This window comes from Paenibacillus sp. FSL P2-0173 (genome assembly GCF_038008045.1).
In the GTDB taxonomy this organism is placed as follows: Bacteria; Bacillota; Bacilli; order Paenibacillales; family Paenibacillaceae; genus Paenibacillus; species Paenibacillus polymyxa_B.
On record NZ_JBBOYK010000002.1, the window covers coordinates 115,344 to 230,686 of the forward strand.

General features: G+C 46.0%; 107 protein-coding genes and 1 other annotated feature (2 of these 108 cut by a window edge). Of the genes, 20 read left to right on the plus strand and 87 right to left on the minus strand.

Annotation, left to right across the window (positions count from 1 at the left end):
- From MKX30_RS10730 to MKX30_RS10740, 3 genes are all read right to left on the minus strand, one after another.
- Positions 1-231, minus strand: the 5' end (the start) of a protein-coding gene (locus tag MKX30_RS10730; RefSeq protein ID WP_028542381.1) for an ABC transporter permease. 585 nt of this gene lie to the left of the window's left edge; the window shows 231 of its 816 coding nt (coding positions 1-231); the start codon lies at positions 229-231; the stop codon falls past the left edge of the window.
- Complete coding sequence (locus MKX30_RS10735; protein WP_023988346.1) at positions 228-1,247, minus strand: daunorubicin/doxorubicin resistance ABC transporter ATP-binding protein DrrA; 1,020 nt, start codon at positions 1,245-1,247, stop codon at positions 228-230. The genes MKX30_RS10730 and MKX30_RS10735 overlap by 4 nt, the downstream gene beginning before the upstream one ends.
- A gap of 239 nt (positions 1,248-1,486) precedes the next feature.
- On the minus strand, positions 1,487-1,816 hold the full coding sequence (locus tag MKX30_RS10740; RefSeq protein WP_025722950.1) for an antibiotic biosynthesis monooxygenase family protein: 330 nt from the start codon (positions 1,814-1,816) through the stop codon (positions 1,487-1,489).
- A 131-nt stretch (positions 1,817-1,947) separates the two neighbouring features.
- Between MKX30_RS10740 and MKX30_RS10745 the strand changes: the two genes are divergently transcribed.
- Positions 1,948-2,808 (plus strand): LysR family transcriptional regulator, encoded by an 861-nt coding sequence (locus MKX30_RS10745; RefSeq protein ID WP_341062823.1) that lies wholly within the window; start codon positions 1,948-1,950, stop codon positions 2,806-2,808.
- A gap of 2 nt (positions 2,809-2,810) precedes the next feature.
- Here MKX30_RS10745 and MKX30_RS10750 read toward each other — a convergent pair whose 3' ends face one another.
- Entirely contained in the window at positions 2,811-4,001 is a 1,191-nt protein-coding gene (locus MKX30_RS10750; RefSeq protein ID WP_341062824.1) for a GTP-binding protein, read from the minus strand.
- Between the two features lie 192 nt (positions 4,002-4,193).
- On the opposite strand from MKX30_RS10750, the gene MKX30_RS10755 reads away from it, so the two are divergent.
- Positions 4,194-5,174 (plus strand): DMT family transporter, encoded by a 981-nt coding sequence (locus MKX30_RS10755; RefSeq protein ID WP_341062825.1) that lies wholly within the window; start codon positions 4,194-4,196, stop codon positions 5,172-5,174.
- Between the two features lie 146 nt (positions 5,175-5,320).
- Here MKX30_RS10755 and MKX30_RS10760 read toward each other — a convergent pair whose 3' ends face one another.
- The 7 genes from MKX30_RS10760 to MKX30_RS10790 all read right to left on the minus strand — a co-directional run bounded on the left by MKX30_RS10760 (position 5,321) and on the right by MKX30_RS10790 (position 16,228).
- The gene (locus tag MKX30_RS10760; protein WP_341062826.1) at positions 5,321-6,295 is read right to left on the minus strand and encodes an aldo/keto reductase; all 975 of its coding nucleotides are present in this window, start codon (positions 6,293-6,295) and stop codon (positions 5,321-5,323) included.
- Between the two features lie 406 nt (positions 6,296-6,701).
- On the minus strand, positions 6,702-9,377 hold the full coding sequence (locus tag MKX30_RS10765; RefSeq protein WP_340981365.1) for a YhgE/Pip domain-containing protein: 2,676 nt from the start codon (positions 9,375-9,377) through the stop codon (positions 6,702-6,704).
- Between the two features lie 299 nt (positions 9,378-9,676).
- Positions 9,677-10,561, minus strand: a complete 885-nt coding sequence (locus MKX30_RS10770) for a hypothetical protein (protein WP_341062827.1) — start codon at positions 10,559-10,561, stop codon at positions 9,677-9,679.
- Between the two features lie 153 nt (positions 10,562-10,714).
- Positions 10,715-11,266, minus strand: a complete 552-nt coding sequence (locus MKX30_RS10775; protein WP_279830686.1) for a DUF2062 domain-containing protein — start codon at positions 11,264-11,266, stop codon at positions 10,715-10,717.
- Positions 11,267-11,456: 190 nt separating this feature from the next.
- Entirely contained in the window at positions 11,457-13,910 is a 2,454-nt protein-coding gene (locus tag MKX30_RS10780; protein WP_264453855.1) for a glycogen/starch/alpha-glucan phosphorylase, read from the minus strand.
- 45 nt (positions 13,911-13,955) lie between these two features.
- On the minus strand, positions 13,956-15,059 hold the full coding sequence (gene glgD / locus MKX30_RS10785) for a glucose-1-phosphate adenylyltransferase subunit GlgD (RefSeq protein WP_023988336.1): 1,104 nt from the start codon (positions 15,057-15,059) through the stop codon (positions 13,956-13,958).
- Positions 15,060-15,082: 23 nt separating this feature from the next.
- Complete coding sequence (locus tag MKX30_RS10790) at positions 15,083-16,228, minus strand: glucose-1-phosphate adenylyltransferase (RefSeq protein WP_023988335.1); 1,146 nt, start codon at positions 16,226-16,228, stop codon at positions 15,083-15,085.
- A 257-nt stretch (positions 16,229-16,485) separates the two neighbouring features.
- On the opposite strand from MKX30_RS10790, the gene MKX30_RS10795 reads away from it, so the two are divergent.
- Positions 16,486-16,623: a hypothetical protein gene (locus tag MKX30_RS10795; protein WP_023988334.1), complete on the plus strand. Its 138-nt coding sequence runs from the start codon at positions 16,486-16,488 to the stop codon at positions 16,621-16,623.
- A gap of 115 nt (positions 16,624-16,738) precedes the next feature.
- Here MKX30_RS10795 and MKX30_RS10800 read toward each other — a convergent pair whose 3' ends face one another.
- The 6 genes from MKX30_RS10800 to MKX30_RS10825 all read right to left on the minus strand — a co-directional run bounded on the left by MKX30_RS10800 (position 16,739) and on the right by MKX30_RS10825 (position 23,991).
- Positions 16,739-17,551: a DUF3891 family protein gene (locus tag MKX30_RS10800; RefSeq protein ID WP_069079643.1), complete on the minus strand. Its 813-nt coding sequence runs from the start codon at positions 17,549-17,551 to the stop codon at positions 16,739-16,741.
- A 131-nt stretch (positions 17,552-17,682) separates the two neighbouring features.
- A complete protein-coding gene (locus MKX30_RS10805; RefSeq protein WP_023988332.1) occupies positions 17,683-18,471 on the minus strand; it encodes a response regulator transcription factor in 789 nt (262 codons plus the stop codon).
- On the minus strand, positions 18,443-20,407 hold the full coding sequence (locus tag MKX30_RS10810; protein ID WP_341062828.1) for a sensor histidine kinase: 1,965 nt from the start codon (positions 20,405-20,407) through the stop codon (positions 18,443-18,445). Before MKX30_RS10810 ends, MKX30_RS10805 begins: the two co-directional genes overlap by 29 nt.
- 46 nt (positions 20,408-20,453) lie before the next feature.
- Positions 20,454-22,100, minus strand: coding sequence for an extracellular solute-binding protein (locus MKX30_RS10815; RefSeq protein ID WP_338533509.1), 1,647 nt, complete (start codon positions 22,098-22,100; stop codon positions 20,454-20,456).
- A gap of 26 nt (positions 22,101-22,126) precedes the next feature.
- The gene (locus MKX30_RS10820) at positions 22,127-23,014 is read right to left on the minus strand and encodes a carbohydrate ABC transporter permease (protein WP_028542392.1); all 888 of its coding nucleotides are present in this window, start codon (positions 23,012-23,014) and stop codon (positions 22,127-22,129) included.
- 14 nt (positions 23,015-23,028) lie between these two features.
- The gene (locus MKX30_RS10825) at positions 23,029-23,991 is read right to left on the minus strand and encodes an ABC transporter permease (RefSeq protein WP_076264208.1); all 963 of its coding nucleotides are present in this window, start codon (positions 23,989-23,991) and stop codon (positions 23,029-23,031) included.
- 253 nt (positions 23,992-24,244) lie between these two features.
- On the opposite strand from MKX30_RS10825, the gene MKX30_RS10830 reads away from it, so the two are divergent.
- Positions 24,245-25,135 (plus strand): hypothetical protein, encoded by an 891-nt coding sequence (locus tag MKX30_RS10830; protein WP_053325303.1) that lies wholly within the window; start codon positions 24,245-24,247, stop codon positions 25,133-25,135.
- Positions 25,136-25,330: 195 nt separating this feature from the next.
- On the opposite strand, the gene MKX30_RS10835 is transcribed toward MKX30_RS10830, so the two are convergent.
- From MKX30_RS10835 to MKX30_RS10845, 3 genes are all read right to left on the minus strand, one after another.
- Positions 25,331-26,188 (minus strand): DNA-binding protein, encoded by an 858-nt coding sequence (locus MKX30_RS10835; protein ID WP_264453859.1) that lies wholly within the window; start codon positions 26,186-26,188, stop codon positions 25,331-25,333.
- A gap of 234 nt (positions 26,189-26,422) precedes the next feature.
- A complete protein-coding gene (locus MKX30_RS10840) occupies positions 26,423-27,922 on the minus strand; it encodes a UxaA family hydrolase (protein WP_069079640.1) in 1,500 nt (499 codons plus the stop codon).
- Between the two features lie 17 nt (positions 27,923-27,939).
- Complete coding sequence (locus MKX30_RS10845; protein WP_338533506.1) at positions 27,940-29,433, minus strand: tagaturonate reductase; 1,494 nt, start codon at positions 29,431-29,433, stop codon at positions 27,940-27,942.
- Positions 29,434-29,747: 314 nt separating this feature from the next.
- Between MKX30_RS10845 and poxB the strand changes: the two genes are divergently transcribed.
- On the plus strand, positions 29,748-31,472 hold the full coding sequence (gene poxB, locus MKX30_RS10850) for a ubiquinone-dependent pyruvate dehydrogenase (RefSeq protein WP_028542396.1): 1,725 nt from the start codon (positions 29,748-29,750) through the stop codon (positions 31,470-31,472).
- 99 nt (positions 31,473-31,571) lie between these two features.
- On the opposite strand, the gene MKX30_RS10855 is transcribed toward poxB, so the two are convergent.
- The 3 genes from MKX30_RS10855 to uxaC all read right to left on the minus strand — a co-directional run bounded on the left by MKX30_RS10855 (position 31,572) and on the right by uxaC (position 35,761).
- Entirely contained in the window at positions 31,572-32,576 is a 1,005-nt protein-coding gene (locus tag MKX30_RS10855; protein ID WP_069079639.1) for a LacI family DNA-binding transcriptional regulator, read from the minus strand.
- 87 nt (positions 32,577-32,663) lie between these two features.
- Entirely contained in the window at positions 32,664-34,064 is a 1,401-nt protein-coding gene (locus tag MKX30_RS10860; RefSeq protein WP_023988322.1) for an MFS transporter, read from the minus strand.
- Positions 34,065-34,336: 272 nt separating this feature from the next.
- Positions 34,337-35,761 carry a glucuronate isomerase gene (gene uxaC, locus MKX30_RS10865; RefSeq protein WP_209941872.1) on the minus strand — a complete coding sequence of 475 codons (1,425 nt, stop codon included), beginning with the start codon at positions 35,759-35,761 and terminating at the stop codon, positions 34,337-34,339.
- Positions 35,762-36,275: 514 nt separating this feature from the next.
- On the opposite strand from uxaC, the gene alsS reads away from it, so the two are divergent.
- Positions 36,276-37,979 carry an acetolactate synthase AlsS gene (alsS, locus tag MKX30_RS10870; protein ID WP_172828313.1) on the plus strand — a complete coding sequence of 568 codons (1,704 nt, stop codon included), beginning with the start codon at positions 36,276-36,278 and terminating at the stop codon, positions 37,977-37,979.
- A 162-nt stretch (positions 37,980-38,141) separates the two neighbouring features.
- A complete protein-coding gene (budA, locus tag MKX30_RS10875) occupies positions 38,142-38,888 on the plus strand; it encodes an acetolactate decarboxylase (RefSeq protein WP_341058344.1) in 747 nt (248 codons plus the stop codon).
- A 153-nt stretch (positions 38,889-39,041) separates the two neighbouring features.
- Here budA and MKX30_RS10880 read toward each other — a convergent pair whose 3' ends face one another.
- The 6 genes from MKX30_RS10880 to murI form a co-directional block, all read right to left on the minus strand.
- Entirely contained in the window at positions 39,042-39,527 is a 486-nt protein-coding gene (locus MKX30_RS10880; protein ID WP_341058342.1) for a tetratricopeptide repeat protein, read from the minus strand.
- Between the two features lie 154 nt (positions 39,528-39,681).
- Positions 39,682-40,662, minus strand: coding sequence for a S8 family peptidase (locus MKX30_RS10885; protein ID WP_028542402.1), 981 nt, complete (start codon positions 40,660-40,662; stop codon positions 39,682-39,684).
- Between the two features lie 194 nt (positions 40,663-40,856).
- On the minus strand, positions 40,857-42,251 hold the full coding sequence (locus tag MKX30_RS10890) for an MATE family efflux transporter (RefSeq protein WP_023988315.1): 1,395 nt from the start codon (positions 42,249-42,251) through the stop codon (positions 40,857-40,859).
- 71 nt (positions 42,252-42,322) lie between these two features.
- Positions 42,323-42,745 carry a metallothiol transferase FosB gene (gene fosB / locus MKX30_RS10895; RefSeq protein ID WP_341058338.1) on the minus strand — a complete coding sequence of 141 codons (423 nt, stop codon included), beginning with the start codon at positions 42,743-42,745 and terminating at the stop codon, positions 42,323-42,325.
- Positions 42,746-42,759: 14 nt separating this feature from the next.
- Entirely contained in the window at positions 42,760-43,608 is an 849-nt protein-coding gene (locus tag MKX30_RS10900; protein WP_071558828.1) for a phosphotransferase, read from the minus strand.
- A 92-nt stretch (positions 43,609-43,700) separates the two neighbouring features.
- Positions 43,701-44,555, minus strand: a complete 855-nt coding sequence (gene murI, locus MKX30_RS10905) for a glutamate racemase (protein WP_341062829.1) — start codon at positions 44,553-44,555, stop codon at positions 43,701-43,703.
- A gap of 240 nt (positions 44,556-44,795) precedes the next feature.
- Between murI and MKX30_RS10910 the strand changes: the two genes are divergently transcribed.
- Positions 44,796-45,422, plus strand: coding sequence for an FMN-dependent NADH-azoreductase (locus tag MKX30_RS10910; RefSeq protein WP_025723667.1), 627 nt, complete (start codon positions 44,796-44,798; stop codon positions 45,420-45,422).
- 145 nt (positions 45,423-45,567) lie between these two features.
- On the opposite strand, the gene MKX30_RS10915 is transcribed toward MKX30_RS10910, so the two are convergent.
- The 8 genes from MKX30_RS10915 to zwf all read right to left on the minus strand — a co-directional run bounded on the left by MKX30_RS10915 (position 45,568) and on the right by zwf (position 53,711).
- Positions 45,568-46,077, minus strand: coding sequence for a hypothetical protein (locus MKX30_RS10915; RefSeq protein ID WP_023988310.1), 510 nt, complete (start codon positions 46,075-46,077; stop codon positions 45,568-45,570).
- 173 nt (positions 46,078-46,250) lie between these two features.
- Positions 46,251-46,406, minus strand: a complete 156-nt coding sequence (locus MKX30_RS10920; protein WP_023988309.1) for a hypothetical protein — start codon at positions 46,404-46,406, stop codon at positions 46,251-46,253.
- 777 nt (positions 46,407-47,183) lie between these two features.
- On the minus strand, positions 47,184-48,269 hold the full coding sequence (locus MKX30_RS10925; protein WP_025723669.1) for a lactonase family protein: 1,086 nt from the start codon (positions 48,267-48,269) through the stop codon (positions 47,184-47,186).
- Between the two features lie 69 nt (positions 48,270-48,338).
- Positions 48,339-48,785: an OsmC family protein gene (locus tag MKX30_RS10930; RefSeq protein WP_013310026.1), complete on the minus strand. Its 447-nt coding sequence runs from the start codon at positions 48,783-48,785 to the stop codon at positions 48,339-48,341.
- A 55-nt stretch (positions 48,786-48,840) separates the two neighbouring features.
- Positions 48,841-50,049 carry an MFS transporter gene (locus MKX30_RS10935; RefSeq protein WP_341062830.1) on the minus strand — a complete coding sequence of 403 codons (1,209 nt, stop codon included), beginning with the start codon at positions 50,047-50,049 and terminating at the stop codon, positions 48,841-48,843.
- Positions 50,050-50,429: 380 nt separating this feature from the next.
- A complete protein-coding gene (locus MKX30_RS10940) occupies positions 50,430-51,104 on the minus strand; it encodes an SOS response-associated peptidase (RefSeq protein ID WP_023988305.1) in 675 nt (224 codons plus the stop codon).
- A 156-nt stretch (positions 51,105-51,260) separates the two neighbouring features.
- Positions 51,261-52,154: a phosphogluconate dehydrogenase (NAD(+)-dependent, decarboxylating) gene (gene gnd / locus MKX30_RS10945; RefSeq protein ID WP_053325295.1), complete on the minus strand. Its 894-nt coding sequence runs from the start codon at positions 52,152-52,154 to the stop codon at positions 51,261-51,263.
- A 54-nt stretch (positions 52,155-52,208) separates the two neighbouring features.
- Positions 52,209-53,711, minus strand: coding sequence for a glucose-6-phosphate dehydrogenase (gene zwf / locus MKX30_RS10950; protein ID WP_023988303.1), 1,503 nt, complete (start codon positions 53,709-53,711; stop codon positions 52,209-52,211).
- 290 nt (positions 53,712-54,001) lie between these two features.
- On the opposite strand from zwf, the gene MKX30_RS10955 reads away from it, so the two are divergent.
- A complete protein-coding gene (locus MKX30_RS10955; RefSeq protein WP_007430161.1) occupies positions 54,002-54,322 on the plus strand; it encodes a winged helix-turn-helix transcriptional regulator in 321 nt (106 codons plus the stop codon).
- Between the two features lie 142 nt (positions 54,323-54,464).
- Positions 54,465-54,794, plus strand: coding sequence for a hypothetical protein (locus MKX30_RS10960; RefSeq protein ID WP_341062831.1), 330 nt, complete (start codon positions 54,465-54,467; stop codon positions 54,792-54,794).
- Between the two features lie 10 nt (positions 54,795-54,804).
- Here the strand turns inward: MKX30_RS10960 and MKX30_RS10965 are convergent, their stop codons facing one another.
- The 7 genes from MKX30_RS10965 to MKX30_RS10995 form a co-directional block, all read right to left on the minus strand.
- Positions 54,805-55,728, minus strand: a complete 924-nt coding sequence (locus tag MKX30_RS10965) for an NAD(P)/FAD-dependent oxidoreductase (RefSeq protein WP_028542411.1) — start codon at positions 55,726-55,728, stop codon at positions 54,805-54,807.
- 240 nt (positions 55,729-55,968) lie between these two features.
- Complete coding sequence (locus tag MKX30_RS10970) at positions 55,969-56,571, minus strand: nitroreductase family protein (RefSeq protein ID WP_025722870.1); 603 nt, start codon at positions 56,569-56,571, stop codon at positions 55,969-55,971.
- Between the two features lie 106 nt (positions 56,572-56,677).
- Positions 56,678-56,956 (minus strand): hypothetical protein, encoded by a 279-nt coding sequence (locus MKX30_RS10975; protein WP_013310018.1) that lies wholly within the window; start codon positions 56,954-56,956, stop codon positions 56,678-56,680.
- A 130-nt stretch (positions 56,957-57,086) separates the two neighbouring features.
- Complete coding sequence (locus MKX30_RS10980; RefSeq protein ID WP_028542412.1) at positions 57,087-57,413, minus strand: (2Fe-2S) ferredoxin domain-containing protein; 327 nt, start codon at positions 57,411-57,413, stop codon at positions 57,087-57,089.
- Positions 57,414-57,448: 35 nt separating this feature from the next.
- Positions 57,449-57,949, minus strand: coding sequence for a metallophosphoesterase family protein (locus tag MKX30_RS10985; RefSeq protein WP_028542413.1), 501 nt, complete (start codon positions 57,947-57,949; stop codon positions 57,449-57,451).
- 23 nt (positions 57,950-57,972) lie between these two features.
- The gene (locus MKX30_RS10990; protein ID WP_013310015.1) at positions 57,973-58,407 is read right to left on the minus strand and encodes an Rrf2 family transcriptional regulator; all 435 of its coding nucleotides are present in this window, start codon (positions 58,405-58,407) and stop codon (positions 57,973-57,975) included.
- Between the two features lie 97 nt (positions 58,408-58,504).
- On the minus strand, positions 58,505-58,882 hold the full coding sequence (locus tag MKX30_RS10995; RefSeq protein WP_023988297.1) for a DivIVA domain-containing protein: 378 nt from the start codon (positions 58,880-58,882) through the stop codon (positions 58,505-58,507).
- Positions 58,883-59,026: 144 nt separating this feature from the next.
- Here MKX30_RS10995 and MKX30_RS11000 point away from each other — a divergent pair, with 144 nt between their 5' ends.
- Positions 59,027-59,596 (plus strand): TraR/DksA C4-type zinc finger protein, encoded by a 570-nt coding sequence (locus MKX30_RS11000; protein ID WP_028542414.1) that lies wholly within the window; start codon positions 59,027-59,029, stop codon positions 59,594-59,596.
- Between the two features lie 92 nt (positions 59,597-59,688).
- Here the strand turns inward: MKX30_RS11000 and MKX30_RS11005 are convergent, their stop codons facing one another.
- The 6 genes from MKX30_RS11005 to hrpB all read right to left on the minus strand — a co-directional run bounded on the left by MKX30_RS11005 (position 59,689) and on the right by hrpB (position 66,809).
- The gene (locus tag MKX30_RS11005; protein WP_028542415.1) at positions 59,689-60,693 is read right to left on the minus strand and encodes a Gfo/Idh/MocA family protein; all 1,005 of its coding nucleotides are present in this window, start codon (positions 60,691-60,693) and stop codon (positions 59,689-59,691) included.
- 19 nt (positions 60,694-60,712) lie between these two features.
- Complete coding sequence (locus tag MKX30_RS11010) at positions 60,713-61,075, minus strand: helix-turn-helix transcriptional regulator (RefSeq protein ID WP_013310011.1); 363 nt, start codon at positions 61,073-61,075, stop codon at positions 60,713-60,715.
- A 264-nt stretch (positions 61,076-61,339) separates the two neighbouring features.
- Positions 61,340-61,978 (minus strand): CatB-related O-acetyltransferase, encoded by a 639-nt coding sequence (locus tag MKX30_RS11015; RefSeq protein WP_023988294.1) that lies wholly within the window; start codon positions 61,976-61,978, stop codon positions 61,340-61,342.
- Positions 61,979-62,140: 162 nt separating this feature from the next.
- Positions 62,141-63,313, minus strand: a complete 1,173-nt coding sequence (locus MKX30_RS11020; RefSeq protein WP_023988293.1) for an acyltransferase — start codon at positions 63,311-63,313, stop codon at positions 62,141-62,143.
- A 270-nt stretch (positions 63,314-63,583) separates the two neighbouring features.
- Positions 63,584-64,168, minus strand: a complete 585-nt coding sequence (locus MKX30_RS11025; RefSeq protein ID WP_028542417.1) for a general stress protein — start codon at positions 64,166-64,168, stop codon at positions 63,584-63,586.
- A 118-nt stretch (positions 64,169-64,286) separates the two neighbouring features.
- Positions 64,287-66,809: an ATP-dependent helicase HrpB gene (gene hrpB / locus MKX30_RS11030; protein WP_341062832.1), complete on the minus strand. Its 2,523-nt coding sequence runs from the start codon at positions 66,807-66,809 to the stop codon at positions 64,287-64,289.
- Positions 66,810-67,130: 321 nt separating this feature from the next.
- Between hrpB and gluQRS the strand changes: the two genes are divergently transcribed.
- The gene (gluQRS, locus tag MKX30_RS11035) at positions 67,131-68,126 is read left to right on the plus strand and encodes a tRNA glutamyl-Q(34) synthetase GluQRS (protein WP_023988291.1); all 996 of its coding nucleotides are present in this window, start codon (positions 67,131-67,133) and stop codon (positions 68,124-68,126) included.
- A 64-nt stretch (positions 68,127-68,190) separates the two neighbouring features.
- Here the strand turns inward: gluQRS and MKX30_RS11040 are convergent, their stop codons facing one another.
- From MKX30_RS11040 to MKX30_RS11115, 16 genes are all read right to left on the minus strand, one after another.
- Positions 68,191-68,565: a DnaJ family domain-containing protein gene (locus MKX30_RS11040; protein ID WP_023988290.1), complete on the minus strand. Its 375-nt coding sequence runs from the start codon at positions 68,563-68,565 to the stop codon at positions 68,191-68,193.
- A gap of 114 nt (positions 68,566-68,679) precedes the next feature.
- Positions 68,680-68,874, minus strand: coding sequence for an XRE family transcriptional regulator (locus MKX30_RS11045; protein WP_341063002.1), 195 nt, complete (start codon positions 68,872-68,874; stop codon positions 68,680-68,682).
- A 109-nt stretch (positions 68,875-68,983) separates the two neighbouring features.
- Entirely contained in the window at positions 68,984-69,151 is a 168-nt protein-coding gene (locus tag MKX30_RS11050; protein WP_071558834.1) for an aspartyl-phosphate phosphatase Spo0E family protein, read from the minus strand.
- A 289-nt stretch (positions 69,152-69,440) separates the two neighbouring features.
- Positions 69,441-70,877 carry a helix-turn-helix domain-containing protein gene (locus MKX30_RS11055; protein ID WP_445671560.1) on the minus strand — a complete coding sequence of 479 codons (1,437 nt, stop codon included), beginning with the start codon at positions 70,875-70,877 and terminating at the stop codon, positions 69,441-69,443.
- 1,236 nt (positions 70,878-72,113) lie between these two features.
- The gene (locus tag MKX30_RS11060) at positions 72,114-73,298 is read right to left on the minus strand and encodes an aminotransferase class I/II-fold pyridoxal phosphate-dependent enzyme (protein WP_076294868.1); all 1,185 of its coding nucleotides are present in this window, start codon (positions 73,296-73,298) and stop codon (positions 72,114-72,116) included.
- 1 nt (position 73,299) lies between these two features.
- Positions 73,300-74,229: a D-alanine--D-alanine ligase gene (locus tag MKX30_RS11065; RefSeq protein ID WP_068940706.1), complete on the minus strand. Its 930-nt coding sequence runs from the start codon at positions 74,227-74,229 to the stop codon at positions 73,300-73,302.
- 108 nt (positions 74,230-74,337) lie between these two features.
- Positions 74,338-75,822 carry an aminotransferase-like domain-containing protein gene (locus MKX30_RS11070; RefSeq protein ID WP_341062833.1) on the minus strand — a complete coding sequence of 495 codons (1,485 nt, stop codon included), beginning with the start codon at positions 75,820-75,822 and terminating at the stop codon, positions 74,338-74,340.
- Between the two features lie 844 nt (positions 75,823-76,666).
- Positions 76,667-77,476 (minus strand): SDR family oxidoreductase, encoded by an 810-nt coding sequence (locus MKX30_RS11075; protein ID WP_023988269.1) that lies wholly within the window; start codon positions 77,474-77,476, stop codon positions 76,667-76,669.
- Positions 77,477-77,741: 265 nt separating this feature from the next.
- On the minus strand, positions 77,742-78,578 hold the full coding sequence (locus MKX30_RS11080; RefSeq protein ID WP_068940684.1) for a hypothetical protein: 837 nt from the start codon (positions 78,576-78,578) through the stop codon (positions 77,742-77,744).
- A gap of 12 nt (positions 78,579-78,590) precedes the next feature.
- Positions 78,591-79,343, minus strand: coding sequence for a vWA domain-containing protein (locus MKX30_RS11085; protein WP_013309992.1), 753 nt, complete (start codon positions 79,341-79,343; stop codon positions 78,591-78,593).
- 84 nt (positions 79,344-79,427) lie between these two features.
- Positions 79,428-81,473, minus strand: a complete 2,046-nt coding sequence (locus MKX30_RS11090) for a hypothetical protein (RefSeq protein WP_076264229.1) — start codon at positions 81,471-81,473, stop codon at positions 79,428-79,430.
- 200 nt (positions 81,474-81,673) lie between these two features.
- Positions 81,674-81,949 carry a WXG100 family type VII secretion target gene (locus tag MKX30_RS11095; RefSeq protein ID WP_013309990.1) on the minus strand — a complete coding sequence of 92 codons (276 nt, stop codon included), beginning with the start codon at positions 81,947-81,949 and terminating at the stop codon, positions 81,674-81,676.
- 248 nt (positions 81,950-82,197) lie between these two features.
- Entirely contained in the window at positions 82,198-82,734 is a 537-nt protein-coding gene (locus MKX30_RS11100; RefSeq protein ID WP_025719059.1) for a WXG100 family type VII secretion target, read from the minus strand.
- Positions 82,735-82,739: 5 nt separating this feature from the next.
- Positions 82,740-83,582, minus strand: coding sequence for a hypothetical protein (locus MKX30_RS11105; RefSeq protein ID WP_068940682.1), 843 nt, complete (start codon positions 83,580-83,582; stop codon positions 82,740-82,742).
- 16 nt (positions 83,583-83,598) lie between these two features.
- The gene (gene essC / locus MKX30_RS11110; RefSeq protein WP_071558844.1) at positions 83,599-87,594 is read right to left on the minus strand and encodes a type VII secretion protein EssC; all 3,996 of its coding nucleotides are present in this window, start codon (positions 87,592-87,594) and stop codon (positions 83,599-83,601) included.
- Positions 87,595-87,661: 67 nt separating this feature from the next.
- Entirely contained in the window at positions 87,662-87,982 is a 321-nt protein-coding gene (locus MKX30_RS11115; protein WP_023988263.1) for a hypothetical protein, read from the minus strand.
- A 389-nt stretch (positions 87,983-88,371) separates the two neighbouring features.
- Here MKX30_RS11115 and MKX30_RS11120 point away from each other — a divergent pair, with 389 nt between their 5' ends.
- Positions 88,372-88,611: a hypothetical protein gene (locus MKX30_RS11120; protein ID WP_013370782.1), complete on the plus strand. Its 240-nt coding sequence runs from the start codon at positions 88,372-88,374 to the stop codon at positions 88,609-88,611.
- Positions 88,612-88,739: 128 nt separating this feature from the next.
- Here the strand turns inward: MKX30_RS11120 and MKX30_RS11125 are convergent, their stop codons facing one another.
- The gene (locus MKX30_RS11125) at positions 88,740-88,889 is read right to left on the minus strand and encodes a hypothetical protein (protein WP_023988262.1); all 150 of its coding nucleotides are present in this window, start codon (positions 88,887-88,889) and stop codon (positions 88,740-88,742) included.
- Between the two features lie 216 nt (positions 88,890-89,105).
- Here MKX30_RS11125 and MKX30_RS11130 point away from each other — a divergent pair, with 216 nt between their 5' ends.
- Positions 89,106-90,125 carry a hypothetical protein gene (locus tag MKX30_RS11130; protein ID WP_023988261.1) on the plus strand — a complete coding sequence of 340 codons (1,020 nt, stop codon included), beginning with the start codon at positions 89,106-89,108 and terminating at the stop codon, positions 90,123-90,125.
- A 118-nt stretch (positions 90,126-90,243) separates the two neighbouring features.
- Here MKX30_RS11130 and MKX30_RS11135 read toward each other — a convergent pair whose 3' ends face one another.
- The 3 genes from MKX30_RS11135 to MKX30_RS11145 form a co-directional block, all read right to left on the minus strand.
- A complete protein-coding gene (locus MKX30_RS11135; RefSeq protein ID WP_023988260.1) occupies positions 90,244-90,582 on the minus strand; it encodes a L,D-transpeptidase in 339 nt (112 codons plus the stop codon).
- An 82-nt stretch (positions 90,583-90,664) separates the two neighbouring features.
- Positions 90,665-91,762, minus strand: coding sequence for a ribosome small subunit-dependent GTPase A (gene rsgA / locus MKX30_RS11140; RefSeq protein WP_025719067.1), 1,098 nt, complete (start codon positions 91,760-91,762; stop codon positions 90,665-90,667).
- A 484-nt stretch (positions 91,763-92,246) separates the two neighbouring features.
- The gene (locus tag MKX30_RS11145; RefSeq protein WP_068940675.1) at positions 92,247-92,843 is read right to left on the minus strand and encodes a DUF2087 domain-containing protein; all 597 of its coding nucleotides are present in this window, start codon (positions 92,841-92,843) and stop codon (positions 92,247-92,249) included.
- 295 nt (positions 92,844-93,138) lie between these two features.
- Here MKX30_RS11145 and MKX30_RS11150 point away from each other — a divergent pair, with 295 nt between their 5' ends.
- The 3 genes from MKX30_RS11150 (at position 93,139) to MKX30_RS11160 (ending at position 95,204) form a co-directional block, all read left to right on the plus strand.
- Entirely contained in the window at positions 93,139-94,110 is a 972-nt protein-coding gene (locus MKX30_RS11150; RefSeq protein WP_023988257.1) for a YpdA family putative bacillithiol disulfide reductase, read from the plus strand.
- A gap of 22 nt (positions 94,111-94,132) precedes the next feature.
- Positions 94,133-94,576, plus strand: a complete 444-nt coding sequence (locus MKX30_RS11155; protein WP_013309978.1) for a DUF441 domain-containing protein — start codon at positions 94,133-94,135, stop codon at positions 94,574-94,576.
- A gap of 115 nt (positions 94,577-94,691) precedes the next feature.
- A complete protein-coding gene (locus tag MKX30_RS11160) occupies positions 94,692-95,204 on the plus strand; it encodes a hypothetical protein (protein WP_023988256.1) in 513 nt (170 codons plus the stop codon).
- Positions 95,205-95,337: 133 nt separating this feature from the next.
- On the opposite strand, the gene MKX30_RS11165 is transcribed toward MKX30_RS11160, so the two are convergent.
- Both MKX30_RS11165 and MKX30_RS11170 read right to left on the minus strand, forming a co-directional pair.
- Positions 95,338-95,640: a HesB/YadR/YfhF family protein gene (locus MKX30_RS11165; protein WP_013309976.1), complete on the minus strand. Its 303-nt coding sequence runs from the start codon at positions 95,638-95,640 to the stop codon at positions 95,338-95,340.
- 348 nt (positions 95,641-95,988) lie between these two features.
- Positions 95,989-96,174 (minus strand): hypothetical protein, encoded by a 186-nt coding sequence (locus MKX30_RS11170; protein WP_226887697.1) that lies wholly within the window; start codon positions 96,172-96,174, stop codon positions 95,989-95,991.
- Positions 96,175-96,224: 50 nt separating this feature from the next.
- Between MKX30_RS11170 and MKX30_RS11175 the strand changes: the two genes are divergently transcribed.
- On the plus strand, positions 96,225-97,982 hold the full coding sequence (locus MKX30_RS11175) for an ABC transporter ATP-binding protein (protein WP_023988255.1): 1,758 nt from the start codon (positions 96,225-96,227) through the stop codon (positions 97,980-97,982).
- Complete coding sequence (locus MKX30_RS11180; RefSeq protein ID WP_339201902.1) at positions 97,982-100,063, plus strand: ABC transporter ATP-binding protein; 2,082 nt, start codon at positions 97,982-97,984, stop codon at positions 100,061-100,063. The genes MKX30_RS11175 and MKX30_RS11180 overlap by 1 nt, the downstream gene beginning before the upstream one ends.
- A 125-nt stretch (positions 100,064-100,188) precedes the next feature.
- Here the strand turns inward: MKX30_RS11180 and MKX30_RS11185 are convergent, their stop codons facing one another.
- The 3 genes from MKX30_RS11185 to MKX30_RS11195 all read right to left on the minus strand — a co-directional run bounded on the left by MKX30_RS11185 (position 100,189) and on the right by MKX30_RS11195 (position 103,874).
- On the minus strand, positions 100,189-101,157 hold the full coding sequence (locus MKX30_RS11185; RefSeq protein WP_053325275.1) for an S-layer homology domain-containing protein: 969 nt from the start codon (positions 101,155-101,157) through the stop codon (positions 100,189-100,191).
- A 264-nt stretch (positions 101,158-101,421) separates the two neighbouring features.
- Positions 101,422-103,149, minus strand: a complete 1,728-nt coding sequence (gene argS / locus MKX30_RS11190) for an arginine--tRNA ligase (RefSeq protein ID WP_341062834.1) — start codon at positions 103,147-103,149, stop codon at positions 101,422-101,424.
- A gap of 59 nt (positions 103,150-103,208) precedes the next feature.
- Positions 103,209-103,467 (minus strand) — a binding site (T-box leader).
- Positions 103,468-103,544: 77 nt separating this feature from the next.
- Positions 103,545-103,874 carry a four-helix bundle copper-binding protein gene (locus MKX30_RS11195; protein ID WP_023988251.1) on the minus strand — a complete coding sequence of 110 codons (330 nt, stop codon included), beginning with the start codon at positions 103,872-103,874 and terminating at the stop codon, positions 103,545-103,547.
- Between the two features lie 262 nt (positions 103,875-104,136).
- On the opposite strand from MKX30_RS11195, the gene MKX30_RS11200 reads away from it, so the two are divergent.
- The gene (locus MKX30_RS11200; protein WP_023988250.1) at positions 104,137-104,652 is read left to right on the plus strand and encodes a MogA/MoaB family molybdenum cofactor biosynthesis protein; all 516 of its coding nucleotides are present in this window, start codon (positions 104,137-104,139) and stop codon (positions 104,650-104,652) included.
- Between the two features lie 66 nt (positions 104,653-104,718).
- Here MKX30_RS11200 and MKX30_RS11205 read toward each other — a convergent pair whose 3' ends face one another.
- From MKX30_RS11205 to rny, 12 genes are all read right to left on the minus strand, one after another.
- Entirely contained in the window at positions 104,719-106,182 is a 1,464-nt protein-coding gene (locus MKX30_RS11205) for a nicotinate phosphoribosyltransferase (protein ID WP_028542698.1), read from the minus strand.
- A 120-nt stretch (positions 106,183-106,302) separates the two neighbouring features.
- The gene (locus MKX30_RS11210; RefSeq protein ID WP_023988248.1) at positions 106,303-106,869 is read right to left on the minus strand and encodes a cysteine hydrolase family protein; all 567 of its coding nucleotides are present in this window, start codon (positions 106,867-106,869) and stop codon (positions 106,303-106,305) included.
- Between the two features lie 67 nt (positions 106,870-106,936).
- Entirely contained in the window at positions 106,937-107,725 is a 789-nt protein-coding gene (locus tag MKX30_RS11215) for an NUDIX domain-containing protein (protein ID WP_023988247.1), read from the minus strand.
- Between the two features lie 65 nt (positions 107,726-107,790).
- Complete coding sequence (locus tag MKX30_RS11220) at positions 107,791-108,213, minus strand: PaaI family thioesterase (RefSeq protein WP_023988246.1); 423 nt, start codon at positions 108,211-108,213, stop codon at positions 107,791-107,793.
- A gap of 122 nt (positions 108,214-108,335) precedes the next feature.
- Positions 108,336-108,788 carry a RicAFT regulatory complex protein RicA family protein gene (locus tag MKX30_RS11225; RefSeq protein WP_023988245.1) on the minus strand — a complete coding sequence of 151 codons (453 nt, stop codon included), beginning with the start codon at positions 108,786-108,788 and terminating at the stop codon, positions 108,336-108,338.
- Between the two features lie 81 nt (positions 108,789-108,869).
- Complete coding sequence (gene miaB / locus MKX30_RS11230) at positions 108,870-110,423, minus strand: tRNA (N6-isopentenyl adenosine(37)-C2)-methylthiotransferase MiaB (RefSeq protein WP_023988244.1); 1,554 nt, start codon at positions 110,421-110,423, stop codon at positions 108,870-108,872.
- 298 nt (positions 110,424-110,721) lie between these two features.
- Positions 110,722-111,294: a phosphate propanoyltransferase gene (pduL, locus tag MKX30_RS11235; protein ID WP_023988243.1), complete on the minus strand. Its 573-nt coding sequence runs from the start codon at positions 111,292-111,294 to the stop codon at positions 110,722-110,724.
- A gap of 142 nt (positions 111,295-111,436) precedes the next feature.
- Positions 111,437-112,525: a low temperature requirement protein A gene (locus tag MKX30_RS11240; protein WP_028542700.1), complete on the minus strand. Its 1,089-nt coding sequence runs from the start codon at positions 112,523-112,525 to the stop codon at positions 111,437-111,439.
- Between the two features lie 188 nt (positions 112,526-112,713).
- The gene (locus tag MKX30_RS11245; protein WP_053325273.1) at positions 112,714-113,781 is read right to left on the minus strand and encodes a dipeptidase; all 1,068 of its coding nucleotides are present in this window, start codon (positions 113,779-113,781) and stop codon (positions 112,714-112,716) included.
- 122 nt (positions 113,782-113,903) lie between these two features.
- Entirely contained in the window at positions 113,904-114,164 is a 261-nt protein-coding gene (locus MKX30_RS11250; RefSeq protein ID WP_007430104.1) for a stage V sporulation protein S, read from the minus strand.
- A 129-nt stretch (positions 114,165-114,293) separates the two neighbouring features.
- The gene (locus MKX30_RS11255; protein ID WP_013309959.1) at positions 114,294-115,088 is read right to left on the minus strand and encodes a TIGR00282 family metallophosphoesterase; all 795 of its coding nucleotides are present in this window, start codon (positions 115,086-115,088) and stop codon (positions 114,294-114,296) included.
- 76 nt (positions 115,089-115,164) lie between these two features.
- A protein-coding gene (rny, locus tag MKX30_RS11260) for a ribonuclease Y (RefSeq protein WP_013309958.1) crosses the window boundary here: on the minus strand, positions 115,165-115,343 show its final stretch. The gene runs 1,366 nt beyond the window's last position; the window shows 179 of its 1,545 coding nt (coding positions 1,367-1,545); its start codon lies beyond the right edge, outside the window; its stop codon occupies positions 115,165-115,167.

Here is a 115,343-nt window from a genome sequence, read left to right on the forward strand (position 1 = left end):
AACCGGCAAATAATGCTGCACGTCTCCTGAGATGGCGCCACCAAAGATATAGGTAAACATAAGGGTGAAAATGATTGGCTGGAGCGTGACATCAAACAATTGCTCGGGAGTATGCCGGATCTTCAGAATGCCCCGGTAGGCCATCGTCATGGAATTGAAAAACGCCTGCCTGAAACTCACAGACTTCTTCAATGTGCGATCAGAACCTGTCATAACAGTAGTACTCTTCATGCTCTCGCCCCCTCCACAGCATGCGCTCCTTGGGACGTCTGCTGTCTGTTTACTTGTGCCCCATGACCAGTGATGGACAAAAACACCTCGTCGAGGGTCGGCTTCTGCACACTCATCTCTGCTAGACGAATCTCTCCGGTACGGAGGGCGATCAGCAGGTCCGTTACCCGATCTGCGTTGGCCATCGGAGAGATAATCTTTCCAGCTTCCACTGACACGCTGGACTTAACTGAAAGCACCTGTTCAACGATCTGAACAGCTCTCTCGATGTCCTGTTGATTTTGCACTTTGAGTTGCAGAGTCGACGCCCCCACTGCCGCTTTCAGTTCATCCACCGTACCCTCAGCGACTACCCGGCCATGATCGATCACCGCGATTCGATCAGCAAGTTGATCCGCCTCGTCGAGGTACTGGGTTGTGAGCAGTACGGTGGAACCGGTCTTGACCAAACTCCGGATCGTGTCCCACATCTGGACACGCGTGCGCGGGTCTAGTCCGGTAGTCGGCTCATCCAGGAAAATCAGCGGCGGCTTGGCAATGAGACTTGCGGCCAAATCCAGCCGACGGCGCATACCTCCGGAGAAATGCTTTAGCGGTCGTTTGGCCGCTTCGGCCAAGCCAAATTCCTCCAGCAGCTCCGCTGCCTTATGACGCGCCTCGGCACGTCCCAGTCCAAGCAGTCTGGAGAAGATGATCAGGTTCTCGGTAGCGCTAAGCGACTCATCGACCGATGCGTACTGACCTGTCACCCCGATCAACTGACGCACAACCTGCGGCTCCTTTACTGCATCGTGCCCGAAGATACGGGCTGATCCCCCATCGGGCCGCAATAACGTTGACAGCATTCGGATGGTAGTCGTTTTGCCTGCTCCATTAGGACCAAGCACTCCGTAGATCGTGCCAGCACGCACGTTCAGGTCGACACCGTCAACCGCCTGCTTGTCACCAAAAGCTTTTACGAGTCCCCTTGCTTCAATGGCCAAGGTCTCTTTTCTGTCTGTATAATCCACATTCATATCCTCCCTGTACGGTTTCTATAGAGAGGATAACCCACGTTTATGAACTGAATATGAATAGAACCGTTTACGTTTCCCAAAATGGTCGACGATGCCTTTCTGACAGAGAAGCCAAAGAAGTCCCATATGGGACCTCTTTGGCTTCAACTCATGGATATCCTTTTAATGGAATAATGGAATTAAACCTTTATTTCCAGATTTGGCTTCATGCTAAGCACTAACTTTGATATTGAACCTATTTACACTGTAAAAAAATAATCTCGTTCTACCTTGCTCACTCTTAACCCAAATGTTTTATACCACTCGGATTTCCCTTTTTCCTGCGCTACCTTGTGCAGCTCGTTATGTTTCCAATTTTTTATAGCGTCCAGAGACTCCCAATAGGAAACTGTAATGCCTACTCCATTGTGGTCACGAACACTTTCCACACCTAGAAAACCAGGCTGTTGGGCAGCCAGTTCTACCATTTTGTCTCCCATCACTCCGTACCCACCATCTCCTTCCGTACGTTCAGAAGTAAAGATAGCCGCATAATAGGGCGGACGAGGAGTTTTAGCAATTGAATTCATATGACCCTCCTAAAACAAAATTAAATAACCTTTCTTTAATTTGATTATAATCATAAATATTAAATAAAAAAAATGAATATATCTGATATGATGCATGAATATATTTCATAAAAATAGGAGTGAACACGAATTTGTTTAAATATAAGATTTTTCTTTGCGTAGTTGAAATGGGAAGTTTCACAAAGGCCGGGGAAGTTTTAAATCTTACACAATCAGCAATCAGCCATGCGATCTCTGGATTGGAACATGAACTAGGGCTGACTCTTCTGATCCGAGGTCGTTCAGGCATCAGATTGACCAATAACGGGGAAAGATTAATGAAGCGATTTAGAGAGATTGTACAAATGGACGAAAAGCTCTACCAAGAGGTAGCTTTAATTAAAGGATTGGAAATCGGAACCGTAAAGATCGGCACATTTTCAAGCGTCTCTATTCATTGGCTGCCCCGTATTCTAAAAAAATTCAATGAGCAGTTTCCTCTTATTGAAGTAAAACTGCTCGATGGGAACTACCATGAAATTGAGAGCTGGATAGTCAGTGGGGAAGCTGATTTCGGCTTTGTGAACCTACCCACGTTAGACACATTAGAGGCGTTGCCATTAAAAGAAGAAAGCATGCTTTGTCTACTTCCTTCCGATCATATTCTTGGAAAGCAAGCCTCAATTCGAGTAGAACAGCTCAGAGATGAGCCTTTCATTATGCCTGTTGCAGGCTGTGACACCGATGTAAGAAATATTTTTTCACAGCATAATATGTCACCTAAAATCAAATATGAATTAGAAGATGACCATGCGATTATGGCTATGGTGCAGAATGGCCTAGGCGTGAGTATTCTTCCTGAAATGATCCTGTCTCACATTCCTTACGACATCTCTATTCGACCTTTGGACGAAAGGCATTCCCGTACTATCGGTATCGCTACCGCTTCCTTAAAAAATGTTTCTCCAGCAGCTAAAAAATGTATGGACTTTATTACTGAATGGATCAACTAGCTTCAGCATGTCGGCCAAGGAAGCGGATTCTCAAAACTGGACCAGTCCATATCCATTTCGTTATCGTTCAGTAGACATTCATCTAGCTCTTCTTCCAAGTCCGATCGATTCATTTCGATACCTATCATGACGATTTCGTTCATACGGTCGCCCCATTGTTCATCCCAATGGTCCAGAGCCTCAGGGTCGGCTGCGACGATCTCCTGCCGTTCTTCTTCAGATAACGCAGCAAGCCAGCTTCCCGCAGGGCCAAATTGAATAGATGGTCCAGCTTGGCTAATACTCGCTGCCCAATCCTGCGGGGTTGCAATCCAGGCCAAACCTTTGGCGCGAACGACCTCCTCCGGCCAGTAGTTCATAAATTCAGCCAATCTCGCAGGATGAAATGGTCTTCTACGGCGATATACAAAGGAATTGATCCCATATTCGTCCGTTTCTGGTGTATGGCTTTCAAGCTCCAGCTCACGAATCCATCCAGCGGATTGACTAGCCTTGTCAAAATTGAATAGCCCTGTATTCAAAATGTCCGAAGGAGCGACCTTTCCCTTGGAAGTACGAATGATTCGGGCTTCAGGCTGTAATCTCCGCAGCACACCCTCCAGCTTGTCCAGCTCCGCAGGCTGAACCAGATCGCACTTATTCAGAATCAATACATCACAGGTTTCAATCTGGTCAATCAGCAAGTCCGAGATATCGCGCGTGTCGTCTTCACCAGTAGCCTGACTGCGATCCAGTAGCGTTTCTCCCGATTCAAAATCATGCCAGAAACGATTCGCATCAACTACGGTCACCATGCAATCCAGTTTTGCCAGCGAAGCCAAATCAATGCCCGTTCCTTCATCAACGTATGTAAAAGTTTGAGCGATTGGCACGGGTTCACTGATGCCTGTAGATTCGATTAAAATATAATCAAAATCGCCTTGTTCCGTCAGCTTCTTGACCTCCAGCAATAAATCTTCACGCAATGTGCAGCAAATACAACCATTTGACAACTCGACCAGTTTTTCTTCTGTTCTGGACAAGCCGCCCTCTTTTTTAACCAGCTCAGCATCTATATTCACTTCACTCATGTCATTGACGATGACTGCCACTTTCATTCCGTCCCGATTGTTTAATACATGATTCAAAATCGTTGTTTTTCCTGCACCCAAATATCCGCTCAACACTGTTACCGATATTGCTTTCTTATTCATCGCTGTTACGCTCCCTTGAATATTGGCTTTTCATTTTCATTCTTTTTTAAATCGTAATAATTACTATTAACATTAACTTTCAGTAATATACAGCATCCCTCTTACCTTGTCAACTGTAAGAAACTCTTGAATTGAATGATCTAAAGTTATTAATATGAGAAATAACGATACTTAAAGAATTAGGTGAATGCTATGCGCTCAATCTGGTTAGGTGTGTTGGCGGCTTTCTTTTTTGCTTTTACATTTGTTCTGAACCGGTCTATGGAGCTGTCCGGCGGGAGCTGGATCTGGAGTGCTTCATTGCGATATCTGTTTATGGTTCCTATTCTAGTCGTCATTGTGATGACCCAACAAAAGCTTAAGCCTCTTTGGAAAGTCATGAAGGAACAACCAGGAACGTGGTTGTGGTGGAGCTTCATCGGATTTGGCTTATTTTATGCTCCGTTATGCTTCGCATCGGCTTATTCACCAGGGTGGTTGATCGCGGGAACCTGGCAAATTACCATCATTTCTGGTTCTTTGCTTGTCCCTTTATTTGCTGAGGTTGTCCAGACGGAGAACGGCCCTGTCAAAATACGAGGAAAAATCCCCCTCCAGGGACTGTTGATGTCTCTCGTTATTTTAATCGGCATTATTGTTATGCAAGTCGAACAGTCACAATCCATTTCTACCCAAGATTTTTTATTCGGTATTCTACCTGTCATACTCGCCTCAATCGCCTATCCATTAGGTAATCGTAAAATGATGGAAGTCTGTGCAGGACGATTGGATGCCTATCAGCGTGTGCTCGGGATGACATTAGCCAGCTTACCCTTCTGGTTATTGCTTTCGTTATATGGAGTTTTCAGCGCGGGAATGCCAAGTAAGGATCAGACGATACAGTCTGCTTTGGTGGCTGTGTTTTCAGGGGTGATCGCTACGGTTTTATTTTTTAAAGCTACAGATCAGGTTCGTGGAAATATGCAAAAGCTGGCGACCGTAGAAGCAACACAATCTCTGGAAGTTCTTTTTGCATTTATGGGAGAATTAATCTTTTTGTCTATCCCCATGCCGTCTCTTTTATCATGGATGGGTATGTTCATCGTCATCCTCGGCATGATTCTGCACAGTTATGCAACACATCATAAGAAAACCAATCAGCAAATCATATCTAAAAAGATAGATCCCATTTAGCGCATATTTATTCTTGTCACGGTCGTTCAAGTGTGGATCAGGCACCAGAAAAAAAGCAGCAGATCAAAGAGGAAGCTCCTGATCTGCTGCTTTTTGCCGATTATTTCTCACAAAGAATGATGTTTTATTACGAGTACGAAGTATTATTACCAAGCGTAGGCTTCTGGCGCAGGTTTTCCCGGACCGGGGAAAATCTCATTCAGCTTGGCAAGCACATCTTCGCCCAATTTGACCTCAGGTACCCGTAGAGCATCCTCTAACTGTTCTAAGGTCCGTGGTCCGATAATTGGAGCCGTTACGGCCGGATGGGACAGTACCCAAGCCAGTGCAATCACGTCTTCCTTTTCACCCAGCTCGCGGGACAATGCTGCAAATTGCTCCAGCTTCGCACGATTCTGCTCCACCTTTTCTTTGGCGCGTGCGCTGCGAGAACCAGTACCTGCTAACGCATTCCGTCCCAACAGTCCGCCCGCCAGCGGGCTCCATGGGATCACACCCAGACCCAGCTCTTGAGCTGCTGGTAATACTTCAAGCTCGGCGGAACGTTCGTTCAGGTTGTACAAATGCTGCTCGGATACAAGCCCCAGAAAACGCCGTGCCTTCGCTTCTGCCTGCGCCACCGCAATATGCCAGCCTGCAAAATTACTGGAACCGATATAATCAACTTGTCCCCGATCCACCACGGACTCAAATACGCCCCACAGTTCATCCCATGACACATTTCGGTCAATGTGATGCATTTGATATAGCTCTACATGGTCGGTTTGAAGACGTTTCAGCGACGCATCCAAATGACGGCGAATTTTGTAAGCAGACAAGCCTGATCCTGCATTGGGTCCGTCATGTTCATTTTTCATGTCTCCGTATACCTTCGTTGCCAACACGACCTTCTCGCGTCTTCCGCCGCCCTGCTGGAACCAACGTCCGATAATTTCCTCTGTCCAACCTTTACGATCATGGCCATATACATTAGCCGTATCAAAAAAGTTAATGCCCGCATCCAGTGCGGCATCCATAATTTTAAACGCATCCTTTTCTTCGGTTTCCGGTCCGAAATTCATCGTCCCCAGACATAACCGACTAACCTTCAAGCCTGACTTTCCTAAGTATGAATACTCCATACTGCTTCCCGCCTTTGCCTAAGGATTTTAAAAATTCCGCGAAATTACATGCCAAAAAAGACCATACTCCGTTTATTCACCAGAAAAAACCACATTGAAACAACCCCAAATGCAATTTAAGGTTGGATAGCGCATGCAAAAAAGCCCCACGCACCGCCGAAGCAGCAAGCACGAGGCATCTCCTACCATACTACCTACTCCATATGAAAAAATAGTGACTTTACGGCGGTTGCAGCGGAGCGGAGAATTTGAATCTGGAGAAGCGAAGCGTTCGCCTTTGCCATGGGATTCTTACCTTGTCATGTCCTAATCCAATCCAAAGAATCCCGTGGCAACAGCGATCGTAAGATCAAATCCTTCGCGGAGCGGCTCACTTCAGCCACCGTAACTCATTCTTTTTTTACAATCAAGGAATCAATTTCGTTTCTTTTGCTCGCTCGGCCATTTTTTTCGTATGCTTGCTGAGCGGCTTCTTAAACACCAATCCAAACAGGAAGCAAACACCGATAAATACAAACAGCATCACCACATCTCGTATCACCGTTGAAGGCAACATCCCTCCTACTGTCTCTCGTAACAGACTAACCGCATAGGTGAATGGTACGAACGGATTCAGCGCCTGAAAAAACGGTGTACTCGTCGCAATCGGGAATGTCCCTCCTGAACTGGAGAATTGAAGCACCAGCAGGATGACTGCCAGTCCCTTGCCGATATTGCCGAACACAGAAACTAGTGTATAGGTCATCGCCGTAAACACCAGACTGATCAGCATAGACGATAGTACAAAAGCTACTTTGGCATCCACATACGCCCCGAGCAGGAACAAGTCACCGAGAGATACGCTCAGCGCTTGAAAAATGCCAATCGTGGAGAATGTCATAAGCCGTCCGAAATACACTTGGTAGCTTTTAAATTGTCCTTCCGGGTCATCCACATCTACCCTAAACATCGAGACCAGTAGCATCGCACCTACCCAAATCGACAATGTAGTGTAAAAAGGTGACATCGCAGAACCATAGTTGGGAATTGGGTATATCCGCTCCTGCTTCAACGATACCGGACTGCCGAGAAAATCACTTTCCTTTTTCACATCCCCCTTGAGCAATGCAATAGCGCGTCCGAGTGCATTTTCGCCCTTAAGCTTGCGAATTGTGTCTGCAGCCTGACGTATGGAATCCTCGGCAGCTGGAAGATCGGTCCTTACAAAATTGGCTACTTGGTGTACCGCTTTTTCTGCATCAGGAAATTTATTTTCTATTAAGTCAGCCATTTTGACAAACTGCTGTTCCGCTTTAGGCAAATCATTACGCACAAAATCTGCGGCCTGATGAATTTTACTTTTAACCGCTGGCAAATCGTTATTTACAAAGTCTGCCGCTTTGTTCACAGCATTCGTAAACTCGCCCATGCGCCCCTGAATCGTCGTCGCCGCTTCATGCAGTTTTTGACGGTATTGTGGCAGATCCTGCTGGAGACGTGTTAGCTCTTGCTGACCGAATTCTGCTGCAGCCTGTGCGTCATTTAATAGCTTTTCAATATTCGGTAGCTGCTCTTGAGCTGTAGTCAGCACATTGGCAGAATTGCGGGCAACGGATTTGATCTGATCCAGCGCCTTTTGGATGGCGGGTGCATACTCCGTATCATAATTGCCCAAAATGCTGTCAATTCCGCTACTGATTTCTCCTGCAAGGCGATCAGTGTCATCCAGCAGATTTTGCGCAGGCTTTTCGCCGCGCTGAATGGCATCCCCGATGCTAGTTACTGTGCTATTCAGACGACGGAAACGATCCTCTACCCCGCTCACACGGGAAATAAGTGAATCCAGAGGTTGACTTGGCAAGTATCCGTTCACACGGTTCAACAATTGAGAAATATGATCCAACACTCCCACGGCAGTTGTCAGCCTACCGCTGACACGATTCACCGCAGCTTGTGCTGCTTTAGGATCAAAATCCACACCACGAACAATGTCTGTAATCTGAGAAACTTCATTCGCGATTTGTTGTACCAGTTGTAAGTCTTCTTTAACTACTGTACCAATCGAATCAAGCGCACCCTCGTTTTTGTCCAGAAATTCGAGTAAACCGGTTGTAAAATCCTTGCCTGTGTCCGCTATTTTCTGTACTTCCGGCAGTGCTTTCTGGGCAGCATTAATGACTTTAAGAGCCGTTTGCGTGTCCTCTAGGGCGGTGGCCAGTGCGCTTTCTACCTTGCTGAAATTTTGATCTAGTTCAACAATTCGATCACCGGCCTTTTGAATATCAGGTAGTCTTTTTTGGATATCCAAAATAACAGCGGCTACCTTGTCCAGCTCAGGCATGTTTTTGTCAATTTTGAGCACCAGGTCACCGGCACGGTTAATTTCAGGAATTTTCTCCTTCAATGCAATGATCTTTTGTCCCTGTGCCTTAATTTTGGGCAGATTTTGCTCCAGCTCCAATGCCTGTTTGCCCAACCTATCGATATCTGGTAATCGATTATTAAGTTCCAACACCCGGTTCTCAATGTTACGAATCGTCGGGAGCTCCTCCTCCAGCTTGACTCCGGCTTCCTTCAACTTCGTCAATACCGCCTGGCTGGCAGTTTCAATAAAGTTTTGGCTAATCTGGTTCGTTAGAGAGGTTGCCCCCGAAGATGTAATTTTCGGAGCTACTGCATTAATTTTTTCATTTACGGCGTAATCAATTTCCGGCTTTTGCGGATTTTCCGTCAGCACACTCGTAATTTTCTCTGAAAAATCTTTCGGGATCAGCAGGCTGGCATAATAATCACCATTCAACACACCTTTTCGTGCTTCCGCTTCATTGACAAAAGTCCAACCCAGCTTCTTGTTATTTTGAAGGTTATGCAAAACCTCATCGCCGATATTAATCTTTTTACCATTCACTTCTGCACCCTGATCTTGGCTGGTTACTGCAATTTTAATCCCAGATGTATTCGCATACGGATCCCACATCGCTTTCAAATTCACCCATGCATAGACAGAAGGCAAAAGAATAATGCCAATGACTAATAAAGTCCCGGTTGATACTTTGAATACATTTCTCCAGTCTGTTAAGTAGATTTGCCATATCTTCCGCAACTTCATCACTCCTTGTATGTACATTAACCTGTCGTCCATTGTTGTATGCACACGTATTGTAAACGATTCGAGCGAATGAAGCCAATCCTGTTACAAAATATGTCAAAAGCGTATGCCTCTTATAGAGATCATACGCTTTTCAATAAAATCATTCTGCTTAATTTCGAACTCCATTCGCGGGCATAGCCTCTAGGGAATAAAATGCTCCTTTTTTATTGATTTTTCCCACCACAGTAACTGCGCCTTTTTGGGAGAACGTATACTCGTTATCCTTAATTTTTACGGTATATCCTTTTAGGTTAATTCCAAAAAGAGATTGCACTTTCGACTTCGCGGCTGAAAGAGCCTGAGTTTGGCTGAGTTTGGCTGAGCTTTGGCTTAGCGAATGCTTTGACAAAATCCTTTTCCCCCGTCCAATCCATGCCAAGCTCGTTTTTTACGGCCCACACTTTACCGGTTTTCATGCCAATCAGCACGTTGTTTAAATCATTATCGTCCCGGAAATTCCAAACGGTATCATTGCCTTCATGCTGACGAAACACATATTCAAACGGATTGCTCGAAGGAATACCAAGTGTTTTGAGCGAACGATTCGCTTTGTTGGTCAGTGAAGCTTTAACGTCCTTGAGCGAATACATTATGCTGGCCGTTATTTTATTTCCTTGACCAAGGTCAATGTAGAGACTCTGGTCATGCCCCCATAGCACCCAATAATTTTTGAGTTCTCCTTCGTCATTCGGGGAATATGCACGCCAGACAGCATCCATTTTAAACACTCCATCAGAATCAAATGTTTTCAGGAACGATGCAACCCTACTGCGTAGATTATTGTCCATAACTTTGTTGAGATCAGCCGCATCATAAATAATGCTGGTGGATTGCACGATTCCCTTTTTGGAATCGTAATTTTGGATGAAATCAGCATTAGCTGTCCCGCTCAAAGTACCGTTTACCGTCCATGAGTCAAAAGCAGTATCAGCGCTTGTAAACTCTATCGTTTGTTTCCCCGCTAATGTGTTCAGCACATCTGTTAAACGCCTAGTGGCGGTTGGGTCCAAGTTAACAGAAGTTTGTGCGTTTTGAGCTATAGCAGTGGAGGGCTGCTGTGCCCATGCAACTGGAGCCGTTCCCAAAAGCATGGATATTGCCGCAACTGTTGCAGTGATAGAATTCCATTTTTTCATGGGGCAATTCCTCCTGATGCCTCAAAAGAGACTTAAAAGAATGGATACATATATTCCTTAGACGTAATACAAAAATAAAAGTTGCTTGCCCCAACTCAAAGAAGCCCTTCGGACCTAATAAATAGGCTCGAAGAGCTTCTTTCTTATGCATCGTTATCCATTCTTCAGCAGTCTGGCCGCCGAAAATGCTGCACCATGACGCAACTTCCGCTTTTCCAACCGTTTGTGCAGCGAACGATTATACAGAACCTGAATGACAAAATACGAGATAATACCCAGCACCACACCGAAAATCGACATGCCGATCAGGATGTGCAAGCCTCCGTGCAGCAAGTCTTTGAATACAGACCAGTTGCCGTGAAACAGCTCCATAAAAGAATGCTCGTGAAGTCGTCCGCCCCTGACATGTACCGGATAATGGGATGGATAAATCCAAGCCCCCACTTGCTTGGCGAATGGCATCAGTACAATTGGCAAAAAGGTTAGCTTACCTACAACGTTACCCACAATGGCCGCAGGCAACGAGCCGCCGGACAGACGAACAATCGGATAAAAAACAAGGTATACCAGAGAAGCCGTGGAAATCACAATCATCTCCAGCGCAAAGCCAATGGCGAAGCCCAAAGAGATCTTTTTAACTCCACCAGGGGCGCGCAATAGCTTGATGAAATTCAGCCGAATCGCACGCCATATATTTTGAAACATATTATATTTCTTCTTCGATTTATGAGGTTTGAGCCTTTTCGGATTGAGCTTTATCAATAGGAGGACTCCTTCAACAGTACAATTCAAGTTCAGGAATGAGTATATACAGTTCCCATCCTTACTTATGTCTATACTGTCATTATAACCCTCAGCGTTCGAAAAGCAATGTTATTCCGCCTGTTTCGCCGTTTTAGGACAGAATTCGCTTGTTGACATCGTTTTGGAGAGGCACAATGTCCCAAATCTCAGCCGCGTATTGCTGAATCGTACAATCACTAGAAAATTTACCAGAGTTCGCCATATTGACAATAGCACGCCGAGTCCACTCCGAGGGATTCCGATACACTTGTTCAATATGAACCTGTGTATCCACATAGGCTGCGAAGTCCTTGAGCACAAAGTATTCATCATTATGATCAATCAGGGATTGATAAATGGCCTCAAATTCCCGTTCATGCCGCGTAAAAGGAGCATCGTTCACGAGTTGATCCAACACTTCACGCAGTCTTTCGTCGCTATTGGCTGTTTTGCGCGCCGAATACTGGCCGTCCCGGTAATATGCCTCGATCTGATCCACCTTCAATCCAAAAATGAACATGTTGGCATCCCCTACCATTTCATGCATTTCAACATTGGCTCCGTCCAATGTACCTATTGTGAGCGCACCGTTCATCATAAATTTCATATTCCCTGTGCCAGAGGCTTCCTTGCCTGCCGTGGAAATCTGCTCACTGACATCCGCCGCAGGAATAATCAGCTCCGCTAGCGAGACAGAATAATTTTCAAGGAAAACGACTTTCAGCTTGTCCTTGACATCTACATCCCGATTGATCGTGTCCGCCACGTTGTTAATGAGCTTGATTGTCTGTTTGGCGAGAAAATAACCGGGAGCGGCTTTGGCTCCAAAAATAAACGTGCGTGGCGTCACATCCAGGCCAGGATTACTTTTAAGCTGGCTGTAGAGATGCATCACATGCAAAATGTTGAGCAGCTGTCGCTTATAACCATGCAACCGTTTGACCTGTACGTCAAAAATGGAGGACGTATCCAGTCGCACACCCTGTTTTGCAAAAACATGCTCAGCGAGCCTGACTTTATTATTTCGCTTAATCGCCTGTATCCGTTCTTTGAACGACTCGTCCCCACTGTAACGAAGCAGGTCGATGAGCTCCCTTGGACGGGTCCTCCAACGTGTGCCGATGGTCTCATCGTACAAGCTTGCCAGCTCCGGGTTGGCGTGCATCAGCCAGCGGCGATGGGCAATCCCGTTTGTTTTATTATTAAAACGGTCAGGGTACAGCTCGTGAAACGACTTCATCTCTCGTTCCTTTAATATTTGCGTATGCAGCGCAGCCACCCCATTAACGCTGTAGCTGCCAACGATTGCCAAGTGAGCCATACGGATTTGTTCACCATGAATAATCGCCATTTCACCAATTTTGATGTCCTGGCCTGGGTAACGCTCCAGTAGCATAGCGCAATAACGTTTGTTAATTTCTTCAATGATCAAGGAAATACGAGGTAGCAGCTCCCGTACCATATTGACAGGCCATTGTTCCAGCGCCTCACTTAATATCGTATGATTCGTATAAGAAACGGTTCGCGTCGTAATATCCCATGCATCGTCCCAGCCCAAGCCCTTCACGTCTATCAGAATACGCATCAGTTCCGGTATAACCAGCGTCGGATGTGTATCGTTAATGTGCAGTGCTATTTTATCGGGCAACTGGCTATAAGGTAAACGAAGCTTCTCGAACGTACGCAAAATACTTTGCAATCCGGCCGAGCACAGGAAATACTGCTGCTTCAAGCGAAGCAGCTTCCCCTCATAATTGGAGTCATCCGGATATAGAAATGCCGAGATGGATTCCACCGATCGATTGTAGTCGAGAAAGCGGTAATAACCGCCCTCGCCTCGAATCGGTCCTCGAACGGGATCAAGCGCTGATTCCGCACTCCAAATCCGCAGCGTATTCACCTGCGCATGACCATAGCCCACCAGCGGAATATCGTAAGGGACAGCCCAGACCGTTTCGGCATCCTGTGTCTCGAATACAAGACGTCCCTCCTGTTCACGGGTTTCCACTCTTCCCCAAAAATGAACCTCGACCTTTTTGTCAGGACGGCGTTCCTCCCAGACATTCCCTTTCTGTAGCCAGTAATCCGGCAGTTCAACCTGATTGCCGTCCACAATACGCTGTTCAAACAGACCATATTTATATCGGATACCGCAACCATGTCCTGCATAGCCAAGGGATGCCAGCGAGTCCATGAAGCAAGCCGCCAGACGGCCGAGGCCACCATTGCCTAGCCCCGCGTCCGCCTCCTGTTCTTCAATTTCCTCCAGATCCCAGCCCAGTTCACCCAATGCCTGCCGAACCATATCCAGTACGCCCAAATTCAACAGATTACTGCCCAATAGACGACCTATCAAAAACTCCAGTGAAAAATAATAAATCTGCTTCTCTTGTCCTTCTTTGTAGGCTTGGTTCGTTTCTGCCCAATTCTTTCCAACTTGTTCACGAATCATGCCACCCAAAACCTTATATACATCTTCCGACTGAGCCTCCTGCATCGGTTTGCCCAGCCTTCCGACCAGTTGCTCTCGAAAAGCCTGCTTAAATGCTTCTTTATTGCTGAACAAAGTTGTACCTCCTGTTATTTCCGTTTTAATGGCTAAGTATATCCTTTAAATTACGCTATTCTTGGCAATGACATAGGGAACTCTAATGTCTCCAATCAGAGTTCGATCTGGTGAAAGCTGTACATCTTTATCTAAAACCACATTCTCCACAACTGCCCCTTTACGGATGACGCATTTTTGCATAATAATCGAGTTGCTTACCCGCGCACCCTCCTCCACCCGTACTCCACGGAAAAGAATACTGTTCTCGACCTTGCCCCCAATGGTGCAGCCATTGGCAACAAGTGAATGATCCACCTCGGCGCTGTGCGTATAACGGGTCGGGGCTTCATACTTGATTTTGGTATGCACCGGCTGATTCTGAAACAGTGCATGATACTGCTCCTGATCCAGCAGCTTCATGCTATTTTTATAGTAGCTCTCGATAGAATTAATGACCGCATGATAACCTTCATAACGATACGCATAAATGCGCAGTCCACTTGGGTTTTTCTGGATGGCATCGCGAAAGAAATGATTATCCTGATGGGCAATGCAATGCTTCACCTGATCCAGATACAAGCCTTTGTCCATCACGAACATTTCCAGATAAATATTATGATGATCCTGCTCCTGATGAATACCAGTCACTCGTCCGTTCTCATCAATCTCCAGTCGTGCACAAGGAGCATGCTCAGATTCGAGCTGGTCTATGGGTTTATATACGAGGGTAACATCTGCATTTTTCTCCCGATGATAACGGTATACATCCTCGATATCAACCTTATTGACATGCTGAGTTCCTGCGTGAACAATGGTTTGCCCCGATGAGCGATGGAAAAAGTCCAGATTGTTGTGCACATGCTGCAAATCCCCACGTGATGCATCCGTCGGATCATTCCAGTCCGGTGGCAAAATAAACAACCCGCCCCGTCTGCGGTCTAAATCCCAAGGCCGACCTTCACCCAGATGGTCCAACAGCGAACGGTACTTGCGGCGGATAAACAGTGCAATATCATGCACCCCTGCATGCATCATGTTGGATAAGGTAAAATCAATGAGCCGATATCGACTGGCAAAGGGGACTGCGGCCCCGCACCGGAAATAGGTCAACTCCTTCAACTGATCCAGTTCGTGATCCAGGTTGATAACTCCAATGAGTCGGCTCATAGCAGACACCGTCCTTATCCGGGTTAAATTCGTGCATGAAGCTGGCTTTCCTGATCGAACAAAATAATCTCATCAGAACTATCTTCAGGTCCGATAAACGCGTTGTCTTCAATAACGATGTTCTCATTCACGATAGCCCGGTGGATACGTACATTGCGCCCAATTTTTACGTTTGGCATGATGACAGAATCGGTAATGACGCTCCCTTCACCTACTTCGACCCCATAAAATAGTACAGAATGCCTTACTTCTCCATCCACCATGCAGCCTTCATTTACAATGCTGTTTTTGAGGATTGCCCGTTGGGTTATATACTGGGCCGGTTGATTAGGACTGCGGGTATAGATGCGCCAGAAAGGATCGTTCAGATCCAAAGGCGGATCCTGAACCAGAAGATCCATGTTGGACTCCCACAAGCTCTGAATGGTACCTACATCCTTCCAGTACCCGGCAAACGGGTACGCATACAACGACCGTCCATGCTGAAGCAGCAATGGAATGATATCCTTGCCAAAATCATGTGAGGATTCAGAATCGCTTGCACTTTCCAGTAAATAGCGACGTAACACCTCCCATTTGAACAAATAAATGCCCATGGAGGCCAATGTGCTTTTCGGCTGATCAGGCTTCTCCTCAAAGTCATATATTTTGAGATCATCATCGGCGTTCAATATCCCAAATCGTTTGGCTTCCTGAATCGTGACATTGATGACAGAAATGGTGCAGTCTGCTTCCTTCTCCTTGTGATAGTGGAGCATTCGACTGTAGTCCATTTTATAAATGTGATCCCCTGAAAGAATGAGTACATGCTCCGGGTCATACTGATCCAAGAAATGCAGGTTTCGATAAATTGCATCCGCCGTGCCCCTGTACCAGTTGTTTCCATTTTCTTTCTCGTGCGGTGGTAAAACAAAAACTCCTCCATCCAGGCGATCCAAATCCCAGTCGCTCCCAACGCCGATATAGGAATGAAGCACCAACGGCTCGTATTGGGTCAATACGCCTACGGTGTCTATACCAGAATGAGTGCAATTGCTGAGAGGGAAATCAATAATGCGGTAAGTTCCTCCAAAAAATACTGCCGGTTTGGCTAGTGTACGGGTAAGTCCTTTGAGTCTTTTGCCTTGTCCGCCGGCGAGCAGCATGGCAACCACTTCCTTCTTTCTCATAACAAAGACCTCCCTGTCATGTGCGTCTGAAGCAATTGTGGCGGGATATTTAATAATATCCATTAAACATGAAAAGACAGTCGTAATCGTTTCATTGGCGAAGGAACGGGTAAGATTTGATGGAGAAGGGTAAAATCATAGTTATGCGGAACGAGTGCAAGGAATCACTAAATCGTAAAATCCCGTTCATCTTTTCACATTTTGGATGCTTTTAAAGCAATTGTGTATGACAACATGATCATAAGGAGGCGTTATTCATGAAGAATAAAAAATGGGTGGTAGCCGCATTAGGAATGGGTGTTACGTATCTGATGAAAAATAAAGGGGCACGCGATAAGGTATTGAATAAGGTACAGACTATTGTCAATCGTGCGAAAACATCTGCAAAATCGTAAAATGTTAAAGCTAGAAAAAAGCGAGCCTCTCTGAAGCATGGTTCAGGGAGGCTTTGCTCTGACTTTTCTCTGCGTCTACGAACAAAATATTGTTCGAGGCTGTATCCGTAGACTGTCAGGCATTCTCCTTATGTTCTTCTACTTCCATGATATGTTCAACGGTAAAGGTTCGATGCGTCCATTCAGAAGAACGGTAAGCCTCTAGGAGACCAAAGGTATGAATTTTCTCCTTGTCCACCTTCTTAAAGGTATGAGTAATCCCTACCTTGCCCCTGAAAGGAAAAAAGGAAAGACCTACAGTCTGATCCGATAGCCACTCGGCCCAAACTCGCCCGCTTTCATGTCGAACAGCCGGGAAGCTTAAACCTTCAGCAAACCATTCATAATCTGCTGTAGGCGTGCCCGGCTCTCGGCTGCACAAAAACAGACTCAATTCGTCACAAAACAACATTCTCCGTACATCCGTCCGCACTTGATGGTCGAAGGTTACGCCACATGCCAGCTCCTGTTTGAGCCTCTGACGACGCTGTGCCTCCGCTTCCTGATAAGCATGCGTAATCTGCTTGTCCTGAGCGTTTTGATGCTCGGTCCGTCCGACTAGCTCCTTGTACATCAAGCTACACAGCAACGCCGCATACGTATTACCTTGTTCGACTTCATCAATCCCAAGACGATAGAAAACAAAACGAGGATTGAGCGGAAAATCAATAAACGTATAAGGTGCAGACACATGATCATTCCAGAAAGGAGCAGCGTCTAACTGTATCCAGCCCCGATCATGCTCCCTTGCTGCATATACAAAATCCTGCTTATGACGTCTATTCTTGAAGGCACTCTCTTCCCATTGTGAAGCCAACTCACCTGAAATATGGGCATGGTCATGCTGCGTCGTCATGATATAAGCTTGGTCCGTTTCATAAATAACCATATGCTCTCCCCTTCCGTTCGGCGATTCGTGTGATTGTGTACAAACTCTCTGATTGAAGGCGATGGTTATGCTTACGTTTATTATATCAGGATAAGGTTAAAAAGGCAGTGAAGTTTTCCGCCTCTTTATATCTAATTACCCCTTTGATTCTGCACTCGAAACTGCTGCGGGGTCATCCCCTCCAGCTCACGAAACACTTTGTTAAAGTGCTTTGCATTGTCAAAGCCCACGTTAGCCGCAATTTCATAAATCTTGCCCCCTTGACACTCCAGCAGCTTTTTGGCTTCTGTAATGCGCAGCCTTTTTACATATTGAACAAAGCTAAGGCCTGTATAGGCTTTGAACGCCTGACTAAAATACGTATAATTCAAGGATACTGAATTGGATACTACTGCCATATTCAAATCCTCGCTGTAATGAGCATGGATGTATTGGATAGCACGTGTCATACTACCGCTTCTATCGACGATGGCACTCGCGCCAGCTGGTCTATCTTTCTCTACGCTGACAACACCATCGTATATGAGGTGGTTCCTCTGCTTCAATTCCTCATTCAAAACTGCCAGCGCACCGAACAGTTCCTCCCTTACGATTGGCTTGAGCAAATACTCCCGTGCCCCACAGCGAATCGCTTCGCGCGCATACTGGAACTCGTCATATCCACTGAGAATGATTACCAAAGGTCTGCGACCCGGCTCCAGCTCGTGAATATGCTGCATCAGCATAATGCCATCCATAACAGGCATACGGATATCCGTTATCACCAACTCGGGCAAAAACTGCTTCACATGCTGCCAGGCTTCCATTCCGTCCTTGACCAGTACACATTCATAGAGACCGGAAAATTCCCGTTCGATCATAGCTTGAAGTCCCATTCGAATATTTTTCTCGTCATCCGCAATCAACAGCTTGGTCGTCATGGTCTGCCCCCCTCATCATGTAACGTTTAGGCAAAATCAGGGTCACTGTCGTCGATTGTCCGGGGATGCTGTCCAGTCTTATGCCATACTCTTCGCCATACTGCATACTCAAACGGCGATGCACATTATACAAACCGATTCCCCCATTCATCCCGGGCTCGTGGGAATCCATTTCCGTTCGCGCTAGACCAGCCATGATGGCGTTTCTTCTTTCTTCAGATATCCCCACTCCGTTATCCTGTATGCGCAATTCTATAATATCCTGCTTAGGGCAGGCTTCAATCGTGATGCTGAATGGGCTTTGCAATGCACTCCAACCGTGCTTGATAGCATTTTCGACTACAGGCTGCAGCGACATTTTCAGCATCTCCAGTTCCATAAACGCCGACGATAGATGAATTTCCAATCCAATTTGGTTATCGTGGCGAATGTTCATGATGGCCACATAATGCTGAATATGGCGGATTTCATCCCGCAAAGCAACACACGATCCCGACCATTGGAGATTATAACGCATCATCGAGCCAAGGGAGGTAAGGGCATCCGACAGCGGATACTGTCGTTCTATCTCCGCCATCATTTTTAAATTTTCCAATGTATTATAGAGAAAATGGGAATCAATCTGATGCTTGAGCGCTAGCAGCTCAGCCTCCTGAGCAGCGGCCTGCTTGTGTACTGCTTCGGCAATGAGTCCGTTAATCCGACTCAGTAGACTGCGAAAATATAGAGCCAGCTCAGCCACTTCTCCCCGCCCATATACTGGAATTCTAAGCTGAAAGTCACCCTCCTGCTCTACTTTTTTCATGGATTCACGCAGTGTATGTAGCTGTTTGAGAATGAAGACATGCAGGGTATAAGAAATGACGGACATAAACAAAATCAGCATACTAATAATGAGCAGCATGGCATTGCGTTTCTGACGGAGATCACCCAGCGGACCGTCCAGCGCCACCACATTTAGCAAATAGGCGTCCAACCCTTCTATATAACGGTACATGCCGAGATAAGGCTTATTCTCATAGGAAAAATCAAAAGCACCACCCGGTCCCTGGACCTGGGACTGAAACAGATGGTGCACATGGGACAGAGGGATCGAAATTGAATCTGATTGAGAGGAAGCTGTAGCTATATCGGTAGAAGACATTGGTTTATCAGCGTTCCTTGAGCTGGAATCGTCGCCGTCTAGAATGAACATTTGCCATGCGCGGTCACGTTGTGGGATTCCAAATACTCTAGGTGAAAATAGCTCCAGCCTCATGTTTGTTTCTACCAACCCTGCGTGTCTTCCTCCGGTAGACTGAATTTCACGCAGCAGTGCCATATACTGCACTGTCTCACTTTCCTGCCGGGATTGCCCCAGAAGTAAGCTTTTCGGCCCCTTGTACATTTCCCACCATATTTTCCCTTGTCGGAGTTGGGCCGTTTTCAGCCAGGAAGCTTTAGGCAGTCGTGATTCATTAAAAATCATTGGCCATATTTCATGTGCCTGAGGATTACTCGTATACAGTCGAATGTTCTCTACATTGGGATTACTGTACAGCAAGTGCTGTAAATTTGGAAACACATTCAAGTTGAATTGGACCAGCTCATCGCTGCTTATTTCACGTTCCTCGGTCAGATAACGAAGTACGTTGCGATCTGAGATCGCAAGCTGTGCGGTTCGCTCCATAATTTCCATATTGCTGTGAATATGGGCCAGCTCTGTATCCAACACATACTGATTTTGTACGGTAATGTCTTGCATGGTATTCTCGTACAGTTGGTGAAAGGTATATAGCGAGAACAATACCACCGGAATTAAAATGACTCCGATATACGCGACAATGAGCTTAACTTGAAGAGAGCAACCGCCAAGCCGATCGGCCGTCCCCTTCATCCACTGCCATATAGTGCGGCGCAGCAGGCTCTTCATCTGTGAACGTGCACGGCCTGGCATGAAATCACATCCTTAGGGGTTCAATAGATTAAGTCATCGAATTAAATCATTTGGTGAACTGTTCAATTTTCTTAAGGTTTTCCTCATAGGCTTTTTGCTGATAGGCCATAACTTTGTCATATCCTGCTTTTCTGCGATCTTCCAAAAAGCGAGCAAACAGCTGGTCGAATTCCTCATCTGAGGAAGCCAGCAGCAGCTTCGGCAATGTCTTGCCCCAAATTTTATCTATCTGGCCTGACGCAATGCCCTCCGCCGAAGTTCCGGTCGGTTTGATATTGTCATATTGGGAGAAGCCTTTCGTCTTGCCTTTCGTCCAATCCTCTGGCTGCTTATACGGCTCGACGCTGGGCGGCGCCCACTGCAAATTCATATTCGTATCCATCAGCATCCAGAAGGTGAAGGAGGCTCCATATTTTTTATCAAAAGCAGAACGATCCTTGTTCAGCAGCTCCTGCACATCTGGCTTGAAGGCTGGCTTACCGTTAACCATGTCCCACAGCTTGCCCTGCTCCCCCAGATACAGATCGCGGTTTCCTTCCTCGCTAATCAGATAAGTCAGAAATTCAATAGCCCGCTCCTTGTCTTTGACATCCTTCGAAATAAGCGTCACCGTCCAGCCGGAAATACCCGGCCCAGCCAGCGTCGGCGGGTCCAGCTTACTGTTCGAAGGTCCATCCACCGCGATATAGACGGAGTTCGGGTCCTTCGCATATAACATTACTTGTTGTGTGGCAAAGTCAGAGCGCTGATATAACATGGCAAAATATCGGCCCTGTGCCACCTTTTCCTCCATTTGCGGACGTTTGTCGATAAATACGTCCTTGGCGATCAGGCCCTGCTCATTTGCTTGACGGAATGTTTTGAGCCAGCGAATATACTCTTCGTCCGAACGACGATCGTATAGCTTGCCGTCTTTTTCATGAGGAATGGCTAGGAAGTTAAGTAAATAGTCTTCAAAAGAATAATTTCCGTTATCCGTAAATTCGTGGAATCCCATCGGGATAAGAGGCTGACCGTTCACCTCTGGAAATTTCTCTTTCACTTTTTGAAGCGCTTTCAAAAATCCTTCCGGTGTTCTCATATCCGGCTTGCCGATCGCCTCGTACATATCCTTCCGAACCATAAACGTCTGGTTGGAAACAAAATTTTGGCCGTATTTTTGATAATCCTGTGGCGAAGAAGAAGCGTTAGGATACCCGTAAACATTCCCGTCCGTTTGGCGATACCAGGACATTTTCGCCGGATCAGCTATTTTAATCAGATACGGATCGTATTTCTCGGCCAGCTTGTTGAGCGGAAGCACCATCTTGCCCTCAATCATTTTTTTGACCGCGTCCTCTCCCCAACCAAGCGTGACAAAATCAGGCAGCTTGCCGGAGGCCAGCATGGTGTTGAGCTTTTCATTTTCATTCCCTGCGGGTACGATAAAATTGACGCTGACCCCGGTCTTTTGCGTAACATACTTCGAGGTCATATCCGTCCCCCACTTGTTCGGGAACCAGGAAAAGTTCAAATACCAGTCAAACGTAATCGGCTCCATATCCGCCTTCCATCCCGGTGCATCTGCCGTAGCCTTGGTCTTCTCGTCCTTCAATTCCGTGACAGTACCGCCTCCACCGGACGTACATGCCGCGAGCAAACCCACCAGCAGAACAGAGGCCAACAGCCCCTTCTGCCATTTGCGAATGTTCATTATAAATCTCCCCCTTGGATGATGTGCTAACCCTTGATCGAGCCGATCATCAGACCCTTGACGAAATATTTTTGCAGAAAAGGATATACCAGTACAATAGGCAGTGTCGTCACGACCATCGTCGCCAGCTTGATCGATTGCGAAGTGACGGACTGGGCAACAATTCCCGGTGCAGCAGCCATCATCTGATTAGAGCTGGATTGGGCAACAACCCGGTACAAATATGTTTGAATTGGCTGAAGATCCGTATTATTAATATAAATCATTCCGGTAAAATAATCGTTCCACTGGTATACCCCATGAAACAACGCAATCGTCGCTACTACCGGCATGGATACAGGAAGCACGATCCGGCAAAAGATACCAAAATCATTCGCACCGTCTATTTTCGCCGCCTCTTCCAGTGCATCCGGCAGTTCTCGGAAAAAAGCCATAAAAATAATAAGGTCAAAAAAACTGAACATCGCAGGAATGATGTACACCCAAAAGCTGTCCAGCAGTCCAAGATCACGTATCAGCAAATAGGTTGGAATCAATCCCCCACCGAAAAACAGGGTAATGGTGCCAATCAGCATATACAACTTGCGCCCGATCAGCTCCCTACGGGAATATGCATATGCAATCATGGCAGTAAAAAACACATGAACAATCGTGCCGATAAGCGTCTTGGCAATAGTCACCCCCATCGCGGTCATAATACCGTTGTTGGCAAACACAGCCTGATAGCTGCCCAGACTGAAGACCCTCGGCCACCAGTAAATGCCGCCCCGCATAGCGTCTGCTCCTTCGTTAAAGGAGTTCACCAGCACATACCACACGGGATACAACGTGACAAAACAAATGATCAGCATGAAGACGTTGTTCATGAAATCGAATATCGCTTCGCCTGCTGTTCTGCGTTGCAATAGCTGCATGCAGCCGTCCTCCTTCAAAATAGGGATGTATTATTCACCCGCTTGGTCACCGAATTGGCAATTAGCAGCAAAACGAGAGCAAGAACCGATTTCAGCAAACCCACCGCGGTAGAATACGAGAAACGGCCCTGCTGAATGCCCACCTGATATACATAAATATCAACTACATTACTTGCACTTTCATTCAGCGAGTTACGCAGGACGAGAATTTGATCGAAGTTGGAGTTCAATATGCCGCTAACCGCCAAAATAAATAAAATAGATATTGTCCCCTTGATAGCGGGAAGGGTGACGTACCACATTTTCTGAAACCGTCCGGCTCCGTCAATGGTGGCCGCTTCATACATGTCCGTAGATACCCCCGCCATTGCTGCCAAATAGATAATAGCTGACCATCCAAGCTCCTTCCAGATATCCGAGCTAACGACGATAGCCCAAAAATAGCTCGGCTCTGCCAAATAACTGATCGGCTGGTCAATCCAACCCCAGGCTAGCAACAGTTGATTAATCATCCCGGTATCTGCCAGCCACGTCGTTAAGATCCCGCCAAGAATGACCCAAGATAAAAAGTGAGGAAGGTATGAAATGGTCTGAATAGATTTTTTGAACCGAGTAGATCGTATTTCATTCAGGAATAGAGCAAATACAATAGGCAACGGGAACCCGATGGCCAGCTTGAGCAGGCTAATGCCCAGTGTATTTTTGACAATGTACCAAAAGTTATCATCCTCCAAAAAGGCCCGAAAATGCTCTAACCCCGCCCAAGGTGCGCTTGATAGGGTACCAATGATGTCAAATTGTTTGAAAGCAATCAAAATGCCGTACATCGGAATGTAATGGAAAATAATCATCCAAACCACCCCAAGCAGCGCCATAGTCTGCAAATGTCTTTGTTGAACCCATTTGCGCGCTAGTGATGCCCCTCTACCCGATCGAACCGGTGGCTGTGGCTGCGGATTCTTCCATCCTGTTCTCATACGAAGACCTCCCTTCTTTGTAATGTAAGCACTTACATTTATTATTTTAGAGGCTTCTGCTTCGAATGAGTAGTACTGGATTTTTTGATTTTGGTATCTAAAGTTCAGGTGGGGATCTGACTATACGCGAAAACCTTCTTCCAGCCTTTGGATTTTTACATCTATTAATTTACGAAAAAGACTATCAGATGGTACGATAAGACTATATGTGATTCCAATCATTACCTATACACCTAGATCAGGAGGATTAAGAATGGAAGAATTGGTTCGTTCGATTCAGAAACAGGTTCGAATTAAAAAGGTTGCCTGCTGGGCGGGGCTCATCATGTTTGGCCTGTGTACTTTAGTTGGCGTTGCAGCTCAGGAATGGCTTATGACGCTCTTGGCGCTCGCGATGACAATTTTATCCGTCTATGGATTAACCATGATGCGTGGTATGACAAAGTTTACCAAAGAGTATCAACCGGGAAAGGGCTACGGTTATTATCGCCGTACGGTACAACAAAAGCTGCGCTATCTAACTTGGGGACAGTGGTTAGTAGGCGGCCTTATTGTCCTGATGTTCTTTATATTTAATGTCCGACTTAGCGCTTTTCTCATAGCTATCTTGGGCATCCTGACTATTCAGTTCAGTATCAAAAAACGAATTAAAAATCATCAGGAACCCGATGTCACTGAGCTGGAGGAGTTTGTACGGATGGGGATTGTTTCTCCGCATGAGCAGACTATTGGGGTATATAAAGATTTTCTACACCTGAGTCATACATTTCGGGGTAACCAAATTGTTATCGTTACAGACAAACGCCTGATTTCTGTATTTGTAGAGGAACAGGGGCGTGCGGTGAAAACGGAAATGCTACTCTCGGGTATAAACAAAATACGCGCAATCGGTACGGGTTTCCAGGGTCAAGGTATATTGCTGTCTGTAAGCAACCGTGACCATAACGAGCTTCACATTCATATGGTCGGGAAAAGCATTTTCTTTTCTCCAGAGCAATTCATAGGTTCCTTGCTACGGGCACTGGATGCAGCGTTAAAAAGCAGATCATACAGTACGGAAGAACCATTCCCCGTTTACCAACAGACAAGAATTTCATTGCATCCATCAGAACAAGGTTTGCTGCATAAACCTACAACAGCTTAAATATTTTTGGGACATGTGCCACGTTATATATACGTTATGATCGGTCTTCATAATACGCCAAATAGCAAGTAAGCCCTGATCTTAATGAGCTTACTTGCTATTGAGTGTACTTCTACTTTACTTCTGCCTTCTTAATGATTGGCTCCATGATAAAACACCGTGATGAGGTCATGACTTGTAACAAACACTAGCAAACTAAACAGACTGAGCGACAGAGGGCGTGAAATCAATTTTTTCATCCTTTAACACTCCTTTTAAAATAGTTATATATTGGTCTTGCTGTGTTGCTGTAGCTTGGGATCTGAAAATTTCAAATATAGCAGTACATTTCCTAAACTCATGCTCATGTTCCATACCCAGGGTATCGGACAGCATGAGAGATTGCAGGATATAGCCCAACGCAACCGTAAACTGTTGTTGCTTGATATAATAAAGAGCCAGTTGATAGCAGAAGCGAAAATAATAAGATACATTCACAGGCTCTTCAAAATATGTAAAACCTTCAATTTGTTCGGCAAATGATTCTAGCACAGCCTCTAAAGGATAGTCGTATCTCGACGCTCCCTCAACGATGGAAAGAAGCCCCGGTAACAGTTCTTCCGGATTGTTACGAAGAAATTCGATGTATTCCTGCAACACTTCGGCATGACCTGACAAAATATCAAGGGCATACAAATTAGCTCTGGCAGCATAGCGGTAATATTCTACCTCTGCCTCCCCATATTGATCGAGACCATTAAACCAGCCCAATTCTGCATATTTTTCGATGCAATCGCGAGCGGCCTCATACTTGCCCTGTTTTTGGAAGGCCATGCCTTTCATGAGATGACTGTAGCCGTAGTAGTAGACTAACGGCCGTTTGGTATGTATGGGTTGTATAGGTTTCTCGCGCGCTTTGTAGAGCTGCAATTCCTGATACTTTTGGTTGACATGGCTATACAGCTGGTCGCATAAAGCAATCATATTGGCACCATCCGCAAATGAAAAAGACAGCTTAATCATGTTAACAAGTGTGTCTAGATCTGTGATGTCGGAGTGAACAAGATCATCCACCGTTCCCGCCTCCTTGTCCGACTTTCTATATTCACCAAATAAAAGTAAGATCTAAATCCTATCTAAAAATAGCTTAATTACGTATTTATTACGTAATTAAGTTATATCATAAATTCAAGCATATGACAAGTACATTATGATAATATATTCCAATTTTTCTAACATGCTTATTTAGAAGCATACAAACTCAAAAAGGGAAGCGGAATAATTCCGCCTCCCTTACACTTCAGCCTTTTACAACGTAACACCGTTTTTAAAAATAGCGAGCTCTCTGAAATTGTTTTTCTCATTGTTCACCCAGGTTCCGCTGGCTACAGCAACGATGTAATCGACAAAGTTGCGGAGCGCATCTTCCATACTGACATCCTCCACCAATGAACCGGCGTTATAGTCGATCCAATGAGGTTTAGCCTTATACAACGGCGAGTTGGTTGAGACCTTCATCGTCGGAACAAAGGAGCCAAACGGCGTACCGCGTCCAGTTGTGAAGATGACGAGCTGGCAGCCCGCTGCAGCGAGAGCTGAAGATGCCACTAGATCGTTCCCCGGCGCGCTGAGTAGGTTGAGTCCCTTGGTCTTGAGACGCTCCCCGTACTGAATGACATCAGTGACCGTGGAAGACCCGGATTTTTGCGTACAGCCCAGTGATTTATCCTCCAGCGTCGTGATGCCCCCTGCTTTATTGCCCGGTGACGGATTTTCGTATACTGGCTGCTTGTAATCCAGAAAATATTGTTTGAAATCGTTAATCAGATGTACGATCTTATTAAATACTTGCTCATCGGCAGCGCGCTCCATTAAAATTGTCTCCGCCCCGAACATTTCAGGTACTTCTGTCAATACCGTTGTTCCACCTTGCGCGGCCATATAATCCGACAATCGTCCGAGTAGTGGGTTGGCAGTAATACCCGATAAGCCATCAGATCCACCGCATTTCAAGCCGATGTTCAGCTCTGACAAAGGTACAGGTTCCCGCCGATCTTCTTGCACGGCCGCAAAAATTTCATGAAGCAGCCTTACCCCTTCCTCTACTTCATCCGACACATCCTGGGAAAGCAAAAACTTTACCCGCTCCGAATCATATTCTCCGATGGCTTCCTTAAATTCTTTCATCTCATTGTTCTCACAGCCCAAACCCAGTACAAGTACACCACCTGCGTTCGCATGTTTCACAGCATCGATCAAAATCGTGCGCGTATGTGCATGATCGTCACCCAACTGAGAACAACCATAGTTATGCTTGAGCACCAGTGCATTTTCAAAAGGTGAAATATCTCCCGCTTCCTGCTTGAAACGGTTTAAAATAAGTTCAGCGATCCCGTTCACACAGCCGACCGTCGGCACAATCCACAACTCATTGCGAATCCCCACACGGCCGTCCTTTCGCCGAAAACCTTGAAACGTACGACTCTCCTGTTCATATAAATGAGGAGCTGGCTTAGGCTTATAAGTGTACTCCTCCACGCCTGTCAGGTTCGTCTTCGTATTATGCGTATGCACATGCTGTCCTGCCTGAATGGGCTGAATGGCATGACCGATGGGATATCCGTATTTCAGAACATGCCCACCTTCAGCTATATCCTGCAAGGCGATTTTATGCCCACGTGCTACATCCTCGGCTAGCTCCACCCGTTGTTCTTCTTGTGCTCCCCACGCCAGTGTCTCTCCCTGCTTGTAATCACGCAAGGCGACAGCCACGTTATCTTGATCATGAATTTGAATGAACTCCAGCATTCCGGTCTCCTCCTTGCTTATGCTCTGGGCACGCTGTTCCCGGTTAGAGAATCGAGCGTCTCCTTCATTCCTCTGCTTGTAATTTCATACACGTGCTGTGCCGTTTGTTCAGCCAGTCCTTCGATCTGGTTCAGGTCTTGCCCCCACCATGTCTGCCGGCCAAGTACCAGCGCAGTCAATTGCTTCGCCCCGGCGAGAGTACCGTCATATTTACTCCACAGTTCACCAAACGTACTCAACACTTCAGCTTCGTCTGCCAACGCAATCGACTCGCCATTTCTGTCACCCCGGTAAAATACGAGCAAGGACGCCAGCGAAAATACAATTTTGGCAGGCAACGCCTTACGCTGTGTCACATACTGGAGCAAGGATGGCAAGTTCCGTGTCTTGAACTTGGACACCGAATTTAGTGCGATACTCATAACATAATGACTTACATAGGGATTACGGAATCGTTCAATAACATCGTCGGCATATACATTCAATTCCGCTTCTGGCGAGTCCAGTGTCGGAATAATTTCTTCTCGAATCAGCGACTGGATAAAGTTTCCCATAATATCATGCTCGACCGCCTGCCCCACCGTGTCCAGGCCATATAAATAAGCTACAGGGGTAAGCGCCGTATGTGCTCCATTCAAAATGCGTACTTTCCGTGTACGGTATGGCGCCATATCGTCGACAATCAGTACATTCAATCCGGCCAAATGAGCAGGTAACTCTTCTTTAAGCCACTGTGGCCCTTCAATAACCCATAAATGATACTGTTCGCCCACAACAACCAAATCGTCCTTGTAACCCAATTCTGCTTGAATCTCATGAATCCGGTCTTTGGGATAACCAGGTACAATCCGATCGACCAAACTGTTGCAGAACGTATTCGATTCCTCCAACCATGCAATAAACTCGGCCCCAAGCTTCCATTGGTCCGCATATTTCAGTACGATTTCCTTGAGAGCGTCTCCATTACGGTCGATGAGCTCGCACGGAATGATCACCAGACCCTTGCTCTGATCGCCCCCGAAGAATTGAAAGCGCTTGTACAGAAAGGCGGCTAGCTTGCCTGGAAAGCTCTTTTGCGGACGATCTTCCAATTGATCCTCTGGTGCATAAGCGATCCCCGCTTCCGTCGTGTTCGACACGACAAAACGCAGCTCCGGCTTTTGGGATAATGCTTCATACTCGGAAAAATCAGAGCTGTATGGATTAATCCCACGAGTGACGCACTCCACAACGGTATGCTCCTTCATGGCCTTCCCATCCTTAATCCCTTCAAGAATAACCGTATACAGACCATCCTGCTCGTTAAGCTTCTCCACGAGGCCTCCTGGCTGCGGTTGTACAATCACAACTCCCGTATTCCATTCTGCCAGCTTATTCATTTTGTCAAATTGCCAGTCTACAAAAGCACGCAGGAAGTTCCCTTCCCCGAATTGCAGCACCCTCACAGGATGCGGGTCTGTTACGATAAAGCTTTTTCTGTTTAATTGGTCTAATTCATCTACTTGTTTCATCCGGAGTAACCTCCCACAATTACCATAATGATTTCATCGTTATTTTATCACAATGCACACGTTAACAAAATAGTTTTATCAATATTTTTAGTTTAAAAAAATAATAATGACAATAATATGAACACGTTAACATATACGTTTATATAAAAATTTGCAAGTATATCGTCCTTTTTCTGTTGTTTCGCACCTGATCCAAGACGGTTAAGGCTAACTATCACCCTATCCCGAGACCTTGTTCTTATATACATTTCAGGAGAATAGACGCAAGAAAGCACGGGCAGGATAACACTACTTACTAGGCAGGAGGAACATCTATGAAGACAATCGCAGATACTATTGTACAAGTTTTGGTCAATGCAGGGGTCAAGAGGGTTTATGGCATTGTTGGAGACTCTCTAAATAATATGGTTGATTCCATTCGCAGCAATGGTCAAATCGAATGGATTCATGTAAGGCACGAAGAAGTGGCTGCCTTTGCAGCCGGAGCGGATGCTGACCTTAGTGGTAGCATTGCTGTATGTGCTGGAAGTAGTGGTCCCGGAAATTTGCATCTGATTAATGGTTTATATGATTGCCACCGCAATCGGGTGCCTGTACTGGCTATTGCCGCTCATATTCCAAGCGACGAAATCGGAAGTGAATATTTTCAAGCTACGCATCCTGAGCATCTTTTCGGAGAATGCAGTCACTTCTGTGAGGTTATTACGACACCGCGTCAAATTCCCAGAACGGTGACCATGGCCATTCAACAGGCAATTTCACGTTCAGGTGTCTCCGTCATTGTTCTTCCCGGTGATGTAGCAGCTTTGGAGGCGGAAAAGGTACCTGTCCCTGAACATGTCTACCATCCCACTGCACCTGTAGTGCATCCGTCAGCTTCCGAAATTTCCAGACTGGCCGAATATTTGAATAAAGGCAAACGAATTACGTTACTATGCGGCGCCGGCTGTGCACAATCTCATGAATTGCTCATGCAGCTATGCGACAAGTTAAAATCCCCTATGGTATCTGCTCTGCGAGGCAAGGAATATCTGGAGTATGACAACCCTTACTATGCTGGATTGACGGGACTGATCGGGTATTCTTCCGGGTACCATGCGATGATGGATTGTGACGTCCTGCTTATGCTCGGAACAGACTTCCCTTACAGACAATTTTACCCTGAAGATGCGATTGTCCTACAGGTAGACATAGAGCCAGCCCATCTCGGCAGACGTACTCCGTTGACGTATGGTTTATGCGGGGATGTAAAAGCCACATTGGAAATGCTGCTACCGCATTTAACGTCAGAGCATGATTCCAAGCATCTAGAGAAAACCGTCTCCCACTATACCAAGGTACGCCAGGAGTTGGATGACCTTGCAGTCGGTAAACCAGGTCATACGCCGATCCATCCCCAATATCTCGCCAAGGTCATCAGTGACGCCGCGCAGGAAAATGCTATTTTCACCTGTGATGTCGGTACTCCCACTGTATGGGCTGCGCGTTATTTGCAGATGAACGGTCAGCGTCGGCTTCTCGGCTCGTTCAACCATGGCACGATGGCAAATGCGCTGCCGCAGGCAATCGGAGCGCAGGCTACTGAGCCTGACCGACAAGTGATTGCCCTCTCAGGCGATGGCGGGCTCACGATGCTGATGGGCGACCTGCTCACTCTGAAGCAGCATCAGCTACCTATTAAAGTCATTGTTTTCAATAATGGCGCTCTCGGTTTTGTCGAGCTGGAAATGAAAGCAGCCGGATTCCTGGAAAACGGCACTGAACTGGTGAATCCTGATTTTGGTGCTGTAGCGCAAGCCATGGGGCTCAAGGGCATCCGGGTTGAAGATCCAGCAATGCTGGAGGATGCCATTCAGCAAGCATTGGCTCATGATGGCCCTGTTGTGGTAGACGTGGTGGTGAACCGTCAGGAACTATCTATGCCACCCAAAATTAATCTTAAACAAGCAGAAGGATTTACACTGTGGATGATGAAAGCGATGTTGAACGGACGCGGTGACGAGATTGTGGAACTGGCTAAAACCAATCTCTTTCGTTAAATCCAGACGAAGCAGAGCGCATTTCAACCTAAAAGGGGCAGAAACCATACATTTAGCATGGTTTCTACCCCTTTGGCCTGCCTGTTAATAAAACGAAACTCAGCGTGGTCTGCCTGCCGTTGATTTCCGTTTCATAAGCGCAGTCTCCATAAATATAAGCTCACCCTCATTGGACGGTGACTGAATTCGTTCCAGAATGCAAGCGGCTCCGCGCTCACTTATCTGCTCAATCGGTCTTTTGACCGTTGTTAACGGTGGAGTCGTATACATTGAGAACCCAATATCGTCAAAACCAATGACTGAGATATCCTCTGGTACCTTCAAGCCGTTTTCGAATACCGCATTCATGGCCCCAATAGCCATATCATCGTTAGAGCAAAATACCGCTGTCGGCGGCTCCTGCAAGGAAAGCAGTTGCTTCATTGCCTGGCTTCCGCTTTCAGTATCATAATGACCTTGCACGATATATTCATGTCGAATCGGCTTACCACTATCAATCAACGCATTCATAAAACCCTCACGGCGTTGCTGGGTAGACTTGAAGCCTTCTACCCCTTCGATGATCGCAATGCGTTCATGCCCGCTTTCAACGAGAAAGGAGACCGCTTCATAGGACCCTTCCTTATCATTAGAGATCACATTTACAATCCCCGCACCGGACACCTGCCGATTCAGTACAACAAGCGGAATACCTTGACCGAGCACATGATAAATAAAAGGGTTGTCCGCCTCGCTCTGGCTCATCAGAATGATACCATCAAAACGCTTGCGGTGAATGGCCGAAAAATCGGCGTAATCGTCAATTCCTCGCACAAACAAATTGTAATCCACCCCGATGACATGATTAACACCGCGGATGGTATCCGCAAAAAAACTGGAGCTGGTGCCTTCTGAAATACTGGTGAAAAACAGGCCAATCGTATGCGAGCGCTGGAGAACCAGGCTTTTGGCATTAAAATTTGGAATGTAATTGAGTTGCTCTGCCAACTCCATAATTTTGCGTTTCGTATCTTCTTTAATCAGCGGGCTATTATTGAGCGCCCGGGAGACGGTTGTATGGGAAACATTAGCCAATTTGGCAATGTCTTTAATGGTAGCTGCCATATACGTATCCTTTCCTTAGTGAGGCTCTAAAAAAATTATATACCCACCATACCACAGGAGCCGCCCGGAAAAGAAGACTTTCACAAATTATACGCGGTTGTCCGCATGTCGACGCTGTAACTCTTGAACCATTTCTGCATGTCTACTGTCAGTCAGCTTGTACATTTTACCGATGACCAGCATGGCCAAAGCCAGGGCAACAGCCGGATAGAGACAAAGTAATGCCTTGATCCCAAGCAGCGTTCCAGAGGACTGAACCACATTCGGAACATAGCCGATGAGCGCTAGTCCAATACCCGATAGAAAGCCAGACAAGGATTGAGCCAACTTACGTGAAAAGTTAAATAACGAGTAAGTAATCCCTTCCTTACGCTCCCCGGATGACCATTCGCCATAATCAATGATATCGGACACGAATGCCCAGGTAACCCCGTTAGGAATACTAATACCAATGAACGAAATACTGGCCAGGATTGTGAAAATATATACATTTGAAGGCATGAAAAAGTTAATAGAGTCGGCAATGACACTAACCAGCATCCCCAGTATAGCTGTTTTTCGTTTACCGAAGCGCCGTACCAGCTTGGGCAGGAACAACACACCCAGTAGCGACGAACCGATAATAATAAAATTCATATAAGCCATTAATTCTACATGCCCCAAGTTATATTCGGCAAAATAGATCAGCAGTGCGGACTTAATATTGTACGCGGATATGGTGAAAATCGTCATCAAAACGAGTACCAGTAAAGGCTTGTTATTCGTAAAGGTATGGACGATAACGCCTATAGATAGCTTCTCTTTTGGTCCGGACTGGCTAATAATACGTTCTTTCGTTCCTCGGTAACATATGATGAAAGCGATCACACCAATGAGTGACATAATCCCCATCACAACTGGATAGCCAACATGATGGTTAGGAAACAGTAAAATAAGCGGCATGACAACGACACTCGTGACGAATAATGCGCCCAGAGATCCTGCCTGACGGAAAGATGACAATGAAGCACGCTGATGAGTATCCTGCGTAATGGCGGCACCCAGCGAGCCGTATGGAATGTTTACAATAGAGTAGCCGATCCCCCAGATCATATAGGACGCATAGGCGTAAATGAGTTTTCCTGTGGGGGAAATATTCGGCGAAATAAAGGTTAGAACCGTAAGAATTGCAAGGATAACGCTTCCAACAATAAGAAAAGGCCTAAATTTTCCACGTGCACCGATATGTTTGCGATAATCAACAAAGGACCCGACAATGGGATCACAGATGGCGGCAAACAGCTTGCTGACCAAGAAAATGCCTGCGGCGGCTCCTGCAGAAACCCCTGCTACATCTGTAAAAAATTTCAGCAAATACAACTGCCCCAAATCAAACATGAATCCGTTTCCAAAGTCACCCATACCATACGAAATCTTTTCTTTCAGGCTAATATGCTCGCCTGTCTTGTTGTCAGTTTGGACGCTCTCCTGCACGATAGGCACTCCCATACCTACACACTCCTCTATGTTTGTAATTATTTTCACATATCTAGTTCAGGATTTTGCAAAATTCGATTCCAGTCGCTCCGAAGTGCAAGATACAGACGAACTAAACCATTTCGATCTATATCTTGTTCATTGGAAGTCGCTTATGGGATTTTTGCAAAATCCTCAGTTGATAACTATTTTGTTTTCAATTGCTCTTACCGGGAGTTTGAAACAAGCTCCTGGCAAGAGCTATTTTTTATAAAGTTAGTGAGTTCTCACCTTAGGCGGTAGCTTCACTTACTATGAACAACCGTTGGGAAATTAAAATATTGCTCAGCGTTATTGTAGCAAATGTTTTGTACCATTGCTCCGAGCAGTTCCAGATCCTCAGGCGCCTTACCCTCCTGAACCCACGTCCCAATTAAGTCACAGAGTATACGGCGGAAATATTCATGGCGTGTGTAGGAAAGGAAGCTGCGGGAATCCGTCAGCATACCAATAAAGCGGGACAGCACCCCATAGTTAGCCAGCAACTTCATCTGCTCCTGCATGCCTTCGATATGGTCGTTATACCACCATGCCGTGCCAAACTGGATTTTCCCTACAGTTCCACCGGATTGGAAGCAGCCCGCGAGACTTGCCAGTACTGGATAATCAACCGAATTAAGCGAATACAAAATGGTTCTCGGTAATCCACCTGCCAGCTCCTGTGCGTCCAGCAATGCCGCCAATGGACGAGCGATAGAGCCATCATTTACGGCATCGTAGCCTGTATCCGGTCCTAAATGACGGAACATAGCCGTGTTGTTGTTACGCAGCGCGTGAATGTGGTATTGCATAGCCCAGCCATGTTCTGCATACTGTTTGCCAAGGAAAACCAGAACGTATGATTTATATTTCGCCTCCTCTAAAGGAGTCACATGGCCTTCCTCCAGCGCCTTGCTGAATATGGCTGCCGCTTCCTCCAGTGTCGTTTCTTCATAGACTACAGTATCCAGCGCATGATCAGATACCCGGCCTCCGGCAGCATGGAAATGGCGCACCCGGCTCGCCAGCGCATTCAAAAATCCTTCCAGGCCAGAAACATCCAGTCCGCTGACTTCACCCAACCGAGCCACCCAAGGCTGGAAAGTTTCACGATTAATTTCCAAAGCTTTGTCGGGGCGGAAGCTTGGTAGCACTGCCACTGGGAAATCGGTCAGCTTGCTGATTTGTTTGTGGTATTCGAGATGGTCTGTCGGATCATCCGTGGTGCACACTACAGTTACCTTCGAGTTCACAATCAGATCACGTGCGCCAAATCCCTTTCCCTGCAGCTTTTGGTTTACCTTTTCCCAGATCACTGGTGCGTTCTGTTCATTCAGCAGCTCATAGACACCAAAAAAGCGTTGAAGCTCCAAATGCGTCCAATGGTACAGCGGGTTGCCTATTAGTGTAGGTACGGTTTTGGCCCAAGCCAAAAACTTGTCATAATCTTCACCATCCCCCGTAATCAGGCGTTCCTCAACCCCATTAGCCCGCATAAGTCTCCACTTGTAATGATCTCCGTACAACCAGGCTTCCGTAATATTTTTGAACGCTTTATTTTCATAAATTTCTTGTGGACTTAAATGACAATGATAGTCGATAATCGGCATATCCTTGGCGAACTGATGGTACAAGATTTCAGCCGTTGGATTGCTCAACAAAAAGTTTTCGTCTAAAAACGCTTTAGTCATTACTCTCTCATCCCTTCTATAATCGTGTTTCCTAATAAATTGTTAACGTTAACAAAAATGTTCGAACTCTACTTGTTTTTCAACAATAACATTCTCCATCACATAGCAGATTTCGTGATTACACAAGATAATAAAGCTGTAATACGATACCTGTACATCATTTCAAGCTGGATTACTTCACCTTAAATTTAATGTTTACGTTAACAACAATTACATTGTAACCGCTATCCTTTGTAGAGGAAAGTGATTTTTATCATGTGAGCGGATAAAAATGATCTGCCTCCATTTGGGACAGATCTGTTCTATACCTTCTCGATGACCGACACCACAAGAAAATTCCACAATTTTAATTTTCCGTGATAGATCAAACTTTGAAAACGTTTTATATATTTTTCTCTTTTTTTCTGAAAATTTCTTTCTTGAAAATACCAGTTATTGTATTATAATTGCAATATACATCCATTGATTTACATTAAAAGTATTTCATTAGTTATTTCACAGAGAAGAAGAAGAGGTGGTAGCATTGAGTACAAAAGTGCAAGCTGTTCAAACTAAAACTATATCCGATACAAAAGGAGCCGACCTTGTTGTCGATTGCTTGATCAAGCAAGGGGTTACCCATATTTTTGGCATTCCAGGTGCCAAGATCGATTCTGTTTTTGATGTTCTTCAAGATCGGGGGCCCGAATTGATCGTATGTCGTCATGAACAAAATGCCGCCTTTATGGCAGCGGCAGTCGGTCGATTAACCGGTAAACCGGGCGTATGCATTGTTACCTCAGGTCCAGGCGCATCTAACTTGGCGACAGGACTTGTCACCGCTAATGCAGAAAGTGATCCTGTCGTCGCCATTGCGGGTGCAGTCCCAAGATCCGAACGCTTGAAACGCACGCACCAATCTATGGATAACGCCGGACTATTCGAACCCATCACCAAATACAGTGTAGAAGTAGAACATCCTGATAATGTACCGGAAGCAATTGCTAATGCATTTCGAATTGCGACCTCAGCCCAGCCTGGAGCCACATTCGTCAGCCTGCCGCAGGACGTGTTGACTTCGTCATCTGAAGTAACAGTCATTGAGAAGGTTTCTCTTCCCCAACTCGGAACCGCACCCGCCGGACTCATCAAACAAGTCGCAGAGCAAATCAAAAAAGCCAAGCTGCCCGTACTTCTTCTCGGCATGAAAGCCAGCACGCCTGAAGCCACCGCAGCTATCCGTGCTCTCATCCGAGATACAGATCTGCCTGTTGTCGAAACCTTCCAGGCCGCTGGAGCCATCTCCCGTGAACTAGAAGACCACTATTTTGGAAGAGTGGGTCTGTTCCACAATCAACCGGGTGATATGCTTCTTGGAGCCGCAGATTTGGTACTGACGATTGGCTATGATCCTATCGAATACGATCCAAAAAACTGGAACATTCCGGCAAACCGAACACTCATTCATCTGGATGACCATCAAGCCGATATTGATCATGATTATCAACCGGACTACGAGCTAATCGGAAATATAGCCCTGATTGTGGGTAGCCTTGCAGAAGAATTACCTACCTTAAAGCTACCTAAATCCTCCTGCGACCAATTGAATCGTCTGCGCCATGATCTAAACGAGCAAGCGGCTGTTCCCGCACACAAGCATGATTTTCTGATTCATCCATTGCAATTTATTCGTACACTGCGCAGCCTGATTGATGATAACGTCACAGTCACCTGTGATGTCGGTTCACACTATATTTGGATGGCACGATATTTCCGTTCGTATGAACCGCGGCGCCTTCTATTCAGCAACGGAATGCAGACGCTAGGCGTAGCGCTGCCTTGGGGGATTGCTGCCACGCTCGTCAATCCCGGTCACAAAGTCGTTTCTATTTCTGGAGACGGAGGATTTCTTTTTTCATCCATGGAGCTCGAAACCGCCGTACGTCTTAACTCACCGTTGGTGCATATCGTATGGAGAGATGGTTCCTATGACATGGTCGCTTTTCAACAACAGATTAAATACGGAAGAACGTCTGGTGTAAAATTTGGAGATGTTGATGTAGTGAAATATGCTGAAAGCTTCGGCGCCACTGGATTACGCGTGCACTCTCCTGAAGAACTAGAAAGTGTATTGCAGCAGGCACTTCATACCGATGGTCCTGTGGTCGTCGATATTCCGATTGATTATCAGGATAACATCCAGTTGGGACGTAAACTGCTGCCTAACCAATTAAACTAACCTTAACCATGCCTCAGTCGTGACGGCTTTATGACAATTATGGAGTATAACGTTTTTTTAATGATTTTTTTGAGTTATTCATGTTATTTACTGAAATTTTACGTTTATTATTGAAAAAGAAAGAAAATAAATGCATACAATTATAAAAGGAAGTGTATTGCCATGACCGTTGCGCAATTGGAAACCAAGCAAGAAGCTGATCATGATATTTACCAAACATCCACTATGCTTGCTCTATTAGATGGTCTTTATGACGGAGTTGTTGCCTTTGAGGAGTTGCAAAAGCACGGGGATTTCGGAATTGGTACCTTTGATCAACTGAATGGCGAGATGATCGCGTTCGATGGTGAATTTTATCACTTGCTTCCAGACGGTACGGCCCATCGCGTAAAACCGGAAGAAACTACACCTTTTTCCACTGTCACCTTTTTCCAGGAAGATTTCACATATACTATTGACCGCCCTATGCATCGTGAAGAGCTGGAAGCTCTGCTGTTAACGTTGTTTCCAAGCCGTAATCTGTTCTATGCCTTCCGTATGGATGGTACTTTTCGTGAAGTAAAGACACGGACCGTGCCTCACCAAGTTAAACCATACAAACCGTTTATCGAAGCGACCAAGTCACAGCCTACCTTCACTTTTAATGAGGCTTCCGGCGTGATTACAGGTTTTTGGACACCTTCCTATGCTCAAGGTATTGGGGTAGCTGGATTTCATCTGCATTTTATTAACGATGAACGCACCGGAGGTGGGCATGTCTTTGATTTTATCGTCGAAAAGTGCACCATCCGCATTTGTCAAAAATCCAATCTGCACCTGGTCCTGCCCGATACCCCGGACTACTTGAAGGCCAACCTATCCAGAGAAAACCTGGAGAAGGAAATCGCCGTTACTGAAGGTGCACAGTAATCGCAGTTATTTAACTCATCAAGTTACGGACCCCATAGCTAAACAATAAACAGCAAAAGATCACAGTCAGAGAGAATTATTGCTCTCTGACTGTGATCTTTTTATTTACGAGCGTATATACACGTTACTGCTTATGCTCTCACTCCGGTTCACCTATGCCTCGATCTGATCCAGTTTATCTGCATAATATTGAATGGCACGTGAGTACTCCTGTGTAGATAAATCCGAGGTCGTCTCAGCCACCTCCATTAGCAGCTTCTGCATGGCTTTCCCGTATTCCCCCAGATTATACAACACCATCGCGTAAAATACCCGAAACGGTCTGTAATCCGGAAATTCGTTCATTCCTGTTTCCAACCACGCTTTCGCCTTGGCGTAATCTCCCAATACACGATATGTACTGCTTAGTCCCAGGATGGCTCCTTTTCTTGATTCTGCGGATAACGCCATACCTAGGCTTTTTTCATAATAGGCAACCGCTTCCCTCTCTAAGCCCAATGAATCATGCGTCCAAGCTGTCTGATACCACAATTCTGCATCATTTTGCTGCTGTTCTGATGCCTTTAAAAGAAGCTTACGTGCTTTCTCTGCTTGCCCTGTTCGTCTAAGCTCGTCAGCTTGCGCCATGATATCGTTCATATTCATCCTCCACTTCTGACTCATGCCTATCTTTGAGGTATATGTTACCCGACATTTGAATGCAATGTAAATGGAGTTTTTCCTAAGATTTGAAATCCAAAAAAACGACCCTCCCTTTAGGAGAGCCGCTATATTTCCGAATTGAAGTTACGGTTTATTTAACCTTCAATGATCCTACAGTTAGTATTCCCGCTACACGCTGCGCGTCGAAAATACGAGAAAGCTCCTCCACTGCCGTCAAGTACAGTAGACCGTTGCCCTCCAGCTTAGGAGAATTGCCCAGTGGAATCGTGCGTTTGATGAGTTGTGCGTATAATTCCGGTTCGGTGAGATCACGCTCAAAGCTCGCATTCGCCAGCTGCTTAATCAACGCCAATGCACCTGCTACGTGCGGTGTAGCCATCGAAGTTCCGCTAAAGGTCGCATATTTGCCGCCCGGAACGGTGGACAAAATATCTTCTCCCGGTGCAACCAAATCCACCTCATTATTAGAATTACTAAATTCTGAGGTGTGCCTGTCAAAATTGATAGCACCTACGCTAATCACTTCATTATAACAGCCGGGGTAGCCGAGCTCGTCCGTTCTGTCGTCACCGTCTCCCTCATTTCCAGCTGCACAGATGACTAAGATTTGGCTAGCTACAGCCTTTTTTACTGCTTCATGAAGCTCTGGCACATCCTCAGGACCGCCAAGTGACATCGATATGATATCTGCCTTTTGCTCAATCGCATAATAGATGCCTTGAATAATCCAGTCATATTGACCGGAGCCCTGCTTGTTTAGCACTTTGATGATGAGTAGGTCTGCCTCTGGAGCAACACCCACGACACCATCCGCATTTTCTGCTGCCGCAATGGTTCCTGCCACATGCGTACCATGACCGTTGTAATCCTTGAAAATTTCCGGATCACCTTGATCATCATCCGTGAAATTCCGGCCGCCAATAATGCGCGCCTTCAAATCGGGATGGTCCGAATCACAGCCCGTGTCCAGCACCGCCACCTTCACGCCTCGGCCTCGAGTCTGGTTCCATACCGCAGGAGCCTGAATCAGCTCTACACCTCGCGGTATTTCATTCACTTGTTGCTCCTGCTTGATCACTTGGTAAGGAATGATATGCACTTTACGTTCCATCTTATTCCCTCCTTCATGGATTCAATCGGAAACCATCCGTCTTTGAAACTTTGAAAACCTCTACTACATTCGAGGTTACTATATTCTAGCAATTTTTGAAAAGTTTGAACATCCCCATTTTGCTTATTTTTGTAAAAAAAACAGACATCCTCCAATTCGCTTGAAGAATGTCTGTTGTAGAATCTCTTTCAGCCTTAGGCTGATTCCGCCTGAAGTTCAGCCTTAGATAACAGCGATTTGTGCTGCCATTTCCGCCCCTTCCAGCGTAAATAGTGGAAAATGCCTCGTACCCACTCATCGCAGGCATGTGCAATCCACACTCCCAGCACACCATATCCCATATGAATGCCCAGCACATATGCTAGCGGGATTTTAATCCCCCACATTGAAATAATGGCCATCATTAACGGGAACTGAACATCTCCCGCTGCTCGCAAGGAGTTAATGACAACATGATTAAACACTCGGCCCGGCTCCAGCAATATACAGAAGAGCAAAATTGCTGCCCCTAATTGAATGATCGCCGGCTCATCTGTAAAGATCGCCATCACTTCATATCGGAAAAAGGATACTACCACGATCACAGCAATCGTAATGACCAAAGACCATTTCAGGCTCCGTAAAAGTTGATGATAGGCCTTTTCCTTGTCTCCTGCTCCAATCAGGCGGGCAACAATAATTTCTGTCCCCTCACCTACAGCCATTCCAAATACCATAAAAAAGTACACAATTGTATTCGTATAAAAATGGGTTGCGATCGCCGTTGTACCCATAAAGCTGACAAACCGGGTCACCATCATTTGGCTAAGCTGATAAGACAACCATTCCAGCCCGGCAGGAATACCAATCTTCAGGATGGCTACCAGCTTACTCCATTGAAGCTGTACATAATACCGGATGCGAATCGGCGCACTTACACGCTTGTACAGCAGTAGAAAAATCCAGACACATGCTACAGCACGGCTAATAACCGTTGAAATCGCTGCTCCCGCCACTCCCATCTGCGGCAGACCAAACCAGCCATAAATGAGCAGCGCATTTCCCACGATATGCAATATATTCATACCAATGCCCACGATCATCGTATCTTTAGTAAAACCATGCGATCGAATAACCGGACCTGCAGTTAGCATGAGCGCTTCCAGAAACAACGAACCCCCTGCCAGCATCATATAAATCTCTGCATTTTCCTTAATCGTCGGGGTAATATGGTAAAAGGATAGTAAAAAATCCCGGCTCACAATAAACATCAAACTCAGCGCCAGACCAAACACCAGATTAAAGGTTAGTGCCGAAGCCGTAACACGGCTTGCATCCACATGCTTTTGCGCCCCCAATAGCTGAGCAATGATCACACCTACACCAAGACCAAGCAGATTGAAAAGTATAATCGTAAATTCAATCAACTGTCTTGATACACCCACAGCCGATACAACCTCATCAGAAACATGGCTTAGCATGAACGTATCCACGCTACCCATCAAAATGTGAAACAACATCTCTATAAAGATCGGCCAAGTGATTGCAAAAACCGTCATCGTTTTAACGGCTTGTGCTTGCTTGGAACCGTTTTCCTGAGACAGTGACATCCTTCCGTATTCCTCCTAAATGCGACCCAATTATTACTTAATACCTACACGTCAATATCGATAACACTTACTCAATCATAAAAAGTCATATGCTTTTTATCGTTTCTATAATAGTCCAAGCGGTCCTGCAATTGTCCTGTGTGGAATTCAAACTTATGTCCGTCTGGATCTGTAAAATAGACCGACCTTTTGTCCTGTTCATTCCGCTCTCTTCCGGGCAAAATGGTGGCATTAAAAGTTCTCAGCTTGTTAAGCATGCTCTCAAAATCCGCTTCCGCTACCGAAAATGCAATATGCGTATAGGATTGATGAATTTCATTTCTTGGGATATCCTCCTCCACATTGAGGGCCAGCCACATTCCCAAGCAGTCCAGGTAAGCCAACTTACGTCCTTTAACGAGCAGTTTTCCATCTAGTATATTCTGATAGAAATGTATAGACTTCTCCAAATCAGACACCGAAAAGCAAATATGATTCCACCCTTGTATGCTCATGTTCCCTATTCCTTTCAGCAAATCCTGTCTAGCCAATAGGTCCACGCTTCTATATATTGATCTAGATCTCCCGGATGATGCCGAATGCAGGTAGCAATACGAAAGTATAATCCTTGTAGTACCTCCCTGTTCAGCTCGTATTCCCCTGTCATCTCTGGCCCAAGCTTCTCTAAGGCAGGCAAAATAGTATCGACGGTCAGCCTATCGGGTGAAGAACAAAAGGCGTATATCAGATCATACAGAGGCTCTCCCACGACTGGGTCAGGATCAATAATGCCTGTCAACGTACCATTTTCGGCAAACACAAAATTATGTACTCCACAGTCACCATGAAGCAAATATTTAATATTCCGTTGCGGCGATCCGGCCACAAGGGTATGGACGAACCGATGATCCTCTGGGGGTAAAACGTCTTGTATGATCTTTTCAGATTCCTTCGTTCTGTGCAGCAGAAAATCTCTCCATTCCACAAACGGGTGGTCCGGATAACCATAACGACGTTCCTCACCAAAAGGCTTATAGTGCGAGATCACCTCCGTCGCCAGACGAAGTAACAAATCGCTTTTGTTTCGTCCATGATACTGTGTGAGCCCTGACCTAAACGTGTACACCAAATAACGGTGCAACGGATCTACATAAACCAAACGCGATAGTTTCTCAACCTGTACATAGGTATGTAAGAATTCTGCCTCGGCTTCTACGACAGCGGGATCATTTTGCTTAATCACGTATCGCGGCTTAGTTCCGTCCATGACAACAACCACTTTGCTCGAAGTTCCGCCGGTCAGCGGTTTGAGATTTCGCATATGGCTTTCAAGCACGCCCGTTTCGTGAAGCTCATTCAGGATCAGTTGAACATCCATCTTACGCCCTCCCCCCATGCGTCTGATCAACAATGCGGCTGGCGATTTGGATATTTCACTAAGATCCAACACGTTCGCCAGCCGCTCTTCTTTTAAAAATAAATCTTTTCATGCTCCGCATAGATTTCAAGCGCCCGCTCCATCTTATGCACATAGGTCTCATCCTGACTAGAACATAGAAATGTAATGTGTCCCTCCTGCGATGGACCGGATTTTGGCGAAGGCTCCAGCAAATTACGCTCAGACAACACCTGTTTCAACCGTCTAACTGTTCCCTGGCTCCCGTCAATTAACTGAATATGAGAAGGCAGTAGTTCCCTTAGAATCTCCTTATAAAAAGGATAATGAGTACACCCCAATACCACCGTACCGTATATGTCGAGATTGAACGAAGACAGCTCCCGGTTAAAATATTCGGACATTTCTGCCCGGTCAAAATTCAACTGTTCGCAATACTGTACTAACTCCGGCAGAGGTAGTGAGTCCACGCTCCCATGATCGTCAACTCTGGATACCAGCGCTGCATAACAGGATTGTTTCAAGGTCAATGGTGTGGCTAACACCAGAACTCTTTTACCATTGGATCGGTTCATCTCGACCGCTGGCTTCACTGCTGGCTCCATACCAATAATCGGAATAGGATATTCTTTCCTTAGCTCCGCAACCGCGATACTTGTAGCCGTATTGCAGGCAATTACCAATGCCTTAACATCTTCTTTTAGAATCGTTTGTACTGAAGCCTTGACATAACCAAGCACCTCTTGGGGAGTTTTCGTCCCGTAAGGCACATGAAGGGTATCCGCCATGTATACAAAATTTTCGTTTGGCAAACGTCTTAGTGCCTCGGACAATACTGTAATTCCACCCAATCCTGAATCAAAAAAACCTATCTTCAAGCTACTCACCTTTTTTCGTTCAACTATTGTGCCATATCTTGCTGGCGCCATGTTCATTTTCTTCTTCGCCTACTCAAACCATTCTCTTCATTAAAGTTTACATTTAAATTTTACCGCAAAACTGATATTTTGCAAAAGAAACACGTAAAATTTACAGTGTAAAAAATAAAGTAGCTTTTCAAAGTAAATTTAATATAAAAGTGTTGACAGATATTATCTTTATATTGTAATATTACTTGGTAACTTACTAACTTAACTTACTTATTCAACTTACTTAGGGGGAAATAAATCATGTCTAAAGTATTATTTGTCAAAGCTAATGATCGTACAGCTGAAGAATCTGCAACAGTTAAATTGTATAACGCCTTCGTAGAAAGCTACAAGTCTTCCCACCCAACTGATGAAATCACTGAGCTGGACCTGTTCTCCGTCGAGCTTCCTTATTTGAACGCTAACATGATCAACGGCACGTTCAAATCCGCTAGAGGCATGGAGCTGAACGCAGAAGAAGCTCGCCTGGCAAACATTGCTAATGGCTACCTGGATCAATTCCTGGCAGCAGACAAAGTCGTATTTGCTTTCCCGCTCTGGAACATGACGATTCCAGCTGTACTGCATACGTACATTGACTACCTGAACCAAGCTGGTAAAACATTCAAATACACTGCTGAAGGTCCTGTTGGTCTCGTAACTGAAACTAAAGTAGCCCTGCTGAATGCAAGAGGCGGCGTTTATTCCGAAGGACCAGCTGCTGCAGCTGAAATGTCTTTGAACTTCATGAACAACATCTTATCCTTCTTCGGAGTGAAAGACATCGTGAAAGTTGTTCTGGAAGGACATAATCAATCTCCAGATCAAGCACAAGAAATCGTTGCTTCTGCTGTACAACGTGCAGTAGACACAGCAAAATCGTTCTAATCATATATTATGAAGAGAAGAGGATATCCGCGCCCTATATGGGCTGGATATCCTCTTTTTTTGTTATAAAGTATAAAAAAACACGTGCTCCCCTGATCTATAATCAAGTGAAAGCACGTGTTTGTGAAATGAGATTACTTCTATTTTAAGGAATGAATTGCTGCACGATTTTTATAACTTTACCCTCACGAAGCGTAATATGGTATGGAAATTGACTGAGGTCCAGAACGTCCTTTTTAGCAAAATCTTTCTCAAACTGTGCCAGAGGAATCGATTCGTTCCATTGCACGTCTGTATCTTCTATGTTACCCGTGTGATCATAAATCTGCACCTCTACTGAAGCATCTGGTGCAACCTGATACACGTCATTTTGCACGGAATTGTTTACGATGTAGTAGCCATCCGGAGCTCCATCCAATCCTGTATTTCCTTCATGCTCCACAAATGCTTTGTCAGCTGCCGCGCCTTCATACCATTCAATCGGGTCTGCCGACAAATAAATTTGTCCGTCACGAATCTCCATTTGGTTTATATATACGGTCTCCTGATTTTCAGCAGCTGCTACAGGCGTGTAGCCTTGCGCTGTTGCCCCTGCCGTCGTAATCAGCATCATCATTAAAGCCAATACGGTCCATTTCGAAGCTAGTTTCATCATGTCTGATCTCTCCTTGCCGTTTGGGTATGTACACGGTGTCTGTAAGCTTCATTACCCTTGTGTACTTATCATAAACGTTGCACGGTTAAAAAGTGTATCAGATACATAAAAAAGAAGTTACGATTTTTTAAGACTTGGTCTTAAAACTTGATAACATGTCCTATTTGTCTTTGCTATCTTAATAATCCGACCTGACGTGCCTGTTCTTCGGTGAGAATAAACTCTTCATTTTGCCATACTTCGTCCTCTTTGGTCACAGCAAACATCCCCATGATCTCTGTCCATATTCCTTTGTCGACGGCTTCCTTTTGCGTAATGATAATTTTCATTTCGTTTCCTCCTTTATATACTCTTATCGGTCTGTGAGGCCCACTTCGCGATCAGATGGTTTCTCCGATCGCTGTTGGAGCTTGATTTTTTGAATATATTTTAATGGTTAAAATCAAGTTCCAAAGGCGAACGCTATCGCTTCTCCGAAATCCATCTGCCCGCTTCGTTACTCAGTTTATCCTTGCCATTGCTCATTTTTCATGAGTTTGCCTCTAAAAAAGCCAACGACCTAAACTAATACTTAGGCCAAATATAATACTTTTATTTTAAGCCTCTAACCCTTATATGGAACTCACAATGCTTGTCCTAGATTTGCATTATCGGATTGAGAGATTCTTGTCCCGCTTATAACATATGTACCCTTTTCCTGCCGAGATTATTCGTATCTTATTTGTAACCATAAAATTTTATATTATTTTTGTAGGTAGTGACTTCTTTTGAAATGACTAAGCCCTAAAATAAAAACGGCTGTAGGTTATCCTACGAGCCGTTTTCACTAAAAAATTTTCTATGCTTGGTTAATCTATCAGTACCATCAACATATACGTATTCATTTATTGTTTCTGCATAAAAAAATGGTCGCCAAAAGCACTAAAGCAGCGGAGAGGACGGAATTGTTCTGAAGAAGCGGAGCGTTCGCCTTTGTCCCCGGATTTCTACCCTTGAACATACAATCGAGAAATCCGGGGGCAACAGCGACCGGAAGAATGATCCGTTCTCGTAGCGGTCACAAGCCGCATACCGTTACTTAGTTACCCCTAATGTTTTCCTAATTTTTACACGGAAAAGTAAAAAGGCTGTACGCATACTGGCTTGGACACGGTTACTTGTTGCCCAGTGTAGGTCAAGCGTCCACTTGCCTTGTCCACTTTGAACGTAACAATGTTGTTGGTGTCGCGGTTGGCCACGAGCATATGGTCACCATTTGGAGTCAAAGCAAAATGGCGTGGATGCTCTCCTTCGGCAGATACATGCTCGACCAAGCTCAACTTGCCAGTTGCTCCGTCTACAGCGTATACCACAATGCTGTCATGCCCGCGGTTGGAACCGTACAGATAAGCTCCATCCCCCGAAATCGCAATTTCAGCAGTTGTGTTTTCACCTGTAAAATCAGACGGCAATGTCGGTACGCTCTCAAGCTCAGTGAGCTTGCCAGCCTCTGCATCGTATGCAAAAGAAGTAATGGAAGAATCCACTTCGTTAATGACAAAAGCAAATTTACCATTCGGGTGGAACGTCAAATGACGTGGACCTGCACCTGCATGGGTTTTCGTTTCACCATGAAGCACCAGTTGTCCTTTGCTGTCATCAATGGTGTAAACGCGGATCAGATCCAGGCCGAGATCTTGTACGAACAGGAAGCGGCCATCCGGACTAAAGAAACTGGAATGTGGATGTGGACGATCCTGACGTTCAGGATGCGCTCCTTTGCCCTCATGCTGTTTAACATCCAGCAACTCACCGATACGTCCGTCCTCAGTCAGAGACACCAGTCCCACCATACCTCCGTGGTAGCTGACTACAATAAGGTAACGATCAGATGGATCACGCTGAATGTGGCAAGTTGTTGCACCCACGTTTTCCGCACGATTCAGCAATGTAAATGTTCCTTTAACTGGGTCAATTTCGAAAGCAGAGGCTTCGCCTACTTTCGCTCCTGCAGCAGAAGTCGTCTCTCCAATGGAATACAGCTTCCGATTTTTGACGTCCACATTCAGGAATGTAGGATTTTTCAAGCCGGAGAACTCATCCTGTAGTGTAAGTGCTCCTGTCTGTTCATTAAAAGTGTACGAATAAACTCCGTTACCTTCCAATTCGGCGTAAGAGCCTGCGAATACGAGCAATTTTTGTTGTGCTGTCATGGTTGTGTCCTCCTTGGATTAAAAAAATGATGGGCAATTGGAATGATTGCTCCTGTTACAAATATCGCTTTAAGAGGCGCGCTCCACCACGGGCTCTGTGGACAACGCCACATTTCCCGCTACGGCACGCGAGATCATGCATGAGGTTTCTGCCTGCTCTGCCAGTCGCAATGCTTGTTCGATCTGCGATTCTGTCGCATCGGCGGCCAATTGAACCTGCGGACGATGCACAATTCGGCGATATGTAAAAATATTGTTCGTTACATCGACAATCCCTTCGGATTCCAGCGCCAGTGATGCCACCGGGAGACTCGCGCGCTCCATCATAGCCGCCAACGTAATCAAATAGCAGGTAGCGGCGGCACCGAGCAGCATTTCATCTGGATTGGTGCCCACACCAGGGCCTCCCATCTCAGCCGGGATCGAAATTGCAGTCCGCAACTGTCCAGCCTCAATACGGCCGTCGCTGTTGCGCCCCCCGTTCCAGTCTGCCTTGAGCAGAAAGGTATGCTCCATTTCAGGTCACTCCTCTCTCTTATATTATGAATCTTTACACAGGTGAATGTAAAGGTTAGTCAATCTCCTGGTTTTTGGTTTCCGTACCCAGCAACCATACAGCCACTGCTCCGATCAAGATAGCTACGAAGAAAATCACAAAGATAGATGGTAACGCTACGCCTTGTCCTACGAGTATACCGACCGCAAAAGGCCCGATAACGCCTCCAATACGGCCAAACGCAGCCGCCATACCCACACCGGTAGAACGGACCGCTGTCGGGTACAATTCCGGAGTATAAGCGTACATGGCTCCCCAAGCACCGAGATTAAAAAAGGACAAGCAGATACCAGCAGCTAGCAGCATTCCCGCCGTTTCCGAGGTGCCGAACCAAATGGCGGACACTGCTGTGAGCAGCAAGTAGATGATCAGTACGAATTTGCGCCCCAGCTTTTCAATTAGATAGGCGGCGGTAAAGTAACCTGGTAGTTGCGCAAGCGTCATGATCAGTACATATTCAAAGCTTTTAACCAGTTCGAAACCTTTCATAAACATAATGCTCGGTAGCCACAGGAACATGCCGTAGTATGAAAATACAACTGTGAACCATAAAATCCACAGCATCAGCGTAGACTTGCGATTGGGTCCCGACCAAATCGAAGCCAATCGTGCACGCAGCGGAAGTTTAACGCTTTGCTGCTTGTAACGCGGTGAATCCTCAATAGCTCTGCGCAGATAAAGAGCGTACAGCGCAGGTACTGCGCCGAGAATAAATGCCATTTGCCAACCATACTTCGGAATAACAAAATAAGCAATAAGAGCCGAAAGGATCCAGCCTGCCGCCCAGAAGCTTTCCAGCAGGACAACCGCTCTTCCTCGTTCTTTTACAGGCACTGATTCTGACACCAGCGTCGAAGCAACAGGCAATTCCCCGCCCAAGCCTGCACCAGCAATAAAACGCAGCACCAGCAGCATTCCGAGTCCTGTCGCCAAAGCTGATAAGCCACTGGCAATAGAAAAGATCAACAATGTCCACACTAATATGGCGCGTCTGCCGTAACGATCCGCCAAAATCCCCGCCAAAGCGGCTCCGAACACCATTCCTATCGAATTCATTGCAGTCAGCAGTCCAATTTGCTCAGATCCCAGATGCCACTCCTTTGCCAACGCTGCGACTATAAATGAAAGCAGCCCCACATCCATAGCATCAAACAACCAGCTGAGCCCTGCGCTAAACAGTAATTTTCTTTTTTTGGCTGGTGGTAATGAAGTTAATTCACTCATGATTCGCTCTCCCTTAAAAATATATCGTATGTAGACGTATATTCAGGTGTCTTGTCACCTGTAGCCTAGCATCTATTGTACCGTAAGCTTCCTTAATCTGCGAGCTTTTTAACACAGAAAAAAACGGAAGATTGCCTACGGCAATTCTCCCGCCTTCTGGAACCTGCCACTTACCGGTTTTGGACCAGACCGATGATCGTCACCATGAGCACTAGCAGCTGGATGAGTGTATCGTTACTCATTCCAATCGCCTCCATCCCATATGAGATACTCCTTCGGCCGTTTCCCCTCTCCCCGGATCATGACGCTTGTTCCCCAATACATACCTATGCAGGTGGCGGGAAGCTTATGATCAATAATGGATGAAAATCTCCATACGTTTAAGGTTTAATCCAGGACCACTGCAAATCCATTTCCTGAATACATTCACGGTTATCATGTTCATCATTGGCCACCAGTGGGGTCACTGGATAGATGCTCATGTCGCCTTGCTCATACGTGCGCAGTAGAGGCAACAGCTCATCTATGTTCTGGACAGACGGGTCCAGCCATGAATCTATATGATCAGCTTCCAAAATAGCTGGCATACGGGTATCGAATTCACGTATATCCGTATTGGCATGAACTGTCATCATCGTACAGGTGCGTAAAGGCTCCTTACGACTATCCTGCCATACTTCATATAGTCCCGCGACCGCAAACATCTTCTGTTCCGGCAGTACCACCCGTACAGCACACATGCGTTTACCCAATTTGCGCCAATAATAAAATCCATTGCATGGAATAATACAACGTCGGGTTTCCGCCATCTTGCGATAACTCGGATTTACCCGAACCGTATTCAAGTCTGCATTGACACAATCCTTGCCCCAGTAGGGAATAAATCCCCAGCGAAATTCATCAAGTACCCGTTCTCCATCCTGATGCAGCACAATTGGAACATGCTGAGTGGGACTCATGTTATAACGCGTTTTGTAATAATACATCACCCGTTGTATACCAAAATGATCCCTTACCTCATCCAAATCAGCCGATAACGAAAACCTTTTGCACATACGCTATTCATCCTTCCGCCTTTTTCATCTATTGTGCGGATATACAAGGAAAAATATGCATATGCAGGTTTTGCAAACATCCAATAAACGACAAAACATATAGCAATATCCCCGCAGTTGTGAAGCTACGGGGATAGATACTAGCTTATATCGTTATTACTTCTTTTCTACCGCGTGACCGCCAAATTCATTGCGCAGCGCAGCAACCACTTTCCCGTTGAACGTGTCCGCATCAAGAGAACGGTAGCGCATCAGCAGGGACAAAGCAATGACTGGAGTTGCAGCCTGAATGTCCAGCGCTTCCTCAACCGTCCATTTTCCTTCACCAGAAGAGTGCATAACCCCACGGATTTCGTCCAGGTTTGCATCTTTGGAGAATGCCCGTTCAGTCAAGCCCATCAGCCAAGAGCGAATAACAGAACCGTTGTTCCACACACGCGCTACTTGTTCATAATCAAAGTCAAAGCTGCTTTTTTCCAGCACTTCAAATCCTTCACCGATGGAAGCCATCATGCCGTATTCCACACCGTTATGAACCATTTTCAGAAAATGTCCGCTTCCGGATTTACCTGCATACAGATATCCGTTTTCCACTGCTGTGTCGCGGAAAATAGGCTCAACAACCGCCCAAGCTTCCGGATCGCCACCGATCATGTAACAAGCGCCATTGCGTGCGCCTTCCATCCCGCCTGAGGTTCCAGCATCCATGAAGCTGATACCATATTCTTGAAGACGGGCATGGCGAGCAATAGACTCTTTGTAATGAGAATTACCACCTTCAATAATGATGTCTCCTTTGGACAACATCGGTTGAAGCTGATCCAGCACAGAATCCACAATTTGGTGAGGAACCATAATCCACAATACTCTAGGGGATTGAGTTGCCTGTACAAGCTCTTCCAATGTGGAAGCACCTGTAGCTCCATAATCCTTCATTTCTTGGATGGCGGCTGCATTGACGTCGTAAGCCACAAGTTCATGCTTATGATCGATCAAATTTTTCCCGAGATTTAAGCCCATTTTTCCCAAACCAATTAATCCTACTTGCATTGTAAAGGCCTCCTGCCGTAGCAAACATATTTTGTATATACTTTCTTATTGATGTTAAGAACGAACGACTGCTTTTTCAGTGCTTTCGGACTTTTCGTCCAGCCACCATGTAAAGCCTTGCTCTTCCAACAATTGATCTGAAGCTTCTGGACCGTAAGAGCCTGCTGCATACGTATGAAGTGGAACCTCACCACGAGCAAAAGCTTCCAGTACAGGTTGAACCCACACCCATGAAAGCTCAACTTCGTTCCAATGAGCAAAAAAGGTGGAATCGCCGCGCAGCGCATCAAAGATGAGGCGCTCATAGGCTTCTGGTACATCCTTGGCCTCGGAATGATAATTCATCAGAACCGTTTCCAGTTGACCAGCGTTTAACGGGTCTCTGCTATTCAGACGCAGCGTTACCTTTTCATCCGGGTTAACATGGATGATCAGCAAGTTCGGGTCAGTCGGTTGCCCTTGAGCGGCATAAGGATCTGTGCTGTCCTTTTTGAATTCCACAACGATACGAGTAGATTTTTCTTTCATGCGTTTGCCAGTACGAATATAGAAAGGTACACCCGACCATTGTTCGTTGTCAATCCATAGGCGAGCTGAAATGAAAGTATCATTTTGTGAATCAGGACCGATGTCCGGCTCTTCATTATAGGAAGGAACTGCTTTTCCGTTGATCTCACCGTTGGTATATTGGCCTCTAACCACGTTGGAAGCAATATCGGAAGGATCAAGTGCACGAAGCGCGTCCATCACCTTGCTTTTTTCATCACGCACCTGGTCAGCCGTGACATGTCCCGGCTTGTTCATAGCCGTCATCATCAACACCTGTAGCATGTGATTTTGTACCATATCACGAATAGCACCAGAATGATCATAGTATCCTGCTCGCTCCTCCACCCCTACAGTCTCGGATGCGGTAATTTGCACATTGGCGATGTATTGATTGTTCCATATCCCTTGAAGCAATGGATTAGCAAATTTTAAGGCTTCCAGGTTTTGCACCATGGGCTTACCTAAGTAATGGTCAATACGATAAATCTCATCCTCAGCAAAGGTTCTGCTCAGGCGATCATTCAGCTCACGTGCTGATTCCAGATCATGTCCAAATGGTTTTTCGATAATGAGCCGTTTCCAACCCTTTGTTTCAGCTAAACCACTCTCCCGAATATTGAGGGCAATCACATCAAAAAATTCCGGTGCCACCGATAAGTAAAACATGCGGTTCCCCGGAATTCCCAAGTCATTTTCACGTTGCTCAGCAAGCTGCAGCAGCTTTTTATAATCTTCCGGGTGGTTGACGTTCAATGCGCTGTAACGGAAAGCACTTAAGAACTGATCCATCTGTGCACGGTCTTCATTCACGTGTCTGGAAAAATCCTTAATGGATTGCTCTACATTACTTTGAAATTGCTCGTCCGCCACTTCACGACGCCCCATCCCAATTACAGAAAAGGAAGCCGGAATTTTACCTTCTACAAACAAATTATACAAGGCAGGGTAAATTTTGCGTTTCGCCAAATCCCCTGTCGCTCCAAATAAGACAAATGTCATTGAATCCATGAAATATTCCTTCTTCCCATTATAAAGATGAGGTTATTAAAAGTTACCTGAGGAATTAACGTAACCCATAATACACCCAAAATAAGGGGCAAGTCAATCAAATTTTAGCGAAATCGTGAACATTCGATATATCCTGTAATGATAACGTTTTCTGTGGTATGATTGACGAAAGGAAAGAGAAAAAACTGTTAAATATGTCACAGTTGATACAAAGCGTTATAGTTACTATTGGTATACAGAGTTACTTTTAGTATACTGTTTAAAACAACAATGAAATTGAGGGGATTCAGATGAGCGACGACAGGCAGCCTAAGCTTTTGTGCGGTAAGGTGGAACAGTCCTTTCAGATCATCAGCAAAAAATGGACCGCTCTCATCATTCATACTTTGATGGAACATCCCAAACGATTTAGTGAAATTCACGTCTCCATACCTGATCTTAGTAAACGCATGCTGAACGAACGCATCAAGGAACTAGAGCTTTCCGGCCTGATCCTTCGCAATGTCATCACAGAGCGGCCTGTGCGTACCGAGTATTCGCTGACACGCAAGGGTAAAGAGCTAGGTGATGCATTAAATGGTGTGGAGAGCTGGGCCGAGAGATGGCTTTAACCGCTAACAGGAGGTCGTCACACAGGGTCTCCTGTTATTGTGTTACCCCATGTGGATCATAATACAAACTATAGTACGAAAATAATGGAACAACTGCGCAGCAGCTCATGATTTCAGAATGAGCCAAGGAAGGATGAGAACGATGGCATTTGGCATTACCCGGCAGGAGCTTATGGCCTGGAAAAGAGAGGTCAGTCGTGGTGAAATTGCTTTCCTGACACATTACTGGCTGGATGATCGCTTTCCAGGCATTACAACCGTCACCAAGGTGGGATGTTCTGATTTGGACAAGCTGCGCTTATGGTGCAACCATAACGGATTGAACCCCCAATATATTCATCAGCGTCAGCCCTATCCGCATTTTGATCTTATCGGCAACAAACAGACGGAAATTTTACGTAAGTACGGCATGAGCGATCAATTAAAACGCTTCGAACTTCAACTCCCAACGAGTACACACCCACCGTTCTAAACCGCAGCTCTCAGAGCTGCGGTTCTTTTGTTTTCATACCAGTTAATACCTTGTGTATCCAAATCGCTGACATAGCTCCTTCTCCCATCGCCACAGTCGCTTGCTCGGCATGAGCTCCTAAGTCCCCGGCTACCCATACATTTTCCACATTTGTCATTTTGCTGCGAGGATGAGTCTCAATATGCTTATTATGCAGCAGATGTACACCCAGTTGCTCCGCCAGCTCTGAATGAACGTGATTGCTGCCAAAGGCTAAAAAGCCCCGCTCTGCTGGAACCACATGTCCATCAGCCAGCCGCACTCCTTCAAAACAGCCCCATTCTCCGGTTATAATCTCTGAAATGGCTGCTTCCTTATAGCCAATCCCTTTTTCCCGCAGCTTTACGATCAGCTCGTCCGGCACCTCTGAACGCTCATGATTGACATAAACAAGTTGATCGGTGCGCGCTGATAAAGTCAGAGCCATGGAAGCTCCTGCTTTGCCTGCCCCCATAACGACCGTGCTGCGATCCTGAACCTCATAACCGTCACAATCCGGGCACACATATACACTGTTGCCCAAGCAGGCTTGTAACCCATCCAGCTTTGGAAAACGGTCCGTTAGCCCTGTCGCCAACAGCAGCGTTTTTGACGAATAGACGGATCCTGCATCCACTTGAATGTCAAAAAGCTCATCTCTTTTGGCGGCTTTTACCGCCTTCCCTTCAACAAATTCAGTACCTAGTTTCGTGGCTTCACTACGTCCAAGCCGTCGCAGCTCTTCACCAGAAATTCCGTCAGGAAAGCCCAAAATATTATGATACTGGTGGCACAGCGTAGATCGACCATAGCCCGAATCTATCACTAGAACTCGATGACTGCTGTATCTCCCCAATTGAATCGCTGCTTGCAATCCGGCAATTCCCCCACCAACAATAATGCAATCATAGTTCATCACTTTTCCTCCTTTGAATGCGCGTTATCCTAGACATCTGCATAAAACCGCAATAACACCAATGTAAACTTCTCATCCAATTTTAAACATAATATCACCCACTAACGGATGAATTAACCCCTGTGTCCGTACATATCAAAGCTTATATGCCTTAAAAATGGAATGACAAAAAGCACTGTGGATACCCACAGTGCTTTACCAGGTCGAGCCTGAATCGTCATTTTATCGTGAAAATTATAATTATTTAAATGTTTTTACTCGTTCTTCAACAGGCTGGAATTCTTTTTCACCTGGTTGGAATGTCGGTTTACCAAATGGCATTTCAGCAATCAGTTTCCAATGCTCAGGAATGTTCCATTCGTTTTTCACTTTTTCATCAATCAATGGGTTGTAATGCTGAAGGGATGCCCCCAGTCCTTCTTGCTCCAGAGCCGTCCATACTACCAATTGCAACATACCATTAGATTGGTTGGACCAGATTGGGAAATTGTCCGCATAGGCTTCAAATTGTTGCTGCAGACCAGCTACCACGTTATTGTCTTCAAAGAACAAGACTGTTCCGTATCCGCTGCGGAAACCGTTCATTTTCTCGGCAGTAGACTTGAATTGCTCCTCATTGCCTACAACCTCACGCAAAATATCTTCTGTAATATTCCACAGTTTATCATGATGCTCTCCAAGCAACACTACTGCACGTGAAGTTTGGGAGTTGAAAGAGGTAGGTGTGTACTTAACAGCTTCCTCTACAATCTCTTGAATCCGTTGGTCAGAAATGACCTGTTCTTTGCTAATACCATAATAGGAGCGTCTGTCTTTCAGAGCTGTGAAGAAGTCTTTAGCCATTTTGTTACCTCCTGAGAAAAATTAATTACTTTTCGTAACTTAATATACATTACATATATCTTAAAGTCAAGAGATTTCTTTTTAAATATTACCAGTTAGTTGATGATTATACGCCACCATTATATTTTTTCTCACTGGAAGAGGTGTGCTTGGTTGCATCCTTGTCTCTCTCCTCCTGCCTTTCCATCTTCAAATCCTCTACGGGAATGGCGTCTACCGTCTGCTCAATCTCAAAACGGTCAAACAAGCTTTCCTGCTCTGTCGGATACTGCTCTGCATGATCTCGATTGATCGACTGTTCCTGATGTTTAGACTCCGTTGTTCCTTTCCCCGTCTGTCCTTTCTGCTCATTCTGATCGTGCAGGTTATCTTCAAATGGGGCCATTTTACTTCCCTCCCTATCGGATTGGTGTTCACAGTATACTTTTACCTTTCACATCGAGGATTAAACGCAAAAAAGAGAAAATCTCCGCAAAGATTTTCTCTACTCATGTTCTTATAAATGGTTGATTGGATTATTCCGAGCTGGATTTACCTGTATACTCATGAAAAAGATGAGGTTCCAGCTTCTCTCCCGTTACGAGCTTCTGCACCAGTTGAGTCCCCGAGTCGGGGGTCATTTGACCATACCAGTCCCCTTGAGGATATACGATCACAACCGCAGCATCATGACAACGCCCATTACAGCGAGTTCTGGTCGTGTGAATATATGCTTCTGCATTTTGTTTACGAATTTCATCCCGAATTGCCTGTGTAACTTCTTCACCCTCATGTCGCATACATGTGCCTCCATTGCAGATCAACACATGATGCTTCATTGGTTCTAATTCAAAAATGGCCATAGCTTCCCCTTTAATCAACAGTTGTTGGTTTTAAATCAATGTTTATCTGGATAAAGAACAAGCTGTGCTTCCATCTGACCAGCTTCAATCGTCAGCACGATAAATGAATATTCGTCTTCGCCACGTTTGTCCGTCGGAGACCCTGGATTAAGGACAAGCTGACCGTCAATCGTTTTGACCACCGGAATATGCGAATGTCCATAAATCAGGCAATCCAGCGTTTCTCCCTTAAACGTATTCAATGCGATATTTTCTGTCGTTCCTCGCCAGCCGTGACCGTGAACCATACCGATCCGCTTGCCTTCAACTTCAACGATTCGCTGATAGCCTAAACGCTCCACGATGTCCATTCCATCATTGTTTCCGGCAATGCCTTGCACAGGCGCAAATTCAGCTAGACGTTCATATACGAACCAATCCGTCCAGTCTCCGGCATGGAGAATGAGGTCACTGCCTTTTAACTCCTGTACAAGCCGACTAGGCAACGCTTTGCTTCTATGCGGCATATGAGTGTCTGAAAGTACGATGATTTTCATATAAATTCTCCTTACCAGCGTCTTTACACGGATGAACTTTGTTGCCCCACGCGCTGCTGAAGTGCCTGCTCCAGATCTCGCAGCGTAACGGTCTCGAAAAACGCCTGTATTTTCTGCTCTGCCACGGTATATAAACCATCCAATAATGCGTCTATGTTCCTGCCTACCTCACAATTATGATTGCTGTCGGTATGGATGGCGAACAACGGACCTTCATCCTTGGTCGCCTCATAGATCATTTTCAGATTGATGTTTGAACTGGACATGCTTAGACGAAAGCCGCGTGCTCCAGGCGACGAATCCACCAAACCCGCTTGTTTGAGTCGGCTCATAATCCTTCTCACAACTACTGGGTTTGTATTGATGCTGGAAGCAATAAGTGACGATGTCATTCGCTCCGGTGCCCCTTCAGCCAGAAGAAGCAGACAATGGATACTAACGGAAAAATGGGTACTCATGTTAACCACCTTTATGTGTGTGCCTCATTAAATGTTTGGAAAAATGCTTGTTTCCATCATACCACAATAGAGGCACCAACACAGTGCTTACTGCACCTTACTCCGGAAAATAGTCATTTTCAGGACGTACTCGCACTTTTAATTGGCGTACACTATATTCCAACTGCTTAACGATATCCTCCAGTTGACGACGGTCCAGTCCATTAAGGTCGGCCGCAGGCTTGGGTGCATTTTTCAAATCACGTATGGTTGCCTGCTGCTCCTGCCACTTGTCCATCAGGTCGGCTATATTCGCATAAAAGCGTTCATAATCCTTGATCACTTCATCCAGAAAGGCATCCACCTCGTCCGGATCATAGCCGCGCATTTTATTCTTAAACTGTTTCTCATGAATGGAGAGCGCGTCCAGCTGAATGCCCAGTTGTTTAAACAACTGCTTTTGTTTATCCAGACGACGCTTCATATGTTCATCCATCGGTTATTCCCTCCTTAACACACTATTCTTTTTATATCACATTCTAGGCTGGGAATAAAAGTCTCTGCTGATTGCCCGGCCCTATGAACGGGTATAAAAGAGCATACGTGTCACTTATACAGACCACGAAGGGGAGAGATGATCATGAACCATTTGAACGATTCGCAGCTTGCAGAGCTGAAACATATGTTGCTGGAGCAGAAAAAGGATTTAGAAAAGCATTTTGAACAAAACGGTCAGGAAAACGCTCAATTGGGAGAAACACTGACAGATTCCACAGGTGAGCTCTCGTCCTATGACAACCACCCCGCTGATATAGGGACAGAAACCTTTGAACGGTCCCGTGATCTGGCGATTAATGATTCGCTACAAGACGAGCTGGAGCAAGTCAATGCAGCCCTTCAACGGATGAAGGATGGGACATACGGAATATGTGTGGAGAGCGGGAAAGAAATTCCCTTTGAACGGTTGCAAGCCATTCCATATACAGCCTATACAATCGAGCACACGCCAACTCGAGAATTATCGAATGACCGTCCTGTAGAGGAACAGGTCATGACTCCGCCGCCCAAGGGTGCAGGTGAGGTTCGCCAACGAAATGCAGGACGATTTGACGATGCGGGCGCATGGGACGCCGTGGAGAAATACGGTACATCAAACTCGCCTGCAACTGCCGCCAAGCGTGATGTCACCGATTATGATGAAAATATGTAATGCTATATGCTTATGTATTCGTTCATCTAAAAAAGCAGCTTGTCCTTTGGACAGGCTGCTTTTTATGTCTTTACGGGAATACAGTGATCCCGTTATCCAATTTCTATCCGTTTCCGACTACGAGCTGACTCAATACAAGCATCGATTACCTTCATATTGCTCACCGCATCTTCTGGCTCATACGGCAACGGGACACCGTCAAGCACCGCTTTAGCAAAAGCATCCGCTTGCAGTTCAAAGGAATTAAAACCTTTCAGACGTTCCTCACGCGTGACCGAACCGACGTGGACGAAAATTTGCGGTACAACAGACGTTCTTTCCCAACCGAACATTTTGGGCATCGCAATCGTACCCTTGCTACCGAGAATTTCCATGTTGGAACGGTTGGCTGCCCACATGCCACAATCGAAAGTAAGGTTGACTCCACCCGGAAATTCCAGCAAACCGGAAGCCATCATATCGACGTTGTCATGCTCCGGGGAAAATAAGGCATGTACCGTCACTGCCTCCGGTTCCCGATCCAAATACATACGAGCGGCTGATATCGGATAGACGCCCACATCATATAGCGAGCCGCCGCCCATGTTTTTATTAAAGCGCACATTATCTGCCTGATCGGTATTGTTAAACGTAAACGTGCAATGGATGCCGCGAATGTCACCAATTTCCCCACTATTGATAATTTCCTTAATTCTTCGATGTTTGGGATGATAGCGATACATAAAAGCCTCTGCAAAGATCACTCCTGCACGTTGACATGCTTCAATCATGCGGCTTGTCCCGGCCGAGCTAAGAGAAGATGGTTTTTCACACAAAACGTGCTTCCCAGCCTCCGCTGCCCGAATGGTCCACTCTTCATGCAGATGGTTCGGCAACGGAATGTACACCGCTCCGATTTCGGGATCAGCCAACAGGTCATCATAGCTTCCATAACTTTTCGGAATATCGAACTCCCGGGCGGTCTCAGCGGCTTTATCCGCATTACGACTAGCAATCCCAAGCACTTCTCCGCGTTCGGATTGCTGAATTGCCGGAATTACAGCGATTTGGGCGATCTCCGCAGTGCCTAAAATTCCCCATTTCAGCTTTCTACCCATCATTCTCATCCTTTCGTGGTTAGGAATAGTTGTCTTGTTCCGCTTTATGCAGCATACCTAAGCAACGGTCCAAATCAGCTTTGACCTGCTTCTTGTACAATCGTGCTTTCTCCTCCCCATCATCTGTAAAGTGATAGAGTACAATCTCCTGAAAATCCACGCGCGGGTCTGTTCCTTTCAATCGCTTGGTACGGTAAAAAACACCTTCCTGTACCAGCTCATGCAGCGCCCGGTAAACCTCGCTCTGAGGCGGAACATACCCAAAGCCACTAAACTCATCTTTCATCGATTCGAGCATCTGATATCCATAACCGCGATGCCTCTCCACCATTGTGATCAGATAAATTTTGATAAAAGCCCGCTGGGATATCATAAACGCCATTTCACAGCCTCCTCCACACCTTATTCGTGCACCTTATCTTCCATTATAAACCACTCTGCGTCCATACACTATTTCCTTTGATGATATGAGAGCGTATGAGAACCCTTCATCTCTTGTGACCTGTTTTAAGATGGCGAGAGATATAGAATGAGGCGATATAGAGTAGTGTGCGAAGCGCTGAGAAATGATTTTATTGTTTTTGCTATTATGAATTTTTCATATGTTGAAATAATATAACTAAAGCTAAAAAAATAGAGTTACAGATTACGAAGACTGGATTAATTGTTTTAAGGCCTCCGTATCGTTACTTGTCAAAACAGGAATATATTCTGTTATTTTTTGGATGTCCCAGTCCCACCATTTCAGGGTTTGTAGCATAGCTATAGTTTCCTCATCAAACCGATAACGAATTAACTTCGCGGGATTTCCTCCTACAATGGAATATGGCCGAACATCTTTAGTCACCACGGCGTTTGACGCAATGATCGCGCCATCACCAATTTGAACTCCGGGCATAATGGTAGCGTTGTAACCAATCCAAACATCATTTCCAACCACAGTGTCCCCTTTGTAGCCCCCACTTAAATTGGGTAAACCAACTTCCCAATCTCCGCCAAACGCTCCAAAAGGAAAAGTCGTAAATGCATTTGTATTATGATTAGCACCATTCATAATAAATTTGGCTTTGGCTGCAATCGCACAAAACTTACCAATCTTTAATTTGTCCCCTATAAAATCAAAATGATAAAGGACATTTTTCTCAAAATCCAAAGGGTTATCATCATCGTCATAGTAGGTATAATCCCCGATTTCGATATATGGATTAACCACTACATTGTTCAAAAAACACAGACTTCTAATATTTTTCATCGGAAAAACGCTTCTTGTATCTGGACCACTCATTTTGCGACCCTCCCATATGGATGTTCCTTCACCTTACTGGTAAAGGAACATCCAGTCTATCAGTATGCATACTATTAAACAAATGTAGATAGAAAAGTATCCCATTGCCTTATTTCTTGGCTTTGGGATACTCTTGTGAACATATATGATTGGGTTATCAAATCAGGCTTGCTTTTGTAAGGCTGGCGGACCTCCAGTCGGGCGAGGACGAACCCGAAGCCCCACGATCCATTTGCCCAGAGGCAAGCGTGCAAGTAGCCATGTTCCGGCAACGGAAAAGATCATACAGAGAACGAACGAAGCCAGCGTACGAAGAACGTGGCTCCAGTCTGCAAAAAACGTCTCGTCAAAATAATAGGTCACACGCAGCATAAAGGCATGCATGAGATACGCTCCATAGGACAACGTTCCGATGGCCGTCAGCATACTCGCCGCACGTCCCCCCTTATGAGCAATCCACGTCGCTACCCGATAAGCTACAAAAATAGACGCGACGCAATATACAGCCATGACCGGACGCAGCAAAGACAAATAGTTAAAGGAAAGAACTGTACCTCGCGGCGTCTGGAACTGACCGATCATCTCGTACAGTAAGTAGCCTGTAATCACGATAAACAACGGCCAGTATATCATCTGTGCTTTGGTTACCCAAGCATTCCAACGCTTGACGTTCATCCCGGCTGCCGCTCCTAACACAAAATAAAAGAAAAAGTAGATCACATTCCGGTCAGCGTACAGGGTAAACCAAGAGGTAATGACCGGAAGCTGGAGCTTATCCATCGCTTGGTATACGGGTCCAACGGCGAACATGAGCAAAATATATAGCACGCCGAATCCAGCCAATGCAGCTGGTCGCCATTTTGACGGCAGTAGCGCAGACAAATGACGGACCGCATAACGAAACACGGGAAATAACACATAACATTGGATAATCATAACGATGTACCATAGATGATAGCTGCTTTTCCCGTTCAATAGCTTCTGGAAAAAATCCAGCGGGTGAATATATCCACCACTTTGGGCAAGCTGATTTCCCAATTCGTATAAAAGAGACCATATGATATACGGAACAATGATGTCCATGAATCTTTTACGTAAAAACGTTCCGTACTTTAAGACCCCATCATAATTGTAAAATAGCACCATGCCCGTGATAAACACAAACACCGGAACTGCAAATTTGGAACACAGCAGTAAAAGTGTCATCAAAACCCCGTCCTGGATGCGCGCCCCCTGCGCAACCGCATAATGTGCGACGGAATGCTGAAGAACAACGGCGGCAAAAGCCAGCCCTCTTAGCAAAGCGACTTCGGAAATTCTCTCTTTTTGACTCATGTCACTCTCCTGTTACATCTAGCAATTTATAAATCCAGGATTTTTCAAAATCCTCAAATCTATTATAACGACAATTCTGTAAAAATATATAGAAGGATAAACGTGCCAACAGCAAGCAAAGCATCATTTATCTCAGGTTTATTCTATGTTTCACTAACATGTAAAAGCAGCAGTCTTCCCTCTCGGGGAGACTGCTGCTGTAGAAACAACCTATATACAAAGGAGATAGGAAAGCCTGTTAAATCACGTTCTCAACTAGCCGTTAGTTGTTTACAGGTTCCTTCTAGTATCTGTGTACGCATCTGTCCGCGTATCCGCCACCGTATCATCATACGTTCTGTAACGATCCGCATTCAGCGAACGGTTGGTGCGGAAAATATCATAAACATCCCTGTGATGGTCAGCAGAATCCACCAGCACTAAAATCTTGCCCTGATCGACGTATGTCTCGTATTGACGTGCATCATCTTCTGGAATGCCTAGCCCGACCAGTCCACCGACCAAGCCACCTGCTCCCGCTCCGACAGCTGCTCCGGTAAGAGTAGCCGCGATAGGTCCAGCAGCAAGGATCGGTCCGATACCCGGAATAGCCAAGGCCCCGATGCCTGCCAGCAAGCCAGCAACGCCGCCTACAATACCGCCGGTAGCCGCACCTGTGGCCACACCCTCCGGTGCTTTGGTGCCTGTCTCTTCACTAATCGTCCTTAGCTCGTCACGGTCACGGGTGATCACAGAAATTTCACTGCTTGGGATTCCTTTGCTCTGCAATTGTCCTATCGCACGAGATGCTTCCTGCTCTGTATCAAAAACACCAACAATTTTCTTTTCATTATAATCGTTTAAGTTATTAGCCATGATAGTTACCTCCCAATATTTTGGTGTTGAGTGGTTCGTCTTTCATTACCCCGCCATTATGACGTTTAAACGATTTTACGAAAATTCAAAAAGTCGATTAGCATAAAACAGCTTCTATTTAACGCTTTGGCTTTGCTCTGTTGGTCGCCACAGCTTCCAGTGGATCATCCGGCCAATAATGCTTGGGATATCTGCCCTTCAGGTCCTTTTTGACTTCAAAGTAAGCCTCGCTCCAGAAGCTGGACAAGTCGGAAGTCACTTGGACAGGTCGCTGGGCAGGTGACAGTAAATGCAATACAATGGGTACGCGTCCAATACGGGGCGTATCCCTCATACCGAACAACTCTTGTAGTCGTACGGCCAGCGCTGGTGCCTCAGGATTCGAATAATCGACAGGAATGCGGGAACCGCTGGGTACGCGGATATGCGTCGGCGCTTCCTGATCAAGCTGCTGCCGCTGTTCCCAATCTAGCCTGCCAAGCAGCAATGCAGCACTGTCCAGCCGTTGCAAATCGGATACATTTTTGGCTCCTAGAGCAAAAGGCAACAGCCACGATTCCAGTGAATCCAGCAATGCCGATTCCGTGCAGTCCGGCCAGTCCTCAGGCGCCGAGAAGTGCATAAAAATCAAACGAGCCTGCAACTGGAGGGTTTGCCGATTCCATGACAGCAGCTTCAGACCTCGTTCACGGACACCCTGCATCAAGGCAGCAGCTACTTCCTCTGCCGGAGGTCGCTCATAGGACGTTTCCTTTAAGACGAGTGAGCCCAGCCGCAGTACCTTGCGGGCTCTCGCTGCTGAGGCGGAGCTATCCCAGTATACGTTGGCTTGTTCTAGCAGCAATTCGCTGCAATGCTGAATCAGCTCTTGCAGTTCAACCGGTGCCGCCAACTGAATGGCGCCATCTGCTCCCTCGTCGTCCACTTCGGCGGCGACGAGATAGGACGAACGCGACATCCACTCCACTTGTCGGAGTCGCGCCCCCCGACCGCCGCTAAGCAAAAAGCGGCCGTCCCCCCGGCCCTGCGCGATCCGATCCGGATACGCAAAGGCCAACAGCAGCCCGCAAGCCGCGGAGCCATCAGGCTCGTCCTGCGCTGCGGCTGCTGTCGGCAGCGTGGCTAGCAGCTGCCGGCTCTCCTGCACGATACGGCGAATCACCGTATCGTCTGCTGCCCGCAGCAGGCTGTGCGTACTGCGGGCATGGGCCGCCTCGCGCAGGGCATCCAGCCGCGGGCGCAAATCCGTTCCGCCATGAGCGCGGAACGGGTCCCGCTCTTGCAGCAGCGCAGCCAGACGGCTGGCAGTCGGGGCCAGGCCAAGGGCGGCTGCGCGCAACAGCATGTGCCCAAGGCGCGGGTGCGTGCCTAGGGCGGACACCTCGCGCCCATGCGCGGTGATGCCGCCTGTAGTGCCATCGGCTGCTTCATCCAGGCAGCCGAGCTGGTGCAGCAGACCTGTGGCCTGGCGGTACGCGGCCTCAGGCGGGGCATCCAGCCAGGCCAGCTCGGCGGGCTCGCGCACGCCCCAGGCCGCCAGCTCCAGCGCGAGCGGGGCCAGATCCGCCGCGGCGATCTCCGGGCGGCTGGCATCGTGGAGCGCGGCATGCTCCTGCGCACTCCACAGCCGGTAGCATACGCCCGGCTGGAGGCGGCCCGCCCGTCCGCGCCGCTGGTCGGCGGAGGCCTTGGACGCCTTGACGGTAGTCAAACGGCTCATGCCAGTTCGCGCGGAAAATACCGACTCCCGCGAAAGTCCGCTATCGATCACCACCGTAATCCCGGCGATGGTCAAGCTGGACTCGGCAATCGATGTGGCCAATACCACTTTTCGACTGCCCAAAGCCGATGAACGTATTGCCTCATCCTGCTGCTCCAGCTTCATGCTGCCGTACAGCGGAATTACCTTGACGTGTGCTGGTAAATGCTTTGAAGCCAATTCTCGTTCCGTTCTATGAATTTCTCTAGCCCCTGGTAAAAACACCAACAGATCGCCTTCATGAACATCAAGCGCCTTTTCTACCGTCTCAGCCGTAAAAGACTCTAATGAGATTGATGAAGGTTTGGACATATGAAAGGTTTCTACTGGAAATACGGTGCCTGGACATTCCAGCAATGGCGCATCCCCTAATAGTCTGCATACAGGCTCTGCCTCCAGGGTGGCAGACATGATCAATATCTTCAAATCCGGTCGCAACAGCGCCTGGCTTTGCAGGGCAAGTGCCAATCCCAAGTCTGCATGCAGGCTGCGTTCATGAAACTCATCAAAAATAATCAGCCCGACTCCCTCCAATGCCTGATCATGTTGCAGCATCCGGGTCAGTACGCCCTCCGTAACCACTTCAATCCGCGTGTTTGGTCCTACTTTTGTATCCATACGAACCCGATAACCCACGGTCTTCCCGGTGGGCTCTCCCAGCGCTTTCGCCATTTGTGCTGCTGCTGCACGTGCTGCCAAACGCCTCGGCTCCAGCATGATCATCTTTTGCCCTGCCAGCCACGGCTCATGCAGCAGCTCCAGCGGTGTTACCGTCGTTTTCCCCGCTCCCGGCTGGGCAAGCAGTACCGCCGCCGAATGGGATTGCAGTATATGTTTAAGCTCGGGGATCACTTGCATAATAGGCAGTTGTTTATCTGTCAATGAAATCTCTCCAATGATACGCTTGATGCGTAGAATCTAAGTTTTAATTCCTTTATTATTGTGAATTTTTCATTACCTGTAATTGTTGAATATTGAATTAAAAATGTTAAGCTGCACTCTGGGACTTCTCTTCGGTCTGTCGTGCATAATTCTTCTAAATCTATTATACAGATATTTAAATTTCCCGTCTGGCCATCGCGGCTATGTATGCTTCGTGTTTAGCTTCTATACCTGTCGAGATGCACTCGCGGCAAGTTCGTTTTATAATATGGTTGATATGGATTGCTGAAGGACGGAATATAGAATCGAGGTCACTTTCGTATGGAATTACAGGCCCAACCCATCAGAGGGCGATTTGCCCCAACACCATCGGGATGGATACACTTAGGAAACGCTCGCACCGCCTTATTATCCTGGCTGCACGTTCGCTCCCTGGGTGGAACCTATATTTTGCGCATGGAAGATATCGATATGACGCGAGCTCGCAGCCAGTTGGCGCAAGGGATTATGGAAGATTTGCGCTGGATCGGGCTGGAATGGGACGAAGGACCCGACGTAGGCGGTCCCTACGGTCCCTACACTCAAAGCCAGCGGCTGGAACGCTTCCAATCTGCATTGGAGATACTACAGGAGCAAGATTTGCTGTATCCTTGTTTTTGTAGTCGGGCCGACATTGTGGCTGCCGCCCATGCTCCACATGGACTGTCTGGTGAAGGACCCGCATATTCAGGTGCATGTCGTAACCTTAGCTCTCAAGATGTCGTAGCCAAAGCACAACATAAACTCCCTTCACTTCGCTTTAAAGTACCGCAAAATCCAGATGCCGTTATTTCGTTTCATGATCAGGTAGCAGGCCATGTGACCTTCGGTGCGGCAGAGGGCGGCGATTTTATCGTCAAACGGGCGGACGGCATGTTTTCCTATCAGCTGGCTGTCGTTGTCGATGATGCAGATATGTATATGACCGACGTACTACGTGGGTATGATCTTCTCGATTCGACTCCTCGTCAGCTATTGCTGTACCAAGCTTTGGGGTTGCAGTCGCCACGTTTCGCACACGTTCCCCTTGTCCTGGGCCCTGATGGGCGAAGGCTGGCCAAACGGCATGGTGGCGTAGCACTCCGAGCTATGCGCCGACAAGGTATCACACCGGAAGCAGTCATTGGCTGGCTCGCCTATTTTTCCGGGCTGCTGGATTCACCTGAGCCTGTGAAGGCTGTGGATTTAATCGATGACTTTCATTTGGACAAACTGCCCAAAGAACCCGTCATCCTGACGAAACAATGCCTCATGAGATTATCTGCACTGCAACGGTAATGAGGTAAAGCGCGGAAATCAAAGTGTACGGGCAAGGGCATTCCGCCCTTTGCTCCGCTCGCTTCTATTCCTCCAGTCGCTTACGCATAGCGGACTCATATTCATAAAATACAGACGACGTATTCAGCCCTCTTTCCTCCAGCAGCATACGGAGACGTAGTGATTTTTCAGTCAGTCTGCGACTGATCCGTTGTTGCTCTCCTGCCTCATGACAAGCGTGAAGCAAATCACGTAGCTGGATACATTCCTTTTGTAATTGAAGCTCTTCCGGTAGAATGCCTGCATTCTTCAACAGCTTGTACGACATCCGCAGCTCCTCTGGAACATGTGACAAATCCTCGATGACCAGTGGCTTGCCCGCTCCCGGCAAATGATCAAATTCACCTTTGGCCATCGCCTCGGCAATCTTCTGCTCTGCCATTCTGGAGAACATCCCCATCACTCCTTGTTTTAAGCTTCCTATGTACAATCTATATTAAAGAAACCTGGAGTCCTTTGCCACTGTAGCTTACATATCATTAGGATGTCCTGTATCCATAAAGGAGAAAGAGGGTTATTCTTCGATCCCAAGCAATTGAGATACTTGTACTCTATATTTTTTGACCTTACGTGTTCCATGAATGAGATTAGACAAGCGGCTAGCTGGAATATGATAGGTATCACAAAATGTTCTCTGATCCATTTGCCTCTCGACTAGCTTTTCTTTGATTTTCCATCCAAAAGGGGTTACAGGATTTCGTAAGTTCAACAACGTTATCACCTCTTCATAGTATAGGATTTAGAATTTTGATTGGGGTTTGGGGTTTGGAGATTGGATTTCACGTTCTACCATTAGCAACATGTCGTGAACTCATTTGTTAGGATTTCATTTTGTATATTTGGTATTGATTCAATAGTTCATCCAGTTTCATGGATTGTTCAATCACTTTGGGATGCGTTAAAAATCCGTATTTCTTCTGGACTTGGTACAGCCTTTTTCTGGCCCGTTCGACACGAAGTAAAGTCACACCTGGATTCATCAGCATGATTCCCCCTTCTGTGTCATATCCTAATGCAAAACGTAAATTTTTGGATTTTTTTAAAATACGCTTAACAAAAAAAAGCGCTTCTGGAATATTCCAGAGGCACTTTTTGTTGGTATATGTTTATTTTCAGTTGGTTCAGAATTAAACTTGGAATCACAATGCCCAAGAAACGTGAGGTTAGTGAGTGTTAATTCTTATTTCCCTTTAAGCACCTCCAATAGTATCGTTAAGCTGAATAATATGGTGTTGGTTATAATCATGATTAGGTACAGCCACGAAAAACAAAAAGCTAGCTGCGACGATCAGAAGAACCATTTTTCTTAACATTGTCTAACCACACCTTTTCAATGAAATTTAGAAACTTCGCCTTTGTTTCATGAGCTGCATTCATTCTGAAATGTAAGAATAATCCCATGCAGTTTATAAAATAAGTTTCATTATTTATTATATGTGACTTTAGCATTGCATACATCAAGTGTTTAAAACCATCGTTATACCTACCTTGATGCAAATAGTAATAAGCTAACTCGTATCCAAGACGCGCATACTGTTCTGGTATCACTTGTTGGGTATACATATCCGATGAAGGTTTGTGTTGGGCAAATAAGTCAATTTTCTTTTTAAACCTTCGAAGTATATGATCTATATCTATACTATACTGGTTTGCCGCCGACATAACATTCAACACTTTTGTAACCATTTCTTTTTCAGAAGCATCTGGCGATGCAGCAATATATTCAACATAATTGTTTAGTACACTTATATCTCCAGATAATAGCTTATACACGTAGGTATTACCTTCTGCCCAATCTTGAAACTGTTTAATCCAATGCAGAGTATCCTCGTCCGTCTCTTTGACCCAATCTAAATTAGCGTAGGCGTATGTATATTGTAATGCCTGCTCATAATCGCCTTTGGCCTCATATACACTGGCACACAGTAAATCAGAATAGGAGATGTACACAAACATTGGACGGCTCAGCCGCTTTTCAAGTTCCGCAGGCTTTCGTTTTCTCTGCTGATGCTCTAATGTATATTGAATTTCTGCTCTAACTCTCATTTTTCGAGCGGTCACATCAAGCCTGTCCCATAAGCGCAAAGAACGAAACACATTCGCCAAATCTTTTAGTGCATCAAGCTGATCTATTTCATCCAGACGTTCCACAAAGGGTTCAAACAGTGTGGCTGCCTTGAGATTACGGCTTTGATCATCTCCAACTTGAATCGTGAATATACGATATTGGCAGGTGGCCAAGCGTTCAGAATGCTGATATTTCTCCACTTCTGCGACATTCTCATATAGAGGCAGCGCAGCAGCATGTCGTCCCTGTTCAAATAATGCTTCTGCAACATCAAATAGCCTGGATGCATACAGCGGATTATCCATGATATGTCCAACCATTCGACGGATTGCATCCAGCTTGTCCAGCTCCGCACAACGATACAATAATGGCTCGATTCGTCTGAAATTCGGTGAAAGTTCAATGATGTAATTTTCTATGTATTGGTCATAAAAATAGCCCTCTGGCAAATCCATAGCCACAGTAATTCGGTCCAGCTGCTGTACGGAAACAGGACGATGCTGAGTAATCCAATTACTAAGCGTTCTTTGATGTACCCCTGAATATTCGGCAAATTGACTCAACGTCATATCATTTTGTTTTAGATAATCTTCAAACTCCGCTGAAATCGTAGGTGTATGCTTCAAGTCATAACCACCCTTCACATAAAAATTCCATTATTTTAAAAATCACCCTCTATTCTTCTCCATAATTAACCATCTGTCAATATATTATGCAACTAATGTTTATAACGAAAATTCAGCATAACTTACACACAAGGGAAGATTGTGAAAACGAATAACAAAAGTGAAATTGGATTGCCGAAACAAAAGGTTTCACAGAGTTGACATGACTATTTCATTTCTCCATATTCTTTACTATTAGTAAATGATATAGAGTTCCCAGGTAATAACTCTGTTGAACCTTTTAATCAAATGAAAAATCCCCTGATTTTGATGTAATCAAGGGATACATAGGTTCATTTCTCTCGCTTTGATAATGCGAAGTTGATTATTTCTCCAGTCACAATTCCTGTCAGGATTGCATAGATTCCCATAGCGCTCATCTGATATCCCAAAGCGTAAAATACCCCTATACCTATTGCGTAGTTCAATAGAATCGTTGCATAACGCTTTAGAAACTTACTCATGGAAATCCTCATAAGCAACTCCCACCTTATTTTATACTTCAACATAGTAAATGTTAGTTCTTTGTTGTATAAAAGTAAGGGAGAATTTGTCGAATGAGAAATCCGTTAAAAAGAGATTTGCAACTATTCACTTCTGGGCAGGCCACGAAACAAGACTTCTTTTTTCATACCATCCACGCACTCATATAGAGTGCGACATGTCATTGAGGTAAACTATAACGCTGGAGGGCAATTTCAATCCACGCACTCCATACAGAGTGCGACGACAGCGAAAATGGGTTAAATGCCCCCTATTTAAGTAACATTCTAGCGTTATTTTGGCAAAAACGCATCTAATATTACCTCATCCTCTTGCAATCGTTTAAAATTTGTTCACATTCGATATAATTCGACAAAATCTGAGGTGCGAATCTCTCGGAGAATTCATGTGAGCTTCACATTCGCACCTGGACAGACTCGCTTTTTGGCTTAGCAACAAATACCTGCCTGGACTTATTTCACCTCTGCCAGTTCTGCCACCTGTGAAGGAGTAAGCGCACATTCGAATATATTTAATTCATCGATAGCTCATTTAAAAGCAGGGTCCCACCAGTTAACACCAAAGCTGAACGTTCTGGCTTTGGGTAAATACATCCGGAAATATCGACTACATTGATCAGAAAAATACCTTTATATTTTCGAAAATCATAAAGGTATTTGTAAAATATTTTATGAAAACGTTCGGCAAAAGTTGAGTTATTAACCCTGTTCATCATACCGGCTGCATTACCTGCATAATCCTTCCCATCCGTTCCAGCGCCTTCTCCAAATCGACGAGCGAGGCTGCATATGAGCAGCGAATAAAGCCCTCTCCGCCTGATCCGAATACATGTCCCGGTACGACCGCCACCTTCGCTTCCTTCAGCATACGAAGTGCAAACTGCTCAGATGACATGCCAGTAGAAGTAATTGAAGGGAAGGCATAGAAAGCCCCCTCAGGCTCATGACAAGCAAGCCCGATTGCATTCAAGCCGGCCACAAACAGCTTGCGACGTTCATTGTAGCTCGCCATCATCTCATCCTTGGCAGCCAAGCCATGGCGCAATGATTCCAGCGCGGCAATCTGTGCAATGGTGGGCGCACACATGGCTGTGTACTGGTGGATTTTCAGCATGCCGGCAATCAGCTCATGCGGACCGCACGCATAGCCTACCCGCCAGCCTGTCATCGCAAATGCTTTGGAAAAACCACTGATGACAATCGTACGCTCCTTCATGCCCGGCAAAGAGGCGATACTGACATGCTTTCTCCCGTAAGTCAGTTCGGCATACACTTCATCCGAAATGACGACCAGATTATGTTTGATAATGAGCTCTGTCATCGGCAGCCAATCCTGCTCCGTCATAACTGTTCCAGTCGGATTACAGGGATAATTGATCATTAAAACCTTTGAATGAGGTGTAATTGCCGCTTGCAGCGCTTGCGGGGTCAGCTTGAATTGCTCCTCTGCCGTAGCCGCCACCTCTACAATTTTACCGCCATGCAGATGGGTAATGGGTTCATAGGCAATATAGCTTGGTGCTGGAATCAGCACCTCGTCACCCGGATCGATCACTGCTCGCAGCGCCAGGTCGACGGCTTCACTGCTCCCCACCGTCACAATCATTTCCTGCTCAGGGTCATAGGAAAGCGCGAAGCTGCTGGAAAAATAAGCCGAGATCTCCTCCCGCAGCTCCATCAAGCCGGCATTCGAAGTATATTTCGTCTGTCCTTCACGCAATGCCTGAATGCAAGCTTCACGTACCTTTTCCGGTGTAACGAAATCAGGCTCTCCGACCCCAAGGGCGATTGTACCTCCGCCTGCTGCATTCAGATCAAAAAAAGCGCGAATTCCCGATGGCCGAATATCCCGTACACGCGAGGATACAAACCGCCCTGTCCCCTTTTCACTAAACATATTACGCCATCCCCCATTCCTGTTTCCGCTCATGGAGCGAGCTGGCAATAATATGGTCCAGTAGCTGTGTAAAGGTTATACCCGCAGCTGCCGCACTCTTCGGAAGGAGGCTGTTGGCGGTCATTCCCGGTAATGTGTTCACTTCCAGCACGTAAGGTCTATCCTGACACAAAATCATATCGACCCTTGCATAGACCTTACATTGCAGCAGCCGGTAGCTGGCCAGTGCCGCCTCGCGCACACGCTGCTCAATAACGGGGGGAAGCTCGACCACCTTCTCCTCAGCGCCGCCGACCTCGTATTTTGCTTTGTAGTCGAACCACTTCGAACGAGCGGAGCTAATGCTAATAATCGGCAATACCTCGCCATCTACGATGGAGCAGGTAATCTCCGTCCCTTCATAATAGGACTCAATCAAGATCGCTTGATCCAAGCTGCAAGCCCCCTGAACAGCCGACAGCAGTTCCTTCTCATTTTGTACAAGCTGGATGCCGATGCTGGATCCCCCCGTATTCGGCTTCACAATAACCGGGTAGCCCAAACGCTCCACCACCTGCGGATCATAATCGTCCATCCCCTGCCAGTAAAGGCCTGAAGGCGTATGCACACCCGCTGCCTTCAACAGCATCTTGGACAACTGCTTATTCATGCATAAGCTGCTTGCCAGGACACCGCTGCCTGTGTAGGGAATGCCCAGCGTCTCCAGCGCTCCCTGCACCGTGCCGTCCTCGCCATACTGACCATGCAGTGCCAACAGCGCGATATCGATGCCTGTCTGCTGGACCTGCGCGATTAAATCCGCTCGCTGCTCGATCACCATTGGAACCACTTCATAACGGCTGCGATCCAAATGATTGATCATCTCTTGACCTGTCTGCAGAGAAATCTCACGCTCAGAGGAAATACCGCCCATAATAACGCCAATTTTCATCATGACACCTCATTTTTCTTCAAAATCTTTATGTGGCTACGGATGTTCATCCGATCGCTATTGCTTCTTCAGAACAATATTCCGTCTCTATAGCTCTTTTCTTAATCCTTATGCCTTAAGAAAGTTACGCGTCTGTTTACCGATTATTTGAATACCCCGTTCGATATTTTCATCTGTTACTCGTGAAAACCCAAGCCGCAATGTATTCGTCCCTTCTCCTTCTTGAATAAAAAACTTGTCTCCCGGTGTGAAAATGACGCCCTGTTCTGTGCAAGCTTCTAGCAGCTGGCGTGTATTTACACCTGTCGGGAAGGTAAGGAACAAATGCAAGCCCCCGTCACCAGTTACCTGCGCCTCAGGAAGATGTACTTCACAGCATGTCTTTGTCAGCTCATATTTGCGCTTATACTCTGTACGTGCTTTTTTTACATGTTTATCGAAATTTCCGTTAAGCATATATTGGTATAAAATCGATTGATCGATTGTTGAGGTATGAATGGTGCGCGCACGCTTAATGCTTTCCAGAGTGTCAATCAGTGCTCGGTCTCCAAGCACCCAGCCTACACGCAAGCCAGGGAACAGCACCTTGGAGAAGCTGCCAATATAGATTACTCCGTTCCCTTGGCCTGCTGTCGCTATTAAGGGCGCAATATGCGCTCCCGAGTAACGCAGCTCCTCATTGAATCCATCCTCGATCACCGGAATCTGATGGCGTGCCATTAATTTCATAACAGCGCTGCGCTTTGCCGGCGACATGACGATGCCTGTCGGATTATGATAGGAAGGAGTCAAATAGGCCAAATCGAAGCTATTGTTCTGCAGTACCTCCTCTAGCCGCTCTACATCAATACCGTCACACTCCATCGGAATGCCGGTAATCTCAAATCCTTGCAACTTCAAATTTTTGATCGCTGTGTGATGGGTCGGATTTTCACAAATTGCCGCTCCACGGCGTGCAGAAGGGCGTAAAGCCGACAGCACAATGTCAAAGCCTTCTGTAAACCCGCCTGTAATCAGCATATCCTTGCCAATTATATCAACGCCTTTGTTCTCCATATAATGCATCAGATAATCAATCAGCGGCTTGTAGCCCTTGGCATAGCCGTAGTTGAGCAGCACCTGCCCTTCGATTGCCATCCGATCCATAAAAGCTCGCCTTACATCCCCCAGATCAAACAGCTGCTCATCCGGAGCGATGCTTGTGAACGAGATAGTTCCCTTTTGGGCACGAATGCCCTGCTTCATCATATCCAGATCAACAGCCGATACAGCATACTCGTTCATTCTTGCCTTCCAGTCGACCTCCCAGGTGGCAGAACCGTCAGATCCTCCGTTATCTACGGCCGACTGGCCCACCATGGCGGCCACATAACTCCCCTTTCCGGGAATCGCATACGTAAATCCGTCATCCTCCAAGCCTTCATAGGCTGCAATGACTGTATTGCGGCTCACCTTAAGCAGAACGCTCATTTCTCGTGTGGAAGGCAGCTTCTGATCCGCCTGAAGCGCCCCTTTTATAATTAAACGATTGACGTATTCTTTTACTTGTATCGAGACCGGGCGGTCACTTACGAGCTTGAAATCCTGGAACATTCTTCATCGCCTCCCCCTATAATGATGGCATACAAGACGAGTGAAAAAAAAGAACCACCGCACTGGATTTTTCATCCTTCGGTGGTTCTTCCGCATTTTATCCCCTGTACGCCCTCATATTCTTGCCTCATTCCCCCGCATCATTGCCTCTCATCGCGCCCATTGCGAGCATTGTACATATCACAAAGATCGTTTCACTTCGATTTTATTTTCTTCCTTCTGCGGCTGAAGCCCTGAGAACTATGCAAAGCATACCAGTCAAACAAAACCATATGCCGTAACGACTGACCGTGAATCCTGCCGCATCGTCAATTGTCACATGGAGTGCGCCTATTTCTTTCTTGAGGACGTCCTCCATTCATCATATTTCAATCCACGCACTCATATAGAGTGCGACTCAAATACAATGAGCTGCGCTATCAAAACAGTGAATTTCAATCCACGCACTCATATAGAGTGCGACAATGCAACCATTATTGATGCGGAGTATGAGGAAATATTTCAATCCACGCACTCATATAGAGTGCGACCAGTTCATGAACGGAGTGGATGAAGATGATAAGTCAATTTCAATCCACGCACTCATATAGAGTGCGACAGCGAAAATGAAGGAATTCATACCCTAATGATATCAATTCCATGCATTTTCGAAAAAAACGATGCCAAAAAAGCTTGAATCGACTATTGACTTCTAACGAAGAAAGCTAATCCGAATCCATTTCGACAAATTTCGAGGTGCGAAGGACCCGGGGTTTTTATGTGAGCTTCACATTCGCACCGTAACCAAGACAATACACTCAGGATACCACAAAACATTTCTCCGTCCCAGAGCATGCTCTATTTTCTAAAACAATAACGACTCTGCCCCATCAATTACAATTTGTGCACCAGTAATGTGACGCGAATGATCAGAAGCCAAAAATGTCACCAAATCAGCTACCTGCTCGGGTTGACCCGGTCCATCAGCCAACGGTTGCCCTCCTTCGGGAAACTTGACGGGGATGGTAATTTGCTTTAACCCTTCCGATTTCTCCGTGGTTTCATCAATATTCGTCGAAATGGCACCCGGATAGATGACATTCACACGAATACGGAACTTAGCCAGCTCCAGCGCAGCCATTTTAGCAAAACCGGTTTGACCCGCCTTCGATGTGCTGTAGGCTGACATTCCAAAGCTGGTAAAGCGCTGATTTCCATTAATGGAGCTGGTAATAATAATGCTGCCGCCACCGTTCTTTTTCAAATGTGGTATTGTATACTTCACCGTCAGGAAGGTACCATCCAGATTCGTGGACAATGTTTGCCGCCAATCCTCAATGCTCAGATCCTCGATCGGTCCGACGACCCCGTTAATCCCGGCATTAGCAAAAATGATATGCAGACCGCCAAATAATTCAACCGCTTCCAGAACTGCTTTTTCCACACGCACCGGATCGGCAATGTCCACGTCAAATGCCCGCGCCGACCCTTCACGTATAGCATTAATTTCTCTTTCTGTCTCCAAAATACGCTCATTACTTACGTCAAAAAGAGCGACATTCGCTCCTTCTCTAGCCATTTGAATGGCCGTTGCCTTGCCAATGCCAGAACCAGCCCCCGTGATCAGAGCCGTTTTGCCTTCAAAGCGTGCGCCTCCTGCATATGTGTAGCTCATATGTACCGCTCCCTTTCAGTAATCTGTATAATCACAAGATTACCCAAAAGGATATACTTTATAATCACCATTTTTGCGCATTTTTTGCTATTCCTTTGCGATATTTGAGAAAAGGACGAATATTACGCGCATTAGCGCGTATTTCCTTCTCCTCCTCGTTACATTCTATAAATATCTTAACGAATCGTATTTTTCTATGTATTCATCAAAAAAAGGACGTTATACAACCATGGATATGGATGCATACGTCCTTTTGCTTATTCATTTACCACTGAAGCTCAATAAATGCAGCATCATCATCAAGTCCCCCGGTATGGGATGCGTCCAGCAATACCTGTATCTGCTCATCAGGGACAGGCTCGCGAATGGGGTCCAAATCGGATAAACCGTCAGTATACACCTGTAATCTCATCGGCATATCTGCGGGTATACTTCTTTCGTACCAATGAGGCTTCCCACCAATCGGCCCACGACTTGTTGACCAGCGCTCCGCTGTAGAAAAAGTATGATCGAACAGCTCGCTAATTTCCTCGGCACCGTTCCATAGTCGCAAACGTGAATCCCCTTGCCAGGCAAGTCGGAGACGGCCACGGCTACCACGCTTCGGCAGTTCGATTTTACCGCAAATATACATGGACTGGCTTCCCTGACGACGTTTATCTTCCAATACCGAGCGCATTAAGCCTGATTCATGATCCAAAGGCTGCCGATCCAGTTCCTCTGCCGCTGTACCTGCCAAACGTTCAAGATACCCCCTCAACTGATCAGCAGACAGATCTTGTCCCCGTTCCATCCAATCCAGTAAAGAGGAACCCAGATAGCGGGCTGCAAAATCTCCTCGGTAACTGAGCCCGACACCATCACACAAGACAAAACAACAGACGGATTTATGAATACGTACTGCGGCGAAATCCTGTCCGCTTTCCCCCATACTGGCAGATTCGGCAGATCTTCCATAGCCATAACGACACATAAAACGACTGTGATGAGATGATAAAGGCTGATCGCCTGTCTGAGAGCTTATGTAAGCAAATTGCTGAGTCAGCCTTGCATTCATTCCCTTTTTTTTGCTCTCGGGGAGCAGGGACAGCAGTGGATTCATGCTTTTACCTCCTTACCGTACAGGCGTTGCAGCCGACATTTGGAACCCAATGGACACCAGTTCCGCACAGGTTCCGGGCAGCATCATAATGGCTCCTTCACCTAACTGATAATCTGCCTCAAACAGCATTTCCCGATAACTTTCAGGCAGTACAGAAGACATATCACGCAATTTCACTGCATGTTCATCCTGCAACGGCGTATTATGCGTCAGACCTTTCCAGCGACGGGGGTCCTGAATAGGCGTTTCCAGCAACCTGTCGGATAAAAATATATTCTCCACCAGTACATTACCGTCCGGTACACTCATGCTCATAATGCGCTTCGCAATCGGTTCCGGATCATCGCCTGTGGAAACCCCATCTGTCATATGACAGACCAAAGGTGCAGGACAGTCCTGCATCCCTGGTAATTCTGCCTGCAAAATACGCTCAGCTTGCAGGAAGGCTTTTGCTGAATCTGAAAATCGTTTGGGTGTCAAATCGGGCAACGAACCAATGGCCGCGATTTCATCAATTCCCTTGACACCATTCAGCAGGTCATACACGTCGTCACTATAAGCTAAAATCGCAATCCGATAGCGTGCTGTCAGCCGATTTCCTTTGGTTGATCGGAAAACCATCTGCCGGATCGCCAACGATATAGCTTCATATACAACGTCAATACGCCGCCGCCCCTCCATCAGCATGTTCATCGACGCGCTGATGTCAATCAGGTAAATGATCAGGGCGGGAGTGCGTTGTGAAGCCTGTATTGTATAATTCATGGTTTGTACATGCTCCCCTCAGTTACCTTCTATCTTCATCTGTTTTGTAGCTATCATTCCGCCCATATATAAACATATGAAATATTAAATTTTAGGCAGTCTAAAATTCGTATCGCCTAAAAAATTATAGATCGAGGAAGCCCGATATCCCACTTCGCCTACCGAACGATAATAAGAAGGATTACTATCATATAGTGTTCTAAAACGCTTCGCAAAGCTCTTTGCCTTCGCAGCGCTTCCACCTTCCTGAGAGGCATATGCCTTGTTGTACAGGGAAATAAGCTGAAGAACGTTCTCCTTGTTTCGTGCATGCATAGACTCTTTTTGCTTTTGTTCCGCCTCGGCTGCTGCCTTACGAGCTGCCTCTTCCTGGGCGGCACGGGTTTCCTGCTCCTTTTTCAAAGCCAAGTATTTTTCATACTTTGCCTGTTGATCATACGCTTTTTGCTTCGCCAACTTGGCAGCCGCCTGCTTATTTTGTTCCTTTTGGGCGAGATAAGCTTCATATTTAACCTGTTGATCGATAAGGGCTTGCTGTCTCTTCTGCTCTTCCTGTTGCTTTTGAGCGGCAAGTACCTGCTGTTTGGCCTGCTGTTCCGCTTCCTGGCGTTGTTTCTCCGTCAGCAATTTTTGAGCGGCTTCCTGCTCGGCTGCCAGCTTTTCCTCGGCCGCCTTTGCAGCCTTCGCTGCCTCTTCCTGCTTGGCCGCCTCGATTTGCCGCTGATTGGACTGATCTGCAAGAATATTCACGGCTGGGATTCCAGCTGCCAACAGAACGACTGCGGCCGCAGTTGTCACGATAAACGCTTTGGAGCGATACCAGGCTTTTGATTTTTCAGGTTGCTCCGGCGTCTTGGGATTCAACTGCTCCTCTAGCCCTGTGATCGCAGCCGACACCTCCACATGCAGAGGACTGCCGTCTTCTACAAAATGATACAACGACCGGTATACTTCCAGCGCTGCAGCAGGTTTGTTCTGCTGCTCCAAATCACGTGCCTGTCGGAACAGCTTGTCCGTTACCCCACGCTCTCCCTGCTCCAGGGCAGCCTGATTTAGCAGTGCAGCCTGTTCAGCCTTGAGCGGTGCAGGTGCTGACAAAGAAGATGCAGCTTCACTGGAAAGGCCACTCACCGCTGCCGATTCTATTGTTTCTGTCGCAGCAGGCTCCGGTTCTATAGCCTCAACTGGAATTTCCTGCTCAGTAACTGCATTAAGTACAACCAACCATTCGCCAAAAGTAGGGCAACTGCTTAAATCCTGACTATCCCAGGCGCGGCTGAACAATTCTACCACCTTGCTGCCCCAGCGGGATTCAAGTGATTTTCGTAAAATAAAATAACGTTCGCAAGGCGTCTGCATTTCATGCTGATCAAAATAACTTTCGCCCCACGCTTTGTCGACTACAACACGGTCAGACCAGCCTAGCATTTCTCCTATAATAATTGCCCCTGCAAAACGGTCTGCATACGCACTCCATAAACCGCTGTGGACGGTACGATGGGCGGCATACCCTGGCGAACCTGCCAATAGAGCATCTGGACGATCCATTTTAGTACTATACATTTGTTCCACGTCCACCAATTCCACAGCTGACGTGCCTTGAGGCAGTTCCACTTCAGAAAAAAACGGAAGCATCACATTCGGCGCCGATAAATCACAGTGCGCCAATCCTTTTTGCTCCATAGCTGAACCGATCCCTGCCAATGCTCTGGCTAAAGCCAGACTATCGGAAGCCTCAAGCTGACGCTGATCTGTGAGACAATCGAACCATGTCATACCGTGAACCCATGGCATCAGCACCGCATACAGCAAATCAGGCTGCTCGGCGATCAGACTTCCGTTTCTTTCTGGAGTGAGCACATCACGCTTGCATACCTGCAAACCGGGAATATCCCCGTATGCTTCCATATGCTCAGATTGATAAACCATAGCCGGGATGCGGAACTTCGGAAAAAACACTTTAAGGGCTTTTGCCTCATGCGGTGCTCCGTTTTTGGCATTCAGCTGGTATACAATTCCCTGCCGCCCTGCTTGAGCATAGGCTAAACCGGGTGCAGCGGGATGTCGTCCAACCACATAAGCTGTGCCGTTTATGATCAATTCGTCTCCCGGATTCGGTTGAAAAGACATGAAACATCCCTCTCCTTACATCATTCAGTATGCTAGTTTTCCTCACCTTATTATATACATCTATGGATGGCAAGAAAACCGGGTATCCGAAGATCGCCCGGTTTTTCCTGAACATCCTGTGCCAAACCGTGAGGAATGGCTCACATATTGCTTCTTATAGAGTGGTATATGACAAGTTAATGCCTATCAGGCAAGGCAACTTATTTCGTTTGGTCAACCGTACGGAATTTGTTAGCGATAGCTGTCAATTCTTGGCTGATGCTGTTCAAAGTCGTTACGAAAGCTTGCATTTGTTTGCTAGCTTCCTGAAACTCTTGGAAGAAGCGTTGTTTAGTCATACCTTCCCATTGACCTTCCATACCTGAGATGGACTGTGTCAAACTGGAAACGATCTGTTGGCTTTGCTCACCACTTTGTTTAAATTGGTTAGCCACCTGATCAACCTGTTCTGGGGTAATTAAAATGCGTCCTGCCATTTTTTGCGTCCTCCTTGATGATAAAAATGTTTTTGTTTTATCTAGTTCAAATTGTACTATGGCTATTTAATTCCCTACAAAAGGCAAAGGACCTAATTGTAACAATCCCACTTTTTAACTATAAAACAGCATCTAACAGTATAATATTAACAAAACAACCACCTAATAAGTCCCATAAAGTCGGGAATTGCGAAACGAATCAAGTAAATTTTGCAGTCGATCCAGATTGTCCCGGAACGCGATCCCAACTAAGCGACAGGCTGATCTCTTGCTGTAGACGGATCAGTAAAATACCAATCCTGCGGACTGCTAGAAGACGCCTGCATCAGAATATCCTGATGCAACGTTTCTACATCCGAAGACTGTACACCAGCAATGGCATGTACGACAGACTGCGGGTTTGAAATCAGACTGCCTGCTTCCGAAGCTTGCCCAGGCAGAATAGACGGTGATTGCTGATTCGACCAATCGAGCATTGTGACGGGTCGTCCCAATGGTTGGCTGGCAAATGACAGAATCGTTTGATAGTTGTGGTCAACAGACTGAAACTGCTCTGCCTTTCGGTTCAGTTGTGTACCTGATGTATGGAGGTAAGCATGGATCTGTTCTGACATCCGCTTGGCCTGCATCCAATGATTCAAGATCGCCTCGCGTGCAGATACATCCCAATCCAGCGATTGTAACGCCTGCTCCAAACCTGCTGTTAACTGTTGAATTTGCTCCGCCGCATGCTGTAGCTGCCCGCTAAGCCCCCGAAGCACATCCGGTTCAACTCGAATGCGCATATCCATCACCCTTCTTCTGTCACTTCTTCATTCACTGCCGACTGTTTCAACCAATTTAATAATAAATCCACAAACTGATCTCTTGAAGCCATAGCTGCAATCAGCCAGTCTCCGTTACCACTTGAGCTCATCCGAAATATCCAGTTCATTGCAGGACACAGGACAAAGGCTGCCCGTTGTGATTCCCACTCCCTGCCGTTCCATACCAGCAATTGCAGTTCTCCCTCGGCAACACGGGAACTCAAAGACTGAGCCAGTCTTGCAGCCCCCTCTGCATCTCCGCTAGCCTCGGTCAGTTTACTGCTGATCAGAGACACACTTTCTCCTGCCGATTGCTCGTAAATTTTATTAAATGCCTGCTTGGAGAACATAAGTGCGGGGGATTCAGGCACAAGTCGATCTACCCAACCCATTTTATCAATCAATGTCTCGCAAGCCTTTTCCACATTACCCAGATCATACAGTCGATACTCATCGGGTTCATCAGCGGATTTCACGAGTTCCACTACACGCTCGTTCGTGCAATGGAGATAGCCTTCAAACCGCTTACCTCCCCGCACATAGCGTATACGGCAAGCCCTGTTGGATAATCCCGCGATAGCGACTCTTGAAAAAACGGTAGGAGGCATTGCTAGCTCTTTGCCCTTATCTACCCGCTTTAGATACCCCTTTTCCAAAAGAGTAGCTTTTACCTGCTCCCACTCTTCCGCCAACTCCTCTGCTAGATAGCCCTTAAACGGATCTTCCACCCCAAGCAGTCTGTCAGAACCCAGTACGCCTGCCAGAAAAAACAGTTCCTTCGCCTTGAGGGTTATTAACTTCTGCTTGGAAGCTTGAAACGTTAACATTATGAGCCACCTCCCTTCAAACTACAACATGCCATCGGTCACGAATTTTCGTTATCCAATCCTCACAGCTCACTTGCTCTGAGAAGGGAATTGCCGCTTTTATCCTGGTAAATTTGCGCCGTACGTAGTATCCCTGCCCAGGTGGCAGGACTTTTAGGCCACCAGCAGCGGCGTTCGCCTCCGAATAAGGGATACGAAAGAACGATAGATCATTCGAATCTAGTGTTCCAAATAGCATACCGCTTTGGCTTGCCTTGACATCATTAAACCAGTCCACACCAAAGGTAGGGAAATCAGATGGCACACCCGAGAGCACGACATGCACATTGCGATCACGTCCCAACCGTACAATGGCAGAGAGCTGATCCTTTATCATAAAATCGTTCAGTTGCTTACTTAACATATCCGCATCATCAATGACCAGGAGCAATTCGGGATCATTCCCCTCCTTGTTCCGCTGTTGAACGATATCATACACTTTCTGTACCAGAGGTCCCATTTCTTCCTCGCTTTCGGCAGCAGCCTTAACATGAGGAAGATGCCGTAATCTAGATAGTCCTCCGCCTCCATAGCGTGTATCGATCGTATAGACCTCCAATTGATCGGGTGATGTGTAATAAGCAAGCGATATAATCCAGCTCATTAGAAAAGAGGTTTTTCCACCCTCCATTGGACTACCCACTATAAAATTGGGCCCTTCTTTCAGATTCAGGAGAAAAGGCTCAAGATCGTCACTCTGTAGACCTACAGGTACTTCATAAGGAAGTGCACCCGATGGTCCACTTGTTCGATCCCACTGCTGAAGCAGTTCCGACAGTGGAATCCGCTCAGGTAATGGGAGGATGGCTGGTGCGTGCTTGCCTTTCCATTCCTGCACAATGCCAGCAATATTGCGACGTAACCGTGCTGATCGCTCCGCCTCATCTTCTCCTGGTGAAGGCAATGCCGTCTGGAACTCCAGCGGAGGAACATGCCCTTTAACCAGAGCGCGGCCTGGAATTAACGGTCCTGGCGTTTTGGCTGGTCGTCCTACCGCATAGTAATAGTCACTCGGGTCGGACATTTCAAAAGAAACAGCATTCGGTATGTTACTGCGGAATTTCTCAAACACATCGGTAATCCGATTCGCTGTAATGATAAACGTAATACCTAGACTGCCTCCTTCTCGCAAAAGAGATTCCAGCAGTTCATTTTCATCTGGATAAGCATTACGGAAATTAAGATATCCATCAATAACTACGACAATTTGCGGAATATCCTCAACAGCAGAACGTCGATAAGAGCTTATTGTTTTGACACCAGCCTCGGAAAGCATTTCCTTGCGTACGGCCACCATCTTGAACAGATAACGGAACAGTCGCTTGATCCGGTCATCCTCCTCAGCCATCATAACAGCCCCGATTTGGGGAAGTTCCCCAAAGTCGCGCATCGTTCGACCCATATCAATGATATACCCGTTCCAATGATTCGCTGCAAAACGCTGAGCCGTGGACATCAGCAATGTATGCAAAAAGGTCGTTTTTCCCATGCCCGGCATGCCATACACAGCCCAATGACCATGATCCAGCGATGCATAAATTGGCTCCTGCCGCTGATTCGGCAAATCATCCACCAGACCAATAAGAGCCTTCAGCTCCAAAGGTGATGATGTACTATCTATTTCGGTGCATACCGGCAGATTTGTTAAATCCAGCAATTCAGGCAGCGGTGGAAGCCACGGTCCCTGAAGTCGTTCGATCCCTGCCTTAGCAGCCTCATTCGCAATATAATCAATAAATACTTGAAGCTGTTTAGGGGCTTCTTCTCCTTTTAAGCCTGAGCTTGCCCGTTCGCCGCCCGTCAGTAGCGCTTCACGTTTCCCGTTCAATCTCACTTCATGTACAGGTAGTGCAGAAGAAATATCGCTGTTGCCTATATACGGCGCACCACTCCAAGCAAACTGCATCTCTTCAAACACCTCGTCGCTACCCACCTGGAAATACCCTCGTCCCGGCTTCGTAATCCACGCGGCATTCGGTATTTTCAACATGTCACGGCTATCACCTTCGCTTTGCACCCGTAAACAGATGCGGAATCTGGAGTTACTCCAGATCTTATCATCTACGACACCTGCGGGCTTTTGCGTCGCCAAAATCAAATGGACACCTAATGTCCGCCCAATCGCGGCAATACTGATTAGCTCGTCCATAAACTCTGGCTGATCCCGCTTTAATTGTGCAAATTCATCAATAATAATAACCAGATGAGGCAGCGGTTGTTCCTGCCGCTGCCGGAGTAGTCTGTAATATTCATCAATATGCTGTAAATTGCCTGCATCGTTCAATATCTTCTGTCGACGAACCAGTTCTGCTTTAAGAGATATTTTGGCACGTTCAATCAAATTATTGTCCAAGTTCGTGATCGTACCCACAACATGCGGCAAGTTAACGAACGTGTTGGACATGCCTCCACCCTTGTAATCGATCAGCATAAAAGCAAGATCATGTGGATGAAACTCGGCAGCAAGCGAGGCTACGATGGACTGGATAACCTCACTCTTCCCTGAACCCGTTGTACCGGCGATCAAGCCATGGGGACCATGTCCTTGACGCTCTATCTTATCATGTAGGTTAATCATAATCCTCTTACCGCCTGCTCGCACGCCCATCGGCACAGGTAAGGTATCGGGATGGCGGTTACGTCGCCACCGATCTGCCACGTCCAGTTCTTCCACACTCGCTACGCTCATCATATCAAACAGAGGTAGCACAGCGGGAATGTCAGAAGCAGAGGAACGCTTCAAGCGAATAGGAGCCATGTACCTCGCCAATGCATCGGCTTCCTCTTTTGACAAACGATCCGGTTTAAAACTTTGCTGTTCAACCTCCGCCGATTCTGATTTGCGGGCATATACGCCCTGCTCTTTGGAAGCCTCCACAATCAGCTGACACTGCATCGGCAAAGCCTCTTTACGAGAAGCCAGCACAATCGTACACGCATCAATGGCTCGACCGTCCTCCAGTAACAACGGCAGCAACGGTTCCTCCTCAATCAGCTGGGTGTCAGATAAAACAACGATATAACACGGGACTTCCATTCCTTTGCCCTGGCGATCATTGCGATTATTTTTACGACGGTTCAGTCTGGCAAACAGAAAATCAGCTAATTGATGTGCACTGCTACTGCGGTCTGACATCATTCTCTGGATGCGGTCATCATCCCACACATGTGGGAGCCAGCGCATCCAAGTCCATTCACTTTCCTCTCGCTCGTCATAGAAGGAAGCAATTTTCACTTCATCTGGCGAGTGACGAACCGTCACCTGTGCCAAAATGACTCTTAACGCAGCAAGGGTATGCTCCCGGTCGCCGACCAATCCAACCACTTTGGATTGAAACAGCGGTAATGCAATGGAAGCAGCGTCTACCAGACGAAATTCCTCTTCCAGCTCATCCGCAGCTCCCAACAAAGGATCTCGGTCATAACCATCTGGACGTGGAATTTGCAATTTAATATGAAAGGGAACTTGTCCAGTCCCAATACGCACCTGCAAAAAGTCCTCATCCTCCGGTGATCGTTCCCAGAGTGAACTATTGCGGTTTTTGACGATTTGAGTGCATATTTGCGGGTCACCGTGAATTTCATATAGTGTGCGAATTTGCTCCTCGCGTTTCATTTCAAGTTCTTCACGATGCTTTTGAAGCTGTTCCCGGTACATCCGGTCCCGTTCCTCCAGATTGCGCTTGTATTCCTTCTTATTATTTAAATAGACGAAAAAAGGAATCGTATAAGATGTAAGCATCATGACCACAGTGACCATCTGGAACATCAAATAGTTACTGTTACCCATCTTGCCTGTTTTGCTCATATATACGTAAAAGCCTATAGTCACCAACGTCATCATTAACGGAATAAGTATAGATATAATAGAAAAAGACGGCTTGCTCGGCTCAGCCGGAGGCCGTAAAATCTCCAGCTTCTCCTCTCGGAGCGCCGGCCTTAATCTCGGGGATCGCTGGTATAATGCATTCAAGACAAAAGTCCCCCTTTTCGCTTACTATTTCATTTTACCAAGGTTTCATATAATTTCATGTGTGTATTTACCCATTTTTTTCACTTTGAAACAGAGAACGCCTTCCATACACAGGCGCTTCGTCCTGAGTTGTCGAAAAAGCGCGCTGAATACGCACAGTACAGCCTTCCCGTAAGCCTGATCCTGTGAGTAGCTGGTTATCCCCCACCCTGAACCAAAGCCCTTCCGGGAACTTTGCTTCCATAATATATTGCATGCCTTCCGCCGGAGGCTCGCCGAAAATGCGCACACCCAGCATCAACTTTAAATGTTCCACCGAGTATTCATCAGCTACCTCGATGTCAAACCACTCTGTTTCCTGTCGTCCTGAAAGCACGGTCAGGATCATCTGTCATCCCTCCCGATCCTTAATATATGGCAAAGTTCACGCAAAAAGCCTATTTCAACGGAAATATGGCTATCGTAACTGTAGCATCCGACTATTAGACTGTCAATTTGTTACAAAATACCCACTCTAAAAATAAAACAGCGACTTTAGTCATATTCTCTCACATTAGTAGAGTCATTGGTATCAATAATATGTATTTAATCGTTTCTAATACGGCTATATACGTCATTTTGTCGATTAGTTAGAACTAAATTCGATTATTCCCTAGATTGTTGTGAACACTTTGTAAATTTTTCAGACCTTTATGTTTTTATAAGGTGTTTTTAAGGTAATTTTAAGAAACGGGCACTACAATAAAGCCATGAAATAACTCAGGCGAGGTGATTTTTGTGAGAACATTAATTACATTTCAAAACAAACGTATTCCCGTATACTTCAATCAAGAAAATAAGCAACCGGTACAAAAAACTTTAAAACTTCTAAGTAACACTTTGGAGAATAAAATCTCCAGCGGCAAACGTGCCCTTCAAAAATGTCTTAACTCTTTGATCAGTATAGAGATTGTCGGTTGTGAAGCCATCCTGCATAGCGTTAGTGAAAATGATTCATTGGCATTGTCCCTCTATTAAGAGGGACTTTTTTTTGTCCACATTAGACACAAAAAAGAGAGGGGCATTTCAGCACCCTCTCCATATCAGCAGCTTTGAAACATGATACATGTGACTTACCGCAGCTTATGCATTTGATCAGACTCTATTTAAAGTATTCTGCGATAACCTTTTTTACCGCCTCGTTCCTTATTCTGCGCCTTCTCAATCCGTATTCTAAACAGTTCTAGTAAATTAGCGCGTGTATGCTCTTCCCGGCAGTTGTCCAGCTTTTTTAAGATAAAACGGTCAATGGACATATGACTCAGGCTCCTTTACAGCAAGCTGCCCCTGCTTTTCAAGGGGATGATCAGGCTATCCATTTTTAACCATTCTGTACGTTGTTTAAACAGGTACGTTCCTTATAGGATAAAGCAGACGGGATTACATACCCTTTAATTAGGGTAAATACATAAAGTTTCGAAAATTTTATCACGTTAAGCCTGGAAGCTATGGACAAGGAGCGAGCAGAAACCATGAGTAAACACATGATTACTAAAATAGGCTGGAACCTTTTATGTGCATTCTTAATCCTAACGATGCTGGCTGCATGCAGCAGGGAAAAAGCTTCAACCCGGAGTATGGCCCAACATGAAGCTGAAGCACGTGCCTACACCGTAACGGGTAATCCCAACCAAGGCGCATCATCCCTTGATGAAAGAGCTGCCAATCATACACCTGTTCATCAGCAAGGCAGCAGCTATGTCGAAATATCAGGTGGCGTTAGCATTGATAAAAATACCGTGAAAGTTACAGGACATTCCAACCTCCCAGCCGGAGCACGGATCAAAGGGAATCTTGCGGTCAAAAACTCCCTGTTAACTGGGTACACGGATGAGACCACTATTCAAAAGGACGGAAGTTTTGTACTCCGAGTGCAACGCCCTGGAATACAGGGCAGTATGGATCTGACTGTTCTGTTCCGTCCGGATGACCAAGACAATGAAATACGAAATCTGTATGGCAGCGGTGGCAACAAGTTGGAAGGTCCTTATGTATATCAATACGAAGAAAACAAACAGCTTCTGCATGAAGTTCGGATTGGGGCTGAATTTGATCCTGAACAAGAACGCAATACCCCTTTAGTTAAGCCCGTCTGGAACAAACCTAAGGACTACGGTAGTCCTCAAGTGTGGATTAAGCCTGATGTGAAGCAAGAAGGTAACTATTATCATGTATATGCGCGCAGCAATTTGCTGGAAGGGTCGGACGTCAAACTCACGATTGATTTTCCGGGACGATGGCAGTTTGGCTACGATGATCAAACCAAAGTTATGCCTGACGGCTCCTTCAGCATGAGGGTCAAAAAGCCGAGCCTTGCCAACCGCTACACCATAGTCATAAGTTTCGAACCAAACGAAGATATGTGGACCAACGCCAAACAGGCATACGGTACACAAGGAGAACGTCTTTCGGGACCGTTAGTCAAATCCGCAGACGACAAAGAGGGCTCCAAACAGATTGAAGCCCGTATCCCTATCCAACCCAAATCGTAACTAAACGCAGCATCTAACTTAAAGTTACGGCCGTTCGCCATGAAATATACTTCACAGATACAGCCTATGACGCGGTATCCACGTCTGAGTAGATACAGAATCTAGTATCGTCTAGCCGCTACGGCTGTATCGTGACTGGCGTGCCTATACTTACCTTTTCCTGAAGCTCAAGCACATCCTTATTCTGCATTCGAATGCAGCCATGTGACACCATCTTGCCAATGGACCATGGCTCATTGGTGCCGTGAATGCCATAATGCGGCTTGGACAGCCCCATCCAGAACGCTCCGAAAGGGCCGCCGGGATTGGGCTGTTTGTTAATAATCGTAAATTGCCCATGCGGTGTCTGTGTAGCCAGCTTGCCAATACCGACTGGATAACTAAGAACAATCTGATCTCCATCTTTCAAATATAAACGACGATCCGATAAATCCACCACAATGCTGTAGTTCGGCATATATTCACCCCTTTATACCATATGCCGACTACAACATAGATTTTCTTATATTTTTACATTTGATGCTTCACTGCAGTTCGGCTTACCACTCCACATCACGTCGCCAGCCGCTTCGCTGATCCCTACGACCCGGGGTTGTGCTTGAACGGCTATCTTTCCTGCGCCGGTCTGCCTCCTTACGCGCCTGATATTCCAGTTCCCGCTGCATTTTGCGATAATTGTTCACTCTGGATTCCGACAATTCCCCTCTCTCTATAGCTTCCTCCACTGCACATCCAGCTTCGCCCTTATGCTTGCAATCTGCAAAACGGCACTGCTGCGCCGTTTCCATAATATCCGTAAAGGTATGAGCGACACCCATGGAATCATCCCACAGATTTAACTCGCGCATACCAGGTGTATCTAGCAAAACGGCTTGCTTTGCGATGGGAAAAAGCTGTCGGTGAGTGGTGGTGTGCCTGCCTCGACTGTCTTCCTCCCTCACATCCTGTGTCAGTTGAACTTCAGATCCGGAGAGCCAGTTTACTATCGTGGATTTTCCACTACCGGAAGAGCCTGTCAAAGCAACTGTACAGCCAGGTTGAAGAAACGCCTCCAGTTGCTCTCTGCCTTCGTTCTGCAAAGCAGAAATAACGATAACAGGTACACCAGGGGCAACTCCCTCCGCTTCAGCAACCCGTTGTTCGACATCTTCACAAAGATCACTCTTACTCAAAACGACAACCGGGTTTACCCCGCTGTTCCAAGCCATAATTAAATACCGTTCCAGTCTGCGCATATTAAAATCATGATTCAGCGCATTAACAAGGAACAACGTATCCACATTGGTAGCGATTAGCTGCTCCTTCGTCTCAAAGCCCGCGGCCTGTCTAGATATTCGACTTTTCCGTGGCAAGACGGCATGGATGACTGCATCCGACACTTCATCTGGCGTAGTGATTGCTAGCCAGTCCCCTACAGCAGGCATTTCCGCCGGATCGACAATAGCATGTCGTAGCTTACCTGAAGCCGCTCCCCAGCGTTCTCCATCCATTGTGATAAGCTTCACCTTTTGTCCATAATCGGCAATCAAGCGGGCAGGACGTACCTGTGTATTTCCTGCGCGTTCCTCAAAGCTTTGCTTCCATTGGTCCCAAAAACCGTTCCAGTAATCAGACCAACCGTATTCATGTATACTCATTGTTTTCCTCCTGAAATCATTATTATTTTTTTGATCGTAGTGTTATTCGATCGATCGGTATACATTTTTCTCCCCGCATGCAAACAACGCAAAAAATCCGCAGGGGTTTCCCTGCGGAGGGTATACGATTCAGGCCGATGTGATCCGTTCGTTCACTTAAGCAAGCAGTCTTCACAGACCACTCCCCAGAACCAGCAACTGGATAACAAGATGCCTAACCATAAAAAATCCGCAGGGAATCACTCCCTGCGGATTTCGTTGGTTCTACTGCCAACCAACTGCTAAGCCAAGACTATAGATCTATACAGTCTTTAACCGTGCATCGTCCGTGCGGGAGACAAGTCATTCTGCTGCTGAACCCATCCATTCATGTTCGTACGCATATAACATCGCCTCCTCCTAAAATTTCCTTTATCATACAAGTCCATCAATTGTCTGTCAAGGCTGCCCACGAAACTTTTTTGAAATCTTTGTCAAGTTTCGTTTAGTGTACTTGATCCCAGCGCGTCCACATCTCACGCGGGTTCAATTCGTACATTTCCCGTTCCCTGTACATAAACTGATGCATAATCAGCTCACGCCGAATCGTTGCAAAATCCTCATGGTATTGCTTGATCCACTCGTTTAATTCACGTTCAGGATACATGCGGCCTGGCTCCAGCTTTTCTGCCAGCATCTGAAGGACGATTAATTTTTTCTTATACTGCGCAGGGATTTGGCGCAACTTGCCGTCCTTGGAAAAAAAATTGCGTAAGACCGACGCCTCCAGCGTTTCATTCAACTCTGACATCTCTTCCTCCCCCTCTCCTTTTTCGAAAATAAATCGCACCGTCGCCTCGGCATGCTGCCGGATCAGCTCTGGATTCAGTGTAAAATACACCGTGTTTTTATCACGTCGTTCCTTAATCAGCCCAGCCTCACGGAGTTTGGAAGCATGATGTGTAACAGTCGGCTGAGACAAATTCAGCTTTTTCGCCAAAGCTTGGCCATGCATCTCCCCACGGGACAAAAGAAGTAATATTCGCATACGCGTTGGATCAGCAAGTGCTTTATGATAATTGACCATTTTATCCAGTTGCATCGTTATTGCACCTCTTTTCACTAGTACATACTTGCTATGCAAGCGAATTCAATCACATAAAATAGATATATATCTAATTATATGTTTACTAAAAGTAGCTGTCAATCTTCACCTTCCATCATCACTTTCTGAAAACGGCTGGATATTGTGTTCGCATTGCGGTAGGATTATTATTTGAAAACTTCTCACATACTGAGCTATTTGCTTCAATCCTGAGATCCGTTTTTAATCGTCAAAATAATGTTAACCCTACAAAACTGGCGTAATAAACCAATACAACTGGAGGTTCATCCAAATGTACGACGTAATCATTATCGGTGGTGGACCCTGCGGACTATCCGCTGCAATCGAATGCAGCCGCAGAGGTTTGCAAACTGTCATTATTGAAAAAAGCAACATCGTTCACTCCATTTTTCTGTATCCGACCAACATGCAGTTTTTTAGCACCGCCGAACTACTGGAAATCGGTGATGTTCCATTCAGCACCCCTAATGATAAACCTTTTCGTCATGAAGCACTGGCGTACTATCGTAAGGTAGCCACTCATTATAACTTGAACATTCAGCATTATGAGGAGGCCCAGTCCATTCATCGCCAGGATGACGGTACATTTACCGTACATACCCTGAGCAAAGGGGAAATAACCAAAACGTATTCGTCACGCTATGTCGTTGTGGCTACAGGATATTTTGATCATCCGAACTATTTGGGCATTCCTGGGGAACAATTGGATAAAGTCACGCACTATTTCAGCGAAGCCCATCCCTATACAGGAACCCGGGTCGCAGTCATCGGTGGCAGTAACTCTGCGGTAGATGCTGCAATGGAATTGGTGCGGGTCGGAGCTACGATTGATATGGTATATCGTCGAAGCGAGTTGTCCCAATACATCAAGCCGTGGGTTCGTCCACTGTTTGACAGTATGGTACAAAAAGGGAAGATCACGCTGCACTTAGGCGCACGTATTACCGAAATTCATCCAGACCATGTCGTAGTCACTCCGCTGGACACTGAAGCATTCCGGCTCGAAAATGATTTTGTACTGGCACTGACTGGATTTCACCCGGAGCGAAAACTACTGGAGTCTGTTGGCGTCCACATGGCTGAGGATCTGGACAAACCAGAATTTAATCCTGCCACGATGGAAACGAACATCCCAGGTATATATGTCGCTGGGGTCATCGCTTCAGGCAGCAATGCCAATGAAGTGTTTATTGAAACAGGCCGCTGGCACGGGCGACAAATCGCCGAACATATCCAAAGCTAAATAAACGAAGGAGAACATCTGTATGGATTACAGCTCACTTATCTTACTGGTATTGGCTGGTCTTGGGATTGTTAGTGGCAACTCTACCGTGACTATTGCCATGGTTGTATTACTGCTGCTGCGGGTAACCAGCTTTCATTCTGCTTTCCCCTGGCTTGAAAGGTATGGCCTGACAATCGGAATTATTATTTTGACGATTGGGGTCATGACCCCGCTAGCCAGCGGTAAAATCAGTATCAATCAGGTGATGGAGTCTTTCCTGCACTGGAAATCACTGCTCGCGATTGGTATCGGAATTTTGGTAGCCTATCTTGGCGGCCGCGGAGTAACTTTGATGTCTGGACAGCCCATTATTGTGACAGGTTTACTGATCGGGACCGTCATTGGCGTTGCCTTCTTTAAAGGAGTTCCTGTTGGACCTCTGATTGCTGCCGGATTGCTTTCCTTGTTAATCGGCCGCAGCTAAATTCGTACAACAAATATAGGAATAAATGATAGCAATCTGCATGTCGGGCTGAATTCAGTCCCGCTTTGTGGTATACTCATATCGCATAATTTGGTAAATGCAGGAGGCTTGACCGATGTCTCGACAATTTGTAACGGAAGCTGTAATGGTGGCTATATACGGCCAACTACTTACATCTCCCGCCCCTGTGGAATATATAGTGCCTTACACATCACTGCTAGAGCTATACGAATTCCAGGATAGCACAGAGCCGCTCATGGATAATCCTATGGACGATCAACATGTGAAGCGGAAGGTAAGCGAGTTGATCAGTTATTTTGAGGAACCGTTGAATCAGAAAAAAATTCGGCGTGCCCTTCAGATGCCTTGGGCCAAGAGCTTGCCTATTCTATTCGATGCCAATACATCACTCATTATCATTAATGCTGTTGATACTGCGCATTACGGAGAATATTTTGATCCAATTGAGACTGAACTAGTGTTGACAGCTCAACGTGAATCATTACCTATTCTGACGGATCAATTGGACTGGATCCACCGCATTATCGAAGCTTCCGTACCTGTACATGTGTACGACATTGATGATTTTGATTTTGCACTCGATGGCCCGATACTTAACAACCCTTAACATACGACATACCCGCCTTAACCACAAAAAAGCGGCGGAGCATCATGTACAGGTTCATCTCCTGTAACACGATACTCCACCGCTTTTCTTGTCCAAGAACAACTATTTGCACGCTATGATTGACAGTAGAGCGCTAAGCTTGTCCATCCTCAACATAGGTGTAAATAATGTCATCATGTTCCTCCAAATACTTAACTTCCAGATGATGGCCCTTCAGATACCAGTAATCCTGGTCCTCCATATAAAACGTAATGCCAGCCGCTTCATGCTGTAATACGGGGTGCTGCGGAGGCTCTACGGCAATTCCCAGAGAAAAGCCTGGATGCAACCCGCCGCCAGAGCTATAGCGAACAAAAAAACGGATCGAATCTCCACGATTCAAACTAAGCTCCTTAATGTACCACTGTGCCGCAGGTTCAGTTACCTGTATGCTCATACGTTATGCTCATCTCCTTGTACAATGACGTCTGCCAACTATATCATAGCATCTTTTAGAATGACCACCAACCGTCCCAACCCAGCGAGGTTCTTGGACAAGTCATATACATTTTTTTGAAAAAGGTTTGACAATTCGCAAAAAAGGGTGTTAAGATTCAACCATACGAGATCCATTTTGAAATTTATTACCAATTCGAACGATTACTCATGTTAGAATGAACCCATTTTGAGGAAGAAAGGAGTGTTACCGGTGCTAAAATTTCCTATTGCATTTTACCCACATCTACAAACACAACAACTTCATACCGGAGCATCTCCCCTGTCGCATCCTTCAGAATTGGGCCATTCACGTTGTATGGTTTAATACGAGTGGCTGCCTGCGTTTGAGCAGTTTTTCAGTGGTGAGTGTGCTGAAAATACCTGCGCGCCATATGATATTGAGATTTAGGGCATATCGTCTGCGGACGGTATGCCTTTTTTGCGCCTGTTGCCGGATCATATTTGTGGTAGCAAGTCGCTGTTGTTTCTTCAAAATGGTACACAACTCTCGAAAGAACTTGTCATGAAAGGATGGGATTCCTCTTGTTTTCGGTACTTAAAAATTTAAGCTGGTTTTTTAAAAGAGAACGAAGCCGATACTCCATTGGATTGTTTTTGCTGATAGCCGTTGGTGTGCTGGAGCTTGCTCCACCTCGGCTACTAGGTAGTGCCATTGATGAGATTGTGCGCGGTTCGATTTCCTGGTCCTCACTTTGGCGTTATATTTTGTACATCATAGGCATTCTAGCCGTCATCTACTACATTACGTACATATGGATGCACAAGCTGTTTGGTGGTGCCAATCTGGTGGAGCGCTTACTGCGCACACGCTTTATGAATCATCTACTGCGGATGACCCCTCCATTTTTTGAACGTAATCGTACTGGTGATCTGATGGCTCGTGCTACGAACGACCTTCGCTCCGTAGCAAGTACAGCGGGCTTCGGCATGCTGACACTGACAGACTCTACGGTCTATCTGAGCGTTGTATTAGTTGCCATGGGTACCCTAATCAGTTGGAAGTTGACACTGGCAGCTATCCTGCCCCTACCTTTTATTGCACTGGCTATGAGCATTTACGGTAAAGCCGTTCACGAGCGTTACACACTGGCACAAGATGCATTTGGTGATATGAACGATCAGGTGTTGGAATCCGTAGCAGGCATCCGAGTCATTCGCGCCTATGTGCAAGAGCGAATGGACGAAAAGCGTTTTGCTGATATTACCGACGATGTATTTCGTAAAAATCTGGCTGTCGCTCGGATGGATGCTCTCTTTGAACCAACGATTCGTTTATGTGTAGGACTTAGCTATGTCATTGGACTCGGTTATGGTATTTATCTGGTATTTCATAACGATATCACGCTAGGCGAATTGGTCTCCTTTAATATGTATCTAGGAATGATGATTTGGCCGATGTTTGCCATTGGAGAGCTGATTAACATTATGCAGCGCGGTAGCGCTTCCCTGGACCGGGTCAATGAAACTCTCGATGTCCAGCCAGACGTTCAGGATGCAGCTCAACCTGTTCCAGTGGACCGCCTCGAATCCATCAGGATGAAAGACGTTACCTTCCGTTACCCTACTTCTACTATTGACAATCTGTCACATGTGAGTCTGGAGCTCAAACGCGGAGAAACGCTAGGCGTCGTTGGTAGAACCGGCAGCGGGAAATCCACTCTGCTCAAACAGCTACTGCATGAATATCCGACGGGTAGCGGTGATATTTTAATCTCCGGCATACGTTTGGAGGACATTGCAGTAGAACAACTACACAGCTGGATCGGCTACGTGCCGCAAGAGCAAATTTTGTTTTCTAAATCGGTGCGCGAGAACATTCAGTTCGGGAAACCTCGTGCAGATGATGACGACATTATGGAAGCTATCCGTACAGCTGCCTTCGACCAGGATTTAGGTACCTTGTCTGATGGGCTGGATACACTGGTCGGAGAAAAAGGTATCGCCCTGTCCGGCGGCCAGAAGCAGCGTGTTTCGCTGGCACGCGCCTTTATCGGTGATCCGGATATTCTATTGCTCGACGATGCACTATCTGCAGTAGATGCCCGGACGGAAGCAAGGATTATTGACAATATCCGACGTAAGCGCTCGGGTAAAACAACCTTGATCTCCACCCACCGCCTCTCTGCTGTAGAACATGCAGACCGGATCGTCGTGCTGGAGCAAGGACGCATTATTGAGGAAGGGACCCACAGCGAGCTGCTTCAGGCTGACGGATGGTACCGACAACAGTATGAACGGCAACAAGTGGAATCTGATCTGACCTCAGGGGAGGTATCCTAATGAAACCTAATATCGGCAAAAGGCTATTCCAGTACGCGCTGACGAGCAAAGCAGGCTTTATTGCCGCTCTCATCGCTTTGGCTATCGGAGTAGCCGCCGAGCTCGCTGGTCCCTTCATCGCCAAAACGATGATTGACGACCATATGCTCGCTATTGAAAAACCATTTTATGAAACAACTAGTGTGGACGGAACTGTAAGCTATGCTGGAACCCACTTTAAGCGTGAAGATCGCTTTGAGTCCGGGGAGACCAAAGGTCGCGAAGCGAGGATTTTACAAGTTGGGAACTCTTTCGTATTTATCGATGGCTCGGTTAAAGTGGCTGACGGTAACCGCTCCTTTACGAACGGAACGCTGACTGTGACACGCGGCTCCGACACCTTTCGCTATGAAGCTAAGGCTCTGACAGCTGATGAACTGTATAGCTTTTACAAACCGGAAATGCCCGGTATCTTTCAGCTGATTGGCTGGTATTGCTTCTTCCTGATTATTTCCATTTTTGCTGAATTCGGCAAAACATACTGGCTGCAATCCTCGGCGAACAAGGTCATTCAAAAGCTTCGGCTTGATCTCTACGCGCACATCCAGCGGTTGCCAGTTTACTTTTTTGATAACTTGCCCGCAGGCAAAGTCGTATCCCGTGTTACGAATGACACTGAGGCAGTCAAAGATTTGTTTGTGGCTGTGCTCTCAAATTTCACTTCAGGGATTGTAACGATGGCAGGAGTATATGTTGCACTCTTTTTACTGGACTTCAGACTGGGTCTTATCTCTCTGTTTATTGTACCGTTACTGATCTTGTGGATTGTATTGTATCGCAAGGTCGCCACCCGCTATAATACGATCATTCGGTCCAGACTCAGTGAAATTAATGCGATTATCAATGAATCGATTCAAGGGATGTCCATCATTCGCGTATTCCGCCACCAGAAACAAACGCAGCAAGAGTTTGAAGAACTGAATGATGATTATATGAAGCATCAGAATAAAATGCTGAATTTGAACGCCTTCACCTCGCACAATTTAGTCAACGTGTTGAGAAATCTCGCCTTTGCCGTCGTGTTGTGGTATTTCGGATCTGAGGCGCTCGGAACTACAGGTAGTGCTGTTTCACTAGGCGTATTGTATGCCTTCGTCGATGTGCTGGGTCGACTGTTCCAACCTATGACGGGTATGGTCAACCAACTCGCCGTACTGGATACTTCCATCGTATCCTCAGGACGCGTATTTGAGTTGATGGACGAAACTGGAGAGCCGGTGACGGACGGCACGATGCCACGCTACAAAGGCCAGGTAGAGTTTAACGACGTTTCCTTTGCCTACAAAAAGGATGATGTACTTAAACATATTTCCTTTACTGCACAGCCCGGGCAAACAGTTGCCCTTGTCGGACATACCGGATCAGGCAAAAGTTCGATTATTAACCTGCTATTCCGGTTCTATGATCCGCAAAAAGGAACGATCACCATTGACGGAACATCTGTCAAAGACATCCCTAAGCAATGGCTTCGCCATCATATGGGTATTGTTCTTCAAGATCCATATTTGTTTACAGGTACGGTAGCCTCTAATGTCAGTCTCGAAGACAGCCGAATCACGAGAGAACAGGTGAATAAAGCGCTGCATGACGTTGGAGCCGACAAATTGCTGGCCCATTTGCCGCAAGGATTCGATGAGCCTGTTATTGAAAAAGGTAGCACTTTATCAGCCGGGCAACGCCAGCTTATTTCCTTCGCTCGTGCACTAGCCTTTGATCCCGCAATTTTAATTCTGGATGAAGCTACTGCCAATATTGACACCGAAACGGAAGCGCTCATCCAATCCGCTCTTGAGGTACTCAAGAAGGGACGTACGACCTTTATCATTGCTCACCGTTTGTCCACCATTCGCAGTGCGGACCAAATTTTGGTGCTTCATCGGGGTGAAATTGTTGAACGGGGCAGCCATGACGAACTTATGGCTCAAGGCGGTCGTTACTTCCAAATGTATCAGCTCCAGTCGGGAACAGTTGCAACAGATTCGGCTTCATCCTCTGCACATGCTGCGCAAGATGACCTACTTGCAAGCAAAGTCAGCATTTAAAGCTTGAATAGCCCTATTGCTTAGGGCTAACGATTAACATTTGGTATGAAAAAAACCAGCAAGTCTCCCCTACAAATTGGAGGCTCGCTGGTTTTATTTATATCTATAACATAGGGCTCGTAATTTTATTTAGCTACAGACGTGCCTGTTCCTGTGGGCGGAAGCACTGTTCCATCTACTGCTTTAAGCGTAACCTTATACTTGCTGTCTACCAATGTGCTTGTGTGGGTATCCGTAATGACCTGAATATTCATTTCCCCTGGCTTTGGACTAGTCAGCTTGTAGTAAATTACTGCATTCGTATCATCTACGTAGTCGATGTGATCCACTTCAATGCCGTAACCTGGATTAGGTGCCTGCAGACGGGTGATTGTCACTTTGTTCTGCTCGTCATTTGCCTTTTCTATACTCATACTAATGTTATTTTGTTGAACCGGATCTACAGGCTCAGCCGGATTTTCAGGAGTAGCTTCAACCGTTTTATGACTTTGTACAAATTCGGATGCGTTATAGACCATTTCTGCTGCCTCCATCCGCGTTACTTTACGATCCGGGTTAAAGTTGCTCTGTTCGTCCAATTTTGCAATTTTGGTCAATAGCAGGAATTGAACGGCTGCATTTGATTCCTGGTCTAGTTTTTTGCCATCCGCTACATTAATTAACATACGGACAGTTGGATATTCACCCGTTGCACTCACTGCTTTATACAGAATATTCGCAAATTGTTCTCTTGTCATACGGGTGCTTGGATCAATATCTGGTGACAAAGGGATTTGGTGTTGGGCTGCAATCCGATAGGACTGGGCATACCATGCAGAAGCCGGAATGTTTGCAAAGGAACCCGTTGTGAAATCAGGCATTACCTGAAGATCCATTGCACGAACAACCAAGTGTACTCCTTGTGCATACGTGAGCGTTTGATCCGGTGCAAATTTATCCTTGGTTATTCCTTGAATAATTCCTTTGTCCTGAAGTGAGTTTACGATCTTCTCCTGTTCAGCTCCCTTTATATCACGAAAAGCAGAGGCCGACGTAGCTACTGCCAATGAGCAGATGACAAGCAGGGCAGCTGTCACGCTTTTGTTCTTTTTCATGAGATACACCTCCATGTTTACTTTGCTTCTACACTTACCGACGCAATAAAAGCATCAAATGTTTCAAATATGCACAAATTGGTTGCAAAACAGTGGAATACCTGCGTTTAGTGTACCCGTCTAACTCTTTTCTGCTCACAATCTTTATACATACCCAAAAGTGCCTGTAACCGATTTATTTTTTTACAGTATTCCTTTGGAAGATCCAGGTCTGGGTAGCAGTCATCCCGCCAGCAAAAACTCGCTCCCCTTTGTTCGCTTTGCTTACATCCGATTCGGTGCTTTCAGACCAAGAAGTTGCAGCGCGCATGCCAGAATATCGGCAGTTTGTTCCGCCAACTGAATACGCCACTGTCCACCATCGACAATCCTTTCCTTGGCGTAAAAACGGTTAAACGCCTGGGCCGTATCCAATGCAAATCTCGCAATTACCGAAGGCTCCAGTTGGCGAACCGCACGTATCAGTTGTCCGTGATAGCGATCCAACTGCTTAAGCAGCGCCCAACCTGTGTCACCCAACATTCCATCCGATACGTCATTCAAATCACGAGAATGGCTATCTTGGACAAGGGCGTTGTCGCTAGAATTGGTATTATCAACATCGACGCGAGCGTGAGCTTTCTCCAGAAGGCTGCGTATGCGCGCATGAGTATACTGCACATAAGGCCCGGTCTCGCCTTCAAAGGTCAACGCCTCCTCCAACGAAAAATCCACTTCATTCAGCCGGTTGTTTTTTAAATCACCAAAAATAATCGCCCCGATACCAACGTCCTCAGCTACTGCCTGTTGTTCCTGCAAATCGGGGTTCTTCTGAGTAATGATGGCTTGAGCACGCGCTATAGCTTCATCCAGCACCTCCTCCAGTTTGACAACTTTTCCGCGTCTTGTGGACATTTTCTTACCCGCAAACCGCATTAATTCAAACGGCACATGCTCACATTGCTCCGCCCAAGCCTCCCCTGCATGCTTCAGCACCGCAAACACCTGCTGAAAATGCAACTTCTGTTCTCCACCAACGACGTACAGCAACCGATCAGCCTTCATCACTTCATGACGATAAATCGCTGTTGCCAGATCACGTGTCGGATAAATGGTGGTCCCATCCTTTTTTAGAATAAGACATGGAGGCAGTTCCTCGTCTTCCAGACGAACCACGAGCGCACCATCACTTTCCTCCAGCAATCCTTTTGCTCTTAATTGAGCAACAACTGCCTGCATCTTATCATTGTAAAAACTTTCTCCCAGCACATGGTCAAATGTAATGTTCAGACGCTGGTACATACGATCAAATTCACCCAGACTAACTTCAACAAAAAACTCCCATAGTTGTTGAGCCTCAGCATCCCCATGCTCCAAACGTCGGAACCACTCGCGGCCTTCATCCTCCAAAGTCGGATTATGCTCGGCCTCCTGATGAAAACGAACATATAGCTTCAGCGATTCACCAATCGGATCATGTTGTAGCTGCTCCTCATTTCCCCATCTTTTATAGGCCGCAATTTGCTTGCCAAACTGTGTTCCCCAATCCCCAAGATGATTCACACTAATTGGAACATATCCGGTTTCACCAAGAATACGATACAAGGCAGCACCGATAACAGTAGAGCGAAGATGACCGATACCAAACGGTTTGGCAATATTGGGCGAGGACATATCAATAACTACCCGCTGTCCGTGCCCGATATTGGGCCTGAGGAAATCGGCCTTGCTCAATTCAGCAAGCATAAGTGGAATATGAACAGATCGATCCAATGTTATATTTACATAGGCACCCGATGCTGAAGCAGTTAAACCTTCTTCATGATTCACTAGCTCCGCCAATTCCAGTGCAATGTGCTGTGGAGACTTTCGAAACTTTTTGGCCAGCACAAAACAGGGAAACGCCACATCTCCCCATTCAGGCTGCGGAGGCACCTCAAATAAAGATAAAATTTCTTTCTCCTCCAAGCCCGTATGGGCCAATATCGCTTGAGCAGCAATCCTCATCAACATGATCTCTCTCCTTCTTTTTATAGAATCTAACAAAAAAAGCCCCCGCCTCTTGAAATAATTCAAGAGACGAGAACTTCAATATCCCCGCGGTACCACTCTTCGTAAATCGGTTGTGCAGCTAAAGCTAACTTACACAAATCGCGATTTCACTCCAATGACTAATAACGGTGTCTGCCGAGCTGATCTACTAGAAATTCTGCTCGTTGGATCAACCGTCTCCCGGGTGCGCTTCACATCGGACCTCATACCGGCTTTCACCTCTTCCGGCTCGCTGTAATGATACGGCTCCGCTGCTACTCTCCCGTTCCATGACGTTAATTCCAATCATTATACAAACCTATTCAGTAGAAAGCAACCTATTATTTCCTCTTCAGGCACTAGTTCCATATATGTAATTACACTGCCACCAATTGGCGGCACGCCTGAACGCAACGACGGCAGGCTTCGGCACAATGCTTGCAATGATCATGGGAATGCTTGCTGCATTCAGCAGCACATACCTCACAGGCCTTGGCGCACAGCTCACAGATTTGCTCGGCAAAATCCGTTCCACGCTGCAGCATTTGAGCAGCAAATCCGCATATTTCTGCACATTCCCTACTCACTCGAATACATTCACGCAGCATAGCTAAATCATATTCCTTCAAACTCGCTACGTAACATACATTGCAAGCGTTCATACATTCCAGGCAAGCATCCACGCATTGTTGGTATGAATGATTCATATTACATTACCTCCCAGTTGTTGACCCTGCTGTACTATTACCCGCTGACCCTTGAGATTAATCATTTGATGTGCGCGCTTTCAATAAAATAAAAACAAAGTAATCCCGACTTATGTAAGGAAGTGTACTATATTCCAGTGTGCAAGTGCAAGGATATTAATCACATGGATTTTTAGCCCCTGTTTCTGACTTGCATACACTCAGTCATTGCTCTATTGTAAAAAGTGTATGTCTAACCACCGATCAAGGAGTGAGCATTTCAATGAATATGTCTTCTGTAGAGGAGCATCGACAGGAATCCCCGCAACAGGTTAATTGCATGGTCGTGACTGTCTCGGACACCCGCACCGTGGAAACAGATACTGGGGGACGACTGCTCATGGATCTACTAGAAACCAATGGATATAAGGTTGTTCGATATGTCATCGTCAAAGATGACTACGAAGGTATTCAGCAGTTAGTATCCGAAGCAGCGGCACAGGATGAAATCGAGGCTGTACTTTTGACAGGCGGTACCGGTATTTCTCCACGTGATACTACATATGAAGCCGTCTCCTCTCTACTGGATAAGGAACTACCTGGCTTTGGAGAAATCTTCCGTTATTTAAGCTTTGCTGAGGACATTGGTTCAGCAGCTATCTTAAGCCGGGCTGTAGCTGGCACTGTGGGCCAGACAGCTGTATTTTCTATGCCTGGCTCACGTGGAGCCGTTCGTTTGGCAATGGAACGCATTATTGTCCCTGAGCTACGACATGTGATGAGAGAAATTTATAAATAAGCTCCTATTTCCTACATGCCGCGACACAAAAAGGCACCCCATATATTCATGAGGTGCCTCTTCCAACTATTCTTTTTCTTCAACTTCGGGCTGCATATAGCTATCGATCAGCTTTTGCTTCAGCTCCCATACCTTCTCGCTCAGATTTACACGATAAATTTCAGGGTTCAGCTTCCGCAAATATTCTGGCCAAAACAGTTTCAACTGTGAAGTATGGTAGGCACGAATTTCATCCAGCTCAGGAAGCTCATATACCTTCTGTCCATTTATAAAAATAGGCTCAAGCATTGGTACGGCTTCATAATTTTCTACATACTTCTTCATATACGGATGCAAAGGGTTAAACAGCTTCAGGCGCTTACCATTACGCGGACGCTCTTCATCCGGGAAAGAAATATAATCGGCCACAGCTCTCCCTTTTTTCTTATCCACAATGCGATATACATCCTTCTTGCCTGGTGTGGATACTTTTTCTGGGTTACCCGAGATCTTAATCGTCGGCAACATTTCGCCATCCACTTCACGCTCAACCAGCTTGTACACCCCGCCAAGCGAAGGTTGATCTGAAGCCGTAATAAGCTGTGTTCCTACACCCCATACATCAATACGTGCCCCTTGGGCTTTCAGGTTAAAAATCGTATTTTCGTCCAAATCATTGGAAGCTACGATTTGTACGTAATCTAAGCCTTCAGCATCGAGCATTTCCCGCGCCTGAATGGATAGATAAGCCAAGTCACCGCTATCCAGACGGATTGCATTCATACGCTTGCCCTGACTCTCCAGCATTTTTGCTGTCCGAATCGCATGAGGAACACCACTTTCCAGCGTGTCAAAGGTGTCTACCAACAGTGTAACCTGGTCTGGTAAAACCTTCGCATACACGTCAAACGCCTCCTGCTCCGTCATAAAGGTCTGCACCCATGAATGGGCATGTGTTCCCTTCGTCGGGATTCCAAAGTGCTCGCCTGCCAGCATATTAGAAGTCGCGTCAAAACCTGCCACATAAGCTGCTCGTGCTCCCCAAATCGCCGCATCTGCTTCCTGCGCACGCCGTGTTCCAAATTCGAGCAGTGTATCGTCACTTGCCACCTGCTTGATGCGCGATGCCTTTGTCGCAATGAGTGTCTGATAGTTCATAAAATTCAGTAATGCCGTCTCGACAAGCTGCGTTTCCATAATCGTTCCTTCGACACGTACCAGAGGCTCGTTTGGAAAAACAAGTGCCCCTTCTTTCATCGAATGGACTGTTCCACCAAACTTAAACTGGCGCAGCGCCTCCATGAACATGGGATCGTAATTCTCCTCCTGTTCAGACAGATAGCGAATGTCCTCTTCTGTAAACCGCAAATTTGCAATATAATTCACAATGCGTTCCAGACCAGCGAACACGGCGTATCCATTACCAAAAGGGAGTTTACGGAAATACGCCTCGAACACAGCTTTACGCTGATGACTTCCGTTCACCCAATGGGCGTACATCATATTAATCTGATATTTATCTGTATGTAATGCGAGGCTCGTTGACTGCATCGTAATCATCCTCTCTGACTGTCCCCAGGTTTGTGGCAGCGTACCGCCTCATCTGCCCAGATTCAGCAATATCCGGCTCCATTTTGTTATCGGACATTGGTGCACAATCGTTAAGTTATTTTACTTCTTCTGACGTAAAACCGTATCCTCAGCCGACCGTACCGCGGCTCCAAGACTTCCCTCAAAATGACCCAAAGCCCAATCATGTCCAGCTTGATTAAAGCTCGCCACAGCGTCCTTGTATACAGTAATAGCAAAACCTTTGTTATAAGCATCTACAGCCGTATGCAGCACACATATATCTGTACACACACCAATTAGATGAACTTCCAGAACACCACGTTCACGCAGCCTGAGCTCCAGATCTGTGCCCGCAAAAGCACTGTACCGTGTTTTATCCAACCAGTAGATAAGATCACTTTGTTGCTCATAAAGGCTACGAAGCTTGCCATACAAATGTCGTCCGTTGGTTCCACGTATATTATGTGGAGGAAACAGCTTGCTCTCCGGATGATAAAGGTCGTTCTCCTCATGCAAATCCACAGCCATGACAACAAAGTCCCCTTGATCCACATATGCCTGCGTAATTGCTGCGATCCGTTCATCCAACTCAATCGCAGGTTGTCCTACAGGCAAACTACCGTCCACAAAATCTTTCGTGTAATCAATAACAATTAGTGCCTGCATCGTACGGTCAGCTCCTTATCCTCAAAGTGATATTGTACGTTCTATGCGTAACCTATTACATTAGGCGTTACGTGTAGATAGATAAACGCGGTACTCTGTCACTAAAACGGTACAACTGTGCCGGTCTTTGTGAATACTGGTTGGAACTGAGCGGTTTGCCATTCTCATCACGCACCTCTTCCAGTATTCCCTGCCTGCTACGAGTCGATGTTATTTTACGAATAAAGTTTGGCTCTTCGAAATCCGGTACGACACTCTGAATCACCTGATATAATTCACCCAGTGTAAAATGTAGCGGTAAAAACTGCTTGGCTATCGTCGTCTGAAGCATCTGCAACTGAATTTTGCGATAAGCATCTACAATGATATCCCGGTGATCGAATGCCAGCTCCAATTCCTCCAACGCTTCGCGGATGGTGAATAGCCCGACCTCGGAAGCATCATCGGCCGCCTGACGCTGTTCCAACATCCATTCTTCTACCAGCGCAAAAAACGCATGCGATATGATCCACCCGCGCGGATCACGTCCCGGTCCACTATATACACCCAAATACTCCAGATGCCCGCCGTCCACACCCGTTTCCTCTAACAGCTCCCGCTTGGCAGCTCCATACATGGATTCATCTTCCTGACAAAACCCTCCAGGCAACGCCCAGCGTCCTGCAAAAGGCCAACTGCGGCGCTTGATGAGCATCACTTTCAGCTCACGAATCGGCAATGTCTTTGTTACCGTCTTACGCTCCCGCTTCGTTAAGGTAAACATAACGATATCCGCCGGAGCTCCATCCGGGGTACGGTATTTCTTAATGTTGTACGACGCCTTTTGCGCCTCTTCGTTTATACGATTGCTATCCATTGGCATCACCATATTATATCGTTTTGATAAATTCATTATGACATACTAAATTTTTTTGTCAAGTGTCAGGCCTTGCCTGAATCACTTGCTTGTGTACGTAATACTCGGAAGGTTGCTGTAGATGTAGAACCGAGTGTGCCTTCACTATCTCTTACTTCCGCCTCAGTGGTTATCGTGCGACCTCCTTGATGAAGAATTCGCGCCCTAACCTCCAGTCGTCCTTGCCTCATGGGTGACAAGAAATGAACATTCAGGTTCGTCGTTACACATGGATCCATATTTCGTGAAGCCATACTGACCATCCCCATCGCCTGATCCATCAATGAAGTAAGTACACCCCCATGGACAATACCCATCACATTGGTATGCTCTTGTTTGGCCTCCAAAGCGATCTGTACCTCGTTTGCATCAGCTGCAATCAGTTCACACCCTAAATACTCCCAAAAAGTATTATTCTCTCCCTCTAGCATCTTACCCAACTTATCCATTCCCTTGCTTCCATCCCTTCTATGTTGTCCCATTTCTCTTGAAGTCCTATAACCATATACGTTGGCAAAATGCTTTCGAAAAAAAGGCGTGGAAGCTACGCCTCCACACCATAGATTTCATTCTAATCACTGCAATTCGACGAGGAAGTGCTTTTTCCCTCTTCTACGTTTACCTTCTCAGCAACGGTATCACGGATCGCCATAATCACCATTTGCAGTAGCTCATTAATTTCCACCTGACTCTGCTGAAACTCCGTAACAATTGGAATACCGTCAAGCTCTTCCTGTAGCTCCTGAAGTTCGGCCTCTATTTTGGCAATCATTTTTTGATTCTTCAAGGATTCAAATGCTACAATTTCCTTTTGCTTCTTTTTCATCGTTGCAATCAGTTGCTGGATGCGCCCATGATCCTGAATCTTTTCTTCTGCTTTTCGGAATACCTGTACTTCCTCACTGCTACCCAAAATACCTGCCAATTCTTTGGCTTTTGCCAATATCATTTCGCGATTGACCAAATGATCATGCTGGCGCGCCGCCGATTGAAGTTCTGTTTGTTGCAACCGCTCCTCTGTCATTGTCCATCGCTCCTTTTCTCACTTAGACGGCTTGCACACAGCCCTTTACTCAGACCGCATGCAACCCGCTAGAATATTCTTTTATCCGTTAACTGCTACAGCCGTTTCAACCAGATCACCTTTGATGTAAAAGGTCATAGGTTCCGTAATTTTCACTTGAACAAAGGAACCAATCAGGTCCTTAGAACCCTCAAAATGTACAAGCTTATTGGAACGGGTCCGACCGGCAAGCACTTTGCTGTCATTTTTGCTCTCGCCTTCCACCAGCACTTCAACCACTTCGCCACGCAATCGACTATTAAAGCGAAGGCTGTTTTGGTTCACAGCAATGTTCAGACGCCGGAGACGCTCTTTTTTAACCGACATAGGCACATTATCTTCCATCGAAGCAGCTGGCGTACCTTCACGTGGTGAATAAATAAATGTGTAGGCAAAGTCATAGCCGACCTCGCGCACCAAAGATAGAGTATCTTCAAACTGCTCGTCTGTTTCGCCCGGGAAACCTACGATGATATCTGTTGTCAGAGAAACATGCGGAACAGCTGTTTTAATCTTCGCAGCCAGTTCCAGAACACGCTCACGGGTATATTTTCGGTTCATTTTCTTCAATATATCCGTATTACCGGATTGAACAGGCAGATGGATATGCTCCACCAAATTGCCACCCTTACCAAGCACTTCAACCAAATGGTCATCAAAATCACGTGGATGTGATGTCGTAAAACGTACACGCGGGATATTAATTTTGCGCATATCATCCATCAGATCCCCGAATCTGTAATTCAAATCTTTCAAATCCTTGCCATAAGCGTTAACATTTTGCCCCAGTAAGGTGATTTCTTTAAAGCCTTGACGTGCCAAATCCCGTACTTCAGCGATAACATCCTCTGGACGGCGGCTTCTTTCCTTACCACGTGTAAAGGGAACAATGCAATAGGTGCAAAATTTATCACAACCGTACATAATGTTCACCCAAGCCCGCATACCCTCGCGCTTCTTCGGCAGGTTTTCGATAATGTCGCCTTCCTTAGACCACACTTCGACCACCATTTCTTTGCTAAAGAGTGCTTCCTTGACGAGCTGAGGCAGACGATGAATATTATGGGTACCAAAAATCATATCGACAAAACCGTGTTTTTGCATAATCCGGTTAACGACATTCTCTTCTTGTGACATGCAGCCACACACGCCGAGCAGCAGTCCTGGCTTTTCTGTTTTGAGATGCTTGAGGTGACCCAGCTCGCCAAACACTTTATCCTCCGCATTTTCACGGATAGCACAAGTGTTCAGTAAAATGATGTCTGCTTCCTTCCGATCCTCGGTTGCCTGGTAGCCCATTTGCTCCAGCAAGCCTTTTATGGTTTCGGAATCATGCTCGTTCATTTGGCAACCGAATGTGTATACGATATAATGCTTTCCCTCACCGATATGCTTTAGCTCATCCGGGACTGCGTTATCATATAATACCTGTACATCCTCTTTACCGCGTTGCTTTTCTTTTCTATGGTTCGGCTCCGCCATAATGTTGATTTCACGTCCGCGAATACGGATCTTTTTGCTATGCTCATCTTCAGAAATAATCTTCGCATCCGAGAAATCAAAATATTTGGAGTAATCTTTTGTTTTCTTTTCCATTCCTTAGTCACTCCTTACACCATCTATTTCACGAGCTAATTTGTGATTTTACTGTATCTTTAGGCTTGGTAAATTTATTTTAGTTCTAAAAAACCTTTAAAAAAGGCATTACACTAAATTATAGCATGATTTATAGGCCATCGCCATAGATCAGCCGCAGATACCATTGAGTGCAATGTGAACTCATGTTCTTTTTGTACATTAGTGAAGTATTTGTGAATTATATAGTATGTAAAAAGCCCGATTCTTTTGCAAGAATCGGACTCTTTAAGCCTTCCGGCATTTAAATACGTGTATATTAGTCTACGATTTCAGCGTTGTCACCGTTTTTCACACCGGCTCCGTTCGCTTCATCTGTATCAATGTGCATATCCAAAGCAAAAGAATCGGACACACGTGCAAGAACATTTTCAAATACAAGGCCACGTTCGCCGCCGACACGTACTTTCAGCAACTGCTTGTCCTTAATGTCCCATTTAGCTGCATCAGATGTATGGAAATGAATATGGCGGGCTGCTACAATCACGCCTTCTTGCAGTTCCACTTCACCAGCGGGTCCTTTTACCGTGATTCCTGGTGTACCATCAATGCTACCAGATTCGCGTACAGGTGCTTTTACACCAATAGCAAAGGAATCAGTGCGAGAGATTTCCAATTGGGATGCGGGACGAGCAGGTCCCAAAATGCGAACCTTATCAAATTGACCCTTAGAACCAATTACAGCTACCGTTTCATTTGCGGCAAATTGTCCTGTTTGGGACAAAGGTTTAAATTCAGTTAATTGATAGCCTGCTCCGAACAAAATTTCAATATGCTCTTGAGTCAGGTGAATATGACGGGCTGAAACGCCGACAGGTACGATTTTACTCATCGTGTGGTCACTCCTTTTTCTCTATACAATACTTTACACATCTATGCTATTATACTCCTATTTTGCCAAGAAAGAAAAGGAGAGCGTATAAAGTTCCCTTTTTCGCCCTAATCGGCGTTAAATATCGTCCATAGAAATCGGATCAAACCGTCGTTTTAGCGAACAAGAGAAAGAAAAGCATGATTTCAGCTACGATGAGATGAGGGGGAACGACAACAAATATATTAAGAATAAACAGGACACAGAGTATTCCAGTTAAGAAAAAAATGACTCTGAGACGAGGTTTCAGATGACTTAATCTGTACTGATGAAATACCAGCAAAACCGACAAAAAGTAAATAAAAACAGAAGCAAAGGTAAAGCAAAGCACAAAGATATAGTCTACTTGTCCCAAAAACAAGAGCTGAATCGAAGCAGCTAGCATGCTAAGGGAAAGATAAATAAACAAATGACCATAAATAATAGTCTGTCCTGCTGATTGTTTTGATTTATCTACGCGCTTCTCCATATTCTCAAAATATTGCCACCAGATTGCGATGACTAATACAAAAGCCAAAGCAGCAAATACAATAGAAGAAACCGTAAAATGATCGGATTGTAAAACAGAAAGCATACTTATCACAGATTCGCCAAGCAAAATTAAGGTGAACTGTGCAAAGCGTTCTAAAAGATGCTCCGTATGGATAGGTGTGATCACCAACTTTTTACGGCCAATCAAAGGAACGAGGATATCAATAGCTATACCTGTATATAAAATCAAATATCGAACCCAAGAATCAAAGAAGAGGGAGAAACTAGAGATGACTATTCCAATCCAAAAATAAATTCCGAAAAAACGAGCTGTTTCCTGTTTATGAGCCGTTTCTTTGGGTGCCGAAAGTAAATATTGAACGACAGTCAAACCTCTTAACCCAATATAGCCAACAAAAAAAGATACATAATACGCATCAAAATCTATATTCAGGCTGGCGGTCATGATCAACACGAAAAACAATTGCAGGATCATAAAAATTCGATGTGTTATACTGTCTTGCCCAAAACGATTGTTGTAGACCGTTTGCCCCACCCAAGCCCACCATATTGGGATAAAAATCATAATAAACTTTTCCATATGTTCCCATGAGATACTACCATGCTCAACATGTAGCAAAACATGAGTGGCCTTGGAGACAGCAGCTACGAACAACAAGTCATAAAAGAGCTCAAGCCAGGTAACCTTTTTTATCAACATTATGTAATGGAGCCCCCTCTGATATGGCGGTGCAGCATGGTGACCCGTCAGTCTCGCTCCAACGTCTGCCGTATTTCTGCAAATGTTATTTTAGCACCATGCAATTCTAAGATGCTCCAATTATTTCGTAATCCTTCTCGCTTTGTCAAGAGTGTTCGCAGCTAAAAATTCCCTCTATAAATAGCTATTTAAGAAGAAATTTTGGAAGGCAGATTCGTTTGCAAGTATTCCAGCGCATGTCCTCCCAGCCATCCCTTGACCAGCTCCTCAGGGTAATGCTTCAGCAGCAGTTCTGCAAAAATCGGATATTTCCCCGAGTGCTCCAGCCCTTGCACATGGTGCTCGATACCGTCAAAATCAGAGCCAAACATCAAATGCCTTTCGCCGCCTAATGAACAAATATGCTCAATGTGTGGTAGCAGATCCTCAGCAGTTACCATGCCCTGCTCTTTGAGAAACATTGTGACGAAGGTCAAACCAATCCGTCCGTTACGAGCGATCAGTGCACGAATCTGTTCATCCCGTAGATTACGGGGGTGAGCACACTTCGCAAAGGCATTCGAATGCGAAGCAATGGGCGGTAGAGTGGCCTCCTCTAGCACCTCCCAGAAGCCCTGTACGGACAAATGCGATACATCTAGCAGCAGTCCCAGGTCATTACAGCGATTGACCAAATCGCGCCCCTTGCTACTCAGCCCGCCACCTCTATGTTCCATAATGCCGTCAGCTGCCCAGTTCGCATAATTCCATGTCAGTCCAATCAATCGTATTCCCATGGCATAGCACAATTCTGCATAAAACGGGTTCCCTTCCAGCGCATCTACCCCCTCCAGTGAGAGCAAAGCCCAAGGTGCCCATGTATGATCCGTCCCATTACCATCCACATACGTTATCTTTTCCATGCGCTTCTCTTTTCCTGCCTGCTTTACTTGCTCCTCCTGATGCACTGCGGACGTATTTTTACACATTACCAAGTCTTCCTTCCACAGCAATGGTCTCAACCCACCTGAGATAGAGGTAACATGCTGCCTGAACAGCTCAATTTGACGAATCACATGCTCAAATCTTGGCGTGCCCAATACCTGAGAAATATATATAGCAAATGTTTGCAACCGCACGTTACCTTCTAGCAAACGTTCTTTTGTGACATCAAGCGATGGATGACTGAAATCGATCTGCGCATCGAGCTGCATTTTACATAACACATCACAATGAAAGTCAACAACTGGCCAATTCACTTTTAGCTTATCATTCATGCATCTTACCTCCATTTAGAGATTGAAGCATCACAAATTTATTTTAAAAATCATAGTAACAGACTCACAAAGCAAAAAAGCCCGTTTACAAATCGTAAACAGGCTCAGGCAACTTACATTTATTATCTTGGCTCTACAATCAATTTGATCGCAGTCCGATCTTCTCCATCAATAACAATGTCTGTAAAAGCAGGAATACAAATCAAATCCACTCCGCTTGGTGCGACAAATCCCCGGGCAATGGCTACCGCTTTAATGGCTTGGTTTAGTGCACCCGCTCCAATCGCCTGTAATTCTGCATTTCCGCGTTCACGCAGTACTCCTGCGAGTGCGCCTGCAACTGAATTGGGATTGGATTTTGCTGATACTTTTAATACATCCATAGTAAGTACCTCCCCTGGGAATGATGATGGTTTGATTCCACTATTAGATGTTATTCGAGGGTCAGCAAAAAATTCCTGCTTTTTGGTGACAGTTTTCCTTATTCTTTCCTTAAGTAGCTCACAAAAAGGTTAATCCATCCGCCATTCATCTTCTTTGAGTCTGATTTTCTGAATTTTGCGGGCTTTTCCATCGTTATCATTCAGCTCTACGCTGATGGCATGAAAATGCCATTTGCCCATGTCCACTTGAAAACGTACTGGAAGCTGGGTCTGGAATTTCTGTAACACAGCCTCTTTCTGCATCCCAAGCACTCCCTCATAAGGACCTACCATTCCCGCATCTGTCTGATACGCAGTTCCTTGTGGCAAAATCGTATCGTCATTGCTCTGTACATGTGTGTGCGTACCTACCACGATTGAAGCACGTCCATCCAAATGCCAACCCATAGCGATTTTTTCCGAGGTTGCTTCGGCGTGGAAATCAACTAGGATATGTTTATGTTTTTTGCGCAGCTCATCGACAATTTCATCTGCTGCACGGAATGGATCGTCAATAGCTGGCAAAAAAGTTCTACCTTGCAGATTAACAATAGCCAGCTCCTTACCTCCACCTTTTACAACGGTATAACCCCGGCCTGGTGTTCCTGGTGGAAAGTTAGCCGGGCGGATGATCCGCGGCTCATCATCTATAAAATCAAATATTTCCTTATTGTCCCAAGTATGATTTCCCATCGTAATCCCATGAACGCCCCAATCAAAAAACTCTCTGGCGATGGCTGGGGTAATTCCTCTTCCCGAAGCCGCATTTTCTCCGTTCACAATAATAACATGCGGGTTGTATTTTGATTTTAGCGAAGGGAGATTCTCCCTCAGTGCCTTTCTGCCTACACTGCCGACGATGTCTCCAATAAATAATACGTTGATAGAAAGCCCTCCCTAGTCTGCCTTACATAATGAAAAGTGGCCCTACAAGCAGCGGCCACTTTTCATTGAAATGCTTTTATTTTGCGTATTCTACGGCACGGGTCTCGCGTATGACGGTAACCTTGATATGTCCCGGATAGTCCAGTTCATTCTCAATCGTTTTCGTAATATCGCGGGCCAGTCGGAATGCTTCCGCATCATCAATTTTCTCTGGCTGTACCATGACACGAACTTCGCGTCCGGCTTGAATCGCGT

Coding starts and splice junctions, on each gene's coding strand:
- MKX30_RS10930 (WP_013310026.1), bottom strand. CDS start 48,785: ATGGAGCATACCTTTCTGCTCAAGGCAGACTGGAACGGGGGGCGCAAC.
- MKX30_RS10830 (WP_053325303.1), top strand. CDS start 24,245: ATGGAAGAATTGGTTCGTTCGATTCAGAAACAGGTTCGAATTAAAAAG.
- MKX30_RS10800 (WP_069079643.1), bottom strand. CDS start 17,551: ATGGTTATTTATGAAACGGACCAAGCTTATATCATGACGACGCAGCAT.
- murI (WP_341062829.1), bottom strand. CDS start 44,555: ATGGCGCCAGCAAGATATGGCACAATAGTTGAACGAAAAAAGGTGAGT.
- MKX30_RS10795 (WP_023988334.1), top strand. CDS start 16,486: ATGAAGAATAAAAAATGGGTGGTAGCCGCATTAGGAATGGGTGTTACG.
- MKX30_RS10955 (WP_007430161.1), top strand. CDS start 54,002: ATGAGCGACGACAGGCAGCCTAAGCTTTTGTGCGGTAAGGTGGAACAG.
- MKX30_RS11220 (WP_023988246.1), bottom strand. CDS start 108,213: ATGGATAAGTTGGGTAAGATGCTAGAGGGAGAGAATAATACTTTTTGG.
- gnd (WP_053325295.1), bottom strand. CDS start 52,154: ATGCAAGTAGGATTAATTGGTTTGGGAAAAATGGGCTTAAATCTCGGG.
- MKX30_RS10940 (WP_023988305.1), bottom strand. CDS start 51,104: ATGTGCAAAAGGTTTTCGTTATCGGCTGATTTGGATGAGGTAAGGGAT.
- MKX30_RS11060 (WP_076294868.1), bottom strand. CDS start 73,298: ATGTTTAGTGAAAAGGGGACAGGGCGGTTTGTATCCTCGCGTGTACGG.
- MKX30_RS11160 (WP_023988256.1), top strand. CDS start 94,692: ATGTCTCGACAATTTGTAACGGAAGCTGTAATGGTGGCTATATACGGC.
- poxB (WP_028542396.1), top strand. CDS start 29,748: ATGAAGACAATCGCAGATACTATTGTACAAGTTTTGGTCAATGCAGGG.
- MKX30_RS10935 (WP_341062830.1), bottom strand. CDS start 50,049: ATGAGTGAATTAACTTCATTACCACCAGCCAAAAAAAGAAAATTACTG.
- MKX30_RS11000 (WP_028542414.1), top strand. CDS start 59,027: ATGAACCATTTGAACGATTCGCAGCTTGCAGAGCTGAAACATATGTTG.
- MKX30_RS11135 (WP_023988260.1), bottom strand. CDS start 90,582: ATGCCGAACTACAGCATTGTGGTGGATTTATCGGATCGTCGTTTATAT.
- MKX30_RS10915 (WP_023988310.1), bottom strand. CDS start 46,077: ATGATGAAACTAGCTTCGAAATGGACCGTATTGGCTTTAATGATGATG.
- MKX30_RS11050 (WP_071558834.1), bottom strand. CDS start 69,151: ATGCTGATGAATCCAGGTGTGACTTTACTTCGTGTCGAACGGGCCAGA.
- gluQRS (WP_023988291.1), top strand. CDS start 67,131: ATGGAATTACAGGCCCAACCCATCAGAGGGCGATTTGCCCCAACACCA.
- MKX30_RS10920 (WP_023988309.1), bottom strand. CDS start 46,406: ATGAAAATTATCATTACGCAAAAGGAAGCCGTCGACAAAGGAATATGG.
- MKX30_RS10855 (WP_069079639.1), bottom strand. CDS start 32,576: ATGGCAGCTACCATTAAAGACATTGCCAAATTGGCTAATGTTTCCCAT.
- MKX30_RS11070 (WP_341062833.1), bottom strand. CDS start 75,822: ATGTTCCAGGATTTCAAGCTCGTAAGTGACCGCCCGGTCTCGATACAA.
- MKX30_RS10755 (WP_341062825.1), top strand. CDS start 4,194: ATGCGCTCAATCTGGTTAGGTGTGTTGGCGGCTTTCTTTTTTGCTTTT.
- budA (WP_341058344.1), top strand. CDS start 38,142: ATGACCGTTGCGCAATTGGAAACCAAGCAAGAAGCTGATCATGATATT.
- MKX30_RS10880 (WP_341058342.1), bottom strand. CDS start 39,527: ATGAACGATATCATGGCGCAAGCTGACGAGCTTAGACGAACAGGGCAA.
- MKX30_RS11115 (WP_023988263.1), bottom strand. CDS start 87,982: ATGATCCTGACCGTGCTTTCAGGACGACAGGAAACAGAGTGGTTTGAC.
- MKX30_RS10980 (WP_028542412.1), bottom strand. CDS start 57,413: ATGGCCATTTTTGAATTAGAACCAATGAAGCATCATGTGTTGATCTGC.
- MKX30_RS11080 (WP_068940684.1), bottom strand. CDS start 78,578: ATGAATCCACTGCTGTCCCTGCTCCCCGAGAGCAAAAAAAAGGGAATG.
- MKX30_RS10900 (WP_071558828.1), bottom strand. CDS start 43,608: ATGGATGTTCAACTGATCCTGAATGAGCTTCACGAAACGGGCGTGCTT.
- MKX30_RS10995 (WP_023988297.1), bottom strand. CDS start 58,882: ATGGATGAACATATGAAGCGTCGTCTGGATAAACAAAAGCAGTTGTTT.
- MKX30_RS11130 (WP_023988261.1), top strand. CDS start 89,106: ATGAGTAAACACATGATTACTAAAATAGGCTGGAACCTTTTATGTGCA.
- rsgA (WP_025719067.1), bottom strand. CDS start 91,762: ATGAGTATACATGAATACGGTTGGTCTGATTACTGGAACGGTTTTTGG.
- fosB (WP_341058338.1), bottom strand. CDS start 42,745: ATGAGCATACAAGGGTGGAATCATATTTGCTTTTCGGTGTCTGATTTG.
- MKX30_RS10815 (WP_338533509.1), bottom strand. CDS start 22,100: ATGAACATTCGCAAATGGCAGAAGGGGCTGTTGGCCTCTGTTCTGCTG.
- MKX30_RS10965 (WP_028542411.1), bottom strand. CDS start 55,728: ATGAACTATGATTGCATTATTGTTGGTGGGGGAATTGCCGGATTGCAA.
- MKX30_RS11085 (WP_013309992.1), bottom strand. CDS start 79,343: ATGAATTATACAATACAGGCTTCACAACGCACTCCCGCCCTGATCATT.
- MKX30_RS11075 (WP_023988269.1), bottom strand. CDS start 77,476: ATGAGCTACACATATGCAGGAGGCGCACGCTTTGAAGGCAAAACGGCT.
- MKX30_RS11165 (WP_013309976.1), bottom strand. CDS start 95,640: ATGAGCATACAGGTAACTGAACCTGCGGCACAGTGGTACATTAAGGAG.
- MKX30_RS10840 (WP_069079640.1), bottom strand. CDS start 27,922: ATGCTGGAGTTCATTCAAATTCATGATCAAGATAACGTGGCTGTCGCC.
- MKX30_RS11025 (WP_028542417.1), bottom strand. CDS start 64,168: ATGGCTAATAACTTAAACGATTATAATGAAAAGAAAATTGTTGGTGTT.
- MKX30_RS10990 (WP_013310015.1), bottom strand. CDS start 58,407: ATGAGTACCCATTTTTCCGTTAGTATCCATTGTCTGCTTCTTCTGGCT.
- miaB (WP_023988244.1), bottom strand. CDS start 110,423: ATGGAAAAGAAAACAAAAGATTACTCCAAATATTTTGATTTCTCGGAT.
- MKX30_RS11180 (WP_339201902.1), top strand. CDS start 97,982: ATGAAACCTAATATCGGCAAAAGGCTATTCCAGTACGCGCTGACGAGC.
- MKX30_RS10845 (WP_338533506.1), bottom strand. CDS start 29,433: ATGAAACAAGTAGATGAATTAGACCAATTAAACAGAAAAAGCTTTATC.
- MKX30_RS11005 (WP_028542415.1), bottom strand. CDS start 60,693: ATGGGTAGAAAGCTGAAATGGGGAATTTTAGGCACTGCGGAGATCGCC.
- MKX30_RS10805 (WP_023988332.1), bottom strand. CDS start 18,471: ATGACGACCAAGCTGTTGATTGCGGATGACGAGAAAAATATTCGAATG.
- MKX30_RS11245 (WP_053325273.1), bottom strand. CDS start 113,781: ATGAATGATAAGCTAAAAGTGAATTGGCCAGTTGTTGACTTTCATTGT.
- glgD (WP_023988336.1), bottom strand. CDS start 15,059: ATGAGCCGACTCATTGGAGTTATCAACCTGGATCACGAACTGGATCAG.
- MKX30_RS10975 (WP_013310018.1), bottom strand. CDS start 56,956: ATGGCCCCATTTGAAGATAACCTGCACGATCAGAATGAGCAGAAAGGA.
- MKX30_RS11215 (WP_023988247.1), bottom strand. CDS start 107,725: ATGGATAGCAATCGTATAAACGAAGAGGCGCAAAAGGCGTCGTACAAC.
- MKX30_RS11185 (WP_053325275.1), bottom strand. CDS start 101,157: ATGAAAAAGAACAAAAGCGTGACAGCTGCCCTGCTTGTCATCTGCTCA.
- MKX30_RS10750 (WP_341062824.1), bottom strand. CDS start 4,001: ATGAATAAGAAAGCAATATCGGTAACAGTGTTGAGCGGATATTTGGGT.
- MKX30_RS10885 (WP_028542402.1), bottom strand. CDS start 40,662: ATGGAACGTAAAGTGCATATCATTCCTTACCAAGTGATCAAGCAGGAG.
- MKX30_RS10810 (WP_341062828.1), bottom strand. CDS start 20,407: ATGCCAGGCCGTGCACGTTCACAGATGAAGAGCCTGCTGCGCCGCACT.
- pduL (WP_023988243.1), bottom strand. CDS start 111,294: ATGAGTAAAATCGTACCTGTCGGCGTTTCAGCCCGTCATATTCACCTG.
- MKX30_RS11225 (WP_023988245.1), bottom strand. CDS start 108,788: ATGACAGAGGAGCGGTTGCAACAAACAGAACTTCAATCGGCGGCGCGC.
- zwf (WP_023988303.1), bottom strand. CDS start 53,711: ATGGATTCAATGACATTTGTCTTATTTGGAGCGACAGGGGATTTGGCG.
- MKX30_RS11240 (WP_028542700.1), bottom strand. CDS start 112,525: ATGTTGATAAAAAAGGTTACCTGGCTTGAGCTCTTTTATGACTTGTTG.
- MKX30_RS10985 (WP_028542413.1), bottom strand. CDS start 57,949: ATGAAAATCATCGTACTTTCAGACACTCATATGCCGCATAGAAGCAAA.
- MKX30_RS10775 (WP_279830686.1), bottom strand. CDS start 11,266: ATGTTTCAAAATATATGGCGTGCGATTCGGCTGAATTTCATCAAGCTA.
- MKX30_RS11020 (WP_023988293.1), bottom strand. CDS start 63,313: ATGAGTCAAAAAGAGAGAATTTCCGAAGTCGCTTTGCTAAGAGGGCTG.
- MKX30_RS10970 (WP_025722870.1), bottom strand. CDS start 56,571: ATGGCTAAAGACTTCTTCACAGCTCTGAAAGACAGACGCTCCTATTAT.
- MKX30_RS10890 (WP_023988315.1), bottom strand. CDS start 42,251: ATGTCACTGTCTCAGGAAAACGGTTCCAAGCAAGCACAAGCCGTTAAA.
- MKX30_RS10735 (WP_023988346.1), bottom strand. CDS start 1,247: ATGAATGTGGATTATACAGACAGAAAAGAGACCTTGGCCATTGAAGCA.
- MKX30_RS11065 (WP_068940706.1), bottom strand. CDS start 74,229: ATGAAAATTGGCGTTATTATGGGCGGTATTTCCTCTGAGCGTGAGATT.
- MKX30_RS11145 (WP_068940675.1), bottom strand. CDS start 92,843: ATGCAACTGGATAAAATGGTCAATTATCATAAAGCACTTGCTGATCCA.
- uxaC (WP_209941872.1), bottom strand. CDS start 35,761: ATGACTAAAGCGTTTTTAGACGAAAACTTTTTGTTGAGCAATCCAACG.
- MKX30_RS10760 (WP_341062826.1), bottom strand. CDS start 6,295: ATGGAGTATTCATACTTAGGAAAGTCAGGCTTGAAGGTTAGTCGGTTA.
- MKX30_RS11210 (WP_023988248.1), bottom strand. CDS start 106,869: ATGCAGGCACTAATTGTTATTGATTACACGAAAGATTTTGTGGACGGT.
- MKX30_RS10925 (WP_025723669.1), bottom strand. CDS start 48,269: ATGACAGCACAACAAAAATTGCTCGTATTCGCAGGCTCTTACGCCGAA.
- MKX30_RS10820 (WP_028542392.1), bottom strand. CDS start 23,014: ATGCAGCTATTGCAACGCAGAACAGCAGGCGAAGCGATATTCGATTTC.
- MKX30_RS11040 (WP_023988290.1), bottom strand. CDS start 68,565: ATGGGGATGTTCTCCAGAATGGCAGAGCAGAAGATTGCCGAGGCGATG.
- MKX30_RS11205 (WP_028542698.1), bottom strand. CDS start 106,182: ATGCAGTCAACGAGCCTCGCATTACATACAGATAAATATCAGATTAAT.
- MKX30_RS11195 (WP_023988251.1), bottom strand. CDS start 103,874: ATGAATCATTCATACCAACAATGCGTGGATGCTTGCCTGGAATGTATG.
- MKX30_RS11125 (WP_023988262.1), bottom strand. CDS start 88,889: ATGTCCATTGACCGTTTTATCTTAAAAAAGCTGGACAACTGCCGGGAA.
- MKX30_RS11090 (WP_076264229.1), bottom strand. CDS start 81,473: ATGTCTTTTCAACCGAATCCGGGAGACGAATTGATCATAAACGGCACA.
- MKX30_RS11010 (WP_013310011.1), bottom strand. CDS start 61,075: ATGGCGTTTATGATATCCCAGCGGGCTTTTATCAAAATTTATCTGATC.
- MKX30_RS11200 (WP_023988250.1), top strand. CDS start 104,137: ATGAATATGTCTTCTGTAGAGGAGCATCGACAGGAATCCCCGCAACAG.
- MKX30_RS11015 (WP_023988294.1), bottom strand. CDS start 61,978: ATGAGTGGTCCAGATACAAGAAGCGTTTTTCCGATGAAAAATATTAGA.
- MKX30_RS10960 (WP_341062831.1), top strand. CDS start 54,465: ATGGCATTTGGCATTACCCGGCAGGAGCTTATGGCCTGGAAAAGAGAG.
- MKX30_RS10910 (WP_025723667.1), top strand. CDS start 44,796: ATGTCTAAAGTATTATTTGTCAAAGCTAATGATCGTACAGCTGAAGAA.
- MKX30_RS10825 (WP_076264208.1), bottom strand. CDS start 23,991: ATGAGAACAGGATGGAAGAATCCGCAGCCACAGCCACCGGTTCGATCG.
- MKX30_RS11150 (WP_023988257.1), top strand. CDS start 93,139: ATGTACGACGTAATCATTATCGGTGGTGGACCCTGCGGACTATCCGCT.
- MKX30_RS11100 (WP_025719059.1), bottom strand. CDS start 82,734: ATGCGCATTCGAGTTGAACCGGATGTGCTTCGGGGGCTTAGCGGGCAG.
- MKX30_RS10790 (WP_023988335.1), bottom strand. CDS start 16,228: ATGAGAAAGAAGGAAGTGGTTGCCATGCTGCTCGCCGGCGGACAAGGC.
- MKX30_RS10860 (WP_023988322.1), bottom strand. CDS start 34,064: ATGGGAGTGCCTATCGTGCAGGAGAGCGTCCAAACTGACAACAAGACA.
- MKX30_RS10740 (WP_025722950.1), bottom strand. CDS start 1,816: ATGAATTCAATTGCTAAAACTCCTCGTCCGCCCTATTATGCGGCTATC.
- MKX30_RS10770 (WP_341062827.1), bottom strand. CDS start 10,561: ATGAAAAAATGGAATTCTATCACTGCAACAGTTGCGGCAATATCCATG.
- MKX30_RS11095 (WP_013309990.1), bottom strand. CDS start 81,949: ATGGCAGGACGCATTTTAATTACCCCAGAACAGGTTGATCAGGTGGCT.
- MKX30_RS11250 (WP_007430104.1), bottom strand. CDS start 114,164: ATGGATGTATTAAAAGTATCAGCAAAATCCAATCCCAATTCAGTTGCA.
- MKX30_RS11105 (WP_068940682.1), bottom strand. CDS start 83,582: ATGTTAACGTTTCAAGCTTCCAAGCAGAAGTTAATAACCCTCAAGGCG.
- MKX30_RS11155 (WP_013309978.1), top strand. CDS start 94,133: ATGGATTACAGCTCACTTATCTTACTGGTATTGGCTGGTCTTGGGATT.
- argS (WP_341062834.1), bottom strand. CDS start 103,149: ATGTTGATGAGGATTGCTGCTCAAGCGATATTGGCCCATACGGGCTTG.